Source organism: Vreelandella arctica, assembly GCF_037070215.1.
In the GTDB taxonomy this organism is placed as follows: Bacteria; Pseudomonadota; Gammaproteobacteria; order Pseudomonadales; family Halomonadaceae; genus Vreelandella; species Vreelandella arctica.
Map to the genome: position 1 here is coordinate 1 of NZ_JBANSN010000005.1, position 115,343 is coordinate 115,343.

The following is a 115,343-nucleotide window of genomic DNA, read 5'->3' on the forward strand; positions in this document are numbered from 1 at the left end:
TATCCATTACTACAACCACGAGCGTATCAAGACCAAGCTAAAAGGCCTGAGTCCGGTGCAGTACCGAAATCAGGCCTTAACCGCTTAGCTTTTCACTGTCCAAGTTTATGGGGTCAGTTCACTTAAAGCGGGGTTTTGGTTTCAATATGTGTTTTTATTGCCGCAACCAAGGCCAGCGCCGCTTGGCAGGGCTATCAATTTGCTGAAGGGCGCTGGCCAGCGGCAGCATGATGGCGCTCAACTGGCGATGGCACACCGCGCTGCTTAGCACCCCGGGGCACTGCTTCAGCAGCAGGTCACACTGTTGCGAGGCGATGTAAAGCTGCTCCGTAACGGGAGGCGCAAACAGCGGCTTGGACTGCTGGCAGCAGCGGGTCAGCTCGCGGGAAAGCATCGACATCATGGCGGTATCCATCCAGCAGGGCAGCGGGTCCTCCAGGCGGCCAGCAATGGAGTGCTGAACCGCTTCAAAAGAGGTGCGCAAAAACATGACCGTTTGGCGAAGTTGCCGCTGCTCGCTAGTCATCCCATTGATCCCTCACGACTGTCTGGCTGCTTAGTGAATAAAAAGAGAGTGTTTCTCATTTGCATCTGTGCTGACGATAGCGCTACTTTATGAACGTGTCAATGTAGGGGCTATGAGAATGTCTATGTGAGAGGTTATGAGTGTGCCTCAAACAGCTGCCAGTCGTTATTGGTTAGCGGTTTGGCTCCCTGCTCGGTCACCACCACGGTGTCGCTTATTCCTACGCCCCACTGGCCGGGCACCCTTAGGCAGAGCGGAAGGTGAAAGACCATATTGGTTTCAAAGGGGCGATGCTGTCCTTTGGCGATAAAACCCGTGCCCTCCACCCAACTAGGCGGGAATTGTGCGCCCACGGCGTAGCCAAACACGCCGGAGAAAAAATACTGGTCTCGCTGCGGGGCGAGTAAGGCATCAGCCGCCTGGGCAGCGGCATCAAAGGTATTGCCGGGCCGCATGGTGTCGCACAGAGCCTCAAATATTGAACGACAAAGATCGCGAGTGGCTAATAAAGACGCATTTGGTACGCCGGTTACCGCAGTACGCATCATGGGGGCCGTGTAGCGCTGATACGCGGCGCCAAACTCCAGAAACACTGGCTCGTTAGGCTGAATGACACGCCGCTTATGGTTAACATGTATCACACCAATACGGTGCCCGCTGGTCACGATCGGCTGCAGGCTCATAAATTCGCTGCCGTTTTCCAACAGCGCTTTGGCACCCACCGCGGCAATATCGTTATCAGTCATGCCCGGGCGAATGCTCTGAATCGCGGTCTCAAGGCCTAGAGCGGTTATCCGCGCGCTCTCTTGCAGCATCTCCAGTTCAGCAGGGCTTTTAACAATTCTAATTGCATCGACTAACGCGCCTGCTTCGCAAAAGCGCTCGCGGCCAATGGTCTTCAGCAGTGCATCAATCACGCCAAAGCGCAGCCCAGCACTCCAGCCATCAATACCGATTTTCTGGCAGTGGGCCAGCAGATCCGCCAATGGCGCGATGATTTCATCGAGGTTTTCCCAGCGGTAGCCGATGATCTCATCAACCTGAGCGGTGACGACTGCCGCCCCTGTTTCAATCGAGGCGACTTGCAACACTAACCGTTCCTGGGTGCAGACAAGGCAGGCGTGAACCGAGACTTCAAAGGTGTGATAGCCAGTGAGGTAGTTAATATCAGCGGGATCGGTGAGCAGGAGCGCATCTAACCCTTGCTCGGTCATCGTCTGACGCACCTTATCTAGGCGCGCTTGGTATTCGGCAGCGGGAAAGGGCACTTCACTCTGGGCAAGTGTTTCAGTCAGGGCTTTGCGGTAGTGATGATAATCCATAGCGACCTCCGTTGATGGCTATGGTCAGTATAGGCATCTATTGGAAGATCGCTTTTATAGCCCTCAACGCGAAAGCCCTAATGTCGATACGCTATAACTGCTCTTGATCAGGCGCAGCGAATAGGGAATCCAGCAGGGCGACTTAGTCGAGAAAACGCACGGCCCAGGGGGGCCGGTCACAGGTGCTTTGGTTAGATCACATCAGCCATATGGTGATGGTGGCTTGGGCTAGTCGCTGAGACCGCCTCCAAAACCTCATCAATCAACGCCATGAAGTCATCGAATGCTGGATGGGACAGACTGGGGGAGCGATGCACCTCGAGTATTGCTGGTGGCAGCGGCGGCAATCCTTCGGCGTCTTCGATGACTTTCCAGTCCTCGGGCAGCGAGCGGCGGTCAGTAACGGTGATCGTGCGGCCCTGGTTGACGATGACACGCAGTCCGCTGGGGCTCTGGCTGGAAGATTCAAGCTGCCAGTCGCGACCGATGCCGGTCAGTGCCGCCAGCGCCCGGCGCCGGTAGATGCACTGCTCCGGGAATAGCGCCAGCGGCAGTGGCCGGGAGGGATCTAGCTCGAAGCGCCGATGCGCTGCCCATACGACCTCTTCGGTGGCAACGCGTCGGCCGCCGCTGGTGGGTGCGTGCCTTACCGCCAGCACCACGTCCAGGGAGCCCTGTTCCAGCTGTTCCAGCAGTTCGGTCGACATCCGGCAGTGTATATGGACATGCACTTCGGGATGCTGCTCGCCAAAGCGCTCAAGCAGTGCGGGCAGCCATGTGTCGGCGTAATCCTCCGGCAGTCCGAAACGCAGCGTGACCGGCTGAGCGCGACCCAGCGCGGCAATCGCTTCGCGTTGCAGTTGTAGCAAGCGCCGGGCATAGACGAGGAAGGTTTCACCGTCGCCGGTCAACTTGAGTTGGCGGCCATTTCTCTCGATCAGCAGCGTGTCGAGGCGAGATTCCAGCGTGCTGATGCGCAGGCTGATGGTTGACTGGGTCTTGTGTAGATAACGCGCTGCGGCCGTAAAGCCTCCGCTGTCGGCGACAGTGACGAAGGCGAGCAGCAGATCGCTGTCCAGTGCTGCCAATCTCGAGCTATCGGAAACGCCGATGGTTGTCATTGGAAGGACTCGTTTCCCTGATGGATTCGATCCCGCCAGTATAGGCCATGCAGATGGATAGCCCAATGTAACGGGCAACGAAAACCGTTCTGCAGATGCCGCAAATCCTGCTGATCGAGAGGTCATTTCACATGAGTACAATCGCTGCCGCACTCACCCCTGACGTTGCCCAACGCTGGCTGGCCGACGCCGAGCGCACCGATTTGAGTGCGCTGGTCGACACCCAACGTTATCCACTGCATGACTTTCAAGATGCCCGCCTGCAAGCAGAGATCGCCCGGGTGCGCGAGGATCTGAATCGCGAGGGTTGCGCCGTGCTGCGAGGCTTTCTGCGCCCAGAGGCGCTGGCCCAGGCACGCCAAGAGGGCGAGCAGATGTCGGCCAAGAGTTATTACTCCAGTCGTCGGGTCAATGCTTGGTTTACGAGTGACGATACGACGCTTGATGAGTCCGATCCGCGTCGCCTCTTCATGGAGCGCACCAGCGGTTTCGTGACACGCGATTTGATCCCTGCCGATGCCGTGATTCATCAGCTTTATGTGTCACTGGTGATGAAGCGCCTGGTGGCCGAGTGCCTTGGTGAGACAGACGTTTACGAGTACGCGGATCCGTTCGCCGGACTGGTTCAGAACGTACTCCCACCCGGTACCGAGCAGCCGTGGCACTACGATACCAATGAATACATCGTCTCGATGATGACCCAGCAGCCGGATACTGGCGGTGAGTTTCAGTACTGCCCCAACATCCGAACGCCTGCCGGCGAAAACTACCCTGCGGTTGGCATGGTGATCCGCGGTGAGGACGAGACCACCCCGCGGACGCTAGAGCTTCACCCAGGCGATTTGCAGTTATTCAAGGGGCGCTATTCACTGCATCGCGTGACGCGAGTTAGCGGTCAGCGCGAGCGCCACACCGCCATTTTTGCCTATTCCCAGCAGCCGGGTGTAGTTGGTCGGCTTGAGCGGACACGTCAGCTCTATGGGCGTGTTTCCGAAGCCCATATCGAGGCGGAGCGTCGTCGCGAGGCCCGCGTCGACGGTCTGCTCGACTAGATAGAGATTTCATTAACAAATAAACGGCATGCACGCGCCCTATGTGGTGCGTGTCCGCTCATTCTGATAAGACGGGCCACACCGACCATGACAAGCTTTCTTTCCAGCGCACCATCAATGCTAGACGGCACCGGCATTCTGGCGCCAACACGCGAGCCTTTCGAGTGCGAACCGACTGCGGATGAGATCCAACAGATTTTGCTCGATCGTCTGTTCAGGACAAGGGCCGAATTAAAAAAGCGCGATATCGTCGCCGCCGTGTTGTTCGATCCGACCCACGTGCGCTACGCCACCGGTGCGCGAAACATGCAGGTCTACTCCGCACGTAACCCTGCCCGTTATGCCTTTGTTCCCGCGGAAGGCCCGGTAGTGATGTTCGAGTTCTCCGGCTGCGCCCACCTTACCGAAGGGTTGCCTGGCATTGATGAGACACGTCCTGCGACGGCGATCTCCTACTATTTCTGTGATGATCAACTTCAGCAGACCACCCAGGCATGGGCCGACGAGATCGACGCATTGGTGCGCCAGTGCGGCGGGCAAAAGGGCGATAAGGTAGCCATTGAGAGCGCGACCTCCCATGCTGCCTTCGCGCTGGTCGAGCGGGGTTGGCAGATCTGCGATGCCCAGGTGCCGCTGGAGCGGGCACGAGCGATCAAGGTGCCCAACGAGATCAAGATGGTGCGCAGTTCGCTGCGGGCAGTGGAGCAGGGCGTGCGCAAGCTGGAAGCGGCGATCCGCCCCGGTGCGACGGAGAATGAGGTCTGGTCGTACCTGCACCAGCACATCATCGCTACCGACGCCGATTACGTCGAAACGCGGCTGATGAACTCTGGCCCACGCACTAACCCTTGGTTTCAGGAGTGTTCCGATCGGGCGATGCAGGCGGGGGAATTGGTCGCCCTGGATACCGACGTGGTCGGCCGTTATGGCTACTACGCCGATTTCTCGCGGACATTTTTGTGCGGCGATGGTGAAGCCACCCCCAAGCAGCGTGAGCTCTATCGCATGGCCTTCGACCAGGTGCGCACCAACATGGCGTTGATCGCTCCAGGCATGACATTCAAGGAGTACGCCGAGAAGGCGTGGCAGATTCCTCAGCCCTACAAGGCGCGGCGTTACTTTGCACTGGCCCATGGGGTCGGGATGACCGGCGAATATCCCTATATTGTTCATCGCGAGGACATCGACGATAAGGGCTATGACGGCATCATGCAGCCAGGCATGACGCTCTGCGTCGAAAGCTTTATCGGCCACGAGGCTGGCGGCGAGGGGGTCAAAATGGAGGAACAGCTTTATATCCGTGATGATGGGCAGGTGGAGTTGCTGTCGGACTACCACCTTGATGAAAGACTCTTGGCAGGCTGATTAAGCCAAGTGTCTCAGTCCACCACCAGACAAAAGAGATTTCTATGACTCAGACCCTAATTCCGCATATCGATCTGACGCCGCTCCTTGTCGATGATCTGGCGCGCGCCGAGACGGTTCAGGCGATCGCCAATGCCGCATGCGACTCTGGCTTCATGACCGTGGGTATTGCGCCTGAACAACTCGGTCTTCGCGACGATATCCACGCTCGGCTGTTGCGCTTTTTCGAACTTGACGAGACGCATAAGCAACCACTAGCACGGCACAAGTTCGAACCGGCCAACACTAATGTCTATCGAGGCTATTTTCCGCCTCAGGACGAGGATCCGACCTGGAAGGAAGGTGTCGATCTCGGTCCGGACGTTGCTCACCCAGAGCGAGCGGATGCGTTAAGCGGTGACCCGTTGCGAGAGCCAACTCCCCAACCGCCGGAATCAGTACTGCCGGGGTGGGCGACCGATGCGTCTAATTATTACCGAGCAATGGAATCGCTTGGCGGTGTGATTGCCACCGCGCTGGCCGACGGGCTGGAAATACCGCGTGAAGAGTTGCTGGAACCCTTTGAACACGGCAACTCCACACTGCGCCTGATTCATTATCCCGAACGCACGGCCGGGCAGTTGGCCGTCATGCCAGCGATTGACGGTAGCGATAGTGCGCGCCGCTGGCTGGTGGGCGTGCCCCATTTTGATAACGGCTTTATCACGTTGTTGTGGCAGGACAGCGTCGGTGGACTGCAGGTGCGCACGCCCAGCGGTGATTGGGAAGAGGTACCTCCACGTGACAATGCACTGGTGGTTAATTTTGGCCGTTTGCTGGCGGACTGGTCTGGTGGGCGAATTCAGGCCACGGAGCACCGCATCGTCGGCGGGACCCGCTCGCGGCACTCGATCCCGTTTTTCTTCGAGCCAGCTGTGGGTGCCCTTATTAGGGCTGCCAGCACGGCAGGCGATGACAACTATATCTACGGCGATCGACTGTGGGAACGCATGCAGGAGTTTGTCGAGTTTCAGGGGCTGGAACGTAGGCCCGTTGGCGAGACCTGAGCAGGTGTCTTGTGATCGCAGGTGAATAGTGAGTCGATGTCTTTTTTACCTACATAGCATGACAGGCGTTTCCATGATGTTGACACGCATTTAACTGCGCAGTATCCATGATATAGTTAAAATCCATAACATAAAATTATTAAATATATTAATAAACTAAAGGAAAACGTTATGAAAATTGCTTTTTATCCCTGCGCGGCGGCGGTGCTTTTCACTTTGTCAGCTACCGCCCAGGTACACGCTGAGGAGAAAACGTTGGTCATCGGCACCAACAACTGGGCAGAGAACATTGCCGTCGCCAACCTCTGGAAGCTGGTTCTCGACGATAAAGGTTATGACATTGAGCTTTCCGATGTCGGCAAGAGCGCACTCTACGCTGGGATGGCGAGCAATGATATTGACCTATCCCTGGAGATCTGGCTGCCCAATACCGATAAGGAGTATCTGGCGCCCTATAAGGATACGCTTGAGGTTCACGATGCGTGGTATGACAAGACTGCATTGGGGCTTGTGGTGCCGAGCTATGTCGATATCGACTCTATTCCTGAATTAGTCGAACGTGCTGATGAGTTTGAATACCAGGGCAGCCCAACGATTCTGGGTATCGATTCCGGCTCGGCGATCGCTGCTTTGTCCGACGAGGCCGTCGAGGCCTATGAGCTGCCAATCAGTCAGATGAATAGTTCCGAACCAGCGATGATGTCCGCGCTCGATAGCGCCTATCAGAACGAGCAGCCGATTTTGGTGACGCTGTGGAGCCCGCACTGGGCATTTGCCAACTATGACCTCAAGTATCTGGAAGACCCTGAGAATATCTATGGCGACGGCGACACTATTTACTGGTTCTCACGCGAGGGGTTCTCCGAGGATGATCCGTGGCTCACCGCGGTACTCGATGCCTGGCATATGAGTGACGATAGCTTGAGCGAGCTGATGGCCGAGATCGAGTCCCAGGGCGACCCGGTAACCGGTGCGCAGACTTGGCTCGACGAAAACCGCGATCAGGTCGATGAATGGCTGGCAGCCGGTGAGTAGTCATCTTCGCGATGACAAGCGCTTCGGTGAGACCGGAGCGCCTGCTTTTGCACTTTCCCTATTGCCACAAGTCGATTGTGGCTACTGCCCACGCGGCACCCGACAGCGGGTTCATGCATCAATTTATTAAACCGTATGCTCAAATCACAATAATTAAAATTAATGGCTTAGCAAAAATATCCCCTGCAGAAAGTAGAAAACCCCAATGCCGGTCACGATCCAACGGGTCCAGGTGCGGAAGTTGGCATCGGTGAGACGGTGTAAAATGCGGTTCCCCGCTTGAGTGCCGAGCATGGCAAACGGTGCCGCTAGCAATACGATGCCCCATTCGCCAGCGCTAAGCGCCATGGCGGCACCCAGGTAGAAGAGTATTTTAATACTGTGCGCCACGACCTGAATCATCGCTTTGGTGGCCACTACTTGGCGGCGATCCATACGTGAGCGCACAAAGAAGATATCAATCAACGGCCCGGAAACCCCCGCCGCTATCGTCAATCCTCCAGATGCGATACCACAGCACAGGGCGTGGCTAGCACGGTTAGCATCCAGGTGAAACCAGCGCTTCGGCATCCACACCAATATGGGCATCAAGCCAATCAAAATTGATACGCTGGCGGCATTAGGGCTGTAGTTGAATAGCAGCAGTAGACTTGCGGCGCTCAGTACACCCAGCGTCATAAAAGCGACGATGCGCCAGACAATATAATGCCGTGAAAGCCATGCTCGTGACCCATTCGCCGTTAGCTGTATCACACCGTGCACCGCCATTGCAGTGCCCGCTGGGAAAATCAGCAGTAGAAACCATAGCAGTACCAAGCCGCCTGCCATACCAAATACACCCGACAGCATGGAGGTGAAAAACACCACGCTAACCAGGGCCGCTCCAATCCATAGTGACATCGTCTATCCCTTAACTACGGCAAAACGGCCAGACCTGATAAAACTTGCGGCACTGAAATTCTGCCTCGCAAGCGTTGAGCTGGGCTTGGTAACGGTTGGCGCGCGCCGCCACTTGCCTACCCGCACTCAATACCTGAGGTTTGCCGCGGTAAGTGCCGCGCTGATAGCCGCCAGCGCCTTCGTGATAAGCGTAATAGAGGTGCTCGGGATTACTGAGTGATATCCCCGCCTGTTGCTGTGAACGGCGGTTATACCAGCCAATAAAATCCGTGGCGTGTTTCATATGGGTACGCCGCGAGAAGAGGCTGCCTGCTTGATCTTCATACTCTTCCCATACAGGGTCCTGTGCCTGCGCATAGCCTTTAGCAGAGGAAGGACGCGGGCCTGGGATAAAGCCTAAGTAGTATTTTCGATCAGGACGAATATGGCTGCGAAACGAGGATTCCTGCTGGATGAACGACATTTGTGTGGCTATGGGCGTCCCCCATTTCTCCTCGGACTCCTGAGCGTAGTCGTACCAACTGGGCTGCTCGCGGAATATCTCGCAGATATTGCTTTGATCCTGGGGTGGGTTGGGGGCAAAAGTGGCGCAGCCAGAGAGCAGTAACACGAACGCCAGCGACGCCCATAGACGTAGCCTAGCGAGAGCCACTGAAGAGCTTGAGGTAAAACAGCCTATAAAATTATCAACAGGGGAACGCATAAAAGTCCTTGTGAATATGTTTGTGGATAAGCGTTATAAAGCTTGTGGGTAAGGTGTTGAGAAGAGCTACCAGCAAATCAAATGAGCCATTACTCATGTGCTATCAATAGCGCCTAGCGCAGCAGCGCTTCCAGGCTGCGACGCAGGCGCTGCGCTTCACGGACCAACGTTTCCCCTGACAGCATTCCGACGCCCATCACTAAGCCAACTCGCGGATCTGTTGGTGCACAAACAGGGCTTAATGGCCGCACGATCAAATGCTCTTTCAGTAGTGATTGAGCGATCCCTACATCGTTAATGCCCGGTTCAAATTCGACGCACAGACTGATGGCGCTACTGGGTGGCGAAACGCTGCGTACCTGCGGCAGCGAGCGTAGTTGATCATGCAGCACCTGCTGGCGCCCTAAATAGTCGCGCTGAATGCGTCGGCACCAAGCGTCTAAATCGCCATCGAAAATAAACTGTGCCAGTACGGCCTGATCCAGCATGCGCCCTTCGCGGAAAAGCTCGCTGCGTAGGCGGTTCATCGGCCCCGCTAAATGGTGCGGTACTACTAAATAGCCCAACCGCAAACCTGGAAACATCATCTTGGAAAACGAGCCGACCAGCAAGTGGCGCTCTGAGTGTGGGTCGAAGAGCAGGTTAGGGTGGTCGTCGCGGGTGAACTCGTAATCGTCTTCGATAATATAAGTAGGCGCTAAGGTGTCGCATAAGCGTTGTTTGTCGGCAGCACGGGTAGGCACGCTGAGTGGATAGTGGTGCGAGCCTGTGAGGTAGGCCAGCTTTACTGGGTCAGGGGCAGGCGGCAGCGCATGCCCTTGGCCTGGCTGCCAAGCCAGCATCTGAATCTCTAAACCCGCAGCGGTAAACACGTTGCGCGCTCCCCAGTAGCAGGGCGATTCCATAGCAACGCTGTCGCCAACATCGGCCAGCGCCACGGCGCATAGCTCAATGCCGTTATGGGTGCCGTCAGTAATGATGATCTGCTCCGTGTCGCAATTGATATTGCGCCAGCGCGCCAAAAAATCGCGTATCGCGCGCTTCAACGGGCCGTAGCCACCGGTGGAGTAAGAAAGCAGCAGGGCATTCTGCGGCACCGTTACGCTGGCGTAGAGCTGCCGCCATTTACGCATTGGAAACTGGGCGATATCGGGAATGCCGGGGACGAAGGCCCCGCTTTGGACAGTACTCGCACCCGGCCAACGCAACACTCGTTGTGCACGTTTTGATAGCTGCGCACTTCTGGGTTTTGAGACAGCAGGGGCCGACACTTTGCAGCTCCAAGTACCACTGCCATGAGAAGTCTTAAGCAGACCCTCTTTAAGCAGCGTCGCAACGGCTAGTGACAGTGTATACCGAGCAACGCCTAACGCTGACGCTAGTTGCCGGTGAGAAGGTAGGCGAGTCTGGTTAGGCCACTCCTGGGTAACTGCTTGTCTCAGCGCTTGCTCTATTCGCACTTGTTTACTTAAGCGTTCAGGTTGCTGTGCATAGTGTTTTACAAGTTGTTGTAAAGCTGACTGGCCATCCATCCTTATCCTCACCGTCACGATGTTCACCAATTTTCCAGTAAAACAGAAAAGTGGTCTGGTTGAACGCAAAAGTGGTGTGTTCGCCTGCAACCACATTACTGCTAGCGTGCACGCAGTGTTGTGTTGTTAATCTAGGAGAAGACCATGAGCTTTATCGAACAGTGGTTGCACGACGCGGTTCCCGCCCTGGTGGGTAGCGAGTGGCGTACAGGCCACCAAACCTTTGCGGTGGATAACCCCGCTACCGGTGAGACCATTGCCCGCGTAGCCGATATGGGCGCCGACGATACCCGCGATGCGGTGGCCGCCGCCTACAACGCTGGCGCTGGCTGGCGTGCCACGCCGGTGAAGCAGCGCTCAGCACTGCTGCGTCGCTGGTTTGAGCTGATCAATGAGCACGCCGACGACCTGGCCCGCCTGATGACCCTGGAGCAGGGCAAACCGTTGGCGGAAGCCAAAGGCGAAGTGACCTACGGCGCGTCGTTTATTGAGTTCTTCGCTGAAGAAGCCAAGCGCATGGCGGGGGAAACCCTGCCCAGCCACGGCGCCGACAAGCGCCTGCTGGTACTGCGCGAGCCGGTGGGTGTGGTCGCGGCGATTACCCCCTGGAACTTCCCGCTGGCGATGATCACCCGCAAGTGCGCCCCGGCCCTGGCCGCTGGCTGCACCGTGGTGATCAAACCTGCTGAAGCCACGCCGCTCACCGCGCTGGCCGCTGCCTATCTGGCCCTGGAAGCGGGCCTACCCGCAGGCACCATTAACGTGGTCACCGCTTCCAAACCCGCCGCTGTGGGTGAAGTGCTCACCACTGACCCCCGAGTGCGCAAAGTTTCATTTACCGGCTCGACCCCGGTGGGCAAACACCTGCTCGCCCAGTGCGCCAGCACGGTGAAGAAAACCGCCATGGAGCTGGGTGGCAACGCGCCGTTTATCGTCTTTGACGACGCCGATGTAGATGCCGCTGTTAATGGCGCCATCGCCTCCAAATTCCGCAACGCTGGGCAAACCTGTGTCTGCACCAACCGTTTCCTGGTGCAGGACGGCATTTACGATGCGTTCGTCGAGAAACTCACCGAGCGTGTGAACGCCCTGAAGGTGGGCGATGGCCTAGCAGATGGCAGCATTATAGGCCCGCTAATCAACCAAGCGGCAATCGATAAAGTGCAGCGCCACGTGGACGACGCCCAAGGCAAGGGCGCACGTCTTATGTGCGGCGGCAAACGCCACGCTGCCGGTGAGCGCTTCTACACGCCCACGGTGCTGGCCGACGTCACTACTGAGATGGCCGTGGCTGACGAAGAGACCTTCGGCCCAGTCGCACCAGTGTTCCGCTTCCACCGCGATGAAGAAGCCATCCAGATGGCTAACGATACGCCCTTTGGCTTGGCGGCCTACTTCTACGCCACGGATTATCGCCGCATTTGGCACACCATGGAAGCGCTTGAATACGGCATGGTCGGCGTCAACGAGGGGCTGATCTCCACCGAGCTCGCGCCGTTTGGCGGTGTGAAAGAGTCCGGGCTGGGCCGCGAAGGCTCACACCATGGCCTTGATGAGTTTACTGAACTGAAGTACGTCTGCGTTGGCGGCTTGTAAAGAGAATCATGATGACGAACCAAGAATTGAACGACCTGAAAATCCGCTACGTGGCCAACGGCGCCGCCACGCCGACGACCCAGTTTGCCGAGCGCGCTGAAAACGCTGAGCTATGGGACGCCGACGGCAACCGCTGGATCGATTTCGCCGGTGGGATTGGCGTGTTGAACCTGGGCCACCGCCATCCGAAAATCGTCGCCGCCGTTGAAGCGCAGCTCAATAAAGTCATGCACACCAGCGCCGCGGTGATCTCCTACGCGCCCTACGTGCAGCTGTGCCAAAAGCTCTGCGAACTAAGCCCCGTGCGCGGCCCTGAGCGTAAAGCAATGCTGGTCAACACCGGTGCAGAAGCGCTGGAAAACGCCGTGAAGATCGCCCATGCAGCGACTGGCCGCACCGGCATCATCACCTTCGATGGCGCCTTCCACGGCCGCACCATGATGACCCTGGCAATGACCGGCAAGGTGCTGCCCTACAAGAACGACTTCGGCCCCATGCCGGGCGACGTGTTCCGCGCACCGTTCCCCAACCCGCTGCACGGCATCAGCGAAGAAGCCTCGCTGAACGCCATTCGCACGCTGTTCAAGACCGATATTGCTCCGCACCGCACGGCGGCCATCGTGATTGAACCGGTACAGGGTGAAGGCGGTTTCTACATCGCCTCACCGGACTACCTGAAAGCGCTGCGCGCTCTGTGCGACGAGCACGGCATTCTGCTGATCGCCGACGAAGTGCAGTCTGGCTTTGCCCGTACCGGCAAGCTGTTTGCCCTCGAACATAGCGGTATTGAGGCGGACATCCTCACCACCGCCAAGAGCCTGGCCAACGGCATGCCGCTCTCTGCCGTGGTGGGTAGCGCCAAGGTAATGGACGCCTCCGGCCCCAACTCCCTAGGCGGCACCTACAGCGGCAACCCGCTCTCTTGTGCAGCGGCGCTGGCAGTGATTGAGGTGATTGAAGAGGAAAACATCCTCGCCCGCAGTGAGCAGATGGGCAAAATGCTGGCGGAGCGTTTCGCAGTTTGGGAAGAGCGTTTCCCTGCCGTAGCTCATGGTCGCCAGCTAGGTGCCATGGCAGCGTTCGAACTGCTCGATAGCGAAGGAAAACCCGATACAGCGCTCACCGGTGCGCTCTGTGCCAAAGCCCGCGAAAAAGGCCTTATCCTGCTTTCCTGTGGCTTCTACGGCAACAGCATCCGAATTCTGGTGCCATTAACCGTCTCTTCTGCGGTGTTGGAGGAAGGCTTGAACATTATTGAGCAGTCTTTGGAAGCGCTTAGCTAATACTCCTTTCTAAGCCTCATCTAACCCGCCATCGTCAGACAGCGAAAGCTGTTGGCGATGGGCGGGTTTTTAGGTTAATAAACATGGCTGATTGCTGTGGCTCTGACTCTAATATGGAATTTGTCTCCTGCTTCGGTTTCGACATAGTCAAGCGGAGGAGCTGCACAAAAGCCTCAGGGAAACGAAGATGAGCGAGCCACCGCTCAACCACTGTTCAATCCATTAGAGGTACTAAGTACGCTAAATGCTCTTGCGTAGCCCCGGCAAAGTTACCAGCGACCAGCCTGCCTCGTTCTCTGTCAAGGCCAGTCGATCTCCGCTCAAGGGCGTGCTGTTCAACAGATTTGAAGTGAGATCGCCGACCATCCAATTAGCAGTGTTGGACGCTATGATTCGGCCATCAGAGGATACCAGCATCGCCTCATGTTCCAGGCGCATTAGGCTGCGTACCAGTCGACGTTCAACACTATGTAGCGACAGATCCAGTCCAGCAACGCCGACGAAGCGACCCTGAATTAGAATTGGCATGGTGAAAGTCAGCACGTACATATTGGTGCCGTACAGGTCGATATAGGGCCCCTCCACTACACTTTTGCCAGTATTCCTTGGTCGGCAGTACCAAGGCATCTCAGTATAGTCATAGTAATTTTCCCGGCGCTGGTCGAAATTTGGGCGCAAGGGTAGAGTTTGGTCAGTATCAGCTAAGTACCACCACTCTAAATGCATTTCTCGGTCGGCTAAGCAGAACGGTTCCACAACAATACCACCGCCGCAACTGAACGTACCGGGGGCCAGCAGCTGTTGGTCGATTGCAGGACGCAGCGAGGCTAAGTCCTTAGCGGTAGGTTGACGGCCCGCGGCCTCTACGCGCTCCCAAAGCGCTTGGGTTTCCTCTGCTAATTGACGAACCTGGCTGAAAGTTGTTTGTAATGTTTTTTCGAGCTGCTGGGCACAGTTCGACACAGGATAGCTATCGCTTAAGGGAGACATGTCATTACCTCACACGGTTCAGCTTTCTTGTTATGATATGGAGTTAGTATGGCTTGGTTCTTCGAGTTTGTAGGCTCGTCTAATATTTATTAAGCAATAAGCGTGCCAAAGCTAACGGTTAGCCTTCATTGGCTTCAGCCATGAGCTCGAGACGCAAACTTAGAAGACGTTTTATACCACGGGTGACGTGGGCCTCAGCCAGAGCCCCGGCCAAGACTGAATCACCAGACGTCAGTGCTTGGAGTATGCCCCGATGCTCCTGTTCAATCTCCATTATATTTCCACCGCCGGCGGACTCCATCCAGAGCAATTCTCCAACCTCAGATTGCAGTCGCATCTCTGCATTGGTGAGACGTAGCGACTGAGCGGCGGCTGCTACCTCAATATGGAAGCGCGCATCAGCTCGGTGCCGGGCCAAACGTGAACTTGCCTGGCTAAGCGTTTCGATGTGCTGAGCGATGCGCTCATGCTGTTCGTGTGAACTGCGCTTAGCTGCGAGGCGCGCAGCGGTACCAGAGACTGCGGTCTGCTCATCGCCAAGATCACGCAGGTCGGGACCGCTCATTTCGCGCAGGCGCTGCAATAGTAATTCTTCGGGCATTTCGACCGGCGCACATACGAAACTGCCGCCGTTGCGACCTCGCCGAGTCTTGATCAGGCCGCGTTGCCGCAAGGTAATCAATGCTTCTCGAAGCGTAACGGTGGCGACACCCAGCTGCTGGGCCAGCTCCGATTCACTAGGGAGCTGCTGCCCTTCGGCAAATAAGCCGAGCTCAATGGCTTCAACAAGTCTTCGCGTCACCTCATCAGTCCGTCCTTCCTGGCGCAACCTGATAAACGCGGTATTGCGGGTAATATCCTGCGCGGTCATTTCCTCTTCCTATTGAAGCATTTCTAAGGCTTATCTAAGGCTTTGGTCAAAAAACCTAGTTTATTATCTTATAGGAAAACATTGGCTATCAATCCATCCATCTCATTGCCTTTTTCTATCTAAAATTTTCATTGACAGGACAGTTGTAAAATGTAAAAAAATTAAGATATAGTTTTAAATGATTTAGTTTTGCGGTCACTGGTGTGCTATCAACCACCAGCTGTCCTTCTGGCAATAATAACCTAGGAATGCATCATGCAAACCCAAATGCTGATTAACGGGCAGTTAGTAGAAGGGCTGGGCAGTCCGTACGCTGTGTACAATCCTTCAGAGGGTACAGTGTTGGTGAAAATCCCTGAGGCTAGCAAAGAGCAGGTTGACGCTGCTGTAATCGCAGCGGATCAAGCTTTCGAAAGCTGGTCGCAGACGCCACCCAAGGATCGCGCCCGATTGCTACTAACGTTAGCAGAACGTATAGAAGCTAAGGCGGAGAGCTTGGCGCGTTTAGAGTCCCAGAACTGCGGCAAACCTTTCCAAGCAACCCTTGACGATGAGATCCCAGCTATCGCCGATGTGTTCCGCTACTTCGCTGGTGCTAGTCGTTGCTTGACGGGCTCTGCTGGTGGTGAGTACCTGCCAGGGCACACCTCAATGATCCGTCGCGATCCGCTTGGAGTAGTCGCATCTATCGCGCCTTGGAATTACCCATTAATGATGCTCGCTTGGAAACTAGCCCCCGCCCTAGCTGCTGGTAACTGCGTAGTGCTCAAACCATCCGAGCAAACCCCGCTAACTGCTTTGGAACTGGCGCGGCTCATGGTCGACCTCTTTCCTGCCGGTGTAGTAAACATTCTTTCTGGATGCGGCCCTAGTGTAGGAGAGCCGCTAGTTAATCATCCCAAGGTGCGCATGGTCTCATTGACTGGCTCTATCGCTACCGGGTCAAAGATCATTGCCAGTACAGCCAGCAGCGTGAAGCGTACCCACATGGAGCTGGGTGGAAAAGCCCCTGTACTGATCTTCGATGACGCCGACATAGATGACGCCGTCGAAGGTATCCGTGCTTTCGGTTTCTACAATGCCGGCCAGGACTGCACTGCGGCTTGCCGCCTGTACGTTCAAGATGGCGTTTACGACGCTTTCGTCAGCAAGCTCGGTGAGGCAGTGGCCACTCTGCGCCATGGTCTGCAGGATGATCCCGAGACTGAATTGGGCCCACTGATTACCTTTGATCATCTACAGCGTGTAGAAGGCTTTGTCGAACGCGCTAAAGCCTTGCCTCACATCCGTGTAGTGACTGGCGGTAAGCGAGTCGAGGGAGCAGGCTTCTTTTTCGAGCCGACTGTGCTAGCTGATGCTCGCCAGGAAGATGAAATTGTACAGCGTGAAGTATTCGGACCCGTCGTCAGCATAACGCGCTTCAGCGATGAAGCGCAGGCCTTGGCCTACGCCAACGACTCGGATTACGGTTTAGCCTCTTCAATATGGACCAAGGATATTGGCCGTGCCAACCGTTTGGCCTCGAGGCTGCAGTACGGCTGTACGTGGGTCAACACTCACTTCATGTTAGTGAGTGAAATGCCGCACGGCGGTATGAAGCAGTCCGGCTTTGGCAAAGACATGTCGATGTACGGATTGGAAGATTACACCTGCGTACGTCATGTGATGTTTAAGCACTGAAATGGTGCGTCTGGCACCAATTAGGTGCGAACCTTACTCTTTTATGTTCACTTACTTAATCAAATAAAAGTCTCCGGCTTGTTAAAAACGCATTAAAGTGGTCATAAAATAAAACATATAAACTCATATGTAATATGTCACGAATTATGCTTTTTATCTTGCAGCAGTTTGAGAACCGAACTTCATTGTTGCCGCAACACTTATGCGGTAACGGCTTAAGAGGTATATCACGATGCTTATTACCGGTATCAAAAGCCGTCCGGTCTATGACCGTCTGAGCCCAATGTCCAGTGGTACGAGCCACCTGATCGCAGGTCAAGGCAGCGGTGGTGAGGCAATGCTGCGACTGTACGCAGAAATGTCGCCCACACAACGCCAACAAAGCACCTTTTTCTACTCTACGGAGACATTCTCGGGTCATAGCCATTTGCAAGCACTGCAAGAGACAGAAACTAACGGCCTTGAAGTTTTCGCCAGCAACCAAGCGTTGATGGAAGCCCTGGCGCAGAAACTGAATGAGGCTCATATGGGCACCCGACTCTACTTAAGCGGTTCGGAGAGCTTCATAGGCACTGCTATGCAAGCGGCCAATGCCGTCGACCTGACCCCCGATGAAGTTTTGCGTGAGCACAGCGGTACTCTTGTGCGAAGAGTTTGGTGCGTCCACTGCGATACCTATACCGAAAACGTGACTTATCGGGTGTTCACTTGCCCCGGCTGTCAGTTTGATCTTGTGGTACGCGATCACTATTCACGAAGGCTAGCCGCTTTCCAAGGCGTTAAGGCTGACGGTGAAGTCCCGGGCGAACTACCAGATTCAGAGGAGCTTGATACATGAATAATCAAAACGGCACTATAAGTGTCCGCGTTACCCGCATTGAGTGTCTCACGCCTGAGATTAAGCGCTTTACCCTTATCGATCCTGACGATAAGCATTTGCCAGCCTTTTCCGGCGGTAGCCATGTGGTCGTGGTTCTCCAGGATGGTGACAAGACTTATCGCAACGCTTACTCATTAATGAATTCACCCTACGATTCCAGTGCCTATCAAATCGCCGTGCGCCGGGCACCTGAAAGCCGAGGTGGCTCTCAGTGGCTGCACGACAAAGTTTGTGAAGGCGACTTGTTGGAAATCATGCACCCGGCAAACCTATTCCCGCTGGCCAAGCATGCTCGACATCACCTATTCATTGCGGGTGGCGTTGGGATTACCCCGGTGTATTCGCAGTTGGAAGAGCTGCAACTTAAGCAGGCTTCCTTTGAACTGCATTTGGCTGTAAGAGGCCCGGAGCACTCAGCTCTTGGCCTGGAGCTGCAGGCTCGATATGGCAAGCGTGTCCATCTTTATATTCAGGGGCAGGATGGGCCCATGGATATACATGACCTCCTTGCCGAGCGCCCGCTGGGTAGTCACGTCTATGTATGCGGCCCAGATGGCATGATAGAGCAAACCATTGAAAGGGCTCATGACTTGGGCTGGACTAACAGCCACATCCACTTCGAACGCTTCGTCGAGCAAGGGTCTACTGGACAACCCTTCAGCGTCACCCTCGCGCGACAGGGGGTGACCATCGAAGTGCCTTCCGAACAATCACTGCTCGAGGCTGCAGAACAGGCCGGCTACAAATTGCCTTACCTGTGCCGTGGTGGTGCCTGTGGTTATTGCGAAGCCAATGTGCTGGAAATCGAAGGCGAACTGGATCACCGCGACGACTGGCTCAGCGAGGAAGACAAACTCAGCAAGCGTAAGTTTATGCCTTGCGTATCTCGGGCTAATTGTAGCCGTCTGGTCGTAGACCTCTAACAGGAGAAAAACAAGATGACTGTATTCAAGCCGATCGAGACCTATGCCGATCAAGCCTCGAACCATACTTACAAGAATAGCCGCGAGGCGGTTCTGCGCTTGCCCTTTCCATATCCAGAAGATCAGTATATGTACTCGATGAACGTCGAGCCCCATGTCCCTTCCGGCACTGGTGCACTCCGAGCTCAATTCGACATTGACGAACATTACATCTCGGAATGCCACCACCGTGCACAGACACTTGATGCTCAGCCGGGCGTCCACTACTCAGCTCTGCCACACATGATGGAGGCTCAGTGGGATTTGCTTGAGCTATTAATGGAATCGTATTCGCGCGATTTCCCGGAGCATTTCACTCTGGAGAAGAGCGGTAGCCAATGGCACTGGATCAATCGTCCTCTGAATATTGATGATACTTTCACCTTCGGGGACACAAGTACCCTGCCTATGGATCCTATGGAATACATCACCCGCCAAGCTCAAGGCGAGTTCATTCTCCTTGAAGAGCGTGACGAAACTTTAGTCATGGGGGCTGGCATGGCCACGCAGCGAGCGGATTATTCACTGCGTTTCAATTTAGGCATGAGCTTCATGGAGTTTCACGGGCCAGTCCCCAAGCTACATGAAATGGGCATTCTGGAAAGGGCATTGAAGTTTCTGCTTCGACTGCGCTCAGACCACCCGGTTCGTCGCACTAACTGGTCTGTCACCGTTAATCCTCGCCTTGAAACGTCAGCCGAAACCCTTCCGGATTGGGCGCCTGAGCGCACCGAGGTGACAGCGGAAAATGCAGGTAAGCTAGTAAACCTACGTATCGAGCTGCAGCCATTGCATCGCTTGCCGCGCAGCAATGCGGTGTTGTTCCCAGTGCGTACGTACCTAGTCAGCCTTGAGGAACTGGCCGAATACGCTCCGCAATGGGCCAAGCGTATGCACCGTGTAATCCGTGATTTGGACCAGGAATTGGTTGATTACAAAGGTTTTACCCGCTACCGGGACGCCATGGTCTCCTGGTTGTCCCAATACGATGATGGCACGCCGGTCGACGAGAGTCAGCAATAACACAGAAGTATCAAATGCGTAACAATTCTGGCGCGTTTTTCCCCATCGACGTGCTTAATCACAGGGAACACTTATGAAAACAATGCGCAACTTCTTACCCGAAAGCTGGAGTCTGGTTTTCTCAGCTGCCGGTGCAGCCTATGGTGTCGGTTTACTGGGTCTATGGGCCTTACCCTTTTTAATAAGCGCCATCATGCTTGACCTGCAGCTCAATGAAGCACAGGCAGGTTTGCTGATGTCAGCAGAGTTTGGATTCACTATGTTGGCTTCGCTGGTAATCGCTCCCTTTATGGGTCATGCACCTAGGCGTACCTTGACTATATTCGGAATCATATTGGCCATTTTTGCGAATATAGCGAGCGCCAACATCGAGAACATATATGTCTTGGCAGCAGTTCGCTGCTTTGCTGGCCTGGGTGCCGGTCTAGCACTGGCTTGCGGCAACGCATCCGTCTCTAGCGCTAAGAACCCGAACCGTGTTGCCGCACATATGAACATACTTTCAGTATTGCTGATGATAGTAGTGATGCTGGGGTACGCCAAGGTTATGGCTCAGTTTGGTCTATCTGGCCTGTATTACGCTATGGCCGCGACCATGGCTATTATGCTGTTAACCACACCAATGTTAGCCCAAAAAGCGCCGGTAGCCGAACGCCATTTATTGGCGAAAGGCACCAGTAAAGGCAAAAATAACATTCTGTTAAGTTTGCCTGCGGTCTGCATGATGCTGGCCATGTTTGTCTTTCAGGCACGTGACACCATGGGCTGGGCATTCGTCGAGCGCATAGGTACAACGGTTGGATACAGTGGTGAAGAGCTGGGCGTGCTGTTATCACTTCAAGCATTTGTCGGTTTACTCGGACCTATCATTGCAGCGATGATCGGCAAGCGCTTTGGTATGAGCATGCCAGTCATTCTGGCGATTCTACTTACTGGCGCTACTAGCCTTAGCTATGTGCTTGGTGAGTATTCTATGACTCTCTATACCGCAGGTGTGATGACTATCTGTCTCACCTACTTTTATGCACTTAGCTATCTGACTGGCCTGGCGGCAGAACTTGATCGTGAGGGGCGTGTGGCTGCTGCGGCAGGCAGTTTCCTTAGCCTGGGCTTGGCAGTAGGGCCAGCTATCTCAGGTGGCCTGATTTCCCTTGGTGGATTTAGTCTGGCAGCGTGGGGAATTGGTGTAACAGTAGTATTGACTCTATTGTTAGTAATCCCGCCGCTAGCCAGCGTCCGGCGTGAGCCTGCCCCCTCAGTATCAGTGGCGGCTCTATAGCATCGTCCCTAAGCCAAGGTGTAGTGCAGTGATTTGTTCCTTCACCTTGGCCCAGTCTTTGAAAAGATTTTAAGTAAGCTCCTAGCATAGCATTAGCGAAGAAACGTTTTTGGATGTCATTCGCACGCTATTCAAAACCAGTATCGCCCCGCGCATCTTACGGCGGCCATTGAGATTGAACCGGTGCAGGGTGAAGGCAGCTTCTAGGCAACAGCATCCGCATTCTGGTACCGCTAACGGTGTCGTCTGCGGTGTTGGAAGAGGGCCTGAGCATTATTGAGCAGTCTCTGGAAGCGCTTAGCTAATATCGTTTAAGCACTACGAAGCCCGCCCATCGTCAAACAGTGAAAGCTGTTGGCGTTGGGCGGGATTTTTATGGGCGTTGAAAGCCTAATGCTAAGATCGTAAGTCGCTCTCATTCCCTTGTGCTAAGCTGAGTTTGGTAGGTGATAGCTCAAAGCTTAGGCGTTGGGAAATGCAGTAAAAGTGCGGAATTTTGATATGCAGCCTGATGGAAAATAATAAATATAAAAAATCAAAGACTTGAGGGGGTTGTGGCAGGCTTCATTTTTCGGACAATCATGCTGGCGCGATCACCCAATCATAGAACACGCTTTTTAATACCTTTAGGATACCTTTAGGCTTCTTATATTATAGGGGTAGAAGTTTTGGATAAAAAGATTTCAAAAAGATTCATAGAGCTTGAGGCCCAAGCTGAAAAAGTGGCTGCTACTCATAAGACATCTCATTCTGAAATGTTTGGGCGTTCTGATAATGTCGATTCCGATGTGTTTCTGGAATGGAGGGTCAAAGTAAAAAATCTTATGGTCAAAGTTGGTGGCGAAAATTCCGAACACTATAAAGAGTTCTCAAAAGCAGAAGAAGATAGTTCATGGAGTGGTAGTTTAACCAAGTTTAAAGCGTTAAAGGCGGTGTTCTTGGCCACAAAAGAAGATTTTGATGGCGGTTATCTATCATCCTACAAAGCAATTGTACAAGCGGAAGTCTTTGATACCGAACTCGAACAAGCTTACGAACTATTAAAGAGCGGTTACTATGTCGCCGCTGCGGTTATTGGTGGTGTCGTTTTAGAGACGGCACTTCGAGAGCTCTGTGACCGAGAGGGTATTGCTCATGGGAAGATGGATAAAATGAATGCAGATCTAACCAAGGCAGGCACATATACCAAAATAGTTCAAAAGCATATAACAGCGTTTGCTGGAATTAGAAATAGCGCTGCTCATGGTAATACTGAAGAATTTAGTAAAAGCGATGTAGAGAAAATGTTGACTTCAATTGAACAGTTTATAGCTTCACACATAGACTGATCTTAAAAAAGCTATGCAATTGACGCCAAAATGCTTCTAGCGTTTCACTCACTACACTTTTTCCCGCAATTGATAGCGGCGTTAGGCACAATGAATGAGTAGTCTCAGTCTCATAGAAAAGCAGAAGTTAGAGCGTGAACTCGGCATGTCGAGTGGCTACGTGCTTGGTTTTTCAAATCGTACTTTCGATGATTTTTTCAGAGAAGTTGTCGGTGTTTCGATTTACGACTCTTCCTATGACCAAGAATCGGGCTCAAAAGCTCACAGAACACGTTCGTTTTGGCGGCTGGCACCGGATGAACAAGTCCTGCTGTTTTTGAACGGTCTGCTCGAAGGTTGGGAAATCTATTCAGATGAACCTATTCCAAATTCTGCCGAAAAACTTCTAAAGCAAATTATCCGAAGGCTGGGAGGAAATAGTGAACCTGTGGCTCAGCCAAATGCTGAAAAAGTGCGAGTCCAAATTGATGAAAATCTGAGCCAACGCATCTTCTCCCAACTGATTGAACTGGCTGATATAACGCCACAGAGTCGTGGATTCGCCTTCGAAAGGTTCCTTAAAGACCTGTTTGATGCATACGGACTTTCTGCACGCTCTTCGTTTCGTCTCATCGGCGAGCAAATAGATGGCAGCTTTGTATTAAATAAAGAAACTTACCTATTGGAAGCAAAGTGGCAAAATGCTCCGACTGGAGCCGCAGATCTACACACTTTTGAAGGTAAGTTAAGCCAGAAGGCGTCCTGGTCCCGAGGTTTATTTTTGAGTAATAGTGGCTTTTCCAGCGACGGACTTCAGGCTTTCGGTAAGGGGAAACGGATTGTGTGCATGGATGGTTTTGATTTGTCAGAAATGCTTAGACGAAGGCTGTCTGTGGTAGATGTTTTGGAGGCAAAAGTTCGGCGAGCGGCAGAAACAGGTAAACCTTTTATTCCTGTCCGTGAGCTGTTTATCTAAATGTGAGCAAGCCTAACTAGGCCAAGCACAGAAAGCTTTTCCGCTGCGGCTTCGCCTCCACTGCTGGCAGCGTCAAATATAATACGTCCGGCACCGAGTGGCCTCAACAGACGTATTATATGAAGCACAACCGCTATCCATCCCCCACCCTGCCATTGTCAAACAGCGAAAGCTGCTGACGATTGGCGGGTTTTGCTTTTTTAGCGCGCTCAGCGAGCGGTCGGCGCTGGCTGGCGAGTTTATCCACAATCGCTTGGCTGGCTTCTCTGGCATCTGGGGTGCGGCGAAGCTCATATAGCATCTTCTTCCAGTGGCGCGCCTCACACTCAAAGTCGTTGGGCAGCGGGTAGTGATCACCGGGCTGAAAGCCGAACCTTTTTTGCAGGCTTTCGGGTAGTGCCCACGGCTTGGCGCGCCACTCTAGCGGCAGGGCGGTTAATTCTGGCACCCAGCGGGCGACAAACTCACCGCTGGGGTCGTTATCCTCCGCCTGTTTGATGGGGTTATACACTCGCAGTGCATTGGTGCCGGTGGCGCCTGCTTGCATCTGCACCTGGGGGTAGTGAATGCCGGGCTCGAAGTCGGTAAATAGCCGCGCCAAGTGCAGGGCAGGTTCGTACCAGTGCAGTCCCAGGCCAAAGGTGGCGTGGGAGATCAGCATGGCGCGCATGCGAAAGTTGATCCAGCCAGTGGCGATCAAGCTGCGCATACAGGCATCTACCAGCGGCACGCCGGTTTGGCCTTGCTTCCAGGCAATCAGGTTGGGATGTTCCGGGTCGCGCTCCCGTAGACCGCGCAGCGCCGGGTGTAGCGTTTGATGCTCGATGCTGGGCTCACTTTCCAGCTTTTGAATAAAGTGGCAGTGCCAGTGAAGCCGGGAAGCGAAGGCGCGCAGCGAACGTGACCACGGTGTGTCTTCCTCATGCTTTTTCCGCTGGCGACGCAGCGACTGCACCACTTCGCGCATGGAGAGCGTGCCCCAGGCCAAGTGTGGGGAAAGCCGTGAGCCAAATTCCCAGGCCAGCAGCGGTTTGGAAAGCGAGCCGCGATAGCGCCGCCCGCGCTGGCTTATAAAGCTGCGCCATATTGCGCGGCCTTCGCTGCGGCCGCCGGGCTGGCGCTCGGGGCAGGGCGTGGTATCAAATCCTAGGGTCAGGCCGTGAAGCTGTTCGGCGTCAATGTGGTGAAAGGCTTGCCAACCCTCAGCCGCCTGGGCGTTTTGCGGGGCAGTGGCGGTGGGTGCCGTCATTAACGTTTCCCACTGTTTTTCCCAGGCGTTACGGTCGGCCACTCTGGAGGTTAAACCACGCACGACGCCGTGCTGGCGCGCTTCATGCCAGGGCGTGTCGTGCTGCTGGCACCACGCTTTGACGCTAAGGTCGCGGGCAAAGCTCCAGGCGTTGCCGGTCTCTTCGTGGGAGTGAAGCACCAGCTCGCCATAGTGCGTTTTGAGGGCGTTCAAACCATCAACGATATCGCCCTGCCAAATACACAGCGGCAGGCCGAGGGTTTCCAGGGCGCTTGATAGATCGATAAGCGAGTCAGCGGCAAACTGCCAGTGGCGCAGGGCGCTGTCTGGCGCCTGCCACTGGCCGGGCTCGATGGCGAAGAGTGGCAACACGGTGCCTGCCGCGGCGGCGTTAGCCAGCGGTAAATGGTCGTGAATGCGTAAGTCGCGTTTGAACCAAACGACCTGGAGGGGTGCCTTAGTCATTAACAAGACCGATACCTGGCGGTTGAGGGCTATTCGTCGCTATACCTGTTCGTCATCACACCAGGACGTTACCATCAAGCCAGCATTTGCGTAATCCATTCAGCAGCACCCTTCCAACAGGAGCGTCACCATGTATATCGCCATGAACCGTTTTCGGATTGCCCCAGGCCGTGAAGAGGACTTTTTAGAGGTGTGGCGCAACCGTGACTCTCACCTGGATGAAGTGCCGGGCTTCAAGCAATTCAAGATGCTGCAGGGTGAAAGTCAGGAAGACCACACCGTGTTTATCTCCCACAGCGTTTGGGAGTCGGAAACGGCCTTCCGCGACTGGACCAAGTCAGACGCGTTCCGCAAAGCGCATGCCAATGCTAAAGCGCCGGAAGGTATCTACCTTGGCCCGCCCAAGTTTGAAGGTTATGAAGTCGTGCTGTAAGGCTCAGATCGCTAACGTTAGTCGACTGGCAGCGGGGTGGTAGCCCCGCTGTTAGGGGGAACTAAAACAATACTAAGCCAATAGACAGCAGCACGCTGTAAAGCAGCGTCGAGATAGCGGTTTTCTTCAGCATGCCGGTTAGAATCTCGCCATCACGGGTATGGCTTAAGGTTTTGGCGGCATCAATTAGCGGCTTAGCCACCAGCAGGCAGCTCCATCCCACCCACGGCACCGGCAGAGCAACCAAATAGATTAGAGTGAGTGCCAGCGCCAATCCCAGCAGCGACCAGTGATACCTAATAGCGTTAGCGCGGCCCAGCCGCACTGCCAGGGTGATCTTGCCGTTACGCGCATCGCTTTCGATATCGCGCACGTTATTGACATTGAGTACGGCGGTTGCCAGCAACCCACACGCCGCCGCGGGTAGAAACGGTAGCCAACTTAGCTGCTGTACATGAAGGTAGTAAGTGCCTATTACCCCCAGTAGCCCGAAAAAAATAAAGACCGCAACGTCCCCCAGCCCCCGATAACCATAGGGCGTGCCACCTAGCCCAACGGTATAGGTCACTGCAGCCAATAAAGAGGCCGCCCCTAGCAGCACGAAGGTGAGAATCTCGCCCCACTGGTTGCCAAAGGCGGTCACCAGTAAGAGTAGCCCCAGCAGCGTGGCAGCAAGCGCGGTTATCACCATTCCCTTGCGCATTGCTTGGGGGCTCAGTAGGCCAGAGGAGACTGCACGCACAGGGCCGATACGCTGCTCGTCGTCAGCACCCGAGGCCGCATCACCATAGTCGTTAGCTAGATTTGAGAGCACTTGCAGCGCAATAGCCGTTAACAGGGCAAGCAGCAGCACGGCAGGATTAAAGGCCTGGGTTGTTGCCGCCAGTCCGCTGCCCAGCAGAATAGAAGCGCACGCCAGTGGTAAGGTGCGGGGGCGGGCTGCGAGTAGCCAAGCCTGGCGTTGACGCTGCTTAGCGAGTGGTTCCATTACGTCGATATCCTGTTAACTATTCGCGGGTAAAAAACGGGTAAAGCGCAGCAGTAAGAAACATGCAAGTATGTATGATTAATTGCTGAAAAGCAGATCTAAGTCAAAAAAAACTCATCGCTTTACGCCACACTGCGAATACTCCATACACCTTTAGTCTACGTGAGAATTGGCGGGTTATTTAGACAATACAAATATGAGGCGTTAGCAACGCTTACCTAAAAGGTTATTTATGTACCCCACCGGCCCTATTGAAGCACTTAAGCACCAGCTTGATACGCTTGGTGAAACCGCTAAAAAGGGGTTTGTTCGCCTTAATACCCCTTGCCAGGTAGATAGCTTGATAGGGTGGCTAAACGTGCAAAGCGTGTTACCTCACATTTACTGGAAATCACGTGATGCGGACGCCGTCGAGCATGTGACGCTGGGGGCTGTTAAAGCGTTTGATTCGCTGGTGGCGCTTCAGGCTGACCTAGCCGCGCTGGCAGGTATTGGCGGCGAGCAGCCGGATTACTTTGGTGGTATGGCCTTTGACCCTGATTCGCCTGGGTGGCAGCACTTTCCTGGCTGTCACTTTTTGCTGCCGCGTATAGAGCTTAGGCGACAGCAAGCTGGTGCGACGCTATCACTCAATCTGCGCTTTGATGATCGCTGCCCAGAGGCCGAGATAGTCCAGGCTCGTGTCTGCTTGGCTGCCCTGGAAGAGGAGCAGCCGCTGCCTTGCTTGCTGCCGCATGTTTATCAGCGTGAAGATCATCCTGCGCAGAAAGAGTGGGCGGCGTGTGTAGAGCGGGTCACTCATCCCGACCATCTGAGTCACACCCCCAAAGTAGTGCTCTCCCGGGAGACCTGCCTGACGACAACTGAAACGCCCAACCCCTGGGCGTTGCTGGCACGCTGGCAGGCCGGAGCCGCCGACTGTTTTCACTTTGGCGTTCAATTGACACCGCATGAGGCGTTTATCGGCTGCCCGCCGGAACGGCTCTACAAGCGTAAAGGCAGGCATTTAATGACTGAGGCGCTGGCGGGTACCACGCGCCGTGGGCGGAATGCCCAACAAGATCAAGCGCTTGCCGATGAACTGCTGGCCGATAAGAAAAATAGCCTGGAAAACCAGTGTGTCTATCAGCAGCTTTTGACCCAGCTTGAGCCACTTTCTGCTCAAGTCCAGATGAGCGAGGCGCATATTGTTAAGCTGTGCTCGGTGCAGCATATCCGCCGTCTGATTCACGCCGAGTTGCACCGAGACGTCACCGACCAGCAACTGCTTTCAGTGCTACCGCCTACCCCGGCGGTAGGTGGCGTTCCCCGTGAATCTGCGTTGGCATTTATTCGCCATCATGAGAGTCATCAACGCGGCTGGTACGCGGGCGTCTTCGGCAAAATCAGCCACGCCAGCAGCGAGCTAGCAGTAACCATTCGCTGCGCCCATATCGGCCCGGAAGCGATTCGACTCTATGCCGGTGCAGGCATTGTGGCAGGCTCCCAACCGGACGAGGAGTGGCGCGAACTGGATACGAAAATCGCTGGCATTATGTCGCTACTAGGGATGGGATAATGCATATGACAGCACCTGTATCTACCGGTTTTGCCATCCAACACGCCACCTTTAATCATGTGTGGGCTGCGCTGACGCTGGAAGAACTCTACCGCTTAGGTGTGCGCGATGTGGTGCTGGCACCGGGCTCGCGCTCATCGCCTTTAACAATGGCCGCCAGCGAACATGCCGGCCTACGCTGCCATTGCCACTTTGATGAGCGCGGGCTGGGGTTTATGGCGCTGGGTATTGCCCGGGGCAGTCAGCGCCCGGTCGTTATTATCACTACCTCAGGCACCGCTGTAGCCAACCTTTATCCGGCGGTAGTGGAAGCCAAACTGCTCGGCGTGCCGCTCATTGTGCTCTCTGCCGACCGCCCCATTGAACTGCTGGATAACGGCAGCAATCAGGCGATTGATCAGCGGGATATTTTCTCCCGCCACACTATTGTTCACCATGACTTGCCGCCGCCAGATGCTGAGATCAAAGCAGCGTTTCTACTCAGCACGCTTGACCAAGCTGTTGACCAGCAACGCCGTACGCCTGGGCCCATCCACATTAACTGCCGTTATCGCGAACCGCTTTATCCCGGCAGTTGCCTGGTGGATGCCAGTGACTATCTTGCCCCGCTGGGGGATTGGCTGACGACTTTAAAACCGTGGAGTTATTGGTCATCCAGTCCTGCGGTTCCAGCACTTAACAACGAGTGGAAAACGTTTGCCCAGCAGCGGGGCCTGATTGTTGTAGGCAGTGTTGATGATGCCCATCAGGCGCAGCATGCTATTGAGCTATCCAAGCAACTCGGCTGGCCGCTGCTGGCCGACATACAGAGCCAGGTTCGGTTTGACACTCACAACCTGATTCACTTTGATCTAGCGCTGCATGATGAGCGTTTCAGCGCTGAGCTCGCTAAAGCCGGGGTATTGCTGCAGTTTGGCGGCCGGTTAATCTCCAAGCGGTTAAGCCAATTTATTGCCCAGCAGCCCTGGCAGGATGTCTGGTTGGTTGATCCGCTACCCCAGCGGCTGGATCCTGACTACTGCGTTAAGCGCCGTTTGATATGCTCGCCTGCCGACTTTATCGCTGATTTGCCAACGCACTCCGAACAATCGCCTTGGCATCAGTTGGAGAGCCTTCAACGACATACCAGCCTGCTTGTGGAAGAGCGTTGTGCGGCATTCTCAGAACTGGGTGTTTGCCACCTTTTAGCACAGTTGGCAGTAGGGCAGCTGTTTATAGGCAACAGCCTGCCCGCGCGGCTAATGAATATGCTGGGTACGCATCGCCAAACGCCGCTGCGAGTATTGGCTAATCGTGGCGCGTCGGGTATCGATGGCCTGATCGCGACGGCCTATGGCTTCAGCTGCACATGCTCGGAACCCACGACTATCGTGCTGGGGGATACCAGTGCACTACATGATCTCAACAGTTTGGCGCTTTTAAAGCAGGCCTCCCAGCCCCTGGTGGTGATTATCCTCAATAACGATGGCGGCAGTATTTTCCATATGCTGCCGGTGCCTAAAGAGGGCGAATTGCTGGAGCGCTATTACCGCCAGCCCCATGGCTTGCGCTTCGAGCATGCGGCGAAGATGTTTGGGCTTAGCTACTTCGCGCCCAACTCATTGGATGACTTCTCGGCGGACTACACCCAGGCATTGCAGGCGGGCGTTACGTTGATCGAGGTGAACGTACCCCATCAGCAGGTAGCTGATGATCTCAAGGATCTGGGTGAAGAGATTCGAGGGGAGCCGCGTGAGCAGTAAACCGCAGACGCAGTCGCCCACCCTTATTATGCTGCATGGCCTGCTGGGCAACCGCCACGACTGGGCGGATGTGAGTGCTGGCTTGGATGGGGTAGATTGTCTGGCGCTGGACTTGCCAGGGCACGGCCAGAACCACCGGGTACGGGTAGCCTCGTTTGAGGCGTTTCATCACTGGCTTTGTGACACATTGATAGATCGAGGTGTTAGCCGTTACTGCCTGCTGGGCTACTCCCTGGGCGGGCGTTTGGCGCTTTACCACGCCAGCCGCCAGCCACCGGGGCTGGAAGCGCTCTGGCTGGAGAGCGCTCACCCAGGGCTGCCCGCCAGTGAGCGTTTTGCCCGAATTGCTCACGATGAACGCTGGGCAACACGCTTCGAGCAGGAGCCATTAGAGGATGTGCTTGCCGACTGGTATCAGCAGCCTGTATTCGCCGATCTTACCGAGGGCCAGCGCAGTCGGCAGATTCAGCGCCGTCTAGTGAACCGTGGGTCAGCCATCGCTAACATGCTGCGGTCAACTTCCTTGGGTCATCAGCCGTCACTATGGTCGTGGTTGGAAAATACCACGCTTCCAGTGAGCTACTTTTCGGGGCAGCGAGACATCAAGTTCCACACTCTGGCGTCTCATCTAGCAACGATGGCCCCGCGCCTGCGCCATATCACGCTGGAAGGGGGCCACAATCTTCATGCTGAGCAACCAAAGATGATCGCTCAGCCGCTCAATGCCTGGTATCGCACGCTAGGCTAATGTTTATCAGCTGATCAGCATTAACCAGGGCAGGCCGATCACCAACCAAACCACCAGGAATAGCAGTCCGAAGATCGCCCCTAGACGCCAAAAGAGTGCGCTGGGCAGGTAGCCGCTGCCGTAGTAAACCGGGCTTGGCCCTGTGCCGTAGGGCGTGAGAATGCCCATAAAGCCAAGTGTGGGCAGTAGTAGCAGGATAAACATCTGCATATCCAGCCCGGCAATGCCTGATGCCGCTGCCAGAATTACCGGTAGCAGGGCGGTGACATGTGCCGTCACGCTGGCAAAGAAGTAGTGCAATAGATAGAAGATGACCACCAGCGCCACCATCGCCATCAGCGGGTCGAAGTGGCTTATCTGTCCGCCAACCATGCCGCCAAACCAGTTAACAAACCCCACTAGGCTCAGCCCTCCCGCTAGCGCCACCAGGGTGGCAAACCATACAAAGGTATTCCAGGCTGCTCGGTTATCGAGAATATCGCTCCAGGTCACAATGCCGGTTAACAACATGCCACAGATCACTACGAGTCCTACTAATGACCCAGAGATAATGTCGCCGGCAAAAATCCATAGTAGCAGGGCAGTGACCACCATAATGACCAGCATTATTTCATGGCGGGTCAGTGCCCCCAGCTTGGTTAACTCCTCACCCGCCCAGTCGGAAATTTCATGACCCGCTTTTACTTCGGGCGCGCATAGCCAGTAGCTCAGCAGTGGCACTAGGAGCAGCAGCAGAATGCCCACTGGCGCTACCGCCATAAACCACTGCCCCCAGTTAATCTGAATGCCGGTGGCGCTTTCGGTTAGCGCGATGGCCAGTAAGTTAGGTGCAAGGGCGGTCAAAAAGAGTGAGCTGGTCACACAGGTAGAGGCTAGCGCCGTCCACATCAAAAAGCTGCCCATGCGCTTCATGCTGGGGTCGTTAGGCAGTGAATCGTAAAGCGGCGGCAGGTTGCGAATGACGGGGTAGATTGTGCCCCCGCTACGGGCGGTGTTGGAGGGCGTAAAGGGGGCCAAAATGCCATCGGCAATCATCACCGCGTAGCCAAGGGTCAAGGTGCGTTTCCCCATTGCCTTGACCAGCCAGAGCGATATCCGTCTGCCCAGGCCGGTTTTTTCGTACCCCAGGGCAAACATAAAAGCGCCGAAAATCAGCCACACAGTGGAGTTGGTAAAGCCCGAGACCGCCCACGAAAAGGCTTGGCCCGCGGCATTAAATCCTTCGGTCGCTAGTTGCTCGGGAGAGAACAGCACCCATCTGGAAAGAAGTGCCACCAGGGTAACGCCGATCAGCCCCACCACTGCGCCTGGTAATGGTTCAAGAATCAGGCCCACAACACAGCCCAGGAAAATAGCGAAGAAGTACCACGCATGAGGCGCTAGCCCCGGGGGAGTGGGTATCAGCGCGATGATAATAGTAACGGCTAGCGGTGCTAATAGTTTCCATCGCGGTGAGGATTGAGCATTGCTGTTCATGCGGCCGCTCTCTTCTATGTTTAATAGTAAACGTTTTTACAGGGGGATCTCTGCCAAGCGCAGCGGTAAGAGAAGCACAGCGTCAGAGAGCGAAGTAAATTAGAGCCAGGATGTTATGGCCCTAATATCGGCTTAACACCACCCTGGTTTGTACTTTTCTTGACGCGGGTCAATAGTTCTTTAGACCAATGCGCAATAAAAATTTTGCTGACCAGGGGTATGGTAGTTTCAATCCAGGATAGGGCCTCGAAGAGCGTCGCATTTGCGGCCTTTGAACCTAGCGAACGGAAGGGATTGTCATGCAGCAGCGAGATTTCGATATCGTTATTGTGGGTGGTGGGGGAGCAGGCTTACGCGCTGCTATTGGTGCCGCTGAACACGCTAAGGAGCACAAGACCCCTCAACGAATTGCGCTGCTGTCCAAGGTTTATCCCATGCGCTCGCATACTGTGGCTGCTGAAGGTGGCGCTGCCGCGGTTACCAGCCCCGAAGACTCGCATCAGGCACATTTTGATGACACGGTGTCAGGCGGCGATTGGCTGGTGGAACAGGGTGTGGCCGACTACTTTGTCCATCATGCTTATCAAGAACTGGTGCAGATGGAGCGATGGGGCTGCCCCTGGAGCCGAAAAGACGATGGCCAAGTGCAGGTGCGCCGCTTTGGCGGCATGAAAACGGCCCGCACCTGGTTCGCGGCTGACAAAACCGGCTTCCATATGCTCCACACGCTGTTTCAGACCTCACTCAAATATCCTGAAATCGAGCGTTTCGATGAGTACTTCGTACTCGACCTGGCCGTTCACGAGGGCGCTGTGATCGGCGTGATTGCGCTTCAAATTGCCACCGGTGAACTGACCCTGCTGCGCGCAAAGGCGGTGGTGCTCGCCACTGGTGGCGCTGGGCGCTTGTTCCGCTTCAATACCAATGCGGGCATTGTCACTGGTGACGGCATGGCGATGGCCTATCGTCACGGTGTGGCGCTGCGGGATATGGAGTTCGTCCAGTACCACCCCACCGGCCTGCCCGGTTCTGGCATTTTGATTACCGAAGCGTGCCGAGGCGAAGGTGGCATTCTGCTCAATAAGGATGGCTATCGTTACCTGCAGGATTACGGCCTGGGCCCGGAAACTCCGCTGGGCAAGCCGGAAAACAAGTACATGGAACTGGGGCCACGGGACAAACTTTCCCAGGCATTTTGGCAGGAGCAGCAGGCGGGCCGCACCGGCAAGTTTGGCGACAGCGATGTGGTCTATCTCGACCTGCGTCATTTAGGCGAAAAGACCATTCTGGAACGTCTGCCGTTTATCTGCGAGCTGGCGAAAGCCTACATCAACGTCGACCCTGTTAAAGAGCCGATTCCCATTCGCCCGGCGGTGCACTACACCATGGGCGGTATTGAAACCGATCCTAAGTGCGAAACCTCAATCGCCGGGCTCTACGCCGCCGGGGAGTGTGCTTCTGTCGGTTTGCACGGTGCCAACCGCCTGGGCTCCAACTCGTTGACAGAGCTGCTGGTGTTTGGTCGCTTAGCCGGTGAACAAGCAAGCAAGCGCGCAGCACAAACCGAGTGGGCCGATGAGCGCCTGTTGGAAGCCCAGGGCGATCGCCAACAAGCTAAACTGCTGCGGCTCTGTGATGGAACCGGGGGTGCAGAGAACTGGGTAGCACTCAAGCACGCCATGGTACAAGCCATGGAGAACGGCTGTGGGATTTACCGCACCGAAGAGGGTATGCGCCATTCGCTGGCTACCATGCGCCAGCTACGTGAGCGCTTTAATAGGGTTCGCGTTAACGATACCAGCAAGGTCTTCAATACCGAGTTGCTTGAGTGTCTTGAGCTAGAGTGTGGCCTGGATATTGCCGAAGCCTCTTGTTTGGGGGCGCTGGAGCGCCGTGAATCCCGTGGCGCCCACCAGCGCTTGGATGAAGGTATGCAGAAACGTGATGACGTTAACTACCTCAAACACAGCCAGGTGTTCTATCAAGGCGATGCTCATGCTGAGTTGCGCTGGCAGGACGTTGATGTGCGGTTTTCTGCCCCCGCTGAACGGGCTTATGGCGATGCGGGTAAGGGGAGTAAAGCATGAACACCGATCAAATCACTGCCAAGCGTGTTAGCACTAATAACATCAGTACTAAAAACATAAGTACCAAGCACATCAGCGTCAAACGCTACCTGCCGGATAATTCGACGGAGTCCTACTGGCAGGCGTACGACTTACCGGTGGATGACAGCACATCCCTGCTGGATGCCCTCAACCATATTAAAGAGCAGCTCGATAGCACCTTGAGCTACCGCTGGTCCTGCCGGATGGCGATTTGCGGCTCCTGCGGGGTCATGGTGAACGGCATTCCCAAGCTCGGCTGCAAAACCTTCCTGCGCGATTACGAGGGCGATATTCGCATTGAACCGCTGGCCCACTTCCCCGTGCAGCGGGATCTGGTGGTGGATATGGAGATATTCCTGGAGCATCTGGCGGCGGTGAAGCCCTATTTGATTGACGACAACCCGGTGAAAGCGTTTGACCCGCAAGCGCCGGAAACCTACCGCCAGACACCTGAACAACTTGAACGCTATAAGCAGTTTGCTAACTGCATAAACTGTGGGCTTTGTTACTCAGCCTGCCCGCAGTTTGGGCTGAACCCTGAGTTCCTTGGCCCAGCGGCGATAACACTGGCCCACCGCTACAACCTGGATAGCCGCGACCACGGTAAGAAGCAGCGCATGGCGGAGCTCAATCGCCATGAAGGGGTGTGGAGTTGCACGTTTGTGGGGTTCTGCTCCAAGGTCTGCCCCAAACACGTTGACCCGGCCGCGGCGGTGAATCAGGGCAAGGTTGAGGCGGCCAAACACACGCTTATCGCGCTGTTTAAAGGATAGGGGGAGGAGCATCATGGATAAATCATCAACACAACGCTTGCCGCCGCTGAAACGCACTTGGTGGCTGAAGCACGGCTTTTTTAAGCTCTATATGCTGCGTGAAGCCACGGTACTGCCGCTGCTGTTTTTCACGTTCTGCTTACTCGCCGGTATGTTTGCTCTTCTGCAAGGGGCAGAAAGCTGGCAAGGGTGGATCGCCTTTATGGGCTCTCCCATCGTATTAGTGCTTAATCTTCTCGCACTGGCCGCCAGCTTGTTTCACGCTGTCACCTTCTTTGTACTGTTTCCGCGGGTCATGCCGCTGCGCATCGCCGGGCATAGCCTGCCTGACCAAGTCATTGTTGCTGGGCAGTGGGCGGGAGTCGTAGCGGTCGCGCTACTGTTTTTCTGGCTATTGGGGAGGGCATGAACATGGAAAAAATAGCCATCAGTAAACATAAACAAGCCTTTGATGAACCGCTCTGGTGGGGGCTGTTTAGCGCGGGCGGTGTCTGCTTTGCCGTCTTCCTGCCTGCCGTTATTCTCTTTATCGCTATTCTACTGCCTCTTGGCCTGTTGCCTGCCGAGGCGCTGAGCTATGAACGGGCCTCAAAGCTGCTGTTTAGCGTACCGGGCTTTCTGTTTGTTGGGGCAGTTGTTTGCTTGCCACTATTTCATGCCGCCCACCGCCTGCGCCATGGGATGTTTGATATCAGCGTGGGCAATGACGCACTTAACAAAAAGCTGATGTACGGTGGCGCTGCGCTGCTCAGCATGGTGGCGCTGGGCTTGGTCGTCATAGGTATGCTGGGTTAAACGGCGCGCTGTCAGCATTCGTCCCAACTGATAAAAAGAGACTGACATGATTAACGGACTCACTGAAACGGAATTCTATGGCCCGGTAGAGTGGCAGGATCGCTCAGATGGCTATCAGGATATTTTGTACCACACCACTGCCGACGGCATTGCGCGCATCACCATCAACCGCCCCGAGGTGCGCAACGCCTTTCGCCCGCTAACGGTTAGCGAGATGGCCCAAGCGCTAAACCGCGCTCGCCACGACAGCACCATTGGCGCCATTCTGCTTACGGGTGCAGGCGACAAAGCGTTCTGTTCCGGCGGTGACCAGCGCATTCGCGGTGACTACGGCGGCTACCAGGATGAAGAGGGCACCCACCACCTCAACGTGCTGGATTTCCAGCGCGATATTCGCACCTGCCCCAAGCCGATTATCGCCATGGTGGCGGGCTACGCCATTGGCGGCGGTCATGTTCTGCATCTAATGTGTGATCTGACCATTGCCGCCGATAACGCTGTCTTTGGCCAAACCGGCCCTAAAGTAGGCTCCTTCGATGGCGGCTACGGCGCCTCTTATATGGCGCGCATTGTGGGCCAGAAAAAGGCCCGGGAGATCTGGTTTTTGTGCCGCCAGTACAGCGCCGTCCAAGCGCTGGAAATGGGGCTTGTTAATCACGTGGTGCCGCTGGAAGAGCTGGAAAAAGAGAGCGTGCGCTGGTGCCGGGAAATGCTACAGCATAGCCCCATGGCGCTGCGCTGCCTAAAAGCCGCGCTCAATGCCGACTGCGACGGTCAGGCCGGGCTGCAGGAGCTAGCAGGTAACGCCACCATGCTCTACTACATGACCGAAGAGGGGCAGGAAGGGCGTAACGCCTTCAACGAAAAGCGTCGCCCGGACTTCTCCCGCTACCCCCGTAACCCTTAATGCAACTGGCGCTCTACCGCTACTCTCTACCGTTCCGTCAGCCGTTGATGTTTAAAGGAGAGCGGCTGGCGAATAGAGAGGGGCTGTTAGTTTCCATTAATGGCCAGTGGGGCGAGATTGCCCCGCTACCTGGATTCTCGACTGAAACGCTGGTGGAAGCTGAAGCCGAAAGTCTGGCTTGCTTGGTTGCTTTGAGCCGAGGCGAAAAAGTCTCCCCAACGCTACCGTCAGTGCAGTTTGGGTTTGGCTGCGCCCAACGCGTTTGGCCACTCAATCTTCCAGCGCCTTTACCGCCCTACCCGCTGCTCCAGGGGGAGCCAGCAGCATTGATACAGTCTCTTTCAACCTCCCATTGGCAAGCGTCGCCACCGTCTCGGCTCAAGTTAAAGGTGGCACGCTATGCCATGGAGGAAGAACTGGCGCTGATCGAAAAGCTTGCCGCGCGGCTGCCCACTACTAAGCTGATTCTGGATGCCAATAGCGGCTGGGCGCTCACAGAAGCCCAGCGCTTCTGTGAGCGCCTACCTCTTGCGCAAATCGACTACCTGGAAGAGCCCTGCGCTGCCTTTGCTGACACCATCGCCGTGGCAGAAGCGACTGGGGTAGCCATTGCCCTGGATGAAACCCTCTCGCGCAGGGAAGAGTGGAACTATCACCCGCAGCTTAAAGCCCTGGTGATCAAACCCACGCTGATTGGCTCGCTAAGCGACTGCGAGGTACTTGTTCAGCGGGCACGGGCGGTCAATCTATGCGTGGTAGTTTCCTCCAGCTTTGAATCCGATTTAGGCCTTGGGTTGCTTGCCCGGTTGGCTAGCGAGTGGGCGCCTCATGAGCCACCGGGGCTGGATACCGGCCTCTGGCTTACCGAGCGCGTGACCACTGCCGGTGGCGGAGTGATGACAGAAAGCTTGCATTGTCTCTATAAAATGGAAAATTCAGCGTGAAAGATATTTGCCCTATTTTCTACTGGGCCAAAGAGACCCCTGAGAAAATCGCCATAGAGGCGGGTTCGGTGAAGCTTAGTTACCGAACGCTCAACCGCCGCGTAGCGTGTTTAGCACAGCAACTGGCTCGGAAAGGTTTTGTGCCAGGTGATCGGCTAGTCGTCCCTGCCAAAGGCTCGCTTGAATCCTTGCTGCTGGCGTGGGCCTGCCTGCGGATCGGGGTGATTTTCTGCCCGCTTAACCCAGCATTTCCTGTTACTCAGCAGCTTGGCCTGGCCAAGCGTTTGCGGGCTGGCCGCGTTTGCCAGACGGAAAGTGACAATGATTACGCTTCAAAGCTAACGCCGATCACTCTCGATTTCCGGGCGGAAGCTGATGCAGGTGAGCCTCCGGCGCTTGATGGTAGCCAGCTGTGTAACACCATTTTCACCTCCGGCTCCAGCGGCACGCCCAAGGCGGTGCTGCATCGTGTGGCCAATCATTTGGCCTCGGCGCGGGGATCGGCGGTGGTTATTCCGGTTGATCAAAACAGTGGCTGGCTGTTGTCGCTACCGCTGTTTCATATCGGTGGCTATGCTATTCCGTTCCGCGTTTTTATGGCCGGTGGGCGGGTGATTCTCGATGGCGATCCGCAAACGCTTCCCGCGCGCCTTGAGCAGCAATCAATCACCCATCTTTCGCTAGTGCCCACCCAGCTTTGGCGGCTGCTGAAAGCGGGCTTGACGCCTAAGAGCACTCAATTGCGCGAGCTGCTGCTGGGCGGTGCGGCCATTCCTGCGCCGCTGGTGGTGCAGATGGCATTCCTGGGGCTGACACCGAAGGTTAGCTATGGGCTATCCGAGATGGCCAGCCAAGTCTGCACTGGTATACCTACCGCGCCGGGCGTCGTCGGCAGGCCGCTGCCAGGCCGTGAGGTGAGGGTTGTTGAAGGTGAGATACAGGTGCGCGGCGAGACTCTATTCTGCGGTTATTTGAATAATGGCGAGGTTGACCCAGCGCTCAACGATCAGGGCTGGTTTGCCACCCGCGATAAGGGGCACTTCACCACGGAAGGCGCGCTAGTGGTGGAAGGGCGGCTTGATAATGGTTTTATCTCCGGCGGCGAGAATATTCAGCCAGAAGCCATTGAGCAGCGCTTGGTTGATCACCCTGGCGTTGCCCAGGCGTTAGTCGTACCGGTGCCCCACCCCGAGTGGGGCGAGCGCCCAGTGGCGTTTATCGATTGGCATGGAGAAGCCGTGACAGAACAGGCGATAAGTGCCTGGGTACGCGAGGCGCTACCCGGCTTTATGGTGCCCGATGCCTGGCTGGCCTGGCCGCCAGGAGTGGGCTTTAAACCCTCCCGCAGGCAGTTTGCTGAGCTGGCACGGGCACACGTAAATTTTACCGTTTAGCGACGCGACCTTTTAAACCTTTCTCTTTATTCGGCTTATTCAGCTAGGTCAGCGTCAGTGCCAGCGGCATCCAGCATAGCGTGGAGTAACACATTGCAACCTGCATGGACATGCTCCGGCGTCGCGCTTTCGATCTCGTTATGGCTGATGCCATCTTTGCAGGGAATAAAGATCATGGCGGCGGGGGCGACGCGACCCACAAACATCGCATCGTGGCCTGCGCCGCTGATGATATCCATATGGGAGAGCTCGAGCTTCTCTATCCCTTGGCGAACCGCATCAACACACTCTTTATTGAAGTATTCCGGGGCAAAATCCGCCGTAGGCGTTAATTCATACGCCAGGCCATGACGTTGGCAAATTTCTTCTACGGCAGCTTCGACAGCTTGGCCCATAGAGATCAGCGCTTCAGGCTCCCAGTGGCGCATATCCAGGGTCATTTTGACTTGGCCGGGAATCACGTTACGTGAACCTGGGTGTAGGGTCATACAGCCTACCGTGCCGCGCCCGTGGGGCTGGTGCTCATTGGCAATACGGTTGAGCGCCTGAGTAACTTCCGCCGCACCCATCATGGCATCCCGGCGTAGGTTCATCGGCGTAGGGCCCGCGTGGGCTTCCAGCCCGGTCAGGGTTAAATCGAACCACTTCTGGCCAAGCCCGCCGATCACCACACCAATCGTGGTGTCGGTATCTTCCAGAATCGGGCCCTGCTCAATATGTGGTTCAAAGTAGGCTTTTATCTCACTGGGCGACACGTTATCGCTACCGCGGTAGTGGATGGCGTCCAGAGCATCGCTAACCGTCACGCCATCGGCATCGGTGCGCGCCATCATGGCGTCAAATTCCAGCTCGCCGGTAAATACGCCGGAGCCCATCATGCAGGGCGGAAAGCGGCAGCCTTCTTCGTTGGTCCAGGCGACGACTTCGATAGGGGACTGAGTAGTAATGTTGTGCTGGTTAAGGGTGCGAATCACTTCCAGGCCGGAGAGTACGCCGAAGCAGCCGTCGTACTTGCCGCCGGTAGGCTGACTATCCAGGTGGCTGCCCGCCATGACGGTTTTGGCGTTAGGATCGCTGCCTTCCCTACGCGCAAAAATATTGCCGATATTATCAATCCGTATCGTGCAGCCCTCTGCGCGGCACCACTGGATAAAGAGATCCCGCCCCTGGCGCTCTAAATCGGTAAGCGCTTGGCGGTTGACGCCGCCTTTGGCGGTGGCGCCTAGCTTGGCCAACTCCATTAGCGATTCCCAAAGTCGGTCGCTGTCAGTGCGTAAGTCAGCGATAGCGATTTTCGGTTCAGTAAGCGAGTTCATATCAATTCCTTTTATTGAGCACGGACGAAGCTGGCGACTCCCCGATTTATTATTTGGCTCATTGCTAGAGTAGAGATAAAAAAGCCAGTAATACGTATAGATCCTCTAACGTGAACAAAAGAAAAGCGTAATTTTATAAACGTGTGTGGTGGCGCATGCTGAGACCATGTCTCATAGCGATGGAGCTAGACACCATGTTTGGAATAAAAAGCAAAACCAAGACACAAGCCTCGCCTTCTTCGATGGGGGATGCCCCTTCAAAAACGGTACTTAATCAGCACTACTGGATGCCGTTTAGCGCCAACCGCGATTTTCACGCCAACCCGCGTGTCATCGCCGGGGCGGAAGGGCGTTACTACATTGATGACCAGGGTCGTAAGCTGTTCGATTCGCTTTCCGGGCTATGGACCTGCGGCGCGGGACATAACCGCGAAGAGATTCAAAAAGCCGTGTCGGCGCAGTTAGGTAGCCTCGACTTTGCGCCAGGTTTTCAGCTTGGCCATCCGCTGGCGTTTAAACTGGCGGAAAAGGTTGCCAGCCTCACACCTGCCGGGCTTGACCATGTATTTTTCACTAACTCGGGTTCTGAAGCCGCCGATACCTCGGTCAAAATGGCCAAGGCCTACTGGCGGTTAAAAGGGAAGCCTGAGAAAACCCGCATGATTGGCCGCGCCAAGGGCTATCACGGGGTGAATATTGGCGGTACCAGCCTGGGCGGTATCGGTGGTAACCGGAAACACTACGGCCAGTTATTGGATGTGACGCACCTACCCCACACCCTTCAAGCGGGCCATGCGTTCACCCGTGGTCAAGCGGAAACCGGTGCCGAGCTTGCCGATGCGTTGCTCGATCAAATCGCCCTTCACGATGCCTCTACGATTGCGGCGGTGATTGTTGAGCCAATGTCTGGCTCGGCGGGTGTGATCGTACCGCCAAAAGGTTATTTGGATCGGCTGCGAGAGATCTGCACCGCTAACGATATCCTGCTGATTTTCGATGAAGTGATCACCGCCTTTGGGCGCAGCGGTGCGACCACCGGCGCGGAAGCGTTTGGCGTGACGCCGGATATCATGAACGTAGCCAAGCAGATCACTAACGGCGCCATTCCTATGGGCGCGGTCATTGCTTCCAGCGAGATATTCGACACCTTCATGAACGCTGGTGGCCCCCAACACGCTGTTGAGTTCTCCCATGGGTACACGTATAGCGCCCACCCAGTGGCGTGTGCTGCGGCGCTAGCGGCGCTTGAAATGATGGAGCGTGAAAACTTCCCCGCTCAGGTGAGCGCCATCGCGCCGACTTTTGAGCAGAAGCTGCACGCCTTGAAAGGCCGCAATCACGTTGTCGATATTCGTAACTACGGCTTGGCCGGTGCCATTCAGCTAACCCCCCGCGACGGCGACCCAACGATCCGCCCCCGCGATGCGCACATGGCGCTTTGGGAAGCAGGTTTCTACGTGCGCTACGGCGCCGACACCCTGCAGTTTGGCCCTCCCTTTGGCACTACGGAAGCTGAGCTTGAGCGTTTGTTTGATGCCGTCGCGACCACCCTGGATTCACTGGCGTAACCCTGGCCAACCCTGTTTGGAGTTTAACTATGAGTGTTGTTTCCCACCTGATTAACGGTGAGTTAGTCGAGAGTAAGCGCACGCTGGATGTCACCAATCCCTCAACGGGCAAAGTGATTCGCCAGGTTGCTGATGCGGATGCCGCCGACGTAGAGCGCGCCATTGCCGCCGCCCAGGCGGCTTTTCCCGCTTGGCGCGATACGCCACCCGCCAAGCGCGCCCAGGTGATGTACCGTTTTAAGCAGTTGCTGGAAGAGCACGCTGACCGCTTAGTACAACTGGTCAGCGAAGAGCATGGCAAAACCCCAGAAGATGCGATGGGCGAACTCAAGCGTGGCATCGAGAACGTCGAGTACGCCTGCGGCGTACCGGAACTACTCAAAGGCGAGTACTCCCACAACGTAGGGCCGGGCATTGATGCATGGTCAAACTTCCAGCCCTTAGGCGTGGTGGCAGGCATTACCCCGTTTAACTTCCCCGCCATGGTGCCGCTGTGGATGTACCCCATGGCCATTGCCTGTGGTAATACCTTTATCCTCAAGCCATCTGAGAAAGACCCGTCCGCCTCAATGGCCGTGGCCGAACTGCTTCAAGAAGCGGGGCTCCCTAAAGGCGTGATGAACGTCATTCACGGCGGTCGCGAAGCAGTGGAAACACTCTTGGATGCCAAAGCCGTTAAAGCCATTTCGTTTGTCGGCTCTACGCCAGTGGCGGAAGCGATCTACTCTCGCGGGGCCGCCGCCGGTAAGCGCGTTCAAGCGTTGGGCGGGGCGAAGAACCACGCCGTGGTGCTGCCGGATGCTGATTTGGAAAACGCCGCCAACACGCTAATGGGCGCGGCTTACGGTAGCTGCGGTGAACGCTGCATGGCGATTTCAGTGGCGGTATGTGTTGGCGATGAAACGGCCAATCGTTTGGTCGAAACCATGCTGCCCAAAATCGCTCAGCTGAAAGTGGGCCCTGGCACTGACAAAGGCCTGGATATGGGCCCGCTGGTAACGGCAGAGCACCGCGATAAAGTGCTCGGCTTCATCGAAGATGGCGTTAACGCCGGGGCAACACTGGTTGCTGATGGCCGCAGCCTGAAAGTGGCTGGCCATGAAGAGGGCTATTTTGTTGGTGGCTGCTTGTTCGATAACGTTACCGCTGAGATGCGTATTTACCAGGAAGAGATCTTCGGGCCAGTGCTGTGCATCGTACGGGTCGGCAGTTTGGACGACGCCATGCAGCTAATTAACGATCATGAATATGGTAATGGCACCTGCCTATTCACCCGTGATGGCGAAGCCGCCCGTCGCTTTACCGACGGTATTGAGGTTGGCATGGTAGGGGTGAACGTACCGCTACCCGTGCCGGTGGCCTACCACAGCTTTGGCGGCTGGAAGCGTTCGCTGTTTGGTGACCTTCACGCCTACGGCCCTGACTCAGTGCGTTTCTATACCCGCCGCAAAGCGGTTTCCCAGCGCTGGCCGTCGGTGAGCGAGGCCACTCGGGCCGAGTTCTCGTTCCCCAACAATCAAAGTTGACGTCTTAGGGTAACTAGGACATCTTCTCAGCACCGTCGCCCTGCGATGGTGCTTTTTTTGGTGCGTACTTCAGACGTATAGGGACGAGGACAGCGTGGCGAGAACCCAGGACGAAATTCGGCAAACTAACGTAAAAAAGATTCTCCAAGCGGCAGAGCAGCTGTTTGCCGAAAAAGGCTATGCAGGTGCCTCAATGGGTGAAATCGCACAACTGGCAGAGATCCCCAAATCCAATGTGCACTACTACTTCTCGACCAAAAAAGCGCTGTATCAAGATGTACTGTTAGAGCTTCTCGAAGTATGGAAACAGGATGCGCTGTGCTTTGAGCTTTACGATGATCCTCGCGTCGTGCTTTCCACCTACATTCGCGCCAAGATGACCCACTCCCGCAACCGCGCCCACGGCTCAAAAGTATGGGCCGCCGAAGTGATGCAGGGCGCCCCGATCCTTAAGGAGCGCCTGCGCGATAACCTCTATGAATGGGCCAAACTCAAAGAATCGAAAATTCGCGAGTGGGTCGAGTCGGGCCAGATCAATCCCGTCGAACCTTCCTACCTTCTATACATGATCTGGGCCTCTACCCAGCACTACGCCGATTTCGACTACCAAATCTACTTGCTCAACGACGACCAGCCGCTGGACGACTTACAGTTCGAAAAAGCCGTGCAGTCGGTTACTTCGGTGATTTTGCGGGGCATTGGGCTGACTTCGTAATGGCCGGTGAAAAAGCTAGAAAAATTGCTATTGAACCCCTTGAAAGCCTTTGAACTGCTCCTATTTTGCAGTTGATAGAGGCGCTGCTCTGTGACGTGGCGGCCTCTTTCGATCATCTGCTTAACGTAGGAGGTGTTCGCTATGTTCGACGATATTAAGCGTTTCGAAATCGGCTCGTCCCAGCAGTTGGATTGGTTTCGCCAACTGTTGGACGGCTTCTTGCCTGATGGCAGTGCGATGGATATTCGCGCAGTGCCACGGGGCAGTTTTCCGATGATCAATCTCGCTCGCAGCGATGATGCCGTGCGTGTCTATGTGTTTGCTGCGGGGCTGGCGCCCTCGGACTTGACCATTGATATCCAGGATAACGTGCTTACCCTGCGTGGCAAGCGTGAGCCCGCCATCGGTAGTAATGAGGATGGCAGCTCGCGCCCAGTGTTTCGACGTGAGCGCCCCAGCGGTGAGTTCGTGCGGGCCATTGCACTACCTGATGGCTTAGATGCTGAGCGTGCCGAAGCGCATCATGCCCATGGTGTGTTTGAGATCGTGCTGCCTAAGCGGGAAGAACTCAAGCCGCGGCGTATTGATGTTCAGGCGGCTTAAGTCATGTTTATTAACCTTGGTACAGGAGGGTAAACCATGAATAACGTTGTTCGTACAGCCACCCAGTCCCCGTTGCAGGAGCGCGGCGACATAAAACGTACTCAAGAAACGTTGCTACCGGCAGTGGATATCATTGAGGAAGCCAGCGCCCTCAAACTAATTGCCGATATGCCTGGCGTGACCCGCGAATCGCTCAAGGTAGAGCTCGATAATAACGTGCTGAGCTTGGAGGGTGAGATAGCCCTGAATATGCCTGAAGGGCTGAGCGCGCTGCATGCTGAGGTGCGTGGCCAGCGGTTTGCGCGCCGCTTCAATCTTAGTCATGAAGTGGACAGTGATGCCATTACGGCCAGTATCACCAATGGTGTCGTGACCATTACGCTGCCGAAAAAGGATAGCCATCGCTCACGGCGTATCGATGTTCAGGCAGCATAAGACAGGGCTGCTACCTACCGCCCTCGGTATTTTCGCTGTAAGACGGGGGCGGTACTTTCCATCTGCGCTATTTAAGCTCTATGCTCTAGTGAGGAAGTTTTTGTTTTACACTTTCTTACAAATTAAGTAGAGAGGAGCCCATCATGACCGATATAGCCGCTTTGCTTGGCAGCGATGCCGATAGCTTGCTTAACCACACTTGCCAGGGGGTGCGTCGTGAGGACTTACATCTCCCTGGCCCCGATTTCATCGATCGTGTGATGGCCGATAGTGACCGCAGCCCAGCGGTGCTGCGTAACATGCAGGCATTCTTTAATCATGGGCGCTTGGCGGGTACCGGCTATCTTAGCCTGCTGCCGGTAGACCAGGGCATTGAACACTCGGCAGGTGCCTCGTTTGCACCTAACCCGCGCTATTTCGACCCGGCCAACATTGTCGAGTTGGCTATAGAAGGTGGCTGCAACGGCGTGGCTTCCACGCTTGGCGTGCTTTCGTCGGTGGCGCGGCGCTATGCTCACAAGATCCCGATGATGCTAAAACTCAACCATAACGAGACGCTGAGTTACCCGGCTATCTATGACCAGACATTATTTGCTGATGTAGAGCAGGCGCACGACATGGGCTGCGTGGCGGTTGGGGCGACCATTTACTTTGGCTCCCACGAGAGTCGCCGGCAAATCATGGAAATCAGCGAAGCCTTTGAGCGCGCTCACCAGTTGGGCATGGTCACCGTGTTGTGGGCGTATCTACGCAACCCGGATTTCAAGCAGGAAGGCACCGATTACCACGTCGCAGCCGACCTCACCAGCCAGGCCAACCATATGGCAGCCACTCTCAAGGCGGATATCGTCAAGCAGAAACTGCCTGAAAATAACGGCGGCTACAAAGCAGTCGGATTCGGCCACACCCACGATGATGTTTACAGCAAGCTGACGTCGGATCACCCGATCGATCTGGCTCGTTATCAGGTAGCCAACTGCTTTATGGGACGCGCTGGGTTGATCAACTCCGGCGGGGGCTCTAAAGGGCATTCTGACCTGGGTGAGGCCGTTCGCACGGCGGTGATCAACAAGCGTGCCGGGGGCATGGGCCTTATTTCCGGTCGCAAGGCGTTCCAGAAGCCGATGCAGGAAGGTGTCGACCTGCTGCATGCTATTCAGGATGTCTATCTCTCGGCCGACGTGACGGTGGCCTGACCCTCCACTCGCAAGCATTGGAAGCGAGTTGATCAACCAGCAAGGCAGGGCGTGTTGAGTATCTTTCATGCGATTGTTTGCATGCGATTGTTTGTATGCACTTATTGATGCACTTTAAACACGCCCTGACCCACCACAACGGCATTACCGCCCACCGTTACAAAACCGGGTTCGATCTCGCCATTGGCGGCGGTGTGAATAATGCTGGGTCGCCCCATTTCAACGCCCTGGTAAATGTTGCAGTGGATGGCGTTTGGCTGGGTCGAGGCCAAGTAGCCCGTTAAAGCGGCTGCGGCGCTGCCGGTGGCAGGATCTTCACAGATGCTGGCATGCATGCAGAACATGCGACTTCTGATCTCGATACCAGCGTTTCTCGACGGCGCTTTAACGTAAACGTATATCTGTTCCGCGCTGCTCGTCATCACCGCACTTGCCCATGTGGCGGTGGAGATGCTGATGCGCTCTAAAGCGTCACGATCGGTTAGCTCGATCAGATGAAAGGGTAGCCCGAAGGAGGAGAATATGGGGTTGCCAATCACCTGATGGCTTTCAAGCCCGAGTAGTGTTGCCGCCGTTGCATGTTCAATGCTGCTATCCATTAACTGGACCGGCTGGGCGGTTTTAAACGTTGCTCTTCCTTGCTCATAACTAACCACCAGTTCGCCGATAGGTGGCTGTAGCACCACGTCTTGCGCGCGGTTTGTGAGGTTCAACTCTGCTAACAGGTGCGCGGTGCCGACCGTGGGGTGGCCTGCAAAAGGTAGCTCACGAGTCGGCGTAAAAATCCGCATCGGGTAGTGATTCGGTCCAGCCGCTGCGCCTAAAAACACCGTTTCAGCAAGATTGAGCTCATTGGCCAGCGCCTGCATATTGCTGGTACTTAACCCATCGGTATCAAGAAAGACAGCCAAAGAATTGCCGGTAAACGGCTGGTCGGTAAAGACGTCGAGTAGGTAGTATTCAGCGGCTTTCATCAGGCCCCCTTTTAAATGATGTCTGTTGCCAAAATGCTTTGCGGCCCTCTTTTAGCGCCTGTGTACGGCTGATACCGATATCTTCGAGTAGCCGATCCTCAAGCGCCAGTAACTGGCGGCGGCTACGACGATACTGGCGGTAGCTTTGTAACTGAATGCGAAGCTGGGTGAGGCTAAAGCGTGGCATGGCGAATCCTCCGTGTTAAGTGCCCCACCAGATTACTCAGTGCTATTTCCTCGATACAGATATAGGTATTATTATTTTAAGGTTACAGATGGGTGTGTTATATCTCTGTATGGTCGCTTAAGGGTTCATCTGTATTGCTTTCAGGCTTTGGGCGGGAGGGTGTCATGACGCGCTACGAAGAGGTTGCTACTATTTTGCGCGAGCGTATAGAGCACGGTATTTACCGTGTGGGTGATCGTCTGCCCTCTATCCGCGCCGTGTGCCAGGAGCTAGACGTTAGCATTTCGACGGCTCAGGAGGCCTACCGGCAGTTGATGGATGTAGCGTTGATTGAATCGCGACCAAAATCCGGCTACTTCGTACTGCCAAGCCGGGTGCCAGCAGTGCTGCCCTCAGTCTCCCGGCCCGCCCAGCGCCCGCTGGATGTTTCCCAATGGGATCAAGTGCTTGAACTCGTCGCCACCCAGCGAGATGACGAGCGGCTGCTGCTTGGACGTGGTGTACCGAATTTTGAGTATGAGACGCTGCGGCCGTTGTCGAAAATCCTCGCTGGCCTGCATCGCAGTAATGACCTGCACGGGTTCAACTACGACAAGCTGAGCGGTAGCCCTGAGCTGCGACAGCAGGTGGCGCGATTGGCCATTGCCTCGGGCTGCCTGCTGCATCCGGATGACATTGTGATTACCACCGGTTGCCAGGAGGCGCTGGCCATTTCCCTGCGCACCCTCACTCAGCCCGGCGATGTGGTGGCCGTCGACTCGCCCAGCTTTTACGGCACCATGCAGATCCTCAAGGCCAACGGCTTGAAAGCGCTGGAAATCCCCACCGACCCACAAACCGGTATCAGCCTGGAAGCCCTGGAGTTGGCGCTTGAGCAGTGGCCGATCCGCGCGATACAGGTGACACCGACCTACAACAACCCACTGGGCTACACCATGAGTGAGGCACGTAAACGGGCGCTGTTTCAGCTCGCTCAGCGTTTTGATGTGGCGATTATTGAAGATGATATCTACGGCGATTTGTCATTCTCGCTGCCCAGACCGCGCACCGTTAAATCCTTTGATGACGATGGGCGCGTGATGCTGTGCAGCGGCTTTTCCAAAACGGTGGGGCCGGGGTTGCGGGTAGGTTGGCTGGCGCCGGGCCGCTATCGCGATCAGGCGCTGCATATGAAGTATGTCTCTACCGGCGCCTCAGCCACGCTGCCGCAGCTGGCAGTGGCGGAGTTCGTCGCCAAAGGGCACTACGAGCGTCACGTCCGTTACGCCACCCGCCAGTATCAGCGCCAGCGCGATATCATGATCAGTTGGGTGCAGCGCTACTTCCCCAAGGGCGCGGGCATCAGCTACCCACAAGGCAGCTTTTTGCTTTGGGTAGAACTGCCCGCTGCGGTGGACTGTGTACGACTCAACCAGCGCTTGGCGCAGCGTGCGATCCACGTAGCACCGGGGTCGCTGTTCTCAGCCTCGGGCAAGTTTCGCCAATGCCTGCGCCTTAACTATGCGTTTACGCTAACCCCCGAGATCGAAGCGGCCGTGCGTACGGTGGGCGAGTTTGCCACTGAGATGGTGGAAGAAGCGCAGGCGCATGCAGCCGTGCTGGGATGACGATCAGCCGCAAGCCTTACAAGGCGAGGTTGTCCTGGCGCACATCTAACTGCTCTAAGCGCTGCGTTAAGAGGCCTGGAAAGCGGGCATACCAGGCCTGATTGAGCGGAGAGGGGTGAGGCAGAGGATAGAGTGTAAAGGTTTGTGCCTCGCCCCGATCATCCTCCAGTGTTACTTCGATACTACTTTCAAACCGATCCTCGCGCTTCCAGAACGCCTCCAAAGGCGTGCACGCTCCTCCTTTGAGCGGCCGATACCGAACCACAGGAAAGCTTCGCGACCCAAGGTGATTAGGGTTCGACCTTCCCAGCGGGAGATCAGGACTTCGTTCATCAGGTCATGAAAGTGGCGCTTAACTTTCATGGACCACGCTTTGTTGCCGACGGGCTTGTAAGGCACGGTGTTGATCCAGAAAAAGTGCTCTCCCACGGCGCGCGAGGCCTCGAAGTCAGGCATTTTTTCATCATAAAGGTGCTCATACAGCGCCTTTCTGACCAACTGCCCACCAGCGCCGATAAAGGGTTCGCCATGGCGAACCTCATCGCGCCCTGGGTCGCGTCCGAAAAAGCCAATGCGCTGGTTAGGCTTGCCAAGGCCGATGATGGGCTCCAGTGGGTCGCGCTCGAAGCGCTGGTAAACCTCGACATCGATTCCTTCGATATCTGCCGCTAGCGCCCTGAATTTTTCCTGTTGCTGCAGGGTCAGTGACATCGTCCATGCTCCTTGCTGCTGTCGTTTGGCTAGTTCAATCAAACCACTCTTGCGCCGTGCGCCATAGGCACATCCCGGCGAAGTAAACAGAGGCAATGCCCCACCCCCATACGGCCCATACGGTGTGCTCAGGGCTGGAAAGTATCAGTGACGTCGCACACACGCACCATAGCAGTGTGACTGCGATATTGAGTGGCATGAACAAGCGCACGCGAAAGGGGTGAAGAAACTTCATTTTAGTGACGGTGAGAATGGCGAGAACAACGATAGTGGCAAAGGTAATAAAAGGCGGTAAATCAATAATATAAAAATAGGCAGCGGTAATGTTCCAGGCGGCTGGAAAGCCCACGAAGTAGTTGTCCTGGCTTTTCATATCGACATTGCAGAAACAGAACATTGATGACAGCAGGATGATGAACACTGAGAGCAGTGCAAAATAGGGCGGCAGTTCAATAAAGTAGTAAATAAAGAGGGCAGGTATAAAGGCCCAGGTGAGGTAGTCAATGACCATATCAAGGGTCGAGCCATCGAAATGGGGCAGGATGGCCTTCACTTCATACTTGCGCGCCAGAGTGCCATCGATACCATCAATCATCATCGCAGCACCCAGCCAGAGGAGGCAGGCGACGGGATTATTATCGACCAGTGCAAGCAGCGCCATGGTGCCGAGTAGTACACCGCTGGCGGTGAATATATGCACACTCCAAGCTTTATATCGTGAGGTGCGGGATTCTGTATGCGAAGAGAATGATTGAACCACGTTGACCCCATTGGGAACGTGTTGTCCCCTTGCTGTTCGGTTTATTGATAAGCGTGTCAAAAACCATACCCTATCACTGTTTTTTTATATCGGCCGCTTAAATTGCTGACGCGCCTGTGCAACCTGCACGCGGGTGATGCAGTTTAGCGAGTGGTCATTGATCAGCCCCATCGCCTGCATAAAGGCAAAAGCGGTTGTTGGGCCAACGAATTTCCAACCGCGCTTTTTTAACGCTTTGGATAGAGCGATGGATTCAGGCGAGGTGACCTGGGTTTGCGGCGGGGGGAGGGAGTCGGCGTCTGGCTCGAAACGCCAGAAGAACGCGGCTAACGAGCCTTCATGTTCGACCATTTCTTGCGCTCTTAAAGCATTATTAATGACCGCTTCGATTTTTCCGCGATGGCGAATAATGCCTGCGTTCTGCAGCAATTGCTGCACATCGTCTTCGCCAAACCGGGCAACCTGATGAAAATCGAAATGGTGAAAAGCGGCGCGGAAGTTCTCGCGTTTATTGAGAATGGTGCGCCAACTCAACCCCGACTGAAAACTCTCTAGGCACAGCTTCTCGAACAGCCGCTGGTCGTTAGCCACTGGAAAGCCCCACTCGTTGTCATGGTAAGGCAAAAACTCCGCCGCGCCCCCACACCATAGGCAGCGGGGATGACCATCAGGGGCGATAAAGTCGGACATAGAGCAATTCCTTAGCAGGTGATAAAAGCTGTTTTCAGTTAGCAATTAGGTGTTAACTCACTATAACGTGATTGGCGTGATAGCAAACGAGCCTGGAGATGAGTATGACATTTGTTCGCCCTGCCACGATTAATGATCTTGATACGCTAACGGAGCTGCTAGATGGTTATCGGCAGTTCTACGCTCAGCCTAGTAATGCGGAGGCCGCTCGTGCCTTTTTGCGCCAACGATTTGGGCAGGCGGATTCACGCATTCTCGTTAGTGAGAGTGAGAATGGTCGGCTTACTGGCTTTGTTCAGCTTTACCCTGGGGTTTCCACGGTAGGCTTAAACGCGCGCTGGACGCTAAATGATCTTTTTGTGCTTCCAGAGTCTCGCGATAAGGGCACGGGAAGAGCGCTAATGGAAGCCGCTACAAAACTCGCCAAAGAGCATGGCGTAGCACGCTTGATATTAATGACGCAGGTAGAGAACGAGCGTGCCCAGCACCTTTATGAGTCATTGGGCTGGCAGCGCAATACGGCGTTTTATGGTTACTTGCTTGATGTGAAGTGAGTTAAGCAGTTCAGGCTCGGCACCTAGCCGAGCCTGAACTACAGTGCATCAAGCCTCGCTTAGCTTGCGCGCTCTATGCAGGTTTTCCATTGTGTTCAGGCACGCCTGGGCGGCTTCTTTCCCTTTGGTAACAAAGTGTTGGGTGTAGAAGTCGTGATGCGTGGCGTGCTCATGGAAGTGGTGCGGTGTTAATACTGCCGAGATCACCGGCACTTGCGTGTCTAACTGCACACGCATCAAGCCATCAATCACCGCATGAGCCACAAAGTCGTGGCGATAAATACCGCCATCGACCACAAAGCCAGCCCCTACAATGGCGCCATAGCGGCCACTTTGGGCGAGTACTTTTGCTTGCAAGGGAATTTCGTAAGCACCGGAAACGGTGAAGGGGTCTACTTGTTCGGCGTTAAGCCCACAGCGCTCTACTTCAGCAATAAAGGCTTCATAGGCCTTCTCGACGATATCCTGATGCCAGTGGCCTTGAATAAACGCGATGCGTTGAGACGTGGTGTGGGTAGAAAGTGTCAGCGGAAATGTCTGATTCATGGTCATTCTCTTGGCTAAGGTGTACCAGAATCAGGGCACGCGGAACCGGTCGTCAGGAAGCCACAAAAGGCAGCCAAAGCCGCTTTTGCATCGCCTGTCTAGGGTGCCGTTCTCTTTCATCCGGACTATCACCGTCGGCTTCGGTTTCTCACCGAATCTGCTGACCTCAAGCAATTGCTTGCTTGAGCGCTCGCGGGCTTAGCGGCCTGGTTCAAAGGCCGTATCACCGCCGGTGGGGACTTTCACCCCGCCCTGAGAACTTTGCTGAATATCAGCCCAACCATTTTACGCTTATTCTAAAAGCCGAGCCAAGGCGGTGTGGTTATTTTGGCGGGTTCACGCTGCATGATGATCTCGCCGTGGCGCACCGAAAGCAGCACCTCGCCTTGATTGCGCAGCACGCTGTAATCATCTTCCCCCTCCAGCAGGTTGAAGCTGGCCGGTTTGCCCACCTCAATGCCGTAGCGTTCTTCGATGTTAAGCGTGCGAGCGCTATTGTCAGTAATCAGCGAAAGCGCCTGACTGAAATCCTGATAACCCATCATTTGGCAGATATGCAGGCCGAAATCCAACGTGCGTAAGAGCTTGCCATTTCCCAACGAATACCAGGGATCAAAAATGGAGTCTTCAGCAAAGCAGACGTTGATACCCGCTTCGTTGAGTTCCTTTACCCGTGTTACGCCGCGCCGTTTGGGGTAGGTGTCGAAGCGCCCTTGCAAATGAATACTTTCGGTGGGGCAAGAGACGAAATTAATGCCCGAGCGCTTGAGCAGCAGAAACAGCTTGGAGCAGTAGGCGTTATCGTAAGAGTGCATCGCCGTGGTGTGGCTTGCGGTCACGCGGCTGCCTAAATCATTAAAAAGCGCTTCGCAGGCCAGTACCTCCAGAAAGCGCGAGTTGGGGTCGTCGATCTCGTCGCAGTGCACGTCCACCAAGCGGTCGTACTTGATCGCGAGTTCGATCACCCGCTTCATGGACGCCACGCCCAGTTCTCGGGTGTATTCAAAATGAGGGATGCCACCCACGACGTCGGCACCGAATTCCAGTGCCTCTTCCATTAGCTTTTCTCCGCCGGGGTAGGAGAGCAGGCCGTCTTGCGGAAAGGCGACTACTTGAATATCGATTTTATCCTTCAGTTCATCCCGCAAGGTACACAGCGTTTTAAGGCCAATCAGGGTTGGGTCGCTGGTGTCAGCGTGGGTGCGCACGAACTGAACGCCGTTGCCGATTAATAAATTAAGCGTTTTCAGAGCGCGCTCGCGAATATCGGCTTCGGTGAGCATGGGTTTGCGCTCGCTCCAGCGCTCAATGCCTTCAAACAGCGTGCCGCTTTGGTTCCAGCTTGGCTCACCCGCGGTGAGGGCGGCATCCAGGTGAATATGAGGCTCGATAAAGGGCGCGCAAACGAGCTTGGCGCCTGCATCAATCTGCCCCGCGCTCGCTGTTTGTGGTGCATCTTGTGCGGTGATGGCGGTGAACGTGCCGTTCTCAATTTCCAGCCGATAAAGCTCAGGGCGCTGGCGTAGGCGGGCATTAATGATCTGCATGGGCATATGAAAAAGGGCTCACTTATTGTTTAGCGGGTGAAGGAAGCGTATCGCTCAGCGTAGCGTGGTTTAAACGCAGCAGCACGGCGTAGCTGCCCGCTGCCACCGCGACCCCTACCAATGGCGGCAGTAACGGGGAAAAGTAGGCAGCCCCGGCACCCAGTGCATAGGCAGCCAGCCCTCTACGGTTGAAGTCAGGCAGTTGAGCGATATCCAAAGCGGGGTAACGGCCTTTATGCTTGAGCCAGAAGTCCGCCATGATGACCCCACCCATGGGCGGAATAAACGTGCCGAGCAGTACCAGGAACGGAATAAGCAGGTTGTACATGCCGCCTACCGCTAGCACCGTCCCAATGGCCGCACCTGCTACGGTGACCAACCGGCGTTTTTCGGTACGCAGTAAGTTGCAGCCCGCCACGGCGAAGTTGTAGATGGTGTTGTCCTGTGTGGTCCAGATATTGAGAAACAGCATCAGCACGGCGATGGTGACAAAGCCCTGGGCAATCAGCACATCGACAATATCCGCCTGCTGGTAAATCATGGTGCCAAGCGCACCAGTGAGTACCATTAAACCGTTACCCACAAAAAACGCTGCCAGGGTCGCGATGACGGCAATTTTCGGCGTTTTGGCGAAGCGGCTCCAGTTAGTGGCTTGGGTACCGCCGCTGATAAACGTGCCGATGATGATAGTGACCGCTGCCGCCACGCCCATACTTTCCGTAGGCGTTTGCTGGCTTAGTCCTGTAAAGCCGCGCACATCCACCAACCCAGTGAACAGGCTAATCAGAATAAACAGCATCATGGCGGGGACGGCAACGCGCGAAAGCCAATCCATACCCTTGTAACCGATCATGGCGGTCACACAGAAACCAAAACCAAAAAGCACCATTAAGGGGATTTCCAGCCATTCAGGCATCCCCGTGGTGCGTACTAATACCAGCGCGATGGTCGCTGTGCCCCAGGCGTACCAACCAATCTGGGTAAAGCCGAGGATAAAATCAGAAAGTTTGCTGCCCTTCTCGCCAAAACAGAAGCGCCCCATCAGCACCGAATTAAGCCCGCTTTTGCAGGCAATATAAGCAAGAACTGCCGCATACGTTCCCAGCAACAGGTTACCAATCAGTATGATCCAGAGCAGTTGGCCAATCGGAAACGCTTGGCCTAACGTGCCACCGGCCCACATGGTCGCAGTAAAAAAGGTAAAGCCGAGCAGTACGGCTGACGTGGAGAGTAACCCTTTACGGGCACGGGTAGGGACTTCGCTGAGCGGGTAATCAGACTGGTTCATGGCAGGCTCCGGTTGAAAACGGTTCTCTTGGAAATATAAGCAACCGGCATGCCAAGTTTTCTTTATTTATGAGGAGTGATTTCTACCAACAGCCCGCGCATTAACGTTTCGACGATAGCGTCGCACTCCTCTGCTAGTGAGTACTGCTGTGGGTCTTGCAGCCAATCAAAGCAAACGCCAATCAAAAAGCCGTGAAACTGGCGGAGCGCGCTGTTGGGGGAGAGCCCCGCACGCAATTGGCCTGCTAGTTGTGTTTGTTCAAACAGACGTTCTACCTGTACTTCAGCATGCTCTGAAAGGCGGGTGATCATGCTGATGCGCGGGTGGTCATCTTCCAGTTTCTCGCAGCGGTGTAGCACGATGGTGGCGGCCCGCTGCAATGGCAGGTCATGGCAGATGCCTGCCAGCGAGCGCTGGGCAATCTCGCGTAAACAGGCCACTGGCGTTGCACCAAGGCGCTGGGTTGTATCATCCACGATTTCATCTAAAGGGATGCGTACCCGCTCCAAGAGCGCATTGAATACCGCTGCTTTATCTTCAAAGTGCCAATAAATGGCGCCCCTCGTCACGCCCGCCGCCTCGGCAATATGGGCCAGGGTCGTGCGCGATACACCCTGGGCTAAGAAGGTGGTCTCAGCCGCATCCAGGATCGTTTCTCGAGTGCGTTCAGCGTCGGCCTTACGACGGGACATAGCGCCTCCTCTTAATAGATTGGCCGTATTTTGGCACTGATCGATAGCAAAGTCGCCGGATGGTGATTAGTATACATTTCACTGACATTCATGAATGTCAGTGAAATGTATACTACGCCCCTTATTGCTTGAATTCAGGTTTGCAACGCTGCATTGATCGTCCTCAAGGAGCCTGCCGTGCCCGTTACTCTTCTTCGTTTCCTGCCCGCCGCACTGGTGCTGCTTATGCTGATGGGCTGCGATCAACCCCAGGCGCAGTCCACCGACACGGCCCGGCCGGTGAAATTGATGACCTTGCAGTCGACCAATGCTACTGCCCTGCGGCAATTCCCGGCGCGGGTAGAAGCCTCCACCCGCAGCAATTTATCGTTTCGAATGGCGGGGGAGCTGCTGGAACTCAATGTGAGTCCTGGTCAGCAGGTAAGCGAGGGCGAGGTCATTGCCCGCATTGATGATCGCAATGCGCAGAGCGAGCTGGATAGCGCCCGCTCGCGCTTGGAACTAGCCGAGGCAATGCTAGAACGTATGCGCTATACCCTGGAGCGCGGTGCGGTCAGTCAATCCCGGTTTGATGAAGCGGAAAGCGAATGGCGGGCAGCCCGCGCAACGTTTGAGCAGGCCGAAGAGCAGGTAACACACACGCAACTGCGCGCCCCCTATGATGGCGTGATCGCTCAGGTGCCGGTGGATAACCGCCAGATTGTTCAGGTGCAGGAAACGGTGGCAGTGATTCAGCAGCCGGGCCAATTAGATGTGGTGTTTCATCTGCCCGAGCAGATTGTTCAGCGCATGCCGCGCAGCAACGGCACCCCCTTTGGGGATGAATTAGCGTATGAAGTACGCTTCGGAAATAGCGACAAACCCTATCTCGCCCAGTTAGCGTCCTATACCACGCAAGCCAGCGCGCAGAGCTTGGCCTATGAAGTCACGCTGACACTCCCTCAGCCCGACGATATCACCCTACTGGATGGTATGAGTGCCAACGTGCGACTGGATTTAAGTGCGCTGCAATCTGACAACGCTTCGCCGGTTTGGCACCTGCCGCCTGAAGCCGTGAGCTATGCGGGCGAAGACGCTAATCAAGCCTTGGTATGGCGCTATACCGGCTCAGAACATGTAGAAGCAGTGCCGGTGAGTGTTGGGCCATTAACGTCGAATGGGTTGGAAGTTAGCGGCGATTTGGCGGCGGACGATCGTATCGTGGCGGCCGGTGCTCACCGTATAACGGCGGATACCAAGGTCACGCCGTGGGAAAAAGAGCAGGGGCTATAAGCATGGTCGACTACTTTTTACGCCACCGGGCGGCTAGTTATTTAATGACCGTAGTGCTGCTGGCGGGCGGTGCGCTGTCATTTCTAGGCATGGGCCAGCTGGAGTTTCCCGAATTCACTATTCGTAACGCCCTCATCACCACGCAGTACCCCGGCGCGACACCTGAAGAGGTCGAGCAGGAAGTGACCTCAACGCTAGAGCAATCGATTCAAGAGATGTCGTCAATTAAGCGAGTGAGCTCGGTGAGTTCCGACGGCCTTTCCCAGATTACCGTCGAGCTGGAAAGCACCGTACAAAATGAAGAGCTTGAACAGCTATGGGATTCGCTACGCCGTAAGGTTCAGGATGCTCAGGCTGCATTGCCGCCGGGCGCCAGTCAATCCCGCGTTAATGACGACTTTGGCGATGTCTTTGGCTTTATGGTCAACCTGACCGGCGAAGGCTACAGCATGCCTGATCTGGCCGATCATGCCGACTTTCTCAAGCGCGAGCTGACCCTGGTAGAGGGCGTCGATAAAGTCTCGCTGGGCGGTGAGCACGAAGAGCGCATCTACATTGAAGTCGACCGTGAGCGCCTGCGGGCGTTAAATATACCGCTCACCCGGCTCCAGCAATTGTTGGATACCCAGAATGCCGTGGCCGATGCGGGGCATCTCAAGCAGGATGGTCGCCGTTTTCGTATTACCCCAACGGGCAGTGCCGCAAATATCGATGACCTGCGCGCGCTCATCGTCAGCGAAGGTGACGGTGAACTGGTGCGGCTGAGCGATATTGCCGATGTAAGCCGAGAGCTGACGGAGCAGCCCCAGCAGCTCTATCGTGATATGGGTAGGCCGGCCATATCGTTGGGCGTTTCGTTTGAAAGCGGTGTGAATGTTGTGGCGGTCGGTGAACAACTGCAGCAACGATTGGATCAACTTCAAGCCCGTACGCCGCTGGGCATGGAGCTGAATATCGTCTACAACCAGCCCCAAGTCGTGGATGAGGCGGTCTCCGGCTTTCTGGTGAGCCTGATCCAGGCGGTGGCCATTGTCATCGTGGTGTTGATGCTGTTTATGGGCTGGCGCAGCGGTCTGTTGATGGGCTTTATTCTGCTGATCACCATTATCGGCACCTTTATGCTGATGCGCTTTCATGGTCTGCAGCTGGAAAAAATCTCCCTTGGGGCGCTGATTATCGCCCTCGGTATGTTGGTCGATAATGCCATCGTGGTGACCGAAGGGATGCTGGTGGGCCTAAAGCGTGGCAGCTCGATTCGTGATTCGGCCCATCAGGTAGTGCGGCAAAACGCCTGGCCGTTGCTGGCCGCCACGCTGATCGCGATTGCTGCCTTTGCACCTATCGGTCTGTCGCCAGACACCACCGGTGAATTTATCGGTTCACTGTTTTTTGTCCTGCTCTATTCGCTGCTGCTGAGCTGGATTACCGCGCTAACGTTAACGCCTTTCTACTTTAAGCTGTTTTTCCGCAATATCGCACCTGGCGATGGTCAAGAGGACCCTTACAAAGGCGTTGTTTATCGCTTGGTCGGCCGCGTCATCGTTGCCGGCATACGCTGGCGCTGGGTGACGTTGGTGCTGGTGGTCGCAATATTGGCGGGCGCGTTGTTCGGTTTTGGTTCAGTCAAAAATGCCTTCTTTCCGGCCTCGAATACGCCCATCTTTTTTGTCGATTACCGCACGCCGGAAGGCACCGATATCCTTGAGACTCAGCGCCGTGTCAGCGAGCTGGAAGAGAGCGTGATGGAGATGCCGGGCATTCACCATCTCACCACCACCGTGGGCGGTGGATCACAGCGTTTTACCCTCACTTACTCGCCGGAAGACCGCTACGCCAGCTATGCGCAGCTCATTATCGAAACCGACGATAAAGCCACTCAGCGCGAGCGCATGGCCGACGTTGAAAGGGTGCTCGTACGTGACCATAGCGATATCGATTACAAAATTGCCCCATTGGAAGTCGGCCCCGCGCCGAAAGCCAAGCTGGAAGCGCGTTTCTACGGCAGTGACCCGGAAGTGCTGCGCCAACTGGGCGACGAGGTGGAGGCCATGTTCCGTGAGACGGCCAACATGACCAGCGTGCGCACCAGCTGGCGTAACCGGGTGCAAGCAATCGAGCCCGTCTTTCTTGAGGATACCGCGAGGAGGTTAGGTGTCACCCGTGAGGATTTGGCTAGCACCCTTGCGCTGAGTACCAGTGGTAGCCAGGTCGGCGTTTATCGCGATGGCAGCGACCTGATTCCCATGGTGGCGCGAGCGATTCGCGAGCAGCGCCACGACGTGGACAACCTGGGTTCCCTCAATGTCTGGAGCGAAGAGCAGGGCCGCTATATCACCGCCGACCAAGTGATCAGCGATATCACCACCCGGGCCGCGAATCCGCTGATCATGCGTCGTAACCGGGAACGCATGCTGGCAGTGTACGGTGAGCCAGACCCGTTAAGTGGGGTGACCGCCGCCAGCGTATTGGCGGAGATCCGACCTCAGGTAGAAGCGCTGGAGCTGCCAGCAGGCTATCGGCTGGAGTGGGGCGGCGAGTTCGAGACCGCTGGCGAAGCGCAAAGAGGGCTGTTTTCCTCGCTGCCGCTGGGCATCGTGATGATGTTCATCCTTACCGTGGTGCTGTTCAATAACTTCCGCCAACCGTTGGCGATTTGGTCGCTGGTACCGTTGACGATTATCGGTGTTGTCGGCGCGTTGCTGCTCACCGGCTTGCCGTTCTCGTTCATGGCCTTGCTGGGCACGCTGAGCTTGATCGGCATGGTGATCAAAAACGCCATCGTTCTGGTGGAGGAGATCAACGTGCAATTGCCGCTGCATCAGGATCGCTATCATGCGGTAGTGCGCGCAGCGGTGAGCCGCGTGCGTCCGGTATCGATGGCGGCGCTGACCACCATGCTGGGTATGATTCCGCTGATCAGCGATGCGTTCTTTGCCAGCATGGCGGTTGCGCTGATTGGTGGTCTGGGCGTTGCCACGCTGTTAACTCTGGTGGTACTGCCGGTGGTCTACTGCGTGCTCTACCGGATCAAGATTCATGCGGATTAACCAGGATTAATTCAGCGCCGCTGCGACCTCTTCAATCTGTAGGCGCAGGCTCTGTAGACCGCCGCCGGAGAGGTACCACAGCGCGGGTGTCAGCATGACGAGCTGCGCGTCTTCTGCACCGGCGTCTAAAAGCGTTTGGGTTAACGCTTCCGCGTTGGCGGGTTCATCGCCAATAGCCGCGCTGCGGTCAACCACCAACACGAACTCTGGATCAATTTCGGCAATGGCATCAGGCGAAAGTGGCGTAAAGGTACGGGTGCCGCGGGTTTCCGAGTTCACACTGTCGGGCATTTCAAGTGCGTCTACGCCCAGCACCTCGTGCACGACCGGGTGCTGATTGAGCATCAGGTTACCGCCGTTATGGGTCACGACTAGCGTGCGAGGCGCATCGCTTAGCGCTTCGCGCTGGGACTCAATCTCGGCATGCAGGATTTCAAGCGCCTCTTCCGCTTGGCTATCCGCGTCTAATCGACCAGCCAGCTCGCGCACATTGGCCTCAAAAGCGGCCAAGTAGTCGTCACCTTGCAGGCTGGTGTTGAGCAGTGGGGCGATGTCGCCAAGCTCGGCTTCCCAGTCGCCCTGGCGGCCGGTGTAGAGAATCAGGCTAGGTTCGCTTGCGCTTATGGCGTCCATATCCGGCGAGCGCAGGCCGCCAATATCGGTGTATGGTTCTGCTGCGTACTGTTCCAGGTAGTTCGGCAAGCTGGCTTTCGGCACGCCCACCACCTGCTCGCTAAGGCCAAGCGCATCCAGGGTGTCCAGGCTGCCTAGATCGAAGGTGGCTATACGCTGGTCGGTAGCGGCGCTGACAGCTGAAAAAAGCAGCGTAGCGGTAGCAGTAGCGACGAGTGTTGTGGAGAGTGCTGTGGAGAGAAGCTTAGACGTCATAGCAATTCCTTTTATGAGAAAATATTCTATATGCAATAATTTCTCATCATCGCAGCAAGCCGTAGCGTTGTCTCGTTTAGCATAAGGAACGATGTGTTGCGGTAAACGCGACCGCCTCCTTCAAGGGAGGCGGCCGTTACAGTGATAACCGTGGGTGGTTAAGAGGCGACCCGGAAAGGGTTACGTGGGTCGTTATCCCAGGCCAGAAAGGGTTGACCTGTTTCTTGAGGCACCATGGTGATGCAGTTCTCCACTGGGCAAGTGATCTGGCACAGGTTACAGCCTACACACTCCTCTTCAATTACCTCATAGCGGCGCGCGCCGTTCTGCTCGGTGAGCTTGGCAATCGACTGGTGGGACGTGTCCTCGCAGGCGATATAGCAGCGGCCGCACTCGATACACAAATCCTGATCGATCTTGGCGATCGTTTTGAAGTTGATATCCAGGTGTTTCCAGTCGGTGGTTTGCGGGATCGCCTTGCGGGAAAATGCCTCAATGGAGTCGTAGCCCTTTTCCGCCATCCAGCGGGAGAGGCCATCCTTCATCTCCTCCACAATGCGAAAGCCGTTAAGCATCGCGGCTGTGCACACCTGTACGCTGCCTGAACCGAGGGCGATAAATTCCGCCGCATCCCGCCAGGTGGAAATGCCGCCAATGCCGGAAATCGGCAGTGTAGGTGTGGCCGGGTCGCGGGCAATTTCAGCCACCATGTTCATCGCAATAGGCTTCACGGCGCTGCCGCAGTAGCCGCCGTGGGTGCTTTGGTGGCCTACCATGGGCTTGGCGACCATGTTGTCCAGGTCAATGCTGGTGATCGAGTTGATGGTGTTAATCAGCGACACCGCGTCGGCCCCACCGCGCAGCGCCGCCTGGGCGCCCACGCGAATATCGGTAATATTCGGCGTGAGTTTGACGATGACTGGCTTGGAGTAGTGCTTCTTACACCAGTAGGTGACTTTCTCGATCAGGTCGGGGTTTTGGCCTACTGCCGCACCCATACCACGTTCTGGCATGCCGTGGGGACAACCCAGGTTCAGCTCAATACCGTCCGCACCGGTGGCTTCTACTAGCGGCAGAATGTAGGCCCAGGCTTCTTCATTACAGGGCACCATGATGGAAACGATCAGTGCCCGGTCAGGCCAATCCTTCTTCACCTGGGTGATCTCTTTAAGGTTGATCTCCAGCGAGCGATCGGTAATCAGCTCGATATTGTTAAAGCCGATCACCTCGCGGTTCTTGCCGTAGTGGGCGGAGTAGCGGGAGGAGACGTTCACCGCCGGTGGTTCTTCACCCAGGGTTTTCCATACCACCCCGCCCCAGCCCGCTTCATAAGCGCGCACGACGTTGTAGGCTTTGTCGGTGGGCGGGGCAGAGGCGAGCCAGAAGGGGTTAGGGGCTTTGATACCGGCAAAATTCACCGACAGATCAACGCCGTTCACCACGCTGTCGCTGCTGTTTTTCTTGCCTGGAAAAGAGAGGGTGTTGAAAGGCGTGGTGTTCATGCGGCCTCCTGCTGGGCGGCGAGCGCTTGATGAATGGCGTGAGCCGCCAGCTTGCCGTGCTGCACGGCTTGTACGGTGAGGTCCTGGCCGGGTTTCACACAGTCGCCTCCGGCGTAAACGTTGGGCAGTGAGGTTTGGAACATCTCATCCACATGAATGCGCTCGCCGTCGCGGGCAAGCTCCGCGGCAGTGGCGTCGCGTAGGCTTTCGCCTGCGAAGCCCTGTCCGATGGCCTTGAAGATGGCATCCGCAGCAATTTCGAAGGTGTCTCCGGTGGCCGTTAATTGGCCCGCCTGCTCCTGAGTCTTGGCAAAGCGCATGCCCGCGACGCGGCCTTGGTCATCCAGCAAGATTTCATCGGGCTGCGCCCAGGTCACCATGCGTACACCGTTGGCTTTGGCGATCTCCTGCTCGTGGTCGGTGGCGGACATCGCCTCCACGCCGCGACGGTAGACCAGCGTCACCTCGATGGCTCCCAGGCGAGCCATTTGCGTTGCCATATCGATCGCAGTATTGCCTGCACCAATCACAATGCAGCGTTTTGCCACGGCTAGGCTGCCCAGGTCATCGGTCTGGCGCAGGGTTTTGATGTAGTCCACCGCGGGCATCAGACCCGGTGCATCCTTGCCGGTTAGTTCCAGCGTACGGCTGGCCCCTAGCCCCAAACCCAGGAATACGCTGTCGTACTGCTGGCGAAGCGTATCGAGGGTGAGGTTATCGCCCAGGCGCTGGCCGTACTGGATGTCGATACCGCCAATCTCCAGCAAGAACTCGACTTCCTTGCGGGCAAAGTCATCGGTCATTTTGTAGCGGGCGATGCCGTACTCGTTAAGCCCGCCGGGCTTTTGCTCCGCTTCAAAAACTGTCACTTGGTGGCCGAGCATCGCAAGGCGATGGGCGCATGAGAGCCCGGCAGGCCCGGCACCTACCACGGCGATGTGGCGGCCAGTGCTGGCGGCGCGCTTAAAGGGGTGGCTATCAAACTGCATATGGTCAGTAGCGTGACGCTGGAGCAGGCCAATTAATACAGGCTGACACTCGGCGTCGTGGTTACGCACGCAGCTACGCTCGCAGAGAATTTCGGTGGGGCATACGCGGGCGCAGCTGCCACCCAGGATATTGGCCTCCAGTATGGTTTCCGCCGCGCCATTGATATTGTTTTCGCTGATTTGGCGAATAAAGCTAGGGATATCAATGTCCGACGGGCAGGCCTCGACGCAGGGCGCGTCATAGCAGTAGAGACAGCGCTGGCTTTCGATAATGGCCTGGCGCGGCGTCAGCGGTGGGTGAAGGTCGCTGAAATTATGCGCCAACGTCGCTGGGTCGTAGGTGCCGACCTCTTTTGCGCTGGGCAGGTGATCAAGTGAATGGGTCACGGTCGTTTCTCCATTGCTCTGTTCTTCGTAGGGGCCGGGATTAGCGAGTTACCGCCACGGGTGCATTCAGCTCGGCGCGTTTTGCGAGCAGCTCGAACACGCCGGGGTAGGCGGGGCGTTCCAAGTAGCGCCCTGCGCCGCGCTCGGCGTGCAGCTCGCCGTCGCGCCATGTCCACTTGCCCTGGCTGATGGTGTGACGAGCAATGCCGCGCACCGTTTTGCCCTCGAAGATGTTGAAGTCGACGTTTTGGTGGTGAGTTTTAGCGGAGATAGTGCGGGTGCCGTTAGGGTCCCACACCACAATGTCGGCATCGGAACCCACCTGAATCGCCCCTTTACGTGGGTAGAGATTGAAGATCTTGGCGGTGTTGGTGGAGGTGACGGCGACGAACTCCTGAGGCGAGAGCTTGCCGGTATTCACGCCTTCGTCCCACAGCACGGCGAGGCGGTCTTCTACACCCGCGGTGCCGTTAGGGATCTTGGTAAAGTCATCTTTCCCGGCGGCTTTCTGCTCTTCGCAGAAGCAACAGTGGTCGGTGGCGGTGGTTTGCAGGTTACCAGATTGCAGGCCGTGCCAGAGCGCTTCCTGATGGCCCTTAGGGCGGAAGGGCGGGCTCATTACATGGGCCGCTGCGGTTGCCCAGTCGGGATTCTGATAAACGCTGTCGTCGATCACCAGGTGGCCCGCTAAGCACTCGCCAAACACTGGGTGACCCTGCTGACGGGCATAGGCGATTTCGTCTACTGCGTCCTTAGTGGAAACGTGTACCAAGTAAACGGGAGCACCTAGGGTGCTGGCAATACGGATCGCCCGGCTGGCGGCTTCGCCTTCGACCTGGGGCGGGCGAGATAGCGGGTGGGCTTCTGGTCCGGTCATGCCCTGAGCCAGCAGTTTCTGCTGCATGTGATACACCAGCTCGCCGTTTTCGGCGTGAACGGTGGGAATCGCGCCCAGCTCCAAGCAGCGGGAAAAACTCTCCACCAGGATATCGTCGGTGGCCATGATCGCGCCCTTGTAGGCCATAAAGTGCTTGAAGCTGTTAACGCCGTGCTCCCGCACCAGCGTCCCCATCTCTTCTTTGACGCTCTCGTCCCACCAGGTAATCGCCACGTGGAAAGCGAAATCGGTGGCGGCTTTTTCTGCCCAGCCTTGCCAGGTGTTAAATGCTTCCAGCAGCGACTGGCCGGGGCTTGGGATCACGAAGTCGATGATGGTTGTCGTGCCGCCCGCCATGGCCGCGGCGGTACCGGTATAGAAATCTTCGCTGGCCACCGCACCCATAAACGGCATCTGCATATGGGTGTGGGGGTCGATACCGCCGGGCATCACCAATTGGTGGCTGGCATCGACAATCTCGCAGCCTTCCGGCACATCTAAATCGGTGCCGATGGCTTGGATTTTTCCATCGACGCATAGCACGTCAGCGCGGTAGGTGTCGGCGTGGGTGACGACGGTGCCGCCCTTGATCAATAAACTCATGGTTCGCTCCTGGGGTAATTGACTGAGGGGCTTATTCGCCGTCGGTTAAGCGGGTGTAGGTTTCCGGGCGGCGGTCACGGAAGAACTGCCAGTTGTTGCGCACCTCGCGCACCATGTCTAAATCGATCTCGTGTACCAGCAGCTCGTCTTCGGTTTCGCTGGCCTGGGCTTCGATCTTGCCGCGTGGGTTAACGATGTAGCTGGAGCCGTAAAAGTCGCCGATATTCCAAGGCGCTTCGCTGCCTACGCGGTTGATGGCAGCGATGAAGCAGCCGTTAGCGGCGGCCGAGGCGGGTTGTTCAAGCTCCCATAAATATTGGGATAGCCCGGCCACAGTCGCGGAGGGGTTGAAGATCACTTCGGCACCGTTAAGGGCCAGTGCTCGCCAGCCTTCAGGGAAGTGGCGGTCATAGCAGATGTACACGCCGATCTTGCCGTAGGCGGTATCGAACACCGGCCAGTTGGATTGGCCCGGCTTAAAGAAGAATTTTTCCCAAAAGCCAGCGACTTGGGGAATGTGTGTCTTGTGGTATTTGCCTAGATAGCTACCGTCGGCGTCGAATACCGCTGCCGTGTTGTAGTAAACGCCGGTCTCGGTCTCCTCAAAGATGGGCACGATAATGACCATGCGGTGCTCAGCCGCGAGCTTCTGCATCATTTGGCAGGTGGGGCCTTCCGGCACCCGCTCGGCGGCGGCGTACCATTTGCCATCCTGGCTGGGGCAAAAATAGGGTTGGTTGAACACTTCTTGGAAACACAGTACTTGCACACCTTGCTCAGCCGCTTGCTGAATCATCGGCAGGTGCGCCTCGTTCATGGCATCGCGAATCGCCGCCGGTTCCAAATCTGTACTGGTTTTTAGGCCCATTTGAATCAGGCCGATTTTCATTTTCTGCATACAAAAGCCCTCTCGTATCCTACGCGCCAACCGCTGGCTCGTTTTTAGTGGTGAGTAACGGTCCGCAGTAATCAGGTATTGCTAATGTTTGTGAGCCGCTATGGATGAGCCATTAGCGTGGGTTGCTTGGCGTGTAGTGATATCGACTAAATGCCGACGGATTATTGTTATGAGTAAAGTTGTCATATTTGACAGCTTTTTGAACATAGTCCCTTATGCAGTCGCTTTTCAAGGTTTTTTTACTGTGGGTATTCGTTTTTATTAACTAATTGATTTTATATGGGATTATTGCTTTTTATCATTGCTTTTACTCATTTGGTGAATGCGTGCACATGAATGGTGATTTATTTATTATTTTATAAATCAATCGCTTAGTATATTTATTCATGGTTTATCTGAAATTTAACGTTTCTTTTTGGTGCGCTATTTTTTTAACCAGCTATGTTTTTTAGGGGAGTTAGTGTGTGTTGATTAAAACAATAACAATTCAATGGGGAGTGATTGTCTGTCTGCCATTTAAGTCAGCTTTTGGTTCAATAAGTTAACGGCCATGCTTTGTTTTTAGGCATGTTTATTGCTGTAACAAGAGCTGAACCCGTGAATGCGATCGGCAATATCGCTGCTGAGGAGAATAAAATGACTGGCTCAAGAACCCAGATGATCGACAGAGAGGGGTTGATTGAACTTCAAGTCGGTGAGGATGTGCGCAATAGTCCTCGCTTCAACGAGGATATTGCGCCTACCCAGGCCAGCGAGCGCACCTGGAGCAAGTGGAACATTGCGGCGCTGTGGGTCGGGATGTCGATTTGTGTTCCCACCTATACGCTGGGCGGCGTATTGACCGCCTACTTTGGCTTGAGCGTTGGCGAGGCACTGTTTGCCATTCTATTAGCGAATATCATCGTGTTGATTCCGCTTACCTTAAACGCTTTTCCTGGCACTAAATTTGGCATTCCCTTTCCCGTCGTTTTACGTTCCTCCTTCGGTATCTTAGGGTCCAATGTGCCTTGCCTGGTGCGGGCATTAGTCGGCTGTGGCTGGTTTGGTATTCAGACCATGTTCGGTGGGCTGGCGATTCACTTGCTGTTGTCTGAGTTGATTCCCGCTTGGGCTGCGCTTGGCGGCGTGGGGGAAGTGATTGGCTTTTTCGTGTTCGGTGCCATGAACCTGTATGTGGTGATTCGCGGGGCAGAATCAATCAAGTGGCTGGAAACCTTGGCCGCACCGCTGCTGTTGGCAGTAGGTGTTGGGTTGATGATATGGGCATGGCCGAATATGTCGATGACCGAGCTGCTGGCGCAGCCGCCTTCGCGCCCTGAGGGAGCTTCCGTTTATGGTTATTTCTTTGCGGGCTTGACCGCCATGGTGGGGTTTTGGGCCACCCTGTCACTGAATATTCCTGACTTCAGCCGTTTTGCCAAAAGCCAAAAAGACCAGATTGCTGGCCAAATCATCGGGCTGCCGCTGACGATGTTCTTCTTTGCCGCCCTCGGTGTGGTATTAACCGCGGCGTCTGAGACGCTGGTGGGCCAGACCGTTGCCGATCCGGTGCGTTTGATTGGCTATATCGATAGCCCCTTTTGGGTCGTCATGGCGATGCTGCTGATCATCATTGCCACGATTTCCACCAACACAGCGTCGAATATTGTTTCGCCAACCAATGATTTCCAGAATATTGCGCCCAAACTGATTAACCAGACCCGCGGTGTACTGATGACCGGGGCGGTGGGCGTTTTGCTGATGGGGTACGATCTGCTGCAAAAGGCAGGTGTGATTCCTCCGGGCGTGTCACTCGAGCAGATGTACTCCAACTGGCTGCTCGGTTACTCCAGCCTGCTCGGCCCCATAGCGGGCATCATGGCGGTCGACTACTTTTTGATCAAAAAACAGCGCTTGGACGTGCCGAGCCTTTATCTGGACAACCACGCCTATCCAGCGGTGAACCTGGCCGGTTTTGTCGCGTTTGGGGTGCCGGTACTGCTCACCTTGATCTCACTGGTGACAGGCACGATGAACTGGTTCTACGATTATGGTTGGTTCACTGGGTCGGCGCTAGGGGCGATTGTTTACTACGCTGCCAGCCAAGTAGTGGCATCGTCTCCACAGGCAGGGCCTGCGCCGTTAATGGCCAGCGAGGTCACCGAGCAGCGTTAATCAGTAGTGGTAGCCAATAGCTATGTTTAAAGCTCGGCACGGAAGCCTGGCTTTTAGATTAGCTACTTTTAATTAAGCCTAAAAAAGCATCGACCACTCGGTTAGGGCGGCGGTCATGACGAGTGACCAACACAAACGGAATGCGGTAGTGCTGCGTGGCAACATGCAACGCCCGCATTTTGCCTGCGCTTACCCATTGCTCGGCAACATGCTCGGGTAGAAAGCCAATAAAACGCCCTGTCAAAATCAAAAAGGCAGCACCTTCGCGGTCGGATGCCGAAGCGCGTAGCGTGAGCGCATCATGGGCTTGGCGTGCCTCAACCGGCAGCGGATAACGAGGTGAAATAGCTGCGTGTTGTGCGATATCTGCAACGCTGAGTGTGTCATCGTGTTCCGCAAACAGCGGGTGCCCTGCGGCACAGTAAAGGTAGGAAGGCTCATCATAAAGGTGTCGGGTTTCTAAGCTGGTGGGTAGGTTCACCGCGGGTACTACGCCGACGTGCAAATGGCCATCCATTACGCCTCGAATAACGGCGTCGGAAGGCTCCATATGAATATGCAGCGTTACCTCATGTTCCGGCGCGCTAAGTTCAGCCAGTGCGTTGGTTACGTGCATGGCCGGAAGCGTCACTAGGTTGTCGGTAATGCCAATATTCAGCTCGCCTTTAATCGTTTGGTGTAAGGCGTTAACGTCGCTTTTGAAGGTTTCCAGGGCCGTTAATAGCGTGAGTCCCGCCTGATAAATCTCTTTACCTTCCTCTGTTAAGCTAAACCCGCTGCGCCCCCGCTGGCAGAGTGAAAAACCCAGCCTTCCCTCTAAATCATTCATGTGCTGGCTAATCGCTGAACGGCTAATACCGAGTGTCGTTTCCGCCGCCGTAAAGCCGCCGCACTCGACGACCGTCTTGAAAATACGAATTAGGCGTATTTCGTAGTCGCTCATTTGGCCTAGCGATGCCATAGCTGCCTCTTGATCAGGAAAAGGGGGCTTTTTTGCTGCATTGGGTTAGACAAAAAATTGATATACATCAAAAAAGCGAAGCGCCACTATCTAGCATTGCGACCATGAAGTCGCTGTGGTGTATCTTTCACTGTTATTTTTTACACTGTATCAGGTGCGCCTGCGCGACACTTGAATAAGGCCAATATTTGATGCGCTCCTCTCGCAGTGATGAGTTAACCCGCAGTACTCAAGCAATTCCGATGTATCGCCAACAGCAGCGGCAAGCCATCGTCATATTTGCGTTGGCTCTATGCATTATGTTGCTGCTATTCGGTTGGTTATTGGAAGGGCAGTACCAGCAAGAGATCCGCTCGGCTGAGTCTCGAGCTATTTCGCGTTCGAATGTAGTGGCCGAGTGGGCAAAGGGTATGCTGGGGCAGAGTGGGCAGGCACTTTTTACCTTGGCGGAGCGAGTGGAGAGTGTCGGAGGGGCGGGCCTCAATAATACGGCGAGCATACAGTATGCTTTAGAAAGTTTGGCTGGCTATATGCCACTAATTGATGAGCTTGGCGTTCTCAATGCCCAAGGGCGTGTCTGGGTAAGTAGTAGCAATAACCGGCATGCGGGTCTTGATATTAGTGAGACTGATTTTTTTCGCTCTTTCCAGCAAGGCAAGCAGCAAGAGCTGGTTACGCCGCTTTACTGGTCATCACAGAACCAGCAGTTCTACCTCTATCACGCTCGGCGGGTAAATGATGCAAACGGTAATTTTAACGGCTTGGTGGTTGCTCGGCTGGTGCCGCAGACCCTGATCGAAGCGCTGCAGCAAATGCGCGTCTATGACGGCGAAAGCATGACCTTGGTGGACTCTAATCTCAAATTAATTGCCCGACATCCCATGCCCACAAACGGCGCTACCGTGGGCAGGCAAATTGAAGATTCTGCTACGCAACAGTGGCTCAAGACGCAAGAAGCGTCACAAACATTTACCGCGCTTTCACCCATTGATGGGCGGGAGCATCTGATCCATTTGCAACGAGTCAGTCACTATCCGGTACTGGTGGCGGTGGGCGTGGATGTGCAGCAGTTATTAGCAGGTTGGCGACAGCGAACACTGGTGTTAACGGGCGTTATGGCGATTATTGTGCTATTGGGGGCGTGGGGAGTGCGCCACTATTTGAACCGCCTCGCGCTCTCTTATCAGTTGCAGACCCGTGAGATGCGGATGGATGCGCTGATTAACTCCCTACAAGACCTGATTTTTGTATTTGATGGTGAGGGACGATTTCGCTTTATCCATGCCATCGAAAAGGACAAGCTACTCTTGGGTAGCCAGCAAGCTCTAGGATTGCACTATCAGCAGGTGTTGCCCCCCGCGTTGGCAAACACCTTTGACGCCATCTTTCATCAAGTTCAGCAAACCCGTCAGGTGGCGACGTTTGAATACCCGCTGATGCTAGGCCAACAGCAACGTTACTTTCATGCCACTGTTAGCCCCTTGGCAAGCAAAACAAAATACTTTGAAGGAGTGCTTTCTGTGACCCGCGATATTACCGACGCGAAGCAAGCCGAGGTTGAACTGCAAATCGCCGCTGCTGCATTCCAGGCGCATTTAGGCATTATGGTGACCGATGCGCGGGGCAATATCCTGAAGGTTAATGACACCTTTAAGCGTATTACCGGTTACAGCGACGAGGAGGTGATTGGCAAAAACCCGCGTATGTTTAGTTCCGGCCACCATAACGCTGCGTTTTATCGTCGGCTTTGGCGTAGCGTTATGGCAACGGGTAACTGGGAAGGGGAGATATGGAATCAGCGCAAAAACGGCGAGCTGTTTCCTGAATGGCTGACCATTAGCGCCGTGTATGGCCACGGCGGTGAATTGACTCACTACGTGGCGACCATGAGCGATATTAGTGAGCGTAAAGCGGCCGAGCAGGAGATCCACCAGCTTGCCTTTTATGACCCGTTAACCGGCTTTGCTAACCGCCGACTGTTTATTGACCGTATTGGTACAGCGTTAAAAGAGCTTAACCGCCATCAGCGCTGTGGCGCGTTAATCCTGATCGATATTGATAACTTTAATCATGTTAACGATACCCTAGGCCACCATGCGGGCGACCAGCTGTTGCAAAGTGTTGCCCGGCGCTTTGGGCAAATGTTGCGAGATACCGACACCTTGGCAAGGTTGGGAAGCGACGAGTTTGCGGTGCTGATTGAAGGGATTGATGGTAGCCCCCGGCAAACTCAGCAACTGGCTGAACATATCGCGTATAAGCTGCTGGCTGCGCTGGATGAGCCGATCAGCGTGGGGGAAGAGAGTGCGTTAGTCACCGCTAGCGTAGGTATTACGATCATCGCAGATAGCCAGCGCAGTGCAGACGACTATCTTCAACAGGGAGATATGGCACTTTCCCAGGCGAAATCCAGCGGCCGACGAGCAGTGCGCTTTTTTAACCCTTCCATGCAGGCAAAACTGCTAGCTAAGGTAAAACTAGAGTCGGATCTTCGCCAAGCGCTTGAGCATCAGCAATGGCAGCTGCATTACCAACCTCAGGTTGATCGTCTGGGTAGATTAATAGGCGTTGAAGCCCTACTGCGCTGGCAGCACCCTGAGCGTGGGTTAGTCTCGCCGGGCGAGTTTATACCGCTGCTAGAGAGCACAGGGCTGATTAATGATGTCGGGGAGTGGGTGCTGGAAGAGGCTTGCCAGCAGTTAGCCCAGTGGGCAGGTTCGCCGCTGCTGGATAGGCTCACGATTTCGGTGAACATCAGCCCATTACAATTCCGCGAGAACAACTTTCTGCAGCGGGTCGAGCAGGTATTTCAGCGCACTCAAGCGCCGCTAGAGCAGCTGAAATTAGAAGTCACTGAAACGCTGTTTGTAGAGGCGCGTGACGATGCACGCGATAAAATGCTCAGTCTAAAAGCCTTGGGCGTTCGTTTTTCGCTGGACGACTTCGGCACCGGCTACTCGTCGCTGGCTTACTTGGCCCAACTGCCGTTGGACCAGCTGAAAATTGACCAATCCTTTGTGCAGCAAGTGCTAGAGAGCAAAGCAAACGCGGCGATTGTGGAAAGTACCATTGCCCTGGCGAAGAGCTTAAACCTGGATGTGATTGCCGAGGGGGTGGAAGTGGAAGCACAGCAGGCGTGGCTGATGGCCCATGGCTGTCACGCCTTTCAGGGCTATCTGTTCGGACGGCCGGTGTCCGTTAATGACATTGAAGCAGCCGTGCTAGCTCAGTCCTACGCTTGAGGCATGCAGCTTGATGAGTAACGCCGCGATCAGCGCGGCGTGCTCAAAGCTCTCGGGGGTAATCACCTCAAGCCGCGAGTCTTGCCGCCAAGCGCTGCTGGCAACGCTTAGGGCACCATCCGCGCGGTTGAACCGTTTCCAGCCGTCAGCGGTGTGGAATACTCCCTTTACCCGCGCCGTAGTGGGCAGCTCGCTAAAACAATAGGCGAGATGATCAAGGTCGAATCGCTCGGTAGGGTGCCAGCGCAGGCCCGTACTGGTGTAACCCAGGGCAGTGGCGGTTTGCTGTTGGGGCTGGCCAGGAGGGGGCGGAAAATCGAAAAAAGCGCCCTCTAGGCTAGGGCTGGCTGCCAGAGCCTGATGCTCGGCAGGCATCGCAGGCTGATCTTGTTGGCGCGCCTGGCCGCTGTCCAAGATGAGCGACACCGGCAGTACCCCTTCCTCAACGGTGTACACCCATTTACGGGCCGGCCATAGCGTGCTGATAAACTGCTGCGCTTGTTGGTGCTGGGCGTTGCTTGCCTGCTCGCCCATGGTGATAGCGATGGCGTCGGCCATATTTAGCTGATCCTGAAACGTGTCGTGCTCGCGCACGCGGGCTTCATCCAATCGGCGTGGGTCAAGCGTGGCGATGATATCCTGCACCGCCACCACGTCTTGAAACGCCTCGCCGCGCAGCAGGTCCAGCAACCCTGCCGGGTGGCCAAGGCCAGAGGGCTCAATAATCACTCGGTCGGGCTTGCTGCGCGCCAATAAATTGACCAGCGCCGCCTGAAGCACGAACGCTAGCTGGCAGCATAGGCAGCCGCCGGGCAAGCCTTTCACCACCACATCATCGCGGGCATCAAACATCGCCTGATCAATGCCGATCTGGCCAAATTCGTTGACCAGAATGGCCCATTTCTCACCCACAGGCTTTTGTTCAATCAGGCTGTGGATAAGCGTGGTTTTGCCGCTACCTAAAAAGCCGGTGACGATGTGAACGGGAACGCGTGAAGCGGCTGCCAACGGTTAACCTCCGGTCATGTTCATAAAGCGCACCACCTGCACGTCGCCATCGGTGGTGAAGTGGTGGCGTTCGGGCTTAAGCGGTAGGGCGTTAATAATGGCGGTTTTGAGCACCTGCATATCGCCAGGATGGCGGCGCAGCACGGCACGCAGATCCACCGAGTGTTCATTGCCTAAACAAAGCAGCAGGCGGCCTTCCACGGTCACCCGCACCCGGTTGCAGGTATCGCAAAAGTTGTGACTATGCGGTGAGATAAACCCAACCCGGCTGTCGCTATCCGCCATCCGGAAGTAGCGCGAGGGCCCTGGGGTGGTTTCTGTCGTGGGGATCAGCGGGTAGCGTGATTCAATCAGCGTCTGAACGTCATCGCTGGAGTAGAAGGTTTCCGCCCGAGAGTGATCGGAAACATCGCCCAGCGGCATCTCTTCGATAAAGCTAATATCGAGGCCTTCCCGGCGGGCAAAAGTGACCAAGTCGATGACTTCGTCGTCATTTCGCCCTTTCAAGATCACCGCGTTAAGCTTGATACGCTTAAAGCCTGCTTCCTGAGCGGCATGAATACCGTCGATGACTTTGGCTAAATCACCGGTGCGGGTGAGTTGCTTGAAGCGTTCGGCATCCAGCGAATCCAGGCTGATATTTAGCCGGCGTAAACCGCCGGCGTACAGCTGCTTGGCGTGTTTGCGCAGGCTGGCGCCGTTGGTGGTCATGGTGAAATCGTTAAGGCCTGGCATCGCGCCGATTTCATCGACCAACTGGGTGATATCACGGCGCACCAGCGGCTCACCACCGGTCAGGCGAATTTTTTCCACGCCGAGTTCGGTAAAGGCGCGGGCGACCATAGCCAGCTCTTCCAGCGTGAGTACCTGGGCGCGGGGCAGGAACGTCATCTCCTCGCTCATGCAGTACACGCAGCGGAAGTCGCAGCGATCGGTGACCGAGATACGCACATAGCTAATGCGCCGACCAAAGTCGTCGATCAGTTGCTGGTCAGTGTCTGGCTGGGCAGATCGCTGTGGATTAGCGTGTCGTTGCTCGGTCATAGCCATCCCGTAAGTGGTTGTATGCTGACTACCTCGCCTGGTTGTGCGCCGTCTTGGTCATCGGCAAGCTCAATCAAACAGTTAGCAGCCACCATCGAGGTTAAAATGCCCGAACCCTGGGCGCCGGTACTGCGCACGTGTAGCTGTCCATTCTCATCAGTATGGTAAACGCCGCGAATAAAGTCAGTACGCTTTAAGCGACTTTTTAACAGGTTATCGGCGATCGCATGCAGGCGATAGGGTAGCGCCATGGGCTGTCCATGAAGACGGTCCAGCAACGGTGTCACAAACTGGCCAAAGGTTACCATGACAGCGACCGGGTTTCCGGGCAAGCCGACAAATGGGGTGCGCGATTCGCCCAGCCAGCCGCAGGCCATGGGGCGCCCTGGGCGCAGTGCCACGCGCCAAAAAGCCAGGCGGCCCAGTTGTTCCAGTGCAGCGCGAGTGAAGTCGGACTGACCCACTGAGACGCCGCCGCTGGTAATCACTAAATCGCTCTGTTCGGCGGCCTGCTTAAGCGCGGTTTTGGTCGCGTTTAAGTCGTCCGGCAGAATGCCCAGATCGATCACCTCTGCCCCCTGCTCGGTGAGTAAGCCGGTCAGCGTGAAGCGGTTAGCATCGTAAATGCCGGCCTTGGGTAGTGGTTCGCCGGGGGCCGTGACTTCATTGCCGGTGGAAAAAATCGCCACTCTGGGGCGCTGGCACACGGTAACCTGTGCGTAACCCAATGATGCTAACAGTCCCATTGAGGCGGCATTGAGCCGTGCTCCCGCAGGTAGCGCCGTGTCGCCAGTGGCAATATCTTCACCGGCCTGGCGAACATGTTGGCCGTGTTTGAGAAGCTCGGGCGACTCAATAATCACATGCGCAGGCTTATCATCTATTGGTTCGCGCAGCTGTTCACTCATCACCACGGTATCGGTGCCCGGCGGCAACGGGGCACCGGTGGTGATGCGCACACAGTGACCGGCAGGTACTAATTCGCTGCGATACTGCCCGGCCAACACCTCACCGGCCAGCGGCCAATGGGTTTGCTTGGCCCCAACACCTTCTTTAGCCAAGGCGAGCGCTACGCCATCCATGGCCGCATTGGTATTTTGTGGCACGTTAATGGGGGCCTGGATGGCCGCAGCCAACCGACGGCCGTGAGCCTGCGCTAGCGGAATCTGTTCGCTGCCCAGCGGGCGCTCAATCAAGGTGGTGAGTGCCTGGCGCGCTTCATCCACGCTAAGCATGCGCTCGCCAAGGTCAAAGCAGGAGAGCGTCATGTCGACACCTTCCCTGAGACGGCTGCCAGCAGACTTTCCAAACGCAGCTTCTCTTCCTCAGTATTAAGATTGGCAAACGCATCGGGACAGTCCGACATATCGACCTTGCACCACGCATGGCGGGCGTACCAACGGTCAATCTTGCGTTCGCCTTCGGCAAGCGTGGCGGCCAAATCATCTGCCAGCGAAGTGCGTAGCAGGGCAACCACTGGATGCAGCCGTTCGCCGTCAAAGGCCACGGCGATATCATGATCGCCAATCCCTGCCACCATGCGCGCCACTAAATTGTCAGGCAGGGCGGGGGAGTCGCAGGGGGCGACTAGTAACCAAGGCGTTTTTGCCGCGCGTAGGCCGCTGTAAATACCCATCAGTGGGCCTTTAAAGCCGCCTTCTTCATCGGCAATCACGCGATCGGCGAAGAAGCGGTAGGCGTCAGCATTGCGGTTGGCGTTAATCAGCAGCTCGGCTACTTGGCCTTCAAGGCGTTTTACGACATGGCCGACTAATGGCAGGCCCGCGAACGGCTCAAGCCCTTTATCCCGGCCACCCATTCTGCGCCCTTCGCCGCCCGCGAGAATCATGCCGGTGAGTTCGTGAGTGGGAATCATGAGCTTGCCTCTTTAGATGAACGGGCATGAGATGGTCGATTAGGTATCGCATCCAGCGCCAAGCGATTCTGCGTATTAATCGCCTGAAAGTGGCGGCCTTTGGCGCGGGCAATCAGCATCACGCCGAAGCGTTCAGCCAGCTCGACGCCTTTTTGGGTAACACCGGAGCGCGAGACCAGTACGCTAATGCCCATTTGCGCCACTTTGAGTACCATCTCAGATGTCAGGCGCCCTGTGGTATAGAAAATATCAGCATCGGCACTGTCGGCTTGTTGCAACCATTGGCGCCCGGCCAGGGTATCCACCGCGTTGTGCCGCCCTACGTCTTCAACAAAGTCGAGCACCTCGGTTTGGCGGCAAAGCGCACAGCCGTGAACGGCGCCCGCGCTGCGGTAGGTCTCATTATAGGCGTTGAGATTTTGCAGCAGTTGATAGAGCGTGGATTGTGCTAACGGCGTATCGGGAAGCGCCGTCAGAGCGGTTTGGTCGAGCAGTTTACCAAAGACCGTGCCCTGGCCGCAGCCGGTCGTCACCGTGCGAGTGCTTAAGCGCGCCTCTAAATCCTCGGGCAAGTGGCGTGTAATGACGACCGCGGCTTCTACTTCCCAATCGACCTGCACGGCGGCTAAATCAGCCGCGGCACGCAGTAGCCCCTGATTGCGTAGATAGCCCACCACCAGCGCTTCAGGGTCATCGCCCAGCGTCATCAGCGTGACGATTTCACGTTTGTTGAGATACACGGTGAGTGCTCGTTCAGCGGCGATGGCCTGCTGACGCGCATCGCCATATTCATCAACGATGCTGATCTCGGTGGTGGCCGGTAAGCGGGCTCGGCTTATCTGAAGGGCAGGCTGAAGGGCGGGCATGGTAATCCTCGCGAAATAGTTCTCGCAAAACGACAGGGTTGACGATGATGGCGCTGGGGATGCTTACTTGTCTACCCATTCAAGCGCTATCCTTATAAGTGCGATTTTTCTAAGTACTATTTTCTAAGTGCTATTTTTCCACATGTCATCCATGCAAGGTGCAGGGTTTTTAAAATATGAGCGATAACCTACGCCCTATCAGTATTACCTTGGTAGCTGAGCCCAAGCAGGTGAAGCGTTTTACACTGACACAGTGGCGCATTGCTGAGCTAACGCTGGGCGATCAGGGTGATAATGTCCTTAACCTGCAGCTGTCGATGACCGAGCGTGCTGCCTATCGTTTCAATCTAACGTCGACTACTCCGCGACTGTTTGTGCGAGCAGGCTTTACCGGACAAACACCCCAGCCGGATGCGATTACCGCTAGCCAGGACGTTGCGGCTGGTTGGATGGATGGCGAGCAACAGGTGCTCGAAGCACCGATGCCAATGGCCATTCAGGTCTGGCTCGAGAGTTATCTGGCACGCCATGGGGAAGCGCCAATGGAAATGCGCAAGAAAAAACGCAAAGGGGCTGGGCGCGCCAAAGACACGCCCTCCAAGGAGCAGCCGTAATGAGTCGCCTGGAACGCTGGTCGCGACTAAAGCGCCATGTGCAAAAAGAAGAGGACGCGTCGGCGTCCTCTTCACTAGATACTAAGCCCTTAGATGAGGCATCTGCTGACCAGGAGGCAGTGCTTCATAATGAGGCCGAGCAACCTAACACTGAAAATGAACAACCCCTGGTAACGCCAGCTGAGGAGCCAGACCCCGGCAGTCTCGACCACACCTTGCCAGACCCTGACACGCTGGAAGCAGGCAGCGATTTCAGTGCGTATATGGCGCCGGGCGTTAGCGGCCCTTTACGCCGACAAGCATTAAAACGCCTATGGGCCACCGGTAACTACAACGTGCGCGATGGCTTGGATGACTACGACGCCGACTACAATAAGCTGTTGAAACCGATGGCGGCAGATCTCGCCGGTAAACTGCGCCGCTGGACGCATAAAGTGGAAGAGGCGCTTGATAAGCCAGTAGACGAGGGCAGCACCGAGTCTCCGGCTGAAGTGGCCGCCAGTGAGCCATCGACAGCTGCAGACGAAGAGCACACCGCACCTTGCACGGCCAGTAACAACGTTGTAAAAGAGACTTCACTAGACGACCAGTCTGATTATTTATCTGACACTCATACCAAATTATGACATTATTCCTTAGTATATAGAAATCAATAAGTTGAGCATTGATTTAGTTGCTAGCGTTGGCAGCGTTGACGGTAATTAGGTTGGCAAATATCAGCATTGCACATAGGCTGAACTTAGCTTCAACGCATTGTTATGCCACAATAGTTAAATATATAACTCAAAAATATAATAAGAATGATTCCCTGACCGTGAGAGCGCATGAACCAACGAATCCAACTGGCGTCGATAGACGACCAGCGCAATGCCGAGGCTCGGGAAACGGTACGCCGACGTATCTCGTGGCCAGCTAACCTAACGCCTGCCAATGTGACCTATCACAGCCGTGGTCATGCGCTGTTAATAGGCACCGAAGCCGACGTTCATCCTGCCGCTCGCGCCCTACAGGGGCGCGGCTTGGCATCGCTGACGCTACTTGTCATTGAATCTGACGCGAACAGCCCAGGAAACGGTACTGACGATCCTCTCGGGTCTAGCGAGCCGCTGGTCACCCAGACGCTGACCCAGCGGCAGCTCAGCCAATTGCGTATCAATGGCTATCTGGGCGCCTTTAACGTTCAACTTGATGATGAAGATGCTTCGCTGGATATTGCTCGTGCACTGATTGAGCGCGACGGTTTTGACTTAATCCTCGATCTTGCTCCAACTTCGCATACCCAGCGCTGGGAGCTGCCGCCTCCAGGCTATGTAGTACTGCAGTGGCAGGACGTTGAGCAGCGCAGCGATATCCTCGACGATTTTGTGGGGCTAGTGGGCGAATTCGATAAGCCGCGCTATTTTCAAGTCAACAGTGATTTATGTGCGCACTCCACCAGCGGCAACATTGGCTGTACCCGCTGTTTGGATGTTTGCCCGGCGGATGCCATCTCCAGCATTCAGGGGCGGATTGAGTCCCATATAGAGATTGATCCTTTCCTCTGCCAAGGCGTAGGCAGCTGCACCAGCGCTTGTCCTACGGGCGCTATCGAATTTCGTCTACCGGAAACGCGCCGCCAGCAAGACACCCTATCCGCTTGGCTGGCAGCCTACCGTGAAGCCGGTGGTCAGGTGCCGGTGCTGCGTTTTATTACCCATGACTCACAAGATGCCGAGCGGGCTGCGGGTGTAGTGCCCGCAGGCCATATCATCGACGCACCGTTAGAAGAGCTGGGAGCCGCAGGCCACGACCAGTGGCTAACCGCCCTGGCTGCCGGTGCCGCTGAAGTGCGTATCCAGCTGCACCCTGATATGCCTGTCCGCTTGAGTACCTTTTTGACTGATCAAGTCGCCCAGGCACATGCCTTGCTGGACGCGCTGGGCCATGACCGCGCCCGTGTGACGCTGATTGAGGTAGCCGACCACGCCGCTCGCGACGCGCTTCCGGCGCTTACTCCACTGACTGAGGCGCCGCTTAGTCTACCTGAACCCGAAAAGCGGGCACGCTTGAACCGCGTGCTGGCACGGTTAGCAGAGTTGGGTAACCCCAGCAACGAGCGGGTTGCTATGCCGGTGGGCGCTGCCTACGGCGCCATTCAGGTGGATCGCGATGCCTGCACGCTGTGCCACGCCTGTGTCAGCAACTGCCCAACCCCCGCGCTCAAGTCGGGTGGCAAAACGCCCGCGCTGAGTTTCCTTGAGGCGGATTGTGTGCAGTGCGGCTTGTGTGAACAAGCCTGCCCCGAAGATGCAATTACACTGATGCCCGGCTTCTTGGCCTCGGAGGCTCGCGAAACGCGCCATATTTGTCACGAAGAAGCAGCCTTTGAATGCATCAACTGCGGCAAGCCGTTTGCTACTGTCAGCACGGTAGCTACTATTAAAGAGAAGCTGGTCAACCACCCCTACTTTGCTGGCGAAGCGATGATTCGTCTGGAAATGTGTGAAGACTGCCGCGTTAAGGATGTCTGGAAAACCATGATTCGCGATCCCGACGCGCAACTGAAGGTATAAGCCGATGACGGATGCACTGCCCACGCTGAAAGAAGCGGATGCGCTACGTGCCGATATTTACCGGCTATTGGCCACATTATTACGCCGGACTCCGGATGCTGAGTTGCTAGATTGGTTGGCTGAACTGGACATCGAACAAGACGGCAGCCGTTTGGCCGAGTGTTGGCATGCGCTGGCAGCCGCCGCCAAGAACACCGACGTCGAGGGACTGCAGCGTGCTCACTTCCGCCTCCTGGTCGGCGTCATTCAGGGTGAGGTGGTGCCGTATGCTTCTTGGTACCGCAATGGCGAATTGATGGAAGCGGCGCTGGTGGCGCTGCGTAAGGATTTGAAGGTGCTCGGCTTTGTGCGCAGTGAACATAACCGTGACCCAGAAGATCACTTGGCGGCACTATGCGAAGTGATGGCAATGCTGATTGACTCAGCTAGTCACGAGCAGGCCTATTTCTTTAGCCAACATTTAGCCCCTTGGGCGGCCAGCTGTTTTGCCGACCTGGGGCAGGTAGACACCGCTTTCTATGCAGCGCTGGGGCAGTTGGGTGGCGCTTTTATGGAGAGTGAGGAGGCTCGCTTGAGTGTTGATGCGGGTCATACGCCGGTGCGTATTGTTGAGCCTTAACGCAGGCTCCATAAAAAATCAGTAAAAATCAAAAAACAGCATAAAAAGACCCGCTATAAAGGCATGCAAGAGGAGAAACCCATGCACCCGTCACACAATCCTGAGCGCCGCCGTTTTATGAAAACCGTTGGGTTGGGAACCGCCGCTGCTGGCGCTGCAGCGGCAGTCGGTCATGTCACCCTGGCACAGGCTGACACTGCCCCAGTGAAAAACGAAAAACAAACGGCTAACTACCGTGAGACCGACCACGTCCGCGCTTACTACGCCTCGTTGCGTGACTGACGGCGGAATGCCAGGAGATTTGCCATGCGTTTAACTCGCAAAACAGACACCCCCAAGGCCTCTGGACTGGGAATTTCCCGCCGTCAATTCCTTAAGCGCACCGGTGCAGCCACAGGCGGCGTGGCCGCTGTCGGCTTCATGGGGGCGCCGATGATGCAGCGCTCTGAAGCCGCGGACAAAACACCGGTACTGGACTCTCCGGTAGAGACCAAGCGCACCATTTGCTCCCACTGTTCGGTGGGTTGTGGCGTTTATGCCGAAGTTCAAGAGGGCATTTGGACCAAGCAAGAACCTGCTTTTGACCACCCTATCAACCGCGGCGCACACTGCGCAAAAGGCGCTTCGCTGCGCCAGCACGGTCACTCCACGCGGCGCCTTAAGTACCCGATGAAACTGGTGGCCGGTGAGTGGGAGCGCATGAGCTGGGATGACGCCATTAACGAAATTGGCGACAAACTGCTTGAGCTGCGCGAAGAACACGGCCCGGACAGCGTTTACTGGTTGGGCTCTGCGAAGTTTAGTAACGAGCAGGCGTACTTGATGCGCAAGCTTGCTTCGCTGTGGGGCACTAACAACACCGACCACCAGGCGCGTATCTGCCACTCCACCACCGTGGCAGGCGTGGCGAATACTTGGGGTTACGGGGCGATGACCAACTCGCTCAATGACATGCATAACAGTAAGTCGATGCTGTTTATCGGTTCTAATCCTAGTGAAGCCCACCCGGTGGCGATGCAGCATTTCTTGATCGCCAAAGAGCGCAATAATTGCGACATCATCGTGGTCGACCCGCGCTTTACCCGTACTGCCGCCAAAGCCAATAAATACGTGCGTCTGCGTCCTGGCTCAGATGTGGCGTATATCTGGGGCCTGCTGTGGCACATTTTCGAGAACGGCTGGGAAGATAACGAGTACATCAACCAGCGCGTTTACGGGATGGATGAAGTGCGCGCCGAAGTCGCCAACTTCCCGCCCAGCGTCGTCGAAGAAGTCACCGGTGTCCCCGAAGCCGAGATGTACGATGTCGCCAAACGTCTCTCCGACAACCGCCCGGGCTGTGTCGTCTGGTGTATGGGCGGTACCCAACATACCACCGGCAACAACAACACCCGCGCTTACTGCATTCTGGAGCTGGCGTTGGGCAATATTGGTGTCGCTGGCGGCGGCGCCAACATCCTGCGTGGCCACGATAACGTGCAGGGTGCTACTGACCTTGGCCTTGGCTGTGACTCGCTGCCGGGCTACTACGGCTTGGCGGAAGGCGCATGGCAACACTGGGCACAGGTATGGGATGTCGACTACGAGTGGATTAAAGGCCGCTATGACGATACCGAATACGCCGATGGTCAGCCCATGTACAGCCCCGGCATTACCGTGTCGCGTTGGGTCGATGGCGTGCTCGAAGACGACGAAAACATCTCCCAGCGCACCGCGCTGAAAGCGATGTTCTACTGGGGCCACGCGGTTAACTCCCAAACCCGCGGTGTAGAAATGCAAAAGGCGATGCAGAAGCTGGAGATGATGGTCATCGTTGACCCTTATCCCACCGTCGCTTCCGTCATGCATGACCGTACCGATGGCGTTTATTTGCTGCCAGCAGCCACCCAGTTTGAGACGACCGGCAGTGTTACCGCCACCAATCGTTCGATTCAGTGGCGCGACCGCGTGATTGAGCCGCTGTTTGAGTCCAAGCCAGACCACGAAATTATGTACCTGTTTGCCCGCAAGCTGGGCATTGGTAATGAGCTGGTGAAAAACTACCAGATGAACGGCGACGAGCCGTTGATCGACGATATTCTGCGTGAAATCAACCGCGGCATGTGGACGGTAGGCTATACCGGGCAAAGCCCTGAACGCCTCAAAGAGCACCAGAAAAACTGGCACACCTTCAGCTTCGAGAACTTGCGCGCAGAGGGTGGCCCGGCGGATGGTGACTACTACGGCTTGCCGTGGCCTTGCTGGGGTACACCTGAGTTTAAACACCCGGGCTCGCCCAATCTTTACGACACCAGTGTTCCTGTGATGGAAGGCGGCATGGGCTTCCGCGCCCGTTTCGGTATCGAGCGTGACGGGATCAACCTGTTGGCGGAAGGTTCAGCGCCTGTCGGCGGCGATATTGACGACGGCTATCCGGAGTTCAACGACCAACTGCTCAAGGATCTGGGCTGGTGGGACGACCTGACCGCCGAAGAGAAGCAGGCGGCGGAAGGCAAAAACTGGAAAACCGACCTCTCCGGCGGTATCCAGCGTGTCACGATTGAGCATGGTTGTGCGCCCTACGGCAACGCCAAGGCCCGCGCTGTGGTCTGGACCTTCCCCGACCAAGTGCCGAAGCACCGTGAGCCGCTTTACACCACGCGCCGCGATCTGGTTGAACGCTTCCCTACTTGGGAGGACTTTGACTCGATCATGCGCCTGCCGACCATGTACAAAACCATTCAGGATCGTGACAACACCGGGGATTACCCGATGATTCTCACCTCCGGGCGTTTGGTTGAGTACGAAGGGGGCGGTGAAGAGACGCGCTCCATGTCGTGGCTTGCCGAGCTGCAGCAAGAGATGTTTGTCGAGATCAATCCGGCCGATGCCAACGACCTCAGTATCAAAGATGGTGATGATGTCTGGGTTGAAGGGGCTGAAGGGGGCCGGGTGAAAGTTAAAGCGCTGGTCACGCCTCGCGTTGATCGTAACGTCGCATTCATGCCGTTCCACTTTGGCGGCATGTTCCAAGGCGAAAGCCTGCGCGACCGTTACCCGGATGGGTCTGACCCGTACATCATCGGTGAAGCGGCTAACACCGCCACCACCTACGGCTACGATCCGGTGACACTGATGCAAGAGACCAAGTGCACCATTTGCCGCATTGAGCGCGCCTGAGTCTAGAAAACTTGAGTCTAGAAAACTGAGTTTAGAACAAAAGACGCGCCCGACCTGACAGTACGGCGGTGCGGGAGCCATCCCGCACCGGCATGAGGAGAACACCATGGCTCAAATGAAATTTATGTGTGACGCAGAACGCTGCATTGAATGCAACGGCTGTGTCACCGCCTGTAAAAATGCCAACGATGTCGAGTGGGGTATCCAGCGCCGCCGCGTGGTGACACTGAATGATGGCGAAGCGGATGAAATGTCCATTTCCGTCGCTTGTATGCACTGTGACGACGCCCCCTGCATGGCCGTCTGCCCGACCGACTGCTTCTACAAGACCGATGACGGCATCGTTCTGCACGATAAAGACCTCTGCATCGGTTGTGGCTACTGCCTCTACGCCTGCCCGTTTGGCGCCCCGCAGTTTCCCCAGCAGGATGCGTTCGGCGAGCGCGGCAAGATGGACAAATGTACCTTCTGCGCGGGCGGCCCGGCCGAAAGCAAAGAAGAAGAGTACGAGAAGTACGGTTCTAACCGTATTGCCGAAGGCAAACTGCCGCTATGTGCAGAAATGTGCTCTACCAAAGCACTGCTTGCCGGTGATGCCCAAGACGTTGCCGATATCTTCCGCCAGCGCGTTGTACACCGTGGCCATAAAGATGGCGCCTGGTCCAACAATCCCCAGGCCAGCGCCGACAACCTAGCCTATGATGCTGCCCATAAAGGGTAAGGAGGCGTGTCATGAACCTGTTGACTGCACAGGCACCCGGTGGGGTGCCAAGCTCAGGTAAAGGGCTCGCCCTGGGCATTTGGCGTTTTATGTTGGTGGCGCTTGCTTTGGTGCTAAGCCTCGGCTTTACACAAGTGGCAGTAGCTCAAGCAGACCCTGATCGCGAAATGACCACCGCTGCCCCTGGCATTACCGCTGATCAGTGGCGTCAGGTGCGTAGTGGTGAGACTGGCCCCAACTACCGCGACTCGCGCTATGAAAGCAACTACAGCCTGATCAACTCAAGCGGTGAAACCTGGCGGGAGATTCGTAACCGCTGGGTATCGCCGTTTGGATTGATTGCGGTATTTGGTATGGCGGCGCTGATCGCGCTGTTCTACTTCATCGTCGGCCGTAAGGAGCTTGAAGCACCGCGCACGGGCCGCCTGCTGTTGCGCTGGACGCTAATGAAACGCGCACTGCACTGGACGGTAGCGACGCTGTTTATCATTCTGGCGCTGACCGGGATGACGCTACTGTTCGGCAAGTTCGTGTTCCGCCCCCTGTTTGGCGATGGGATTTGGGCGTGGATGATTGCGGCCACGAAAGTGCTGCATAACTACCTGGGACCAATCTTCGGCATTCTGCTGGTGATCCTGCTGGTCAGCTTGATCAAAGACAACATCCCCAAAAAGCACGACTGGGTGTGGTTTAAGAAAGGCGGCGGCATGATTGGCAAAAAGCATGTGGATGCCGGCTTTGCCAACGGTGGCGAAAAAGCTTGGTATTGGCTGTTAGCGACCGTCGGTATTCTAGTCATTGCCAGTGGCTTTGTGCTCGACTTCCCCAACTTCGACCAGAGCCGTGACACCATGCAGTGGGCCAATATTATCCACGCAGTGGGCGCATTGGGTCTTACGGCGGTTTCCCTCGGGCATATCTATATCGGCACGTTGGGTACCGAAGGCGCGCTAGAAGGTATGACCACGGGCTATGTGGATGAGACCTGGGCTAAAGAGCACCATAATCTTTGGTACGAAGAGGTCAAAGACCAAACGCTATCGGAAGAAGAGGTGGCGGCACGCAAATCATCTGGCGGCGGCGGTGAACCGTCGGCGACGCGAACCAGTTGATGATCACATTTTGGTAGCTAAGACACCGCCTTCCGGCGGTGTCTTTTGTTATGCTTGAACACAAGTCATATTTATTAGAGGAATGGTTATGTCAGCGTTTGATCAGTTAGACCCAGCCACGCGTACCGAGCTTGAAGCCGCCGCGTTTCGGCGCTTGCTACAACATTTGGACGATAACAAAGATGTTCAGAATATCGACCTGATGATTCTGGCGGATTTTTGCCGCAACTGCTTATCGAAGTGGCTGGTTAGCGCCGCTGAAGCGCGGGATGAAAGCCTCAACTATGATGAGGCCCGCGAGTACGTTTACGGTATGCCTTACAGCGAGTGGAAAGAGCTTTATCAACCGGAAGCCACGCCAGAGCAAATGGCGGCTTGGGAAGCCCACCACGCCAAAAAGAAAGCAGCCAAACAAGGGTGACGTCGATGAGTGAGCCAATGGTGCCCCTCAATATAGCCGTACTCACGGTCTCCGATACTCGCACAGAAGAGACGGATCGCAGCGGCCAGGCGCTGGTTGAACGATTAACCAGTGCCGGGCACACGCTGGTTGAAAAACGCATCGTGCCAGACGATGTCTACCGCATTCGTGCGGTGGTCGCGAACTGGATCGCCGATACGGAAGTACAGGTGGTGATCACCACCGGTGGCACCGGCTTTACTGGCCGAGACTCCACCCCTGAAGCTATCTCTGTGCTGCTGGATAAGCGCATCGAAGGCTTTGGCGAACGTTTTCGCCAGCTAAGCGGTGAGGAAATCGGCAGCTCCACTATTCAAAGCCGCTGCCTAGGTGGGCTAGCTAACGCCACGGTAGTGTTCTGCCTACCTGGCTCGACCGGCGCCTGCCGCACCGGTTGGGACGGCATTCTGGCCGAGCAGTTGGATAGCCGCCACAAGCCCTGCAACTTCGCCAACCTGGTCATCCCAGGCCGAGGTCAGCATGGCTGATTTGCAGCCGATATCCGCCGCGCTTGAAGCGCTGCTAGCAGACGTTAGTGCACTCGGTGCAGAGAGCGTTCCGCTGGAAGCCGCCGGAGGGCGTGTGTTGGCCGCCGCCGTCACCGCACAGTTGGATGTGCCACCCTTCGATAATAGCGCGATGGATGGCTACGCCTTGCGCGCCGCTGATGCGGGACGGTGGCTGCCGGTGAGTCAACGCATTGCTGCCGGCACGCAGGCGAAAGCGCTTGCGCCTGAAAGCTGCGCGCGTATTTTTACCGGCGGAGAGATTCCTCCTGGGGCTGACTGCGTGGTGATGCAGGAGCGCGTTAAAGTTGACGGTGAACGTGCGTGGCTGCCTGCCGATATTCCAGCGGGCGATAATGTCCGCCGCCAAGGGCGCGACGTGCGTCAGGGCAGCGTGCTGTTAAATGCCGGTGAGCGGCTCGAAGCAGCGGCCCTTGGCCACTTAGCAGGCCAAGGCATTATCCAGGTCAGTGTGCGTCAACGGCCCCGTGTGGCGCTGCTCTCGACGGGTGATGAGATTATTGATCCCGGCACGCCGTTAAAGCCGGGGCAGCTCTACAACTCAAACCGGCCGATGCTTAGACGCCTGTTAGAGAACTTTGGCGCCGAGGTGGTGAGTACCGTTAGCGTACCGGATGACTACACCCGCACCGTGGCACTGTTAACGGCCGCCGCTGCTGAAGCAGACCTGGTGGTCACCACCGGCGGCGTGAGCGTCGGCGAAGAGGACCACGTCAAAGCCGCGCTGGAAGCGATTGGCCAGCTCGATATGTGGAAGCTGGCGATTCGCCCCGGTAAGCCGTTAGCGCTCGGCCGCTTGCCGCGGGATGACGGCAGCCAGGCGCGATTTGTTGGTTTGCCAGGGAATCCGGTATCAGGGTTTGTCGGTGCTTGGCTATTTTTGCGCCCATTGCTGGGGGCAATGCTTAGCTGTCCTGCGCTGAGAACACTACCGACGATTACCGCCAGCGCTGGGTTTGCCACCGCCACTGGGCCACGCGAGCACTATATGCGTGTGACGCTGACATTTACCCCCCGCGGCGTGACGGCGATGGCCTTTGAGGACCAGAATTCTGGCGTGCTTTCGTCGTGTATCAACGCGGACGCCTTCGCGGTGATTCCCCCTAATAGCGAAATCGCAGAAGGCGATGTGATTAGCTGCTTATGGCTGGCGGTCTAGGGCTGGTGGACTAGGGCTTGTGAAGGCTAAGCTTGCCTGCATCCAGCAGTAGCACAAGTTGTTGCTGCTCAAAGGTGAAACCGCATAGCGCTGGCGAAAAGCGGCGGGATTGGAGTAGTTTCGGCAGTGGGTAGAGCGTGCTGGCGGGCAGGTGCTGAAGCGTGATGTCGCCGTCCACGCCCAATTGCCAAGTGCTGGCGGCGTGGTCACTGGCTGTTTGAGTATCGCGCAAGGTTAACCAGCGGCTAGGTGGGGGGTGATGGTCGCCGCCTTCATAGAGTAGCGAGTGGGCGTTGGCAGTGAGCAGTGCTGTAGGGCGTGCGGTCATGGCGAGCACGTGACACGCTTCCAGAGCAGCACGATAAGGCCCTACCCAAAATAGCACCAAGGCGACTTGGGCTTGCTCATGATGCTCGCGTTCCAGGGGCACCTTAACCCAATCCTTGTTGGTAGGCGCTAAACAACGCCTCCGGGTCAAGCAGGGCAAGCGCTTGGCGCTCATCTATCTGCCATAACGCGCTAACGTAAGGAAGCAATGTACTGGAGAGCGTTTCGGGGGGTGGCTGTAGCAGGCTCTGGGCGATTTCACACACATCATCAAGCTGCTCTATGCGCACGCCGCTGCGAATACCCGATGCACTGACCAACAAAATCATGCCACTAGGCGTGCCTTCCAGTGTGGGTAAATCGAGCAGCGGCTGCAGATTTATTACCGACTCAATTTTGCCACGCAGGTGCAGCACACCCTCGGTAGATGCGGGTAGCCCTGGCACATAATAGACAGGCTGGTCGCTGGGTAAAATCTCACTCACCGCGCTACCGGGCAGCGCAAAACGCTGGCCGTTAATACGAAATAACACTAGCTGCTGCGTGGGCTCATCAACATCCACAACGCTTTCGTCATCATGGTGGGCAGCTAACGCTTCTTCCAATGTTTGGGAGATCTGCTGCTGATCATTAGCGTGGCTGTCGCGGGAGGTTTCAGAATTCATCAGCTAACTCCGTACTCACCTGATTACGACCCAGCTCTTTAGCGCGGTAAAGCGCCTGGTCGGAGCTTAGGCGCAGCGACTCGGTCGACGGCTGCTCGGGAAAACTGCTAACACCTGCGCTGAACGTACAGCGAAAGCGAACATCACCGGCGTGAAAATCAACCAGTGCAAAGTCTTCACGTAAGCTTTCGATGAGCCTAGCAGCCTGCTCCCCACTAACGCCTTTCAGCAATACGACGAACTCTTCACCGCCGTAGCGGCCGATAATATCCGAGAGCCGCAAGCGACTTTTAAGCAGCCTTGCCAGGGTGATAATCACTTGATCACCCGCTAGGTGGCCATGGGTATCATTCACTTGCTTGAAATGGTCGATATCAATCATCGCCATGGCGTGCTGGCTATCTTCACGGTGCGCCTGAGCGAGGGTCTTATTAATCAGTTCGGTCGTCGTGCTGTGGTTATACAGCCCGGTCATACTATCGCGGGTCATTAATGAGCGCAGCAAGCGCAGGCGTTCGACGCGCAGTCGCACGGCTGAAACAAGCTCTTCGGGCTGCACGGGTTTAGTCAGAAATGCTTCAACGCCAGCGGCCATGGCGGAAATCTGCTTTTGGCTATCCGTTTCACTTGAGAGATAAATGATCGGCAGGCCCAAGTGTTCCGGCTGCTGACGAATAATGGTTGCCAGTTCTTCACCCGAACAGACAGGCATATACACATCGACCAATAGTAAATCAGGACTAAAGTGGTCCAATGCATGAAGCACATCAGCGGGGTGGTGTACCTGCTGGGCAATCATACCGGCTTCTTCAAGCAATAAGGCGTGGTACGCAGCTGCTTCGGGCTCATCATCCACAATCAGCACCTTCAAAGGCTCTTCTGCCGTTGGGGCGGTGATTTCATCTACGGCCAGCATTAGGTCTAGCGGTTTCACCGGCTTGGTGAAGTACCCGTCGCAGCCTGCTCGAACGGCACTGAGGCGCGAGTGAAAATCGCCATAGGCAGACAACACAATGGTAGGGAGTGGCTCGCCAGTGAGTTTATTCAAGCTGGTGATGGTTTCAGTGCCGGCAGTTTGTCCTAAGGGGAAGTGGACATCCATAATCACCGCGTCTGGGCGACAGGTTAACACGGCGTTAAAAAATGCTTCCGTGTCGATAAAATGCACGACTTCATGGCCAAAGCAGCGCAAATGATGAATCAGTTGATCGACCTGGTCGGGCTCATCGTCACACAGGTAAATTAACCGCTGGCGCTTATTACGCAAAGGCTGGGCTTGGCTAGAAAACTCGAAGCTATTCACTGCCGCCAGCGCTTTCTGTTGACCATGGTGAGAACGCAGGTGCTGTTGTTCAGCCTCAAGTTTTAGTAACAGTTGGCTGATGTAAGCATCAATATCGCCACGTGGAGGCGCTGTAGTGAGGGCCTCTTCTGCCTGTTCTGCAAGCATCGCAAGGCGCTCAAAACCCAGTGAGCGACCGGTGCCTTTTAGGCTGTGGAAGAAACGATGCAGCTCTGGTGCTAGTCGCGTCTGTTCTTCCGCCGACAGGCGGCTATACTGCCACTGCTCCGTGGTTGTCGCTAAGCGGGGTGGCAACTGCTCAATAAAACGCTCACGCAGCTGATTTAGCTTATCGTGCAGCGAGGGGGCGGGCTTAGACATCAAACTACCTGCGTGAGTGATCGAAAGCGGCGATCCATTCCATCCATTATTCCTTCCACCTTGCGTTGCTTATTTATTAAGCGCCTGTTTGATGGCGGTTTCCAGGTTGCTAGCCAGCTCTGCATCTTTGCTCAGACAGGCGTTGAGGCCTGACGTCTGGCGCAGCTCTGCATCTGGCGTATCGCCGGTGAGTAAGATAAACGGCAGGTCATTATCTTGCTCACGGAGCATGTCCAGCAGCGCTAACCCGCTAATCAAAGGCATATGCATGTCGCTGACAATCAGCGCGATATCACTGTGTGTGTCCAGTTGCTCGACGGCGCCCATCGCATCAAAGGCTATTAAGGTTTCATAACCTTGTGATTCAATCAGTGCGGCCGTCATTTCCCCGGCAAGTGGATCGTCGTCTACGACCAGAATGTGCATCCCATAACCTCGTCATGATTGTTCTATAAGTGGTATTCGCGGTTAGCCCAGTAAAGCCTGAAGTGTCTCTACCAAGTTGTTTTGATCAAAGCTGCCCTTGACGATATAAGCGTCAGCGCCGACTTCAATGCCGCGTCGGCGATCGGCCTCTTTTTCCCGCGAGGTAATAATAATAATGGGCCGATGACGATAATCCTCATTTTCGCGCAGTCTGGCAGTCAGCGCAAAGCCGTCCATTACCGGCATTTCCACATCGGTCAGTACCGCGTCAAACGGCTCAGCCAGTGCTTTGGCTAAGCCGTCACGGCCATTTTCGGCCAGCGTCACATGGTAGCCCCATGCTTCGAGGACATCTTTTTCAATTTCACGGGTGTTTAGCGAGTCGTCGACCACCAAAATTCGCTGCGCGCTGGTTGATGATGGGCGCTCAACGCTTGGGTGCACAACACGACGTCGGGTTGCCTCCAATAAGGCGGGTACGTGCAGCAGGCTCACCAGTGCATTGCGCCCCATGGACACCATCCCCGATACCAGCGGTAAATGGCGTAGATGCCCAGGCAGTGGCTTGATGACCATATCGCGTTCATCAATCAGTGAGTCTATGATTAGGGCAAGTTTTTGATGGCGTTGATGAACGACCAGTAGCAGGGAAAATTCATTACTTGAGGCGGTGTTAGGCAGTTTAAGTAGTTGCGCCAGGGAGACGACGGGGACAAATTCATTGCGTAAAATTAGCGTGCGCTGCCCAGCGGCATCAATAAAGGTATCTGTTGAACACTCGACGAGTTCCGATACGTAAGGCGCCGTCACCCCCAAAGTGACGCCAACGACACGGACCAGCAATACCCGCATCATCGCCAGCGAAAGCGGCAAGCGTAGCGTGAAGCGTGTGCCTCGGCCACTGACGCTTGAAAGCTGTAAATCGCCGTTAAGCTCATCCACCACGGTGCGTTTTACCACATCCATACCCACGCCGCGGCCAGAAAAGTCGGTAATCATGCTTTTGGTAGAGAAGCCGGGCAGGAAAATAAGTTCTAACGTTTCTTGTTCGCTGAGCGCATTCAACTGTTCTTCGCTGACCAGCTGTTTAGCGAGCGCTTTTTGGCGCACCGCTTCAAGCGCAATACCGGCGCCGTCATCATGCATCTCAATCACCACCCAGCCAGCGTCTTGCCTCGCTTCGATGACTAGCTGGCCGCGGGGTGGTTTACCCGCCGCCTGGCGCTCGGCGGGGGGCTCCAAGCCGTGGTCTAACGCATTGCGTAGCAGGTGGATAAGCGGGTCAGAAAGGCGGTCAATCATTTGGCGATCAAGTTCGATCTCGCTACCGCGTACGCGACAGTCGACCTGCTTGCCAAGAGATTGGGCTAATTCACGCGACATCTGCGCGAAAGGGTCCAATACCACGCTGAGCGGCAGCATACGCATTTGCAGGGCGCGATCATGCAGGTCGCTCATCAGCGAATCATGCGTTAAAACGCTATCTTTCAGCTCTCGGTGAAAGGCTTGAAACGGCGACTGTTGATCGGCAGGAAGCGTAGCGCTCAGCTCACGCGCCTGATCGACGAGGGAGTGGAGGTGATGGTGGCCAGAAAGGACTTCGCCCATCAAGCGGATCACGTCGTCTAGTCGGTTCAGGCGCACGCGTACCGTATCGCTGAGACGTAATTCACTCTCCGTCACTGGCGTTGAGGGAGGGCGCTGGGCGGCGGTTGACGTAACGGGAACGGGTGGTGCACTAGGCTGAGTGGGCAGTTGGCCATGCGCGGCGTTTTCCAGCGCACTGCATAGCGCCGCATCCGCCGCGGGTAGCTCTTCACCCGTGGCCCCTTCAGCCAGCCGACCAACAAAGTCTGTCAGCTCATCAACCGCTTGGTTGAGCAAGCTTGTAATCTCAGGCGTTATGGTGAGCGTGCCTTCGCGTAAAGCGCTGAGCAGTTCTTCGGTGCTATGCGCTAGTGCCGTGATGGGCACCAGTTTCAGCATGCGCGATGAGCCTTTCAGTGTATGGGCAGCGCGAAACAGCTCGTTGATCTGCTCGCGATCAGCGTTACCCTGCTCCAAGGCATTAATCCCTTCGCGCAGGCGGGGCAAATGATCGGCAGCCTCCTCCACAAAGCGCTGTATAAAACGGCGTATATCCAGCGCCATGTTAATCCACTCCCTGTGTGTAACTGGTCGTTGCCAGTGTCATGTTAACCGCTTTCAGATGCCGTTCGGCTAGAAAGCGTGCATCGCCCGGTGGTAGTGGCGGGGCGATGGTCGCTAGCCCACCGTTTGAGGTCGGCGCGGCTTTTAGCAAGCGAGCCACGGCGGCATAGCGTCGTTGACGCTGTAACGGCTCGTCGGTGAGTTCGCCCTGGCGATAAAGCTCGGCTAAATAGAAGTGCGCGGGCCAGCACTCCGGCGCCACATAAATGGCTCGCTTAAAGTGGTCGTAGGCTAGGTGGGGCTGTTGTTGCCAACGGGCGACTAACCCGGCCAGTAACAGCGCATCAATTGACCACGGCTGTTGCTTAAGTAGCGCCTCTAGCAGCGTAGCGGCTTCGTCGAAGGCGTTTTGATCGAGCAGCCTATGGGCGGTGTAAAGCTGTTGGGTAATGCTGTCTGTTGTTTTGCTTTCCGCTGCTGGCTCATGGGGTATTGCGGGAAGTAAGTCATCCCCGCTAGCGATGTCATCGCTGCTTTCAATTCGTTCATCCGCTTTGTTATTGATGGCGACCGATGGCAACTGATGAGGAGCTGTAAAAAAGGCCGGAGATTGCTCGGCGCGGCGAAAATAAAAGACTCCCTGAGCTTCAGCCAGTTCAAAAACGCCCAGATCATTACCTAAGGTTTCGGTGACCCCGCAAAGTAAAATACCGTTCGGTGCCAGTAATTGGCTGAGCTGCTGATGAATATGGCGCCGCGTCTGCTCGTCAAAGTAAATCGATACATTGCGAAACAAGATGACATCGAACGGGCCGCCTGGGCTGCTCTCGTTGGCATTTAGTAAATTGAAGGAGTGAAAGGTCACCCATTCGCGCAGTGGTTCGTGAAGCTTAAAACGCCCCTGATAAGGGCTAAAGTAACGTTCCTTGAAGGCGGGCGAAAGGGCGCGAAACGCCATGCCGCCATAAACGGCTTGGCGTGCCTTGGCGAGCATTTGATGATCCAGGTCGCCACCGGTGATTGTCACCAGCTTTTTTGCGCGTTCACCAAAACGTTCATGCAGCAGCATGGCGACGCTATAGGGCTCTTCGCCAGAAGAGCAGCCAGCGCTGAAGATAGATAGGGGTGTATTCCTCGCGGCTAAACGCGTAGGTAAATAGGTGTTAACCAGCCAGTTCAAGGGATCCGGTTCGCGAAAAAAATAGGTTTCATTAACCGTCAACTGACTGACAAACTGCTCAAACAGCGCTGGATCACTGGTTAAGCGCCTGATTAACGGGGTAGTGTCGGTGAGCCCGGTGGAGGCTTTTAAGCTAGCGATTGCCCGGAAGAGCCGGGCTTCCGCCAAGCCTTCCAGATGCAAACCGCAGCGTTCATGAACCAGGCTTTTAAAAGGGGCCAACGCATTCATTCCGAGGGCTCCGGACGGCGATGGGTGAAGGCGCTTAAATCACGCATCAACCGGTCAGGAAGGCTGTCGAGCGGTAATTCATATTGGATAACACCCGCTTTGACCGCTTCTTGGTTCATACCATAAATAACTGAGCTGGCTTCATCCTGGGCGAAGGTGGTTCCACCTGCCTGATAAATAGCCCGCATGCCATTAACGCCATCGCGCCCCATGCCCGTCAAAATAATGCCGATAGCATCGCTACCGTAAACCTCAGCGACACTTGCCAACAACACATCGCAACTAGGGTGGTAGATAGATATTTCGGGGCTGGGTTGAAGCCGAAAACGGTGCCGTGGGGTCACGCATAAATCACACTCAGAAGGTGACAGGTAAATGTGCCCAGGGCGCAGCTGCTCGCCCTCTTGGCCAACACTGACCGGCATGGCACACAGCGACGCTAGCCACTGGGCCATGCCATTGATAAATCCATGGCTGATGTGCTGTGCGATCACAATCGGGGCTGGAAATCCGGCGGGTAGTAGGCGTAGTACACGGACTAAGGCTTGAGGGCCGCCGGTGGAGCAAGCAATGGCGATGACGTGTTGAAAATCCCTTGGTAGGCCCCGCGTTGGGGTGAGCGGTGCTGACATGGGGGTAAGTGGGGCAGGCGCCTTACTGCGACGCCGCAAGCGAGTAATGACTGACACCCCAGCGAGCAAGCGCACACGCTCTAACAGACGGTCTCCATCCGCCTCATCCAGCGAGGGTTTCGGCATGACTTCCAATGCGCCCACCTCTATTGCTTGATAAGCAGACTGTGCATCAGAACGGTCGCTGATCACCAAAATAGGGATACCTTTGGTGTGCATGATTTCTTCAATGGCACTTAGACCATCCATCACCGGCATGTTGAGGTCCATGGTGATCAGTTGCGGCACCAGGCGTTTAGCAAGCTCTACCGCTTCGCGGCCGTTGGTGGCTTCACCCACGATGTCAATGTCACCGTCACGGCTAAGGATATCGCGTAGCACGTCGCGGGCTACTTGGCTGTCGTCAGCAATGACTACCCGAATTACAGTCATCCGGTATCCTTATCAGCGGTTCTTTAAGTATTGTTAAGTATTTTTATGGGCTGTTTCTGTTTGAGCCAAGTTGAACTCCTCTACCAGCTCCTTAAGCTCTGCCGACATATGAATCATGTCTTGGCTGATCTCAGTAATACTGCGCACTGAGTGAGCGTTGCGTGAACTGGCGGTATCAATATCGCGTAGGGCGATCACTACTTGGCTACTGGCTGTTTTTTGCTGTTGGGTGGAAAGCGATATCTGTTGTGCTGCGCTACTGGTTTGACTAGCCGCTTTAAGCAGCGCCTCCAGATCCTGAGCGGTGCTCATACTTGCCTCAACGCCCTGCTCAATGGAAGCAGCACCTTTTTCAGACGCTATCACTAAACGATTAATCGCCGTCTGAATATCATCGGTATGGCTTTCAATCTCTTGGGTAGAGTCAGTCACGCTATCCGCCAAGCGACGTATTTCATTGGCCACCACCGAAAAGCGACGTCCTGACTCACCTGCACTTGAGGCTTCCAACGCGGCATTAAAGGCAATCAGCTTGGTCTGGGCTGCCAGGGTGTTGATCAGCTCCATGACCTTACTGATCTGTTTGGACTTGGTTCCCAACACCATGATTTCGGCCAGGCTCTGCTCGCTATCGCTACGAATGTCCTGCATTTTGGACTGTAGCAGTTGCATGGCGGTGCTGCCTTTACGGCTACGCTCTAGCGTTTGGTTGGCCACATCGACCACCGACTGGGAGTGATCGGCTATTTGAGTCGAAGAGGTGGAAAGCTCTTCCATGGTGGAGGTGATTTCGGCTACCGATGAGGCCATCTCTTCGACTGCCGCCGCCATGGTCTGGCTAGCTTCATGATGAATATCACTGCCGTGCACACCGGAAAGGCCGGCGGTGCTGGCAAGTCGTTCTGCTATCTGTGTCAGTGCCTGTGAATTCTTAGCTACCGCCACAATAGCGCGGGAGAGGCGTTCAAGGAGTTCATTGGTTTGATCCGCTAAATCGCCTAGCTCTGCTCGGTCATCGGTGCTGACCCGGCGCGTTAGATCTAAACTGTGAGTGATCTCTTTCAACTGGCGCTGAAATTGAACCACTGGTCGTACCAGCGTGCCGGTTAGTGGGTAGAGCACCAGTAAACCCACCAGCAAAATGAACAGCCCGATACCACTTGATTCCAGAAAGCGCTCACGGGTAGACGTCAGGTAGGTCTCTTTATCGACTTCGACCATTAGATAGCGCTGCAGCTCGGGTAACCAAAGCGTGTTGACCAATAAGGTTTGGCCGTCACGCTCAATGTCGTGTATCTGTAGCTGGTCGCCATTTTGAACGCGCTGCGATGCTTGTGCAGGCAGAGTATCCATAGTGGCTGCGTCACTACGAATAAGCAGTTCGCCTTCGGCACTAAGCAACGAGGCACGGCCGTATTCACCTAGCTGAAAGTCTTCAACGAGCGCGGCCATTTCAGAAAGATCAAGCGCGGCACCGGCCACCACTAAAGGCCGCCCGTTAGCGGCGTCTACTGCGCTGCGGTAATTAACGTACACAAAGGCATCATCGGGCGAGAAAGTATCACTATCCAAATTCAATTCGTAAGAAGCATTGCCATCAGTAAAATCGTAGTACCAGTCGTCTTCATTACCCGGCGGTTGAATAATGCGCTGCAGAAATTCACCGTTGCGCAGTTGGAAATAATAGCCTCGGCCTTGGTACTGCGCGGCGATAAACAGTAGTTCAGTATCCAGCTGTGCCATTAATCGCGTGAGGTAAGTGGTAATCTCACCCTGGCGTTCTTGAGGTAGCCCATCCTGCACCCACTGCTCAATAAAGTAGCTGTTAGCAAGGCTCTCAGAAACGGCCAAGTCCTTGCTGAGGCTAAGATTGATATGGGCGGCAAGCGCTTCGACCTGAGCCGGTAGCTCATTGTTTAGCAAGTTATCCAGCCGCGCCTGACTCTGTGAGCGAGCCTGAAGGTAGAGTGCCAGGAGCATTGCGAGCGCTAAGACCGTTCCAAAAGAGAGAAATAGCCGAAGCCGTAGAGGTAGGGATTTCCAGCGCGCCATCATGTTTGCCGTTGCTCCAAAATAAACGGTGTCCCTAACGACGCTGCTTAATAGCGCTCAGGGTAAAAAGTAGAGTGATACTTACCACTTTACTTAGGGTGGTAGCAACGATTTCAGCTTTTTTGTGAGAGCTGTCTAGCCTGTATTGACTAGTTTGGGTGCTTGCGTTTACACGATGGCGTGGGGCACAAAGCAGGAGGAGTCTTTGGTGATGCGGCCAACGTCTTCGCGAATACCCATGCCGCACGCGCGGTCCCCGACCACCCAACTGCCGATTAACGCATGGTTATTACCAAAGCGCGGCATGGGGTGATAGGCCTGGCGAATCCAGGGGCTGTCGGTGTAGGGGCCATCTACGGCCTCGCGATGGCCGGTTGGTGTGATCAGCTCAATGTTGCTGCCTTCCCGAGAGAAGAATGGCTTACGCACCCAGCCTGCTGGCAGCGGCGGGCTATTGGCATCCTCAAAAAACGCCGGTAGCAGGTTGGGGTGGCCCTCAAAGTGCTCCCATAGCAGCGGCAGAATTCCCTTATTAGAGAGAATCGCTTTCCAGGGCGGCTCAAACCAGTGGGTGTTTAGCTGCGGGATGTACTCGCCAAACGCATCGTCAGCCATCTCTTCCCAGGGGTAGAGCTTGAACAGTGCGTGGATGGGCTGGTTATCCAGATCAACGAAATGCTCGGCACCTGGCCGCAGGCCAATATCTTCGGTGTAGATAAATGGCGCTTTGAGCCCCGCCTGCACTGCGACATCCTGTAAGTAGTGCACGGTGGCGCGCTCTTCGGCGTTATCCTTGATACAGGAGAAGTAGAGCGTGCGCGCTTCAATGCGGTCACCAAGGTGCGCCATGGCATTGATCAGCCGCTCTTGGATCGAGTTGTACTGGTCAGCATGGCGGGGAAGAATGCCTTGCTGGATCGCTTGCTCAAGCCACACCCACTGAAAAAAGCCCGCTTCGTAGAGCGAGGTAGGGGTGTCGTAGTTGAGTTCCAGCAGTTTCGCTGGGCCATCGCCAGAGTAGGCAAAATCCATTCGCCCGTAGAGATGCGGCTGACCCGATTTCCATGAGTTGTGGATGCTGTCCCACATATGTTCTGGCAGTGCTAAGCGCTGCATTAAGGCATTGGAGTGGCAGACTTTATCGACCAGCTCCATACACATCTCGTGCACCGCTTCGGTAGGGCCTTCAATATCCCGCTCTACCTGCTCCATGGTGAACTGGTAGTAGGCGTCTTCTTTCCAGTAAGGCTCACCATCGATGGTATGAAAATGAAAGCCCAGCTCGTGAGCCAGGGCTTTCCAGTTGCTTCGTTCAGGGATATCGATTCGCAGCATGGTAGTATCCGATGAAGGCTAGGAGCCCCAGCCACCCCGGGCTGAAGAGCGTGAGCCAAAGCCTCGACGCTGAGAGGTCGCTACCGAGTTACGCATGGCATCGTTTCGCTGGTTTACCCGCTGGGTCGCCTGATTAGTGGCCGTATTCCAGTTGCCCTGATTTTGCCGGTTGCGGTACACGGGCTCCTGGTAAACCCGTTCAAAAGAGCGGCCACGGTTGGTGTTGGACATCATGCTGCCCACCATATAACCCATCATGGCGGGCATGAACCAACTGCCACCAGTGCTCCCCGTCGCCGCTTGAGACTGCTCGTCGGTTGGCGCGGTACAAGCGCCTTCACCATTCTCAGCTTCGCACTCTTCCAGGGTGCTATAACGCGGCACCGCTTCTAAAGAGGCTTCGTAGGCGTCTTCGCAGGCGCTACGGGTATAGACATTCTCCGCGACACAGGCTTCTACGCTTTCAAAGCTACGTGGCTCGTCAAATTCGATCTCAGTGATCTGCTCTTCCTGGGGCGGCTGACCACAGGCGGTGAGTCCAAAGGCGCTGGCGCCCATCATCGCCAATGACAGACGCGCACTACGTTTACGGCGGGGCAGATGGGGTGTGTGATCGTGTTTAGACATGCAGGCTCTCCTTTACCACGTCGTCGTTACCAAGTCATCGAAGCGGCGTTGAGCAAGCCGACTGCCACGGCCACACTGGCCATTAAAATGCCGTAGGCCTGATGGCCTTCGGTGATGTGCTGGGAAAGGCTTTCGCCCTGTTTGCGCAGAAACAGCTTAACGCCAAAGAAGGTGGCTAACTGAACGATAAAAGCGACGATGCCCCAAAGCACAAAATCGATAAAGTTGATCGAGTGCGCCATTGCGCTATACAGCGGAATGGTAAAGCCCAGAATGGAACCGCCGTAGGCGGAGGCCGCCGCCGCATTTCCTTCGCGAATCAGTGTCCACTCGTGGTGCGGGGTAATGCGGCTGTAGCAGTACATAAAAGCGGCAAGCAGTACAATCGCGGTCACTAGATAGGCGATAAATGACGGCAAGCCGTAGAGATAATTCACCATGGTGGTCGTTTCCTTTGAAATTACATAGCGTCGATATCGATGGAGGCCACATCAACCCCCACGTTTTGAACCAGCATAAAGCTGCCTTCACCGTCGTTTTCAGCGCTCAGCAGCAGGTATTCCATGCGTTCAGTATCTAGAATAGTGCGCTCATAGAGCATCGCATGATGGGTCACATGGCGTGCAGACACGCTCTCGGTGGTCATTACTTGTTCTTCAAAAACCACCGGTGGCGACCAAAGGCTGTCGCTATCCCCCCACACTCGCTGATACGTACAGGTGCGTGGCTCCTCAGTGGTCGAGGTAAGCGAGACGGTTTGAGCGCCAAGGCTGTCGGGCTGCTTATCTTCCCCGTTGATCAAATTATCAAATTCGGCATCCGAGAGATGGGCAACACGGTAAAAGTCGAACAGCTTATATTCAAGCACCTGACCGTTCTCAATATTGGCCTGCAGCCACGTATCGTTATCCAGATAGAAACGCACGAGGTGCGCCCCCTGGCCTAAATCGACATGCCCGACGGCGGCAATGTGGTGATAGGCATCGTCGTCCCAGTGAAACAGCGCATCGGCATGGGCGCGCAGGCCAATCAGCTTAATATTGACGCGACCATCCAGCCGCAAGCCTTCAAGATCTTCCTGGCTGACACCCATCGGCAGGCCTGCGGCTACCGGGCGGCCCGTTGCCTGCTCAGGCTGCTTCTGTGTAGTCGCGCGAAAAAGTGCTTTCAAGTTGTTAAGCATGGCCTGCCTCGCTAATGAGCTGGTTTTAGAGAGAACTTACTCTTGTGGAGCGTTTTTCTTGGCTTTCAGGCGCGCTAACACATCATCCGCTTTACGCTCTTGACCGCCAATCCCGGCTGCCTTGAGGCGGGCTTCCAGCGAACTACCGCTCTCTTCCGCGGCCATGTCGTCAGCGGCCTGCATTTGCGCCGAATTAAGCTGCTGACGCTCTTTGATGCGATCGAGTGATTCCATAGCGCTGCTCATCGCGCTGTTCTGACCAGAGTGGCGAGACGCGACGGCAGATTGGGCTTTTTGCGCTGACTCGGTGGCTTTAACGACGCTCACCTGCTGCTTGAGCTGGCGAAGCTGGTTGTCGGTACCGCGAATGGCACCACGCAGTTTTTCGATGCTGGCATCGTACTCGCTAACAATCGCGCGCTCTGCCTCCAGGTCATCCTGTAGCGCCACCATACGTTCTGCCACTTCAACGGCGAGCTGTTCTTCGCCTTTATCCAGCGCGGCTTCGGCGCTTTTTTCCAGCTCGGCAATCTTGGCTTCCAGCGTGTCGGCTTTATTGCTGTTCAGCTGGCGCTGGCCCATCAAGCGGGTGAGCTCGGTTTTAGACTGGCTCAGGTGATTTTCCGAGTCGCGGATTTCCTGGTCTAAAATGCGCAGTGCCTGGGAATCTACCACTGTTTGACCGGTTTCAGTCGCTTTGCCACGTAGGGCGGTCATGATTTTGCTTAACATAAATAATCTCGCTTATACGTCACCTGGGTGGTGACACTAATTGATAATGGTGATTTGGATAATAGACGAACAATGGGTAAACGTTAGGCGAAGTGCGTTTGTATCAGTTCGGCGACGTCCATGGCTGCGCTGGCTGTGGCGTGCAGCTCAGCGCAAATTGACTCAAGCTTGGAGTCGCCAAACAGCTGTCCGTATGCCACATAAAAGTCGTGCCCGTCGATCTCGACAATACCCACAGAGGCCAGCGGTAACGAGATGCCCTGGCGCAGCAGCACTTCGTTAAGTTCGGCGCTGTTTTTGACGCTGTCGATGGCCACAATGGGCGCCATGGCGACCCACTCATTTTCGCTGCGCGAGAGGGTAATCGGCAAGCTGCCGTAGTCGTTGAGCTCCCAGATCAGCGTCTGGTTCGTCTCATCCAGGCTAATGGTCGCTTCGGGCCATTCAAGGGTCGCATTTTCGCTGCTGGCGGGAGCTGGTTGGCTGACTAACTTATATAGTTCGCTGGCAGTAATGCCACTTGTGACGGTAGGCGTAGTCAAGGTGATTTGCTCCATCGTTCGTTAAGTAGTTTCACCTTAACACTTAGTAGAGCAAATGGTTCCTTTTCCCAGCAAAGCGCTGGTAAAAGCCCCGCACGCGGCGGGGCAAAAGGGCGGCAGGCGTATACGGGCAGGAAAGAAAGCTATGGCGTGCGATAGGTATCGTTAAACTGTTTGCGCAGCTCGTTTTTCTGCACTTTGCCCATGGTGTTGCGGGGTAGTTCATCGACAAAGAAGACCCGTTTGGGCTGCTTATACTTGGCTAGCCGACCGTCTAGATGGCTGATCACCTTATCTTCATTAAGCTGATTTTCTTCAAGGTTGCCTTGCTGGCGCACCACCACCGCGGTCACGCCCTCACCAAAGTCGGGATGAGGTAGGCCGATGACCGCGGATTCAGCAACTTGGTCAAGTTCATCAATCACCTGCTCCACCTCTTTGGGATAGACGTTGTAGCCGCCTGAAATCACCAGATCTTTGTCGCGACCCACAATATGCACATAGCCCTGCTCGTCGACCATGGCGAGATCGCCGGTAATGAAAAAGCCATCGTCTAACAGCTCCTCGCGGGTCTTTTCGGGCATCCGCCAGTAGCCGATAAACACATTCGGACCGCGAATCTGCAGCATGCCGATCTCACCTAAAGGCACTTCATTGCCAGTTTCGCGATTGGTAATACGCATCTCCACACCGGGTAGCGGCATGCCCACGGTGCCTGCTCGCCGTGCGCCTTCATAGGGGTTGGAGAGGTTCATATTGGTTTCGGTCATGCCGTAGCGCTCAAGGATCGCATGGCCGGTTTTGGCTTCAAACGCCTCGTGGGTCTCGGCGGTGAGCGGGGCAGAGCCGGAGACGAACAGCCGCATGTTAGCAGTAGCGTCAGGCGTCAGGCGCTCATCCTGAACCAAGCGCGTATAGAAGGTAGGAACGCCCATCATCACAGTGCCACGGGGCAGCTCTTCGAAAATGACATCGGCATCAAACTTCGGCAAGAACAGCATACTGGCGCCTGCCATCAAAGTGACATTGCAGGCCACGAACAAACCGTGAGTGTGGAAGATCGGCAGCGCATGGATCAGCCGGTCATCGGCGCTGAAGTGCCACGCTTTCACCAATGTTTCAGCATTGGAGGCGAGGTTCTTGTGCGTCAGCATAGCGCCTTTCGAGCGCCCGGTGGTGCCGGATGTGTAAAGAATAGCGGCCAGGTCACGCTCGCCCAGTGCCACGATATCCTCCCTTGGCGTTGCTGCGCGGGCAGCTTCCATCAGGCTGCCATCGGCGGCGCTGCCTAGAGTGGCCACGGCCGGGCAGCCGGTTTCAACGGCAAGCGCTCGCGCTTCCTCTTCTATCTTGGATCGGCAGACAAACAACGCAGGCTCGGCATCATTCAAAAAGTAGCGGATTTCATCGCCGGTATAGCCGGTGTTGAGGGGTAAGTAGACCCCGCCAATGCGCAGGCAGGCCAAATAAAGCAGTATCGCTTCAGGACTTTTATCCACCTGCACAGCGACACGGTCGCCTTGCTTAACGCCCAGCTCAGTCAACGCACCGGCAAGTTTCGCGCTTATGCTCAGCGCATCGGTATAACTGTAGCGGCGGCCTTCACGAGTGGTAATGAAATCGGCGTCAGCGCGCTCGCGCATCTTGGCCGCAAAGGTTTCAAACAGGTTATGGCTCATTTGGTGGTCTCTCCCTTGGCCAGCTTGCGGGCACGACGAGCGAGGTCGCGCACCTCATTGGAGCAGGCAACGGTGCCCTTGGCGGTATAGTTTTCGTGGTTGCGTTCGATATCGTCCAGCACGTACAGGTAGTTGACCATCAAGCCTGCGGCCTGGTTAATGCCCTTCTCGGAGATATCGCCCAGCCAATTGATACGATGCAGCTCTGCGCCATTGCCAAGGTGGAAACGGGCCACCGGGTTCAGCGGCAGGCCGTGGCGGTTCTTCTCCTCAGCTAAGTAGCGCGCCGCCAACGGGCGGATCGCGGCTTTCAATGGCTCCTCACGGGTTTTATCTTGATGCCAGCCAGGCGTTTCAAGCCCTTTTAGCGACTGACGCAGTGACTCGGGCAACTGCTCATCATCGCGCTGTTCTTGTAACCACTGGGCGAAGCCGGGCACCGGCGAAAGAGTGACGAAGTATTTCAACTGCGGCAGCTCTTGAGACAACTCCTGCACCACTTGCTTGATCAAAAAGTTACCAAAGGAGATGCCGCGCAGACCGGTCTGGCAATTGCTAATACCAAAGAACGCCGCGGTATCAGCGTCTTCAGGTTCTTCGATTGCTTTTTTAGCGCTACTTTCGCCCGCCCTTTCTCCCGATAAAATAGGCTGAATACGGCTGGGCAGTCCCTTGTGCAGGGCGACTTCCACGAAGATCAACGGCTCGTCGCCAATCGCTGGGTGGAAAAAGGCGAAACAGCGGCGATCACGTGCATCCAGCCGCCGACGTAGATCGTCCCAGTCCTGGATTTCGTGTACCGCCTCGTAGCGGATGATCTTCTCAAGAATCGAAGCGGGGGTATTCCAATCAATGCGCTTGAGCATCAAAAAGCCGCGATTGAACCAGGAGCCGAACAGGTGAGCAAAATCGTCGTCAATGGCCTTCAGCTCAGGCTGCTCACGCAGCAACGACAGAAGATCTTCACGCATTTTAACCAACTCATAGGTACCATCGCTGGCCAGATTTAAACGCCGGAAAAGTTCCTGGCGCCTAGGTTCGCTGGCTTCAAATAGCCGCTGTAAAGTGGGGTTGTCGCGGGCTTCCCGATACGCCGTATAGGCCGCATCAATAGGGCCTGGGTCGGCGGCAAAGTCTGTTATTAAACGGTCAAAGAAACTATTTTTTTCAGTTGCCGGGAGCCGCTGGTAAATCGCCAAAGCACGGCTTGCTAGCGCAATGCTGGAGGCTTCGCCATCGCTTTCCAGCAACTTGTGGCAAGCGTTGACCAACTGCTGATGGTCGGGCGTCACTGTCTCAGGCTGACGTCGCCGTAACAAGGCATCACGCTGGGTGATGTTGTTAAACAGCTCCTGCAAAAACATCATGTTCATGGTCGAACTCCTTACCCCATGATCAAGTTAGGTAGCCAAAGCGCGATGCCTGGGAAAAGGCATAACAACAAAATTCCCAGCACCATGCATAGCGCGTAGGGCAAGCTCCCCATCAGAATGTCGCGCAGTGAGATATCCGGCGCGATGCCTTTAATAATGAACAGGTTGAGACCTACCGGCGGTGTGATCAGGCCGATCTCCAGGTTGATGGTCAAAATTACCGCAAACCAATAGGGATCAAAATTAGCCGCCAGGATGATGGGCAACAAAATCGGCGCCGTCATTACGATCACGGCCACGGGCGGCAGGAAGAAGCCAGCTACTAGCAAAAAGAGGTTAATCACCCCCATCAGTGCCCAGCGGTTAATCTCCAGACCAGCAATCGCGGCTGCCACCGTCTGGGTGATGAACATGGAGGAGAGGGCGTAGGCGAATACCTCGGCGGTGGCGATCACCAACATGATCATCACGCTTTCACGCAGCGAGTCGCGCATGATCAGCTTGATGGGGCCCAGCTGCCACATGCGGTAAATCAGGATGGCCAACGCCAAACAGAGAAATGCCCCAACGCCAGCGGCTTCAGAAGGCGTTGCCACCCCGCCGTAGAGGGCAAACAGGATGCCCGCGACCACGCCAAGGAAGGGCAGCACGCGCACTAAGGCCTTTAGGTTGGTATCGACATTCTGTTTAACATTGTTTTTGAGCCGTTCGACGGACTCTGCCATTGGGTTGTTATAACCACCGGCCATCTTGCAGGCGATCATGGTCCAGATCATGAACAGGCCAGCGAGCATGAAGCCCGGCACCACTCCGGCAATAAACAGCCGACCAATCGAGGTTTCGGTGGAAATGCCGTAGATGATCATGGTGACCGACGGCGGAATCAAAATGCCCAGGGTACCGCCCGCTGCAATACAGCCTGCTGCCACGCCATCGGGATAGCCGCGCTTGCGCATTTCAGGAATGCCCATTTTACCAATTGCCGCACAGGTGGCGGGGGATGATCCCGACAGAGCCGCAAAAATGGAGCAGGCGCCAATATTGGAAACCGCCAGACCGCCGGGCAGTTTGCCCATCCACAGATCCAGCGAGCGATACAGGTCACGCCCGGTGGGGGAGGAGGCCACTGCGGCGCCCATCAAAATAAACATCGGAATGGCGACAAAACCAAACTCTGCGATGCGGTCAAAAAAGGTTTCCCCGAAGTAGGTGAGCTCAGCAAGGCCACGGTCGTAGATCAGTGCCAGCAGCGATACACCGCCCAGGGCGAAAGCGATAGGGGTGCCAATGGCCATCAGAGCAATCAGCGCGATGGCAACGATAATGCCTAACGTGATGGGATCCATACTCAGTTCTCCCCACGCAAAATTTCAGCTATATACTGCAGCGAAAGTAGGGTGGCGCCGACCGCCATAGGCAGTAAGGCGGGCCACAGTGGCGGATTCCATACCGAGCCGGTGGTCCACTCGCCGTGGAGCGCCTCAAAAACATAGACCCAACTGGCATACGCCAATGCAGCGCAAAAACCTAACCCAAACAGCGACGCGATCAAGCGCATGATAGTGCGGGTAATACCGCCTAGCGCATCGGGAACAATCGTGATGGCGACATGGCCGCCAGTCATCAATACATAGGGGCTGCCCATCAACATCGCTGCCGTTACTGAGAAGATGGTGAATTCAGTCTGCCAACTGGTGCTCATTCCCAGTAAGTAGCGAATAAATACCATCTGACAAATCACGAGTACGCCAGCGATAAACAGGGCGCAGGCCAAGTAGGCAGAAAGCCGCGAGAGCTTGTCCATGACGCGAATGTAGCCGCCAATGATGCCCCGCCGCGCAAGGGCAGTGTGTGTCGTTGCAGGTGCCATAGTTCCCTCGTCAAGCTGGTTATCTCACCAAGCCAAGCAATCATCAGTAGAACGCGGCCATTCCTGTCGGAATGGCCGTGCCGTAAGGCGATTGGCTATTGCTTACTCGACGGCCAGCGCCGCATCGATAATGGCTTGGCCGTTGGGAACGTTCTCGGCGAAGTTTTTGTAGGAGGTTTCCTTAGCGATATCGAGCCAGGCGTTGTAGTCGTCCTCGCTCATGCTGACCACCTCCACGCCATTCTCTTCGTAGAGGTCGACCATCTCCTGGTCAATGGCGGCGGCCTCTTCCGCAAAGAACGCCTCGGCGGCTTCACCTGCTTCCATCAGGGCTGTTTGCTGCTCTTCGTTGAGCCCTTGCCATACCTGCTCGGAAATAAGAATGGGTTCGTACATGTACCACAGCGCGAAGTCGCCGGGCTCGGTCAAGCACTCAACCTGTTCGTAAAGCCGGAAGGAGATAAACGACATTGATGAGGTATTGGCGGCATCCAGCACGCCGGTTTGCATGGCGGTATAAACCTCGGAAGAGGGCATCGAGGCGATGGAGGCACCGGCGGCTTCCAGCATTTGTTCAAACGCAGGCCCGGCGGCGCGGAAGTTCTGGCCCTCGACGGTATCGGGGGACGTAACGCACTGCTCGCTAGAGGCAAAACCGCCCGATAGCCAAGCATCTGCAAGTACCCGAGCGCCGCCTTCGCGAATGACCTCTTTAATCATCTCCATATACTCAGAGTCATTCAGGCGTTGGGCATGTTCCTGATTACGCACCAACCCCGGCATCAGCGTAGCCGAGAATTCAGGATGGCGGCCGCTAGCGTAATCCAGCGGTAGAGAAGTGATGTCCAGGCGACCACGGGCGATGGCGCCCCACTGTTCACGCGCTTTAAACAGCGATTGGCCGGGATAGACTTCAATGGTCAGCCCGACATCTGCATCGGCTACTTCGCGGGCCATCATTTGCACCATTTCATCACGCACGTCCCCTTGGCCACCGGGGAATTGATGCGAAGCACGCAGTACGGTATCGGCAGAGGCGTGTGACGCCGCAATGGCGAGGCCTAGGGCGGCGGCAGTTGAGATTAAATAGCGTTGCATGTGGCGTCTCCAACAATTGTTGTTGTGTGTTTGGATGAGCTTTATATGTTTATCAGAAGATCTGATATATATTTCAATAGCGCTTAAATATGCTAATGTCAACTTTATGACAATTTTAATGGCCTGAAATAAGTCGCGATCCATGGAGGTAAACATGACGGGCACCAAGCGCTCCAACGCTCAGCGATTAAGGGATTCTCTTGAGGATGACATCATCAATGGCCGCCGTTTGCCGGGAGAGCGCCTGGACCCGGAAGCTTTGGGGCGTGAGTTTCAGGTCTCGAGGACGCCGGTGCGTGAAGCTTTTCAGCAGCTGGTGGCGAGTGGCCTAGTGACGGTTTCGCCCAAAAAAGGCACCTTTGTGGCGAAGGTAGGAATTGATCAATTGATCGAGATGTTCGAGGTCATGGCGGAACTTGAAGGCATGTGCGGGCGCCTAGCGGCCCGCCGGATCACCGAGCCCGAGCTGGTCGCGCTTCGCGAAGCACACCAACGCTGCGAAGCGGCGGCGCTGGCCGGTGATAGCGATGAGTATTACTACGAAAACGAAGGTTTTCACGACTGTATCTACACCGCTAGCCACAATGCCTTTTTGGCCAGCGAAGCGCGTCAGCTGAAACAGCGCTTAAAGCCTTATCGGCGCCTGCAGTTACAGGTACGCCAACGGGTAAATAATTCCCTTAGCGAGCACCAAGCCATCGTGGAAGCGATTGAAAAAGGTGATCCCTTGGCTGCACAGCAAGCGCTTAGTGACCATGTACTGATTCAGGGCGAGCGCTTTAGTGACTTCGTTTCCAGCGTCCGCCGTATGGAGGCACCGTTAGAAAGAACGGGCTAATTTTGGCCCGCTGATGGTTGACCTAGCCCCATGTCCGAATCGGTGGGGTAATGGTCCTTGCCGACATCGAGCGCAGCGCTGACACTCTCTCTAATGCTTCGATACCCCCGGAGAGAGATAGTGACTCGTCATATTGCCCTATTGGCTTACCCCGACTGCCAGCTGCTGGATGTCAGCGGCCCCTGGCAGGTGTTTGCCAGCGCCAATGCGTTAAGCCCCCAGCCGCTCTATCAGTTGACCCTGATTGCCGATGCCGTCGGCCCGGTTGTCACCAACGGCGGCCTGGCCGTGCATGCCACCCACACCTACCAGCAACTTACTCGTTTACTGCCCCTGGATACGCTATTGGTAGCGGGCGGCAGTGGCGTGATGCAGCAGCGTGACATAGCCGCCGTGAAGCAGGTGCTTGGTGAGATCGCCCCAGAGGTGAGGCGGCTAGGTTCTATCTGCTCCGGGGCATTTTTGTTAGCCGCTGCAGGGTTGCTGGATGGGTGTCGCGTTACCACCCACTGGCGTCATGCACCTCAACTGGCTGAGGAGTACCCCGCGCTAAGCGTCGAGCCCGATGCGCTGTATATCGAAAGCAACGGTCGCTACACCAGCGCAGGCGTCACGGCGGGTATTGATCTGGCGCTTTCGCTGGTAGAGGCGGATCACGGTGCTGATCTTGCTGGGCGAGTGGCTCGTGAGTTGGTGGTATTTTTGCAGCGCCCAGGGGGCCAGTCGCAGTTCAGCGAGATACTGCGACACCAACAAGAGGCAGGGCCGCTGCGCCGCTTGCTGGATCAACTCCACGCCGACCCCAGCGTAGACCACGGGCTTGAGAGCATGGCCGATCTGGTGGCCGTCTCCACGCGTCATTTAACCCGACTGTTTAGACGCCACCTAAATACGACCCCGGGTGCTTACCTGACCCAGCTACGCCTTGAACAAGCGCGCCTGGCACTGCTCAGTAAACGCGAGCCGGTCTCCCTTGAGCGGCTCGCACAACGCTGGCGACTGGGCGGTGCAGAGCAGTTGCGCCGTCAGTTTCAGCGCTACTACGGTGTGTCACCTTCGGTCTATCGCCAACGTTTTGCGTCTTCCCATACCGATCCACTTCAGGAGAGCGCCTCATGCCTTTAACCGTCACACTGTTATCGCTTTGCCAAGCGCTGCTGGTCACCGGCAATGTCCTGCTGATTGCCGTCTCGCCACTGATTGGCGCATCGTTAGCCCCAAACGCGTCTTGGTCGACCGCTCCGGTTGCCACCCAGTGGCTTGGACTGATGTGCGCGACCATTCCTGTTTCGTTGATCATGGCAAGGTTGGGCCGTAAGCGCGGTTTCATGCTGGGCAACCTCGTTGGTCTAATCGGCGCGCTGGTTGCTGTGCAGGCGCTGATCGGCGAGCGCTTTGGGCTGTTTTTACTGGCAACTTGGTTAATTGGTATCGGCATTGGCTTTGGCCAGCTCTATCGCTTTGCCGCGGTAGAAGCTGCGCCTACGCCGATGCGTGATCGCGCGATTGGCTTGGTAATGGGGGGCGGTGTGCTGGCCGCGTTTGCCGGGCCATGGCTGGCAAGAGTAAGCCGTGAGCTGGGCGAAGTGCCGTTTCTGGGCAGCTTTGTGGGTTTAGCCGCGCTCTACGCGTTGGCCTTGGTGGTGTTGATGCGGACACAACTACCACCCGCATCTCGCACCCATGGCGAAGGCATCGCACTGCCGCTGGGTAAGATAATGCGCCAGCCTGGGTTTATTGTGGCAGTAAGCGCGGCGATGGTTGGGTACGGCGTGATGAACCTGACCATGACCGCCACACCACTCGCTATGGCGGGAGCCGGACACCACTTTAACCACGTTTCAATGACCATTCAGTGGCACGTAGTGGCGATGTTTCTGCCCTCGTTCTTTACCGGGCATTTGGCTACCCGTTTCGGCGCCAAACAAGTCATTGTGGCAGGTTGCTTGCTACTGGTGGCGAGTGCTTTAGTCGCACAATTAGGTATCAGTTTAGCCGGTTTCAATGTGGCGCTGATGTTGCTGGGGCTTGGCTGGAACTTTACTTTTCTGCCCGCCACCGGGCTGCTCACCGAAAGCTACCGTCCGGTGGATAAAGCGCGAACACAAGCAGCCAACGAGTTTCTGGTGTTTGGCACCGCGGCTATCACTGCGCTGCTCGCTGGGCCCTTGGTCAGCGGCTTAGGCTGGGCGACACTTAACTTGCTGTTGATTCCCGTTGCGTTGGTACCGTTGATGGTGCTGCTGTGGCAGCGAAAAAGCAGCATGGCATCATCGAAGATTTGAACGTGTGCTTACACACTCTGCAGATGCTCTTCTATTAGACTTAATGCTTTGAGTTGAGTGGCAAAAGGTTATAGTAAGTCACTTGGCTCTTTTTTAATGTCTCTCGGTTTTAACGTCTCTTGGTTGTAACGTCTAGGCAGATGCTTTGATAGCAAGGTGGCCCCATGACTACCCGCTCTTTATCACCAAGCTTGACTAGTCGAGTTGACGCTCGACTTTCTCTCTCTGGTACGCACTCTACCGCTAGCAGAGCGCATGCGCCTCGTGCGTTGGAACCTCCCGCTTACGTTAAACATTACGACAGCCAGCTATCCCACTTGGATAATTGGTTAGCCATTATTGCTTTGGTGGGTAAGGTAGCCAGTCGTAGTGGGGGTAATGGCGTCTTGGATCGTGTCACCGAAGTCCAAGATCGGTTTCGTCTCTTGCGAGTCCAACTTGCCGCTGCGCTAACTGAAGAGTATGCCCGCGAGTATGAAATGGTGCTGGGAAGCAGGGCGTCAATCGCGATAGATATGCTGGTACGCAATCTATTTGAGCGTTCTGCTGATATCGGTTTTCTCTCGACCGATAGTACCCTTCGCGCGTATATGGAGAGCCGTGCAGTAGATGGAAATATTCATCAGCATTTAGCGCGCTATGTTGCTAAATACTCGGTTTATGATGATGTAATGCTGTTTAATTTAGATGGCACGCTGCGCACAAGCCTTACGTTTCCTGAGGGTACGACGTTTCACGATAACGGCCTGAATCAAACCTTGTCTCAACTTGCATCGTCTCAATTAGAGGGTGGCTACGTTGAATATTTTGCTACCACTCCACTAGACCCTCACCAGCAACGATCCCTGCTTTTTATTTCACCCATTTATAATGATGAATCAACACAGCGCTTAGGATATCTTGCGCTGAGCTTTAACCTGAATGAAGAAGTGCATGGTATTTTTGAAGAGGTTGCCGATGGTGAGTTTGAACTTGCACTTTTAGATAAGAGTGGCCGGGTGGTGGCCTCAAGTTTACCCCAGTTAGCGTTAAACGAATCGCTGTGGCAAGTAGGCGTCAATGGCGTGGATGTCATCATGCTCAATGGAAAAGCGTATGCATGTCGACAAGTGACCGGTGCTACCTATCAAGGATACGCAGGTTTAGGCTGGCGCTGCCTTGCCCTCACTGAGCTATCGAGAGATACCATGATAGAGCGCAACGTTATGCATTCATCCGCCGATGGTGATGTAGTAAAAGGGCAGCTAAGCAATATTCGCCACCAAGCCGCGATAATTGCGCAACAGCTGAATCTGGCGGTTATCAATGGCCATATTATTTCAGTGCGCCACAAAGCAGTAGAGCTCGTACCGGTACTGCATCAGATTCGTGAGATTGGTCATTTAACTGATCAGTTGTTTGAAGACTCCATTTCAACCTTGCGGCAAGGAATGAGTTTAACCGCCACTGCTGATGCCACCATGAGGGCCTTTAGCATGGTCAGCATTATGGATCGCAATCTTTACGAACGTGCCAATGATGTACGTTGGTGGGCACTTGATGAGCGTATTCGCAGCCAGTTACTCGCCGCCTCGAAAGGTGATGAGCAAGCGCGTAAGGAGCTCTCAGCGGTTATTCATGCTATTAACACTCTCTATACCGTTTACACCAATATTTTATTGTTTGATCGACAGGGCATGATCGTCGCGGTGTCTAATAATAACGCTGCCAGTTTGATTGGAACGCAAGTCCCTAAATCCCTGCCGCTGGCAGCGTGTCTCATGACGGATTCTGATCAAGATTATGTGGTTTCAGCCTTTAGTGAGAGTGAGCTTTATGCCAATGGCGGCACTTATCTTTATTGCGCGCCCGTGGTCGATTTTAACAGCAATACGATTGTTGGCGGCATTGCCACTGTATTCGATGCGACCCCGGAATTTCGGCAAATCCTGGCGGATAACCTCCCCGTCAGCAGGGCGCAATCGCTGCCACCTTTTGCGCTGTTTATAGATGCGGAAGGTCAGGTGATCTCTTCTACATTAGCCACTATTTGCCTACCTCAGCTGCTAGATGGCTGCTATGCAGAAGTACTTGGCTTACGAGATGGAGAGCGCTTGATTCAGCGACTAGAGTACGAGGGCAACAGCTATTTGTCCGCCATGGTTGCCTCAACTGGCTATCGAGAATACAAGCGTAACGATCATTACCGAAATGATGTGATCTCGATCACCTGCCTGCCTATCGTCTAATCTTGATTGGCCTAAAAATCCCCTGGCGCGCACTGGAGGCAGGTTAATCCAAGCGCGCGCCATTGGGCGACTACGGCGTCGCGGTCATCCAGCACTAGCCAAGGCGCAAAACCGTCGCTGCGCATACGTTCTAGAAGCGCCTCTTTCACTGTTTCATCATCCACATGGTCATCGCCTTCTGGGCGTAGGTACATGGCATCAAAGGGGATACTATGCCGCTCAAGCCAGCGCAGGGTATGCTCACGGTGGCTGTCCGGCCGACCGCTGCAAATCACGATCTGCTGACCCTGCGCCTTAAGAATGTTGACCAGCTTGGCGATCGCTTCAATCACAGGTGCTTCGGCCATATGGGCAAAGAAGGGCTCCCACTGTTTTTGGCTACCGAGCACCCAGTCGCTAACTTGGTGAGGATGAAATTCGGCTAAGGTGCCGTCGACATCGACAATCACTGCGGACATGCAAAACTCCTTAAAGAGGAAAAGTGGGTTGTACGAGAATCAGTTTTGAAGCGCTGGGAAGTGTAAAGGCGATTGCCTAGAAGACCTTGCCACGCCTTTAATTCGTTATCTCTAAGCTGGGTAAATAGTGGCACCACTTGAGAGGCGTCCATCTGATCGGCTAGCGCCACCAGATGCGAGGCGCGCAGATGCACATTCCAGCGTTGCCAGCTTATTTCCCCTGCCGCTAGCTGAACTTGACGTTCAGGCGTTAAGTAACCGGTATGCAGTAGCCGGTGTTCGGGCCACTGTTGGGGGGAGTCATCGTGATCACTTATCAGCCGCAGCGTGGCATTTTCATCATTTTGTCGTGCCAACACATTGTTGATTGCAGCATCAATACCTGGGCGACGCAGGGCGGCTGGCATTGCCAGCAGGGCGGTGAGGTTGGCGCGTATCTCCGCATCAATCGCGAGCGTTAACCCTCGTGATTTAGCTTCCTCAAGCAGCCACAGCGCCATTTCCAATGCACGGCCGGTGGCAGGCACGGGAAATGCCAAAGGCTGGGTAAAGTGTTTGCTGATTGCTTGAATGCACGCAGGTTGGGGTTGATCAAAACTGCCGTAGGAGGCATCCAGCAGCGCAAGACGCGCTGTTGGTGGTGTATCAAACGGAAACACCAACGATTCAAAGCAGGCATCGCCGCTGTAGAAAACACCCCCTTCCACCGCTAAATGCAGCCAAACACCGCCTAACGAGTGCCCTGCTTGACCGGTGGTGACGGTAATACCTTCCACCTCTATCGAGCCGCGTTCTGGCAGGGGGTGCCATAGCCGGTTCTTGGGCAATGATTTAGCTACCAGCGGCGTGCAATAA

Annotated in this window: 105 protein-coding genes, 1 pseudogene and 1 riboswitch (1 of these 107 running past the window's edge); of the genes and pseudogenes, 52 read left to right on the forward strand and 54 right to left on the reverse strand. The window is 55.5% G+C overall.

The genetic code is table 11. From position 1 onward, the window contains the following. The coding region (locus V8L70_RS05695) for an IS3 family transposase (protein ID WP_336269099.1) at window positions 1-88 on the forward strand (88 nt) is incomplete at its 5' end. A gap of 66 nt (window positions 89-154) precedes the next feature. Here the strand turns inward: V8L70_RS05695 and V8L70_RS05700 are convergent. From V8L70_RS05700 to V8L70_RS05710, 3 genes are all read right to left on the reverse strand, one after another. Further along, complete coding sequence (locus tag V8L70_RS05700; RefSeq protein WP_101148178.1) at window positions 155-526, reverse strand: hypothetical protein; 372 nt, start codon at window positions 524-526, stop codon at window positions 155-157. Between the two features lie 134 nt (window positions 527-660). Continuing rightward, entirely contained in the window at window positions 661-1,848 is a 1,188-nt protein-coding gene (locus tag V8L70_RS05705) for a M24 family metallopeptidase (RefSeq protein WP_101148177.1), read from the reverse strand. Between the two features lie 191 nt (window positions 1,849-2,039). Next, window positions 2,040-2,969, reverse strand: coding sequence for a LysR family transcriptional regulator (locus V8L70_RS05710; RefSeq protein WP_008959289.1), 930 nt, complete (start codon window positions 2,967-2,969; stop codon window positions 2,040-2,042). 131 nt (window positions 2,970-3,100) lie between these two features. Here V8L70_RS05710 and V8L70_RS05715 point away from each other — a divergent pair, with 131 nt between their 5' ends. From V8L70_RS05715 to V8L70_RS05730, 4 genes are all read left to right on the forward strand, one after another. Beyond that, window positions 3,101-4,021: a HalD/BesD family halogenase gene (locus V8L70_RS05715; RefSeq protein ID WP_101148176.1), complete on the forward strand. Its 921-nt coding sequence runs from the start codon at window positions 3,101-3,103 to the stop codon at window positions 4,019-4,021. Between the two features lie 117 nt (window positions 4,022-4,138). Continuing rightward, the gene (locus tag V8L70_RS05720) at window positions 4,139-5,386 is read left to right on the forward strand and encodes a M24 family metallopeptidase (protein ID WP_101148175.1); all 1,248 of its coding nucleotides are present in this window, start codon (window positions 4,139-4,141) and stop codon (window positions 5,384-5,386) included. 44 nt (window positions 5,387-5,430) lie between these two features. Beyond that, the gene (locus V8L70_RS05725; RefSeq protein WP_101148174.1) at window positions 5,431-6,432 is read left to right on the forward strand and encodes an isopenicillin N synthase family dioxygenase; all 1,002 of its coding nucleotides are present in this window, start codon (window positions 5,431-5,433) and stop codon (window positions 6,430-6,432) included. A 171-nt stretch (window positions 6,433-6,603) separates the two neighbouring features. Beyond that, window positions 6,604-7,467 (forward strand): glycine betaine ABC transporter substrate-binding protein, encoded by an 864-nt coding sequence (locus tag V8L70_RS05730; protein WP_101148173.1) that lies wholly within the window; start codon window positions 6,604-6,606, stop codon window positions 7,465-7,467. A gap of 159 nt (window positions 7,468-7,626) precedes the next feature. Here V8L70_RS05730 and V8L70_RS05735 read toward each other — a convergent pair whose 3' ends face one another. The 4 genes and pseudogenes from V8L70_RS05735 to V8L70_RS05750 all read right to left on the reverse strand — a co-directional run. Beyond that, a complete protein-coding gene (locus V8L70_RS05735; protein ID WP_101148172.1) occupies window positions 7,627-8,367 on the reverse strand; it encodes a sulfite exporter TauE/SafE family protein in 741 nt (246 codons plus the stop codon). Between the two features lie 10 nt (window positions 8,368-8,377). Continuing rightward, window positions 8,378-9,070 carry a transglycosylase SLT domain-containing protein gene (locus V8L70_RS05740; protein WP_198556165.1) on the reverse strand — a complete coding sequence of 231 codons (693 nt, stop codon included), beginning with the start codon at window positions 9,068-9,070 and terminating at the stop codon, window positions 8,378-8,380. A 113-nt stretch (window positions 9,071-9,183) separates the two neighbouring features. Then, the gene (locus tag V8L70_RS05745; protein WP_232774990.1) at window positions 9,184-10,281 is read right to left on the reverse strand and encodes an aminotransferase-like domain-containing protein; all 1,098 of its coding nucleotides are present in this window, start codon (window positions 10,279-10,281) and stop codon (window positions 9,184-9,186) included. A gap of 84 nt (window positions 10,282-10,365) precedes the next feature. Then, window positions 10,366-10,698 (reverse strand): annotated as a pseudogene (locus tag V8L70_RS05750) (GntR family transcriptional regulator); the annotation flags it as partial. Between the two features lie 48 nt (window positions 10,699-10,746). Between V8L70_RS05750 and V8L70_RS05755 the strand changes: the two are divergent. After that, entirely contained in the window at window positions 10,747-12,198 is a 1,452-nt protein-coding gene (locus V8L70_RS05755) for an NAD-dependent succinate-semialdehyde dehydrogenase (RefSeq protein ID WP_101148170.1), read from the forward strand. 11 nt (window positions 12,199-12,209) lie between these two features. Continuing rightward, a complete protein-coding gene (gabT, locus tag V8L70_RS05760; protein WP_101148169.1) occupies window positions 12,210-13,481 on the forward strand; it encodes a 4-aminobutyrate--2-oxoglutarate transaminase in 1,272 nt (423 codons plus the stop codon). A gap of 240 nt (window positions 13,482-13,721) precedes the next feature. Here gabT and V8L70_RS05765 read toward each other — a convergent pair whose 3' ends face one another. Both V8L70_RS05765 and V8L70_RS05770 read right to left on the reverse strand, forming a co-directional pair. Then, a complete protein-coding gene (locus tag V8L70_RS05765; RefSeq protein WP_101148168.1) occupies window positions 13,722-14,471 on the reverse strand; it encodes a cache domain-containing protein in 750 nt (249 codons plus the stop codon). Between the two features lie 118 nt (window positions 14,472-14,589). Beyond that, window positions 14,590-15,342, reverse strand: a complete 753-nt coding sequence (locus V8L70_RS05770; RefSeq protein ID WP_101148167.1) for a FadR/GntR family transcriptional regulator — start codon at window positions 15,340-15,342, stop codon at window positions 14,590-14,592. A 255-nt stretch (window positions 15,343-15,597) separates the two neighbouring features. Between V8L70_RS05770 and V8L70_RS05775 the strand changes: the two genes are divergently transcribed. The 7 genes from V8L70_RS05775 to V8L70_RS05805 all read left to right on the forward strand — a co-directional run bounded on the left by V8L70_RS05775 (window position 15,598) and on the right by V8L70_RS05805 (window position 23,449). Next, complete coding sequence (locus V8L70_RS05775) at window positions 15,598-17,022, forward strand: gamma-aminobutyraldehyde dehydrogenase (protein ID WP_101148166.1); 1,425 nt, start codon at window positions 15,598-15,600, stop codon at window positions 17,020-17,022. 232 nt (window positions 17,023-17,254) lie between these two features. Next, entirely contained in the window at window positions 17,255-17,860 is a 606-nt protein-coding gene (locus tag V8L70_RS05780) for a dimethylamine monooxygenase subunit DmmA family protein (protein WP_101148165.1), read from the forward strand. Continuing rightward, window positions 17,857-18,825, forward strand: a complete 969-nt coding sequence (locus V8L70_RS05785) for a PDR/VanB family oxidoreductase (protein WP_101148164.1) — start codon at window positions 17,857-17,859, stop codon at window positions 18,823-18,825. Before V8L70_RS05780 ends, V8L70_RS05785 begins: the two co-directional genes overlap by 4 nt. A 129-nt stretch (window positions 18,826-18,954) precedes the next feature. After that, window positions 18,955-19,887 carry a heme-dependent oxidative N-demethylase family protein gene (locus V8L70_RS05790; RefSeq protein ID WP_269801121.1) on the forward strand — a complete coding sequence of 311 codons (933 nt, stop codon included), beginning with the start codon at window positions 18,955-18,957 and terminating at the stop codon, window positions 19,885-19,887. A 73-nt stretch (window positions 19,888-19,960) separates the two neighbouring features. Further along, complete coding sequence (locus V8L70_RS05795; RefSeq protein WP_101148162.1) at window positions 19,961-21,166, forward strand: MFS transporter; 1,206 nt, start codon at window positions 19,961-19,963, stop codon at window positions 21,164-21,166. A gap of 668 nt (window positions 21,167-21,834) precedes the next feature. Continuing rightward, window positions 21,835-22,494, forward strand: a complete 660-nt coding sequence (locus V8L70_RS05800) for a DUF4145 domain-containing protein (protein ID WP_101148161.1) — start codon at window positions 21,835-21,837, stop codon at window positions 22,492-22,494. Between the two features lie 94 nt (window positions 22,495-22,588). Continuing rightward, window positions 22,589-23,449 carry a restriction endonuclease gene (locus V8L70_RS05805; RefSeq protein WP_198556164.1) on the forward strand — a complete coding sequence of 287 codons (861 nt, stop codon included), beginning with the start codon at window positions 22,589-22,591 and terminating at the stop codon, window positions 23,447-23,449. Between the two features lie 133 nt (window positions 23,450-23,582). On the opposite strand, the gene V8L70_RS05810 is transcribed toward V8L70_RS05805, so the two are convergent. Next, window positions 23,583-25,163 carry a cryptochrome/deoxyribodipyrimidine photo-lyase family protein gene (locus V8L70_RS05810; RefSeq protein ID WP_101148160.1) on the reverse strand — a complete coding sequence of 527 codons (1,581 nt, stop codon included), beginning with the start codon at window positions 25,161-25,163 and terminating at the stop codon, window positions 23,583-23,585. Between the two features lie 130 nt (window positions 25,164-25,293). Between V8L70_RS05810 and hmuQ the strand changes: the two genes are divergently transcribed. Further along, window positions 25,294-25,596, forward strand: a complete 303-nt coding sequence (gene hmuQ, locus V8L70_RS05815; RefSeq protein ID WP_008959304.1) for a heme-degrading protein HmuQ — start codon at window positions 25,294-25,296, stop codon at window positions 25,594-25,596. 61 nt (window positions 25,597-25,657) lie between these two features. Here hmuQ and V8L70_RS05820 read toward each other — a convergent pair whose 3' ends face one another. Then, a complete protein-coding gene (locus V8L70_RS05820) occupies window positions 25,658-26,584 on the reverse strand; it encodes a 1,4-dihydroxy-2-naphthoate polyprenyltransferase (protein ID WP_008959305.1) in 927 nt (308 codons plus the stop codon). Between the two features lie 232 nt (window positions 26,585-26,816). Here V8L70_RS05820 and V8L70_RS05825 point away from each other — a divergent pair, with 232 nt between their 5' ends. The 3 genes from V8L70_RS05825 to menH are packed head-to-tail and all read left to right on the forward strand — an operon-like array spanning window position 26,817 to window position 30,632. Continuing rightward, a complete protein-coding gene (locus V8L70_RS05825; RefSeq protein WP_101148159.1) occupies window positions 26,817-28,142 on the forward strand; it encodes an isochorismate synthase in 1,326 nt (441 codons plus the stop codon). A 5-nt stretch (window positions 28,143-28,147) separates the two neighbouring features. Beyond that, window positions 28,148-29,884, forward strand: a complete 1,737-nt coding sequence (menD, locus tag V8L70_RS05830; RefSeq protein WP_232774988.1) for a 2-succinyl-5-enolpyruvyl-6-hydroxy-3-cyclohexene-1-carboxylic-acid synthase — start codon at window positions 28,148-28,150, stop codon at window positions 29,882-29,884. Further along, window positions 29,874-30,632: a 2-succinyl-6-hydroxy-2,4-cyclohexadiene-1-carboxylate synthase gene (menH, locus tag V8L70_RS05835; protein ID WP_101148157.1), complete on the forward strand. Its 759-nt coding sequence runs from the start codon at window positions 29,874-29,876 to the stop codon at window positions 30,630-30,632. The genes menD and menH overlap by 11 nt, the downstream gene beginning before the upstream one ends. Window positions 30,633-30,638: 6 nt before the next feature. Here the strand turns inward: menH and V8L70_RS05840 are convergent, their stop codons facing one another. Further along, window positions 30,639-32,108, reverse strand: coding sequence for an anion permease (locus tag V8L70_RS05840; protein WP_101148156.1), 1,470 nt, complete (start codon window positions 32,106-32,108; stop codon window positions 30,639-30,641). Between the two features lie 299 nt (window positions 32,109-32,407). Between V8L70_RS05840 and frdA the strand changes: the two genes are divergently transcribed. From frdA to V8L70_RS05875, 7 genes are read left to right on the forward strand one after another with little or no spacing between them, the layout of a single operon-like run. Continuing rightward, a complete protein-coding gene (frdA, locus tag V8L70_RS05845) occupies window positions 32,408-34,195 on the forward strand; it encodes a fumarate reductase (quinol) flavoprotein subunit (RefSeq protein WP_101148155.1) in 1,788 nt (595 codons plus the stop codon). Further along, complete coding sequence (locus tag V8L70_RS05850) at window positions 34,192-34,989, forward strand: succinate dehydrogenase/fumarate reductase iron-sulfur subunit (protein WP_101148154.1); 798 nt, start codon at window positions 34,192-34,194, stop codon at window positions 34,987-34,989. The genes frdA and V8L70_RS05850 overlap by 4 nt, the downstream gene beginning before the upstream one ends. 13 nt (window positions 34,990-35,002) lie before the next feature. Beyond that, the gene (locus V8L70_RS05855; RefSeq protein ID WP_101148153.1) at window positions 35,003-35,398 is read left to right on the forward strand and encodes a succinate dehydrogenase/fumarate reductase transmembrane subunit; all 396 of its coding nucleotides are present in this window, start codon (window positions 35,003-35,005) and stop codon (window positions 35,396-35,398) included. Window positions 35,399-35,400: 2 nt separating this feature from the next. Further along, window positions 35,401-35,784, forward strand: a complete 384-nt coding sequence (gene frdD, locus V8L70_RS05860; RefSeq protein ID WP_232774987.1) for a fumarate reductase subunit FrdD — start codon at window positions 35,401-35,403, stop codon at window positions 35,782-35,784. A 46-nt stretch (window positions 35,785-35,830) separates the two neighbouring features. Next, the gene (gene menB, locus V8L70_RS05865; RefSeq protein WP_101148151.1) at window positions 35,831-36,691 is read left to right on the forward strand and encodes a 1,4-dihydroxy-2-naphthoyl-CoA synthase; all 861 of its coding nucleotides are present in this window, start codon (window positions 35,831-35,833) and stop codon (window positions 36,689-36,691) included. Next, the gene (gene menC, locus V8L70_RS05870; protein ID WP_101148150.1) at window positions 36,691-37,635 is read left to right on the forward strand and encodes an o-succinylbenzoate synthase; all 945 of its coding nucleotides are present in this window, start codon (window positions 36,691-36,693) and stop codon (window positions 37,633-37,635) included. The genes menB and menC overlap by 1 nt, the downstream gene beginning before the upstream one ends. Continuing rightward, a complete protein-coding gene (locus V8L70_RS05875) occupies window positions 37,632-39,029 on the forward strand; it encodes an AMP-binding protein (protein ID WP_101148149.1) in 1,398 nt (465 codons plus the stop codon). The genes menC and V8L70_RS05875 overlap by 4 nt, the downstream gene beginning before the upstream one ends. 35 nt (window positions 39,030-39,064) lie before the next feature. Here V8L70_RS05875 and V8L70_RS05880 read toward each other — a convergent pair whose 3' ends face one another. Continuing rightward, a complete protein-coding gene (locus tag V8L70_RS05880; protein ID WP_101148148.1) occupies window positions 39,065-40,345 on the reverse strand; it encodes a Zn-dependent hydrolase in 1,281 nt (426 codons plus the stop codon). A gap of 194 nt (window positions 40,346-40,539) precedes the next feature. On the opposite strand from V8L70_RS05880, the gene aptA reads away from it, so the two are divergent. The 6 genes from aptA (at window position 40,540) to V8L70_RS05910 (ending at window position 46,388) form a co-directional block, all read left to right on the forward strand. Then, window positions 40,540-41,913, forward strand: a complete 1,374-nt coding sequence (gene aptA / locus V8L70_RS05885) for an omega-aminotransferase AptA (RefSeq protein ID WP_198556163.1) — start codon at window positions 40,540-40,542, stop codon at window positions 41,911-41,913. 29 nt (window positions 41,914-41,942) lie between these two features. Continuing rightward, window positions 41,943-43,439, forward strand: coding sequence for a CoA-acylating methylmalonate-semialdehyde dehydrogenase (locus V8L70_RS05890; protein ID WP_101148147.1), 1,497 nt, complete (start codon window positions 41,943-41,945; stop codon window positions 43,437-43,439). Window positions 43,440-43,533: 94 nt separating this feature from the next. Further along, complete coding sequence (locus tag V8L70_RS05895) at window positions 43,534-44,154, forward strand: TetR/AcrR family transcriptional regulator (protein WP_008959320.1); 621 nt, start codon at window positions 43,534-43,536, stop codon at window positions 44,152-44,154. A gap of 141 nt (window positions 44,155-44,295) precedes the next feature. Then, window positions 44,296-44,757: an Hsp20/alpha crystallin family protein gene (locus tag V8L70_RS05900; protein ID WP_101148146.1), complete on the forward strand. Its 462-nt coding sequence runs from the start codon at window positions 44,296-44,298 to the stop codon at window positions 44,755-44,757. A gap of 36 nt (window positions 44,758-44,793) precedes the next feature. Next, window positions 44,794-45,192: an Hsp20/alpha crystallin family protein gene (locus V8L70_RS05905; protein WP_101148145.1), complete on the forward strand. Its 399-nt coding sequence runs from the start codon at window positions 44,794-44,796 to the stop codon at window positions 45,190-45,192. A 143-nt stretch (window positions 45,193-45,335) separates the two neighbouring features. Continuing rightward, complete coding sequence (locus V8L70_RS05910; protein WP_336269050.1) at window positions 45,336-46,388, forward strand: class I fructose-bisphosphate aldolase; 1,053 nt, start codon at window positions 45,336-45,338, stop codon at window positions 46,386-46,388. 101 nt (window positions 46,389-46,489) lie between these two features. Here V8L70_RS05910 and V8L70_RS05915 read toward each other — a convergent pair whose 3' ends face one another. Further along, window positions 46,490-47,362: a PhzF family phenazine biosynthesis protein gene (locus V8L70_RS05915; protein WP_336269051.1), complete on the reverse strand. Its 873-nt coding sequence runs from the start codon at window positions 47,360-47,362 to the stop codon at window positions 46,490-46,492. Further along, on the reverse strand, window positions 47,349-47,549 hold the full coding sequence (locus tag V8L70_RS05920) for a DUF1127 domain-containing protein (protein ID WP_008959325.1): 201 nt from the start codon (window positions 47,547-47,549) through the stop codon (window positions 47,349-47,351). The genes V8L70_RS05915 and V8L70_RS05920 overlap by 14 nt, the downstream gene beginning before the upstream one ends. A 164-nt stretch (window positions 47,550-47,713) precedes the next feature. Here V8L70_RS05920 and V8L70_RS05925 point away from each other — a divergent pair, with 164 nt between their 5' ends. Further along, complete coding sequence (locus V8L70_RS05925) at window positions 47,714-49,156, forward strand: aminotransferase-like domain-containing protein (RefSeq protein WP_008959326.1); 1,443 nt, start codon at window positions 47,714-47,716, stop codon at window positions 49,154-49,156. A gap of 171 nt (window positions 49,157-49,327) precedes the next feature. On the opposite strand, the gene V8L70_RS05930 is transcribed toward V8L70_RS05925, so the two are convergent. From V8L70_RS05930 to V8L70_RS05940, 3 genes are all read right to left on the reverse strand, one after another. After that, window positions 49,328-49,867, reverse strand: a complete 540-nt coding sequence (locus V8L70_RS05930) for a uracil-DNA glycosylase family protein (protein ID WP_336269052.1) — start codon at window positions 49,865-49,867, stop codon at window positions 49,328-49,330. Window positions 49,868-49,901: 34 nt separating this feature from the next. After that, complete coding sequence (gene pcsA, locus V8L70_RS05935) at window positions 49,902-50,627, reverse strand: phosphatidylcholine synthase (protein ID WP_348534235.1); 726 nt, start codon at window positions 50,625-50,627, stop codon at window positions 49,902-49,904. An 84-nt stretch (window positions 50,628-50,711) separates the two neighbouring features. Then, entirely contained in the window at window positions 50,712-51,317 is a 606-nt protein-coding gene (locus V8L70_RS05940; RefSeq protein WP_336269054.1) for a DNA-3-methyladenine glycosylase I, read from the reverse strand. A 104-nt stretch (window positions 51,318-51,421) separates the two neighbouring features. On the opposite strand from V8L70_RS05940, the gene V8L70_RS05945 reads away from it, so the two are divergent. Beyond that, entirely contained in the window at window positions 51,422-51,871 is a 450-nt protein-coding gene (locus tag V8L70_RS05945) for a GNAT family N-acetyltransferase (protein ID WP_035587284.1), read from the forward strand. Between the two features lie 48 nt (window positions 51,872-51,919). Here the strand turns inward: V8L70_RS05945 and V8L70_RS05950 are convergent, their stop codons facing one another. The 4 genes from V8L70_RS05950 to V8L70_RS05965 form a co-directional block, all read right to left on the reverse strand. Then, window positions 51,920-52,417 (reverse strand): 6,7-dimethyl-8-ribityllumazine synthase, encoded by a 498-nt coding sequence (locus tag V8L70_RS05950; RefSeq protein ID WP_336269055.1) that lies wholly within the window; start codon window positions 52,415-52,417, stop codon window positions 51,920-51,922. Between the two features lie 104 nt (window positions 52,418-52,521). Continuing rightward, window positions 52,522-52,681, reverse strand: a riboswitch (FMN riboswitch). A gap of 32 nt (window positions 52,682-52,713) precedes the next feature. Next, window positions 52,714-53,970 carry a cytosine deaminase gene (gene codA, locus V8L70_RS05955; protein ID WP_336269056.1) on the reverse strand — a complete coding sequence of 419 codons (1,257 nt, stop codon included), beginning with the start codon at window positions 53,968-53,970 and terminating at the stop codon, window positions 52,714-52,716. 16 nt (window positions 53,971-53,986) lie between these two features. Next, window positions 53,987-55,252, reverse strand: a complete 1,266-nt coding sequence (gene codB / locus V8L70_RS05960; RefSeq protein WP_336269057.1) for a cytosine permease — start codon at window positions 55,250-55,252, stop codon at window positions 53,987-53,989. A gap of 62 nt (window positions 55,253-55,314) precedes the next feature. Next, window positions 55,315-55,944, reverse strand: a complete 630-nt coding sequence (locus V8L70_RS05965) for a TetR family transcriptional regulator (protein ID WP_336269058.1) — start codon at window positions 55,942-55,944, stop codon at window positions 55,315-55,317. Between the two features lie 177 nt (window positions 55,945-56,121). On the opposite strand from V8L70_RS05965, the gene V8L70_RS05970 reads away from it, so the two are divergent. Together V8L70_RS05970 and V8L70_RS05975 are read left to right on the forward strand one after the other, a co-directional pair. Further along, window positions 56,122-57,216: an efflux RND transporter periplasmic adaptor subunit gene (locus tag V8L70_RS05970; protein WP_336269059.1), complete on the forward strand. Its 1,095-nt coding sequence runs from the start codon at window positions 56,122-56,124 to the stop codon at window positions 57,214-57,216. Between the two features lie 2 nt (window positions 57,217-57,218). After that, window positions 57,219-60,263 carry an efflux RND transporter permease subunit gene (locus V8L70_RS05975; protein ID WP_336269061.1) on the forward strand — a complete coding sequence of 1,015 codons (3,045 nt, stop codon included), beginning with the start codon at window positions 57,219-57,221 and terminating at the stop codon, window positions 60,261-60,263. A gap of 6 nt (window positions 60,264-60,269) precedes the next feature. Here the strand turns inward: V8L70_RS05975 and V8L70_RS05980 are convergent, their stop codons facing one another. The 5 genes from V8L70_RS05980 to V8L70_RS06000 form a co-directional block, all read right to left on the reverse strand. Then, window positions 60,270-61,151: an ABC transporter substrate-binding protein gene (locus V8L70_RS05980; RefSeq protein ID WP_336269062.1), complete on the reverse strand. Its 882-nt coding sequence runs from the start codon at window positions 61,149-61,151 to the stop codon at window positions 60,270-60,272. Window positions 61,152-61,309: 158 nt separating this feature from the next. Beyond that, on the reverse strand, window positions 61,310-62,653 hold the full coding sequence (gene preA / locus V8L70_RS05985) for an NAD-dependent dihydropyrimidine dehydrogenase subunit PreA (RefSeq protein WP_336269063.1): 1,344 nt from the start codon (window positions 62,651-62,653) through the stop codon (window positions 61,310-61,312). Beyond that, entirely contained in the window at window positions 62,650-64,029 is a 1,380-nt protein-coding gene (locus V8L70_RS05990; RefSeq protein ID WP_336269064.1) for an NAD(P)-dependent oxidoreductase, read from the reverse strand. The genes preA and V8L70_RS05990 overlap by 4 nt, the downstream gene beginning before the upstream one ends. Window positions 64,030-64,069: 40 nt before the next feature. Beyond that, the gene (hydA, locus tag V8L70_RS05995) at window positions 64,070-65,509 is read right to left on the reverse strand and encodes a dihydropyrimidinase (RefSeq protein ID WP_336269065.1); all 1,440 of its coding nucleotides are present in this window, start codon (window positions 65,507-65,509) and stop codon (window positions 64,070-64,072) included. Window positions 65,510-65,540: 31 nt separating this feature from the next. Further along, entirely contained in the window at window positions 65,541-66,407 is an 867-nt protein-coding gene (locus V8L70_RS06000) for a nitrilase-related carbon-nitrogen hydrolase (RefSeq protein ID WP_101148127.1), read from the reverse strand. A gap of 636 nt (window positions 66,408-67,043) precedes the next feature. Here V8L70_RS06000 and V8L70_RS06005 point away from each other — a divergent pair. Then, window positions 67,044-68,561 carry an NCS1 family nucleobase:cation symporter-1 gene (locus tag V8L70_RS06005; RefSeq protein WP_101148183.1) on the forward strand — a complete coding sequence of 506 codons (1,518 nt, stop codon included), beginning with the start codon at window positions 67,044-67,046 and terminating at the stop codon, window positions 68,559-68,561. A gap of 58 nt (window positions 68,562-68,619) precedes the next feature. Here V8L70_RS06005 and V8L70_RS06010 read toward each other — a convergent pair whose 3' ends face one another. Further along, the gene (locus tag V8L70_RS06010; RefSeq protein WP_101148126.1) at window positions 68,620-69,522 is read right to left on the reverse strand and encodes a LysR family transcriptional regulator; all 903 of its coding nucleotides are present in this window, start codon (window positions 69,520-69,522) and stop codon (window positions 68,620-68,622) included. 191 nt (window positions 69,523-69,713) lie between these two features. On the opposite strand from V8L70_RS06010, the gene V8L70_RS06015 reads away from it, so the two are divergent. Beyond that, window positions 69,714-72,764, forward strand: coding sequence for a bifunctional diguanylate cyclase/phosphodiesterase (locus tag V8L70_RS06015; protein ID WP_101148125.1), 3,051 nt, complete (start codon window positions 69,714-69,716; stop codon window positions 72,762-72,764). Here V8L70_RS06015 and V8L70_RS06020 read toward each other — a convergent pair. From V8L70_RS06020 to V8L70_RS06040, 5 genes are read right to left on the reverse strand one after another with little or no spacing between them, the layout of a single operon-like run. Beyond that, entirely contained in the window at window positions 72,744-73,772 is a 1,029-nt protein-coding gene (locus V8L70_RS06020) for a CobW family GTP-binding protein (RefSeq protein ID WP_101148124.1), read from the reverse strand. The two genes, V8L70_RS06015 and V8L70_RS06020, sit on opposite strands and share 21 nt — an antisense overlap. A gap of 3 nt (window positions 73,773-73,775) precedes the next feature. Continuing rightward, complete coding sequence (gene moaA / locus V8L70_RS06025) at window positions 73,776-74,816, reverse strand: GTP 3',8-cyclase MoaA (protein ID WP_101148123.1); 1,041 nt, start codon at window positions 74,814-74,816, stop codon at window positions 73,776-73,778. Next, the gene (gene moeA / locus V8L70_RS06030) at window positions 74,813-76,084 is read right to left on the reverse strand and encodes a molybdopterin molybdotransferase MoeA (RefSeq protein ID WP_101148122.1); all 1,272 of its coding nucleotides are present in this window, start codon (window positions 76,082-76,084) and stop codon (window positions 74,813-74,815) included. Before moeA ends, moaA begins: the two co-directional genes overlap by 4 nt. Beyond that, a complete protein-coding gene (gene mobA, locus V8L70_RS06035) occupies window positions 76,081-76,692 on the reverse strand; it encodes a molybdenum cofactor guanylyltransferase MobA (RefSeq protein WP_101148121.1) in 612 nt (203 codons plus the stop codon). Before mobA ends, moeA begins: the two co-directional genes overlap by 4 nt. After that, on the reverse strand, window positions 76,689-77,558 hold the full coding sequence (locus V8L70_RS06040) for a formate dehydrogenase accessory sulfurtransferase FdhD (RefSeq protein WP_101148120.1): 870 nt from the start codon (window positions 77,556-77,558) through the stop codon (window positions 76,689-76,691). Before V8L70_RS06040 ends, mobA begins: the two co-directional genes overlap by 4 nt. A gap of 176 nt (window positions 77,559-77,734) precedes the next feature. Between V8L70_RS06040 and V8L70_RS06045 the strand changes: the two genes are divergently transcribed. The 11 genes from V8L70_RS06045 (at window position 77,735) to V8L70_RS06095 (ending at window position 88,481) form a co-directional block, all read left to right on the forward strand. Further along, entirely contained in the window at window positions 77,735-78,172 is a 438-nt protein-coding gene (locus tag V8L70_RS06045) for a DUF3305 domain-containing protein (protein ID WP_008959349.1), read from the forward strand. Further along, entirely contained in the window at window positions 78,172-78,798 is a 627-nt protein-coding gene (locus V8L70_RS06050; protein ID WP_101148119.1) for a DUF3306 domain-containing protein, read from the forward strand. Before V8L70_RS06045 ends, V8L70_RS06050 begins: the two co-directional genes overlap by 1 nt. Before the next feature lie 198 nt (window positions 78,799-78,996). Beyond that, a complete protein-coding gene (locus tag V8L70_RS06055; protein ID WP_101148118.1) occupies window positions 78,997-80,724 on the forward strand; it encodes a 4Fe-4S dicluster domain-containing protein in 1,728 nt (575 codons plus the stop codon). 4 nt (window positions 80,725-80,728) lie between these two features. Beyond that, entirely contained in the window at window positions 80,729-81,343 is a 615-nt protein-coding gene (locus tag V8L70_RS06060; RefSeq protein ID WP_008959352.1) for a TorD/DmsD family molecular chaperone, read from the forward strand. A gap of 81 nt (window positions 81,344-81,424) precedes the next feature. After that, window positions 81,425-81,625, forward strand: coding sequence for a twin-arginine translocation signal domain-containing protein (locus tag V8L70_RS06065; RefSeq protein WP_008959353.1), 201 nt, complete (start codon window positions 81,425-81,427; stop codon window positions 81,623-81,625). A gap of 24 nt (window positions 81,626-81,649) precedes the next feature. Further along, window positions 81,650-84,502, forward strand: coding sequence for a molybdopterin-dependent oxidoreductase (locus V8L70_RS06070; RefSeq protein ID WP_101148117.1), 2,853 nt, complete (start codon window positions 81,650-81,652; stop codon window positions 84,500-84,502). 106 nt (window positions 84,503-84,608) lie between these two features. Continuing rightward, window positions 84,609-85,223, forward strand: coding sequence for a formate dehydrogenase FDH3 subunit beta (gene fdh3B / locus V8L70_RS06075; protein ID WP_022521832.1), 615 nt, complete (start codon window positions 84,609-84,611; stop codon window positions 85,221-85,223). An 11-nt stretch (window positions 85,224-85,234) separates the two neighbouring features. Next, a complete protein-coding gene (locus tag V8L70_RS06080) occupies window positions 85,235-86,335 on the forward strand; it encodes a formate dehydrogenase subunit gamma (RefSeq protein ID WP_101148116.1) in 1,101 nt (366 codons plus the stop codon). An 88-nt stretch (window positions 86,336-86,423) separates the two neighbouring features. Beyond that, window positions 86,424-86,756, forward strand: a complete 333-nt coding sequence (locus tag V8L70_RS06085) for a DUF1244 domain-containing protein (protein WP_101148115.1) — start codon at window positions 86,424-86,426, stop codon at window positions 86,754-86,756. A gap of 5 nt (window positions 86,757-86,761) precedes the next feature. Next, window positions 86,762-87,283: a molybdenum cofactor biosynthesis protein B gene (gene moaB / locus V8L70_RS06090; RefSeq protein WP_035580813.1), complete on the forward strand. Its 522-nt coding sequence runs from the start codon at window positions 86,762-86,764 to the stop codon at window positions 87,281-87,283. Next, window positions 87,276-88,481 carry a molybdopterin molybdotransferase MoeA gene (locus V8L70_RS06095; RefSeq protein ID WP_101148114.1) on the forward strand — a complete coding sequence of 402 codons (1,206 nt, stop codon included), beginning with the start codon at window positions 87,276-87,278 and terminating at the stop codon, window positions 88,479-88,481. Before moaB ends, V8L70_RS06095 begins: the two co-directional genes overlap by 8 nt. Window positions 88,482-88,491: 10 nt before the next feature. Here the strand turns inward: V8L70_RS06095 and V8L70_RS06100 are convergent, their stop codons facing one another. The 19 genes from V8L70_RS06100 to dctP form a co-directional block, all read right to left on the reverse strand. Then, window positions 88,492-88,911: a hypothetical protein gene (locus tag V8L70_RS06100; protein ID WP_101148113.1), complete on the reverse strand. Its 420-nt coding sequence runs from the start codon at window positions 88,909-88,911 to the stop codon at window positions 88,492-88,494. 1 nt (window position 88,912) lies between these two features. Further along, window positions 88,913-89,473, reverse strand: coding sequence for a chemotaxis protein CheW (locus tag V8L70_RS06105; RefSeq protein WP_101148112.1), 561 nt, complete (start codon window positions 89,471-89,473; stop codon window positions 88,913-88,915). Continuing rightward, entirely contained in the window at window positions 89,463-91,136 is a 1,674-nt protein-coding gene (locus tag V8L70_RS06110; protein WP_101148111.1) for a diguanylate cyclase, read from the reverse strand. The genes V8L70_RS06105 and V8L70_RS06110 overlap by 11 nt, the downstream gene beginning before the upstream one ends. A gap of 69 nt (window positions 91,137-91,205) precedes the next feature. Beyond that, entirely contained in the window at window positions 91,206-91,562 is a 357-nt protein-coding gene (locus tag V8L70_RS06115) for a response regulator (RefSeq protein WP_101148110.1), read from the reverse strand. Window positions 91,563-91,604: 42 nt separating this feature from the next. Next, window positions 91,605-93,713 carry a hybrid sensor histidine kinase/response regulator gene (locus V8L70_RS06120; RefSeq protein WP_101148109.1) on the reverse strand — a complete coding sequence of 703 codons (2,109 nt, stop codon included), beginning with the start codon at window positions 93,711-93,713 and terminating at the stop codon, window positions 91,605-91,607. Between the two features lies 1 nt (window position 93,714). Further along, entirely contained in the window at window positions 93,715-95,124 is a 1,410-nt protein-coding gene (locus V8L70_RS06125; RefSeq protein WP_101148108.1) for a CheR family methyltransferase, read from the reverse strand. Continuing rightward, a complete protein-coding gene (gene cheB / locus V8L70_RS06130; RefSeq protein ID WP_101148107.1) occupies window positions 95,121-96,188 on the reverse strand; it encodes a chemotaxis-specific protein-glutamate methyltransferase CheB in 1,068 nt (355 codons plus the stop codon). The genes V8L70_RS06125 and cheB overlap by 4 nt, the downstream gene beginning before the upstream one ends. A gap of 33 nt (window positions 96,189-96,221) precedes the next feature. Beyond that, window positions 96,222-98,243: a methyl-accepting chemotaxis protein gene (locus tag V8L70_RS06135; RefSeq protein WP_101148106.1), complete on the reverse strand. Its 2,022-nt coding sequence runs from the start codon at window positions 98,241-98,243 to the stop codon at window positions 96,222-96,224. 165 nt (window positions 98,244-98,408) lie between these two features. Then, complete coding sequence (locus V8L70_RS06140) at window positions 98,409-99,575, reverse strand: glutathionylspermidine synthase family protein (protein ID WP_101148105.1); 1,167 nt, start codon at window positions 99,573-99,575, stop codon at window positions 98,409-98,411. Between the two features lie 18 nt (window positions 99,576-99,593). Further along, entirely contained in the window at window positions 99,594-100,202 is a 609-nt protein-coding gene (locus V8L70_RS06145; protein WP_101148104.1) for a DUF1190 domain-containing protein, read from the reverse strand. A 26-nt stretch (window positions 100,203-100,228) separates the two neighbouring features. Then, on the reverse strand, window positions 100,229-100,642 hold the full coding sequence (locus tag V8L70_RS06150) for a DUF350 domain-containing protein (RefSeq protein ID WP_101148103.1): 414 nt from the start codon (window positions 100,640-100,642) through the stop codon (window positions 100,229-100,231). Window positions 100,643-100,662: 20 nt separating this feature from the next. Then, window positions 100,663-101,385: a DUF2491 family protein gene (locus V8L70_RS06155; protein ID WP_101148102.1), complete on the reverse strand. Its 723-nt coding sequence runs from the start codon at window positions 101,383-101,385 to the stop codon at window positions 100,663-100,665. A 36-nt stretch (window positions 101,386-101,421) separates the two neighbouring features. After that, a complete protein-coding gene (locus tag V8L70_RS06160) occupies window positions 101,422-102,117 on the reverse strand; it encodes a PspA/IM30 family protein (RefSeq protein ID WP_101148101.1) in 696 nt (231 codons plus the stop codon). 83 nt (window positions 102,118-102,200) lie between these two features. Continuing rightward, the gene (locus tag V8L70_RS06165) at window positions 102,201-102,659 is read right to left on the reverse strand and encodes a DUF2170 family protein (RefSeq protein ID WP_232774986.1); all 459 of its coding nucleotides are present in this window, start codon (window positions 102,657-102,659) and stop codon (window positions 102,201-102,203) included. Window positions 102,660-102,802: 143 nt separating this feature from the next. After that, window positions 102,803-104,338, reverse strand: a complete 1,536-nt coding sequence (locus V8L70_RS06170; RefSeq protein WP_101148099.1) for a malonate--CoA ligase — start codon at window positions 104,336-104,338, stop codon at window positions 102,803-102,805. Continuing rightward, window positions 104,335-105,711 carry a malonyl-CoA decarboxylase gene (locus tag V8L70_RS06175; protein ID WP_101148098.1) on the reverse strand — a complete coding sequence of 459 codons (1,377 nt, stop codon included), beginning with the start codon at window positions 105,709-105,711 and terminating at the stop codon, window positions 104,335-104,337. Before V8L70_RS06175 ends, V8L70_RS06170 begins: the two co-directional genes overlap by 4 nt. Window positions 105,712-105,722: 11 nt before the next feature. Beyond that, entirely contained in the window at window positions 105,723-107,057 is a 1,335-nt protein-coding gene (locus tag V8L70_RS06180; RefSeq protein WP_101148097.1) for a TRAP transporter large permease, read from the reverse strand. 2 nt (window positions 107,058-107,059) lie between these two features. After that, window positions 107,060-107,581: a TRAP transporter small permease subunit gene (locus V8L70_RS06185; RefSeq protein ID WP_101148096.1), complete on the reverse strand. Its 522-nt coding sequence runs from the start codon at window positions 107,579-107,581 to the stop codon at window positions 107,060-107,062. A gap of 102 nt (window positions 107,582-107,683) precedes the next feature. After that, a complete protein-coding gene (gene dctP, locus V8L70_RS06190; protein ID WP_101148095.1) occupies window positions 107,684-108,679 on the reverse strand; it encodes a TRAP transporter substrate-binding protein DctP in 996 nt (331 codons plus the stop codon). A gap of 154 nt (window positions 108,680-108,833) precedes the next feature. Between dctP and V8L70_RS06195 the strand changes: the two genes are divergently transcribed. The 4 genes from V8L70_RS06195 to V8L70_RS06210 all read left to right on the forward strand — a co-directional run bounded on the left by V8L70_RS06195 (window position 108,834) and on the right by V8L70_RS06210 (window position 114,030). After that, window positions 108,834-109,517 (forward strand): GntR family transcriptional regulator, encoded by a 684-nt coding sequence (locus tag V8L70_RS06195; protein WP_101148094.1) that lies wholly within the window; start codon window positions 108,834-108,836, stop codon window positions 109,515-109,517. A 120-nt stretch (window positions 109,518-109,637) separates the two neighbouring features. Continuing rightward, on the forward strand, window positions 109,638-110,642 hold the full coding sequence (locus V8L70_RS06200) for a GlxA family transcriptional regulator (RefSeq protein ID WP_101148093.1): 1,005 nt from the start codon (window positions 109,638-109,640) through the stop codon (window positions 110,640-110,642). Further along, on the forward strand, window positions 110,633-111,802 hold the full coding sequence (locus V8L70_RS06205) for an MFS transporter (RefSeq protein ID WP_101148092.1): 1,170 nt from the start codon (window positions 110,633-110,635) through the stop codon (window positions 111,800-111,802). Before V8L70_RS06200 ends, V8L70_RS06205 begins: the two co-directional genes overlap by 10 nt. Before the next feature lie 164 nt (window positions 111,803-111,966). Further along, the gene (locus V8L70_RS06210) at window positions 111,967-114,030 is read left to right on the forward strand and encodes a cache domain-containing protein (RefSeq protein ID WP_157826573.1); all 2,064 of its coding nucleotides are present in this window, start codon (window positions 111,967-111,969) and stop codon (window positions 114,028-114,030) included. Between the two features lie 11 nt (window positions 114,031-114,041). Here the strand turns inward: V8L70_RS06210 and V8L70_RS06215 are convergent, their stop codons facing one another. Together V8L70_RS06215 and V8L70_RS06220 are read right to left on the reverse strand one after the other, a co-directional pair. Continuing rightward, window positions 114,042-114,488, reverse strand: a complete 447-nt coding sequence (locus V8L70_RS06215; protein WP_008959374.1) for a phosphatase domain-containing protein — start codon at window positions 114,486-114,488, stop codon at window positions 114,042-114,044. After that, window positions 114,476-115,343, reverse strand: partial view of an MBL fold metallo-hydrolase gene (locus tag V8L70_RS06220; RefSeq protein WP_101148090.1) — the 3' portion only. 224 nt of this gene lie beyond the right edge of the window; the window shows 868 of its 1,092 coding nt (coding positions 225-1,092); the start codon falls outside the window, past its right edge; its stop codon occupies window positions 114,476-114,478. The genes V8L70_RS06215 and V8L70_RS06220 overlap by 13 nt, the downstream gene beginning before the upstream one ends.

Coding starts and splice junctions, on each gene's coding strand:
- V8L70_RS05700 (WP_101148178.1), bottom strand. CDS start 526: ATGACTAGCGAGCAGCGGCAACTTCGCCAAACGGTCATGTTTTTGCGC.
- V8L70_RS05705 (WP_101148177.1), bottom strand. CDS start 1,848: ATGGATTATCATCACTACCGCAAAGCCCTGACTGAAACACTTGCCCAG.
- V8L70_RS05710 (WP_008959289.1), bottom strand. CDS start 2,969: ATGACAACCATCGGCGTTTCCGATAGCTCGAGATTGGCAGCACTGGAC.
- V8L70_RS05715 (WP_101148176.1), top strand. CDS start 3,101: ATGAGTACAATCGCTGCCGCACTCACCCCTGACGTTGCCCAACGCTGG.
- V8L70_RS05720 (WP_101148175.1), top strand. CDS start 4,139: ATGCTAGACGGCACCGGCATTCTGGCGCCAACACGCGAGCCTTTCGAG.
- V8L70_RS05725 (WP_101148174.1), top strand. CDS start 5,431: ATGACTCAGACCCTAATTCCGCATATCGATCTGACGCCGCTCCTTGTC.
- V8L70_RS05730 (WP_101148173.1), top strand. CDS start 6,604: ATGAAAATTGCTTTTTATCCCTGCGCGGCGGCGGTGCTTTTCACTTTG.
- V8L70_RS05735 (WP_101148172.1), bottom strand. CDS start 8,367: ATGTCACTATGGATTGGAGCGGCCCTGGTTAGCGTGGTGTTTTTCACC.
- V8L70_RS05740 (WP_198556165.1), bottom strand. CDS start 9,070: ATGCGTTCCCCTGTTGATAATTTTATAGGCTGTTTTACCTCAAGCTCT.
- V8L70_RS05755 (WP_101148170.1), top strand. CDS start 10,747: ATGAGCTTTATCGAACAGTGGTTGCACGACGCGGTTCCCGCCCTGGTG.
- gabT (WP_101148169.1), top strand. CDS start 12,210: ATGACGAACCAAGAATTGAACGACCTGAAAATCCGCTACGTGGCCAAC.
- V8L70_RS05765 (WP_101148168.1), bottom strand. CDS start 14,471: ATGTCTCCCTTAAGCGATAGCTATCCTGTGTCGAACTGTGCCCAGCAG.
- V8L70_RS05770 (WP_101148167.1), bottom strand. CDS start 15,342: ATGACCGCGCAGGATATTACCCGCAATACCGCGTTTATCAGGTTGCGC.
- V8L70_RS05775 (WP_101148166.1), top strand. CDS start 15,598: ATGCAAACCCAAATGCTGATTAACGGGCAGTTAGTAGAAGGGCTGGGC.
- V8L70_RS05780 (WP_101148165.1), top strand. CDS start 17,255: ATGCTTATTACCGGTATCAAAAGCCGTCCGGTCTATGACCGTCTGAGC.
- V8L70_RS05785 (WP_101148164.1), top strand. CDS start 17,857: ATGAATAATCAAAACGGCACTATAAGTGTCCGCGTTACCCGCATTGAG.
- V8L70_RS05790 (WP_269801121.1), top strand. CDS start 18,955: ATGTACTCGATGAACGTCGAGCCCCATGTCCCTTCCGGCACTGGTGCA.
- V8L70_RS05795 (WP_101148162.1), top strand. CDS start 19,961: ATGAAAACAATGCGCAACTTCTTACCCGAAAGCTGGAGTCTGGTTTTC.
- V8L70_RS05805 (WP_198556164.1), top strand. CDS start 22,589: ATGAGTAGTCTCAGTCTCATAGAAAAGCAGAAGTTAGAGCGTGAACTC.
- V8L70_RS05810 (WP_101148160.1), bottom strand. CDS start 25,163: ATGACTAAGGCACCCCTCCAGGTCGTTTGGTTCAAACGCGACTTACGC.
- hmuQ (WP_008959304.1), top strand. CDS start 25,294: ATGTATATCGCCATGAACCGTTTTCGGATTGCCCCAGGCCGTGAAGAG.
- V8L70_RS05820 (WP_008959305.1), bottom strand. CDS start 26,584: ATGGAACCACTCGCTAAGCAGCGTCAACGCCAGGCTTGGCTACTCGCA.
- V8L70_RS05825 (WP_101148159.1), top strand. CDS start 26,817: ATGTACCCCACCGGCCCTATTGAAGCACTTAAGCACCAGCTTGATACG.
- menD (WP_232774988.1), top strand. CDS start 28,148: ATGACAGCACCTGTATCTACCGGTTTTGCCATCCAACACGCCACCTTT.
- V8L70_RS05840 (WP_101148156.1), bottom strand. CDS start 32,108: ATGAACAGCAATGCTCAATCCTCACCGCGATGGAAACTATTAGCACCG.
- frdA (WP_101148155.1), top strand. CDS start 32,408: ATGCAGCAGCGAGATTTCGATATCGTTATTGTGGGTGGTGGGGGAGCA.
- V8L70_RS05850 (WP_101148154.1), top strand. CDS start 34,192: ATGAACACCGATCAAATCACTGCCAAGCGTGTTAGCACTAATAACATC.
- V8L70_RS05855 (WP_101148153.1), top strand. CDS start 35,003: ATGGATAAATCATCAACACAACGCTTGCCGCCGCTGAAACGCACTTGG.
- frdD (WP_232774987.1), top strand. CDS start 35,401: ATGGAAAAAATAGCCATCAGTAAACATAAACAAGCCTTTGATGAACCG.
- menB (WP_101148151.1), top strand. CDS start 35,831: ATGATTAACGGACTCACTGAAACGGAATTCTATGGCCCGGTAGAGTGG.
- menC (WP_101148150.1), top strand. CDS start 36,691: ATGCAACTGGCGCTCTACCGCTACTCTCTACCGTTCCGTCAGCCGTTG.
- V8L70_RS05880 (WP_101148148.1), bottom strand. CDS start 40,345: ATGAACTCGCTTACTGAACCGAAAATCGCTATCGCTGACTTACGCACT.
- aptA (WP_198556163.1), top strand. CDS start 40,540: ATGTTTGGAATAAAAAGCAAAACCAAGACACAAGCCTCGCCTTCTTCG.
- V8L70_RS05890 (WP_101148147.1), top strand. CDS start 41,943: ATGAGTGTTGTTTCCCACCTGATTAACGGTGAGTTAGTCGAGAGTAAG.
- V8L70_RS05900 (WP_101148146.1), top strand. CDS start 44,296: ATGTTCGACGATATTAAGCGTTTCGAAATCGGCTCGTCCCAGCAGTTG.
- V8L70_RS05905 (WP_101148145.1), top strand. CDS start 44,794: ATGAATAACGTTGTTCGTACAGCCACCCAGTCCCCGTTGCAGGAGCGC.
- V8L70_RS05910 (WP_336269050.1), top strand. CDS start 45,336: ATGACCGATATAGCCGCTTTGCTTGGCAGCGATGCCGATAGCTTGCTT.
- V8L70_RS05915 (WP_336269051.1), bottom strand. CDS start 47,362: ATGAAAGCCGCTGAATACTACCTACTCGACGTCTTTACCGACCAGCCG.
- V8L70_RS05920 (WP_008959325.1), bottom strand. CDS start 47,549: ATGCCACGCTTTAGCCTCACCCAGCTTCGCATTCAGTTACAAAGCTAC.
- V8L70_RS05925 (WP_008959326.1), top strand. CDS start 47,714: ATGACGCGCTACGAAGAGGTTGCTACTATTTTGCGCGAGCGTATAGAG.
- V8L70_RS05930 (WP_336269052.1), bottom strand. CDS start 49,867: ATGTCACTGACCCTGCAGCAACAGGAAAAATTCAGGGCGCTAGCGGCA.
- V8L70_RS05940 (WP_336269054.1), bottom strand. CDS start 51,317: ATGTCCGACTTTATCGCCCCTGATGGTCATCCCCGCTGCCTATGGTGT.
- V8L70_RS05945 (WP_035587284.1), top strand. CDS start 51,422: ATGACATTTGTTCGCCCTGCCACGATTAATGATCTTGATACGCTAACG.
- V8L70_RS05950 (WP_336269055.1), bottom strand. CDS start 52,417: ATGAATCAGACATTTCCGCTGACACTTTCTACCCACACCACGTCTCAA.
- codA (WP_336269056.1), bottom strand. CDS start 53,970: ATGCCCATGCAGATCATTAATGCCCGCCTACGCCAGCGCCCTGAGCTT.
- codB (WP_336269057.1), bottom strand. CDS start 55,252: ATGAACCAGTCTGATTACCCGCTCAGCGAAGTCCCTACCCGTGCCCGT.
- V8L70_RS05965 (WP_336269058.1), bottom strand. CDS start 55,944: ATGTCCCGTCGTAAGGCCGACGCTGAACGCACTCGAGAAACGATCCTG.
- V8L70_RS05975 (WP_336269061.1), top strand. CDS start 57,219: ATGGTCGACTACTTTTTACGCCACCGGGCGGCTAGTTATTTAATGACC.
- V8L70_RS05980 (WP_336269062.1), bottom strand. CDS start 61,151: ATGACGTCTAAGCTTCTCTCCACAGCACTCTCCACAACACTCGTCGCT.
- preA (WP_336269063.1), bottom strand. CDS start 62,653: ATGAACACCACGCCTTTCAACACCCTCTCTTTTCCAGGCAAGAAAAAC.
- hydA (WP_336269065.1), bottom strand. CDS start 65,509: ATGAGTTTATTGATCAAGGGCGGCACCGTCGTCACCCACGCCGACACC.
- V8L70_RS06000 (WP_101148127.1), bottom strand. CDS start 66,407: ATGCAGAAAATGAAAATCGGCCTGATTCAAATGGGCCTAAAAACCAGT.
- V8L70_RS06005 (WP_101148183.1), top strand. CDS start 67,044: ATGACTGGCTCAAGAACCCAGATGATCGACAGAGAGGGGTTGATTGAA.
- V8L70_RS06010 (WP_101148126.1), bottom strand. CDS start 69,522: ATGGCATCGCTAGGCCAAATGAGCGACTACGAAATACGCCTAATTCGT.
- V8L70_RS06015 (WP_101148125.1), top strand. CDS start 69,714: ATGCGCTCCTCTCGCAGTGATGAGTTAACCCGCAGTACTCAAGCAATT.
- moaA (WP_101148123.1), bottom strand. CDS start 74,816: ATGACCGAGCAACGACACGCTAATCCACAGCGATCTGCCCAGCCAGAC.
- moeA (WP_101148122.1), bottom strand. CDS start 76,084: ATGACGCTCTCCTGCTTTGACCTTGGCGAGCGCATGCTTAGCGTGGAT.
- mobA (WP_101148121.1), bottom strand. CDS start 76,692: ATGATTCCCACTCACGAACTCACCGGCATGATTCTCGCGGGCGGCGAA.
- V8L70_RS06040 (WP_101148120.1), bottom strand. CDS start 77,558: ATGCCCGCCCTTCAGCCTGCCCTTCAGATAAGCCGAGCCCGCTTACCG.
- V8L70_RS06045 (WP_008959349.1), top strand. CDS start 77,735: ATGAGCGATAACCTACGCCCTATCAGTATTACCTTGGTAGCTGAGCCC.
- V8L70_RS06050 (WP_101148119.1), top strand. CDS start 78,172: ATGAGTCGCCTGGAACGCTGGTCGCGACTAAAGCGCCATGTGCAAAAA.
- V8L70_RS06055 (WP_101148118.1), top strand. CDS start 78,997: ATGAACCAACGAATCCAACTGGCGTCGATAGACGACCAGCGCAATGCC.
- V8L70_RS06060 (WP_008959352.1), top strand. CDS start 80,729: ATGACGGATGCACTGCCCACGCTGAAAGAAGCGGATGCGCTACGTGCC.
- V8L70_RS06065 (WP_008959353.1), top strand. CDS start 81,425: ATGCACCCGTCACACAATCCTGAGCGCCGCCGTTTTATGAAAACCGTT.
- V8L70_RS06070 (WP_101148117.1), top strand. CDS start 81,650: ATGCGTTTAACTCGCAAAACAGACACCCCCAAGGCCTCTGGACTGGGA.
- fdh3B (WP_022521832.1), top strand. CDS start 84,609: ATGGCTCAAATGAAATTTATGTGTGACGCAGAACGCTGCATTGAATGC.
- V8L70_RS06080 (WP_101148116.1), top strand. CDS start 85,235: ATGAACCTGTTGACTGCACAGGCACCCGGTGGGGTGCCAAGCTCAGGT.
- V8L70_RS06085 (WP_101148115.1), top strand. CDS start 86,424: ATGTCAGCGTTTGATCAGTTAGACCCAGCCACGCGTACCGAGCTTGAA.
- moaB (WP_035580813.1), top strand. CDS start 86,762: ATGAGTGAGCCAATGGTGCCCCTCAATATAGCCGTACTCACGGTCTCC.
- V8L70_RS06095 (WP_101148114.1), top strand. CDS start 87,276: ATGGCTGATTTGCAGCCGATATCCGCCGCGCTTGAAGCGCTGCTAGCA.
- V8L70_RS06105 (WP_101148112.1), bottom strand. CDS start 89,473: ATGAATTCTGAAACCTCCCGCGACAGCCACGCTAATGATCAGCAGCAG.
- V8L70_RS06110 (WP_101148111.1), bottom strand. CDS start 91,136: ATGTCTAAGCCCGCCCCCTCGCTGCACGATAAGCTAAATCAGCTGCGT.
- V8L70_RS06115 (WP_101148110.1), bottom strand. CDS start 91,562: ATGCACATTCTGGTCGTAGACGACGATCCACTTGCCGGGGAAATGACG.
- V8L70_RS06120 (WP_101148109.1), bottom strand. CDS start 93,713: ATGGCGCTGGATATACGCCGTTTTATACAGCGCTTTGTGGAGGAGGCT.
- V8L70_RS06125 (WP_101148108.1), bottom strand. CDS start 95,124: ATGAATGCGTTGGCCCCTTTTAAAAGCCTGGTTCATGAACGCTGCGGT.
- cheB (WP_101148107.1), bottom strand. CDS start 96,188: ATGACTGTAATTCGGGTAGTCATTGCTGACGACAGCCAAGTAGCCCGC.
- V8L70_RS06135 (WP_101148106.1), bottom strand. CDS start 98,243: ATGATGGCGCGCTGGAAATCCCTACCTCTACGGCTTCGGCTATTTCTC.
- V8L70_RS06140 (WP_101148105.1), bottom strand. CDS start 99,575: ATGCTGCGAATCGATATCCCTGAACGAAGCAACTGGAAAGCCCTGGCT.
- V8L70_RS06145 (WP_101148104.1), bottom strand. CDS start 100,202: ATGTCTAAACACGATCACACACCCCATCTGCCCCGCCGTAAACGTAGT.
- V8L70_RS06150 (WP_101148103.1), bottom strand. CDS start 100,642: ATGGTGAATTATCTCTACGGCTTGCCGTCATTTATCGCCTATCTAGTG.
- V8L70_RS06155 (WP_101148102.1), bottom strand. CDS start 101,385: ATGCTTAACAACTTGAAAGCACTTTTTCGCGCGACTACACAGAAGCAG.
- V8L70_RS06160 (WP_101148101.1), bottom strand. CDS start 102,117: ATGTTAAGCAAAATCATGACCGCCCTACGTGGCAAAGCGACTGAAACC.
- V8L70_RS06170 (WP_101148099.1), bottom strand. CDS start 104,338: ATGAGCCATAACCTGTTTGAAACCTTTGCGGCCAAGATGCGCGAGCGC.
- V8L70_RS06175 (WP_101148098.1), bottom strand. CDS start 105,711: ATGAACATGATGTTTTTGCAGGAGCTGTTTAACAACATCACCCAGCGT.
- V8L70_RS06180 (WP_101148097.1), bottom strand. CDS start 107,057: ATGGATCCCATCACGTTAGGCATTATCGTTGCCATCGCGCTGATTGCT.
- V8L70_RS06185 (WP_101148096.1), bottom strand. CDS start 107,581: ATGGCACCTGCAACGACACACACTGCCCTTGCGCGGCGGGGCATCATT.
- dctP (WP_101148095.1), bottom strand. CDS start 108,679: ATGCAACGCTATTTAATCTCAACTGCCGCCGCCCTAGGCCTCGCCATT.
- V8L70_RS06195 (WP_101148094.1), top strand. CDS start 108,834: ATGACGGGCACCAAGCGCTCCAACGCTCAGCGATTAAGGGATTCTCTT.
- V8L70_RS06205 (WP_101148092.1), top strand. CDS start 110,633: ATGCCTTTAACCGTCACACTGTTATCGCTTTGCCAAGCGCTGCTGGTC.
- V8L70_RS06210 (WP_157826573.1), top strand. CDS start 111,967: ATGACTACCCGCTCTTTATCACCAAGCTTGACTAGTCGAGTTGACGCT.
- V8L70_RS06215 (WP_008959374.1), bottom strand. CDS start 114,488: ATGTCCGCAGTGATTGTCGATGTCGACGGCACCTTAGCCGAATTTCAT.